Origin of the sequence: Paraburkholderia nodosa DSM 21604 (genome assembly GCF_000519185.1) — a bacterium.
GTDB classification, from domain to species: Bacteria; Pseudomonadota; Gammaproteobacteria; order Burkholderiales; family Burkholderiaceae; genus Paraburkholderia; species Paraburkholderia nodosa.
In genome coordinates this window covers 223,820-335,921 of record NZ_JAFA01000009.1, presented here as the reverse complement: position 1 = coordinate 335,921, position 112,102 = coordinate 223,820, and the positions used below count along the sequence as shown (strand labels likewise).

Below are 112,102 nucleotides of genomic sequence, written 5' to 3'. Positions count from 1 at the left end.
CGTACCGGGGGGCACCTGGTCAGCCGGGGTGGCAAAGGCGTGATGGTGTCGGCCTACGACCAGGCGGGCGGCAGCGGCACGGTGCTCGCGATGGACGAGACCAACGCGCAGTTCACGGACCACCAGGCATTCGCCAGCACGCTCGCGCAGTCCGCCGAAGCGTCGAAGGCCACGCCCGCCGACCTCAACGCACAGAAGGGCATCAACGCGGCACTCAAGGGGCTGGAGAAGCCTGGCGTGCTGCTGACAGGGTCTGGTCCGGTCGCCGTGGCGTCGGGCGATGGCGTGCAGCTTGCCGCCGACGGCTCGATCATCGGCACGGCGAAGAAGGGGATTCACTTCACCACGCTCAGGCGGTTCACGGTGGCGGCAAGTGACTTGCTGTCCCTGTTCACGCAGAAGGGCCTGAGCCTCGTTACGGCGGCGGGTGACTTCGTGGCGCAGGCCCAGCGCGGAAAGATGCAGTTCGCGGCGCAGAACGGCTTGACGATTGAATCGGTCAGCGACGTGGTTCATGTGAAGGCGGCGAAGGAAATCATCCTGAACGTGAGCGGCACCTACGTGAAGCTCAGCGGGGAAGGCGTCGAGATTGGCTCGCGTGGCGGGGTGCTGTACCGGACGGCCAGCGTGAAGGGCACCGGTCCCGCGCAGATGGACCTGGGCGGCGCGGCGTTCGCGCCGAAGTTCGTGCCGTACACGACCGACTGCGAGGTATGGCGGACCAATCCGAAGTTTGTGGTGCCACCGCCCGCATCTGCGCCACTCCCGGCGCAGTGGGAGGGACTGGCGAATACGGGAGCGGTGCCGCCTGCGCCTGCAATCGCACCTGCACCCAGCAGCAAAATGACCGACTTCTCGCCATTCGATGGCAAGCCGTCGAATGTGGACTCTGGAGTGCGGAAGGCAAAGGTTACGTTCAGTAGCCCTGACGATCAGCAGCAGTCTTTTATTGCGCCTGATCCCATCAAGCTGGTGAGTGCAGTTCCATGCGACTGGAACATCTCGGACCTGAAGGTTGACGTAACGCAGCATGTTGAAGCGAGGTCGTATTGGGGTAGGTTGAATAACCGGACACCCTGGAAAAGCGCGGACGGCACAGTGTGGTATCGGGGCGGTGGTTCGAGGAATTCAAATTTTGAGTTTGCATACAGCGAGAAAGACAAGGCGATTACCTGCACGGTTCGCGTGATGCTGGTTCCGATGGACCTGTTTCCCGTCGATCTGAAAGGCGTGCGCGATACGTCGGTGTCTGCTGACGAAGCAACGGTTCCATACGAGTTTTCCGCCCAATCACAAATGACGCCCGGAATGGTGTTGCAGGGTGTAAAGATGGACTACCGCGATGCGGTTGGGCCTGAGTTTGATGTCAGGGCGTTAATCAGCCGCATCGAGGCGGTGCTAAATCAGGGCGGTTACAAGCTGATCCTGGACGGCTGTTCCAGGGGCGCGGCGTGCGGTTGCCGGGTAAAAGTTAGTTTTAAGGTCGATCTGCGTGTATCGATCAAGGGTGTGCCGATTGACGGATTCAACCCGCACGTATCGTTGAAGCTGTTCCCGCTCGTGCTTCGGGCGGATACGGGGGCATGGGGAGAGAAGCATAAATATAAAAAAGATACGAAAATTTTTGATTACCCGGATGCAAATGTCGAGGCACATGAATGCGGGCACTATTTCAACTTTCCCGATGAATATTACGATCAGGGCGGCTGGCTTCACGAATCTTATATTGATGATAAGGAGCAGATCGATTTTTCGTTGATGGATGCGAAAGCGGGTGCAATGGTTTGGCAAGGGCATTCGCAAACCGACGCAACCTTCGTTGGCGCTAATGTCATGGGTGATGGTGCTAATGCGGTATTAGAAAATGGGCGCGTTACGGCGGCTGTCAAGCCATATTACCTGGAGTATGTGCGGAGGCAGTTTTCGCTCGCAACGAACAAGTTGTGGAGGGTTGGCTATCTCTCGAAATCCACGGATTGAACGGTTGAGATATGTAGCCATCTGCTTGTCTCTGATTGGAAGCTATGCACATGCAGAAGCGGTAAAAATAGGGAGTCAAGCGATGCAATTTGCCTATACGACAAACGGCGCCGTCGGCAGCATCAATAGATATGGAAACAATGAAGTCTCGGTTTCTGGAGATGTACTGACGGTCCAGATTGGTGATTCTGATGGAAATCGGAATATCAGTGGAGTTGGTATATATCAGTTAAAACTCTCAAACCAGAATCTGGAAGATGCCAGGCAGCTTGCGAAGTTGCTGTGTTCCCCCAAGGACCCGAATAGTGACGTAACGCTTCCTGATCTCTATGGTGCGAGATGCGGCGGGGAGATGCGGAGCAGCTACATCAGGGATTTCAGTCGTCCTGTGGTAACCCAGATAGTTCAGTTGGTTGACTCGCTCACGAATGCTGGGGTTCAGGATGGGCGAAAGTTGGTGAAGCTAGACCTTTCGCTGGTTTCAATTGACCGCGAAAAGGATGGGTTTCTGGTGTCCGTCAGATTTAGCAATAGTGGCGAGTATCCGATCAAGTTTAAGACGCCGGATAGGTGGGACACCAGAATGGGTCAGGATAGCCTGGGTGTAAGTGACACGAAGAGCGGCATGTCAGCAAAGTTCGGCCTTGGTCTAGCTGGGCAGACTTTGGTTGACTCCGCACAGTTTCCCGATGGCGAGGTCAATCTTGCCCCGCATAGTGTCGTGGTTTTGAAGGTCAAGACGAACCAGGTCGATAAATTCTCTGCCGGCACCTACGATTTATATGCGGGCGCATTCATGCGGATGGAAGCCATCGGAATCCGGTCCAGTCTGCTCTATGTCGATTTCCATTCGGACTACAAGAACCCTACCCGCATCACGTTTGACCGCGACTACCCCTCGACACCCCAGGAGCGCGAGCAGTGGGAAGCGATGCACAAAGCAGAGATGTCGTGGCAACCGGTCAAGCCAGGGCAGACCTTCTCCGAAGACGGCTTGTACCGCGCAGTGCGTACCGACAACGGCCATCGCGGCCTGTTGCTCAAGCCATTCAAGGCCGGGGAGGTGGCGACCACCGGGCGCGTGACGATGCCGATGCAGGAACTGCCCGATGTCAACATCGACGGGCCGGTGCAGTGGCTATGGGCGGGCAGCGCGCCGACACCCGTCAAGCCATGGTCGCCCGACCTCATCGAAGGCACCGAGCACACGTGTGACCCTGGCGCCGCCTGCCCACGCAGCGGCCGATGGCTTGCGCGTACGGCGACGCGGGACTGGCAGTACAGCTACGACCTCGCGCGCATTGCGACCCGCAGCCGGGGAGAGCGCATGCCGGTTGACGAGGGGACAACATGGGAATGGCTGGGGCTCTGACAGTCGCGGGTCCCGCGCGACGTGCCCCGCAGCATCCGCGACGAAACGACTAAGCCTTGCCCCCACGCATCGCCCGAAAACCCTTATGCAACAGGGGGTTGGTGCGGTTGGGCGCAAGTTGTCCCCAGCCTTGCCAACAAAATCTGTGGGTAACTCGAACGCCGGACTCATACCCGCGCAGACATAAAAAAGGGAAGGCGCAGTGCCTTCCCTTTCTTCACGAAGCGACGACGTCTTACTTCTTCTCGTCGTTCAGCTGCGGCAGCGTATAAGCGGCGCCCGGCGCGAGCAGGCCGACCTTCGAGTACACACGCAGCTTCTCGCGCGTATCGGTGATGTCGAGGTTGCGCATCGTCAGCTGGCCGATACGGTCGCGCGGCGAGAACGTCGAGGCGACCTTCTCCATCGACAGACGCTCCGGCTGATACGTGAGGTTGTCCGACTTCGTGCTGAGGATCGAGTAGTCGTTGCCGCGGCGCAGTTCGATCTTCACTTCGCCGGTGATGGCGCGCGCCACCCAGTGCTGGGCCGTTTCACGCAGCATGATGGCTTGCGGGTCGAACCAGCGGCCCTGGTAAAGCAGGCGGCCCAGACGGCGGCCGTTCTCGCGGTACTGCTCGATGGTGTCTTCGTTGTGGATGCCCGTCACGAGGCGCTCATAGGCGATGTAGAGCATCGCCAGACCCGGGGCTTCGTAGATGCCGCGGCTCTTCGCCTCGATGATGCGGTTTTCGATCTGGTCGCTCATGCCCAGACCGTGGCGGCCGCCGATGCGGTTCGCTTCGAGCAGCAGTTCCACGGCGTTCGGGAACGTCTGGCCGTTCAGCGCGACCGGCTGGCCTTCCTCGAAGCGGATCGTCACTTCTTCGCGGTCGATCTTGACGTCGTCGCGCCAGAACGCCACGCCCATGATCGGGTTCACGATCTTGATGCCGCTTTCCAGGCTTTCGAGGTCCTTCGCTTCGTGGGTTGCCCCGAGCAGATTCGAGTCGGTCGAATAGGCCTTCTCAGCCGACATCTTGTACTCGAAGCCCGACTGGCGCATGAACTCCGACATTTCCGAGCGGCCGCCCAGTTCGTCGATGAACTGCTGGTCGAGCCACGGCTTGTAGATCTTCAGGTCCGGATTGACGAGCAGGCCATAGCGGTAGAAGCGCTCGATGTCGTTGCCCTTGTAGGTCGAACCGTCGCCCCAGATGTTGACGCCGTCTTCCTTCATCGCCGCCACGAGCATCGTGCCCGTCACAGCGCGGCCAATCGGGGTCGTATTGAAGTACGTCACGCCGGCCGTCGAGATGTGGAACGCGCCGCACTGCAGGGCGGCGATGCCTTCCGCCACGAGCTGCGCGCGGCAGTCGATCAGGCGTGCACCGGCGGCGCCGTATTCGGTCGCGCGGCGCGGGATCGAATCGTAGTCGTCTTCGTCGGGCTGGCCCAGGTTCGCCGTATAGGCGTAAGGCACGGCGCCCTTGAGCTTCATCCAGTGCAGCGCGGCGCTGGTGTCGAGGCCGCCGGAGAAGGCGATACCGACCTTTTGGCCGGTCGGAAGGCTTTCAAGAATTGTGCTCATGATGAGAAAGAACCCGGTAGAACGAGAATACGGAAGGAATTCGGTCGAATCGTCAAGTATCTTGTATCCCCGGCCTTTCGGCAAGCCTGGCGGGGAGGGCCACAGGCCCGGTTCGACGCGGCATCCGCGTTAATAAAAAGGGGCGCAGCGAGGGCAAGTGCTCAGCGCAGGCTGTCCCAGGCGGCTTCGATCGCATGCAGTGCGCCCATCACGATCGAACGGTTCAGCGCCGCGGCCAGCACGCCGTCGCGTTCGGCGTAGGCCTCGCACAGCCGCTGGTGGTCGGTGCAGGAACGCTGCAAGCGGCCTGGCAGCGAGGTGCTCAGGTGGCGCAGGCGGTTCGTGCGCATGCGCATGGAGTCCAGCACCTCCTTGAAGATGCCGTTGCGGCTCACGCGCAGTTCCTCGTCGCGAAACGCGACGTTGGCCCAGAAGTAGCCGTCCACGTCACCTTTGGCCGCGACTTCGGCCAGCTTGCCATGCGCGCGCCACAGCGCGGCGATGTCCTCGTCCGTGGCGTGCTCGACGATCGCGAGCGACACCTGACCGTAGAGCAGGGCGCGCAGCGCGTAGATCTCGCGCACTTCCTTCAACTGCATGGCGGCCACGCGCGGGCGGCGGCGCGGCGACCAGTCGACGAGCCCCTCGCGCGTGAGCGCGAAAAGCGCCTCGCGCACGGGCGTGCGGCTCACGCCGAAGCGTTTGGCGAGATCGACCGAATTCAGGTCGTCGCCGGGACGCAGCCGGCCTTCGATGATGCCGCGCGCCACCCAGTCGACGATCTCGGCCACGCTCGACTGCTCGCCCGTTTCCGGGGCGACCATCACGCCGACATCTTCATCCATGCGCATTCCCCCGAGGCGCCGCGACCGGGCGCAGCGCCGCCGATTGTAACAAATCCAGTACCGGCTTCGCCTTCGAAGGCGCAGGCCGGCTATTTAAGTGTATACACTAAGGCGAGAATGTCACTGTGCGAAACGAAGAATCGCCATATACTGAATGTAACTGTCGACACTAACACAATTCAATCGGCTACCCGTCAGGCAAGGAGACGCCATGTACATGGGAACTGAGATTGCCGGCTCAACGCACGTCGAGGCGAGCGTCTCGGCGCGGCTCGACCGGCTGCCGCCCACGCGGTACTTCCGCGGGCTGGTCGCACGCATCGCGGTGGGCGGATGGTTCGAGTTCTACGAAATGTTCATGGCGGCCTATATTTCGCTGGGCCTCATCCACAGCGGGCTGTACCGCGCCACCACCGCCGGCCTCTTCGACGTGAACGGCTTCGCCAGCTTTCTCGGCTCGTTCTTCGCGGGCATGTTCGTCGGCACGGTGGCGCTGGGCGGCGTCACCGACCGCTTCGGGCGGCGCATCGTGTTCACGTTCGCCATGCTGACGTACTCCGTGGCGAGCTTCATCGCCGCCTTCCAGCATTCGCCGCTGGGCATGGACGCCTGGCGCTTCGTGGCGGGCGTGGGCATCGGCATGCAGCTCATCACTGTCGACACTTATATCTCCGAGCTCACGCCGCGCGATGCGCGCGGGCGCTACACGGCATTCAGCATCCTCGTCATTCTCACTTCGGTGCCCGTGGTCGCGGTCATCTCCTATGCGCTCGTGCCACGCACGTTCCTCGGCATGGAAGGCTGGCGCTGGGTGATGATCATCGGCGCGGCCGGCGCGGTGTTCATCTGGTTCATTCGCCACGGCTTGCCGGAATCGCCGCGCTGGCTCGAGAGCAAGGGGCGCGTGAGCGAGGCGCGCCAGATCGTCGACGAGATCGAGCGCAAGGTGGTCGCCGAAACCGGCAAGCCGCTCGCCGAGCCGCCCGAAGGCCCGGCTGCGAGCCAGCTGGAGGCGCGCGGCGCGTGGATCGAGATGTGGCAGGGCCGCTACTTCAAGCGCACGGTGATGCTGTCGCTGTTCAACTTCTGCCAGACCTTCGGCGTGTATGGCTTTGGCGCGTGGGTGCCGGTGCTGCTGTACTCGAAGGGCATCACGATCACGCATTCGCTGCTCTACACCATGGTGATCGCCATCACGACCCCGCTCGGCGCCATTGGCGCCATGGCGTGCGCGGAACGCTTCCAGCGCAAGTGGCAACTGGTGGGCTGCGCCGTCGTCGTGGCCGTGGCGGGCGTGATGTTCGGCCAGGTGCGCGACCCCGTGCCGATCCTGCTGTTCGGCAGCGCGGTGACGATCGCGAATAACTGGCTCATCGGCATCTTCCACACCTATCAGGCCGAGCTGTATCCCACGCGCATTCGCGCGCGCGCCGTGGGGTTCGTCTTCAGCTGGAGCCGGGTGAGTTCGATCTTCGTCGGCTTCTGGGTGGCGGCGCTGCTCAAGCACTACGGCGTGCCCGCGGTGTTCCTGCTGATCTCGTCGGCCATGGTCGTGATCGTCGTGGCGGTTGGCGTGTGGGGGCCGAAAACCAACGGTGTACCTTTAGAGGAGTTGTCGCAATGAGTGGTTCCATCGCCGCCGCATTCGCGCAGGGCTTGTATGCGCTGGCACAGCGTCCCTTGCCCGCCGACGTCCTGAACGAAGCGAAGCGCTCGTTCATCAACGTTGCAGGCACAACGATCGGCGCCTGCATGCATCCGGGCGTGGAGGCGATACTCGCTACCGCGCGCGATCTCGGCGCCGCCCATGAGGCGGGCGTGCTCGGTCGTACGGAGCGCATCGACGTGCATTTCGCCGCGCTGGCGAACGGCTTCGCCGGCCACCTCGACGATTTCGACGATACGCATCTCGTCACCGTGATCCATCCGGCCGCGGCCACGCTCGCAGTGCTCACCGCGCTCGCGCCGCAAACGCGGCCCACCGGCGCGCAGGCGCTTACGGCGTTTGCGCTGGGCTGCGAGGCGCAATTGCGCGTGGGCGTGGCGATTTCGCCTGAGCACTACGACCGGGGCTGGCATATCACGGGCACGTGCGGCGTGATGGGTTGCGCGGTGACGGCGGCGCTGTTGCTCGGCCTCGACGAAGTCCAACTCAAGGAGGCTGTATCGATTGCCGCCTCGATGTTCGTCGGGCAGCGCGAGGCCTTCGGCACCATGACCAAGCCTTTTCATCCCGGCAAGGCGGCTGCCAACGGCATCGACGCGGCACGGCTCGCCCAGCACGGGCAGCGCGCCGCCGAGGACATTTTCGAAGCGCCGGGCGGTTACGCGAGATCGCTCTCGACGAAGGTGGACTTCGAGCGCATGAACGGCGATTTCGGCGAGCGCTGGGAGTTGTTATTCAACACCTACAAGCCGTATCCGTGCGGGATCGTCGCGCATCCGGCCATCGATGCCGGCCTCGCGATTGCGGAGCGCATTGCGGATGCCGGTTCGATCGACGCGATCGTGCTGCGCTGCCATCCGCTCGTGCCGGAATTGATGGGCAACCCGCAGCCTCGTGACGGCCTGCAGGCGCGCTTCAGCGCGATCCATGGTGTGGCCGCCGCGCTGTGCGACGGCCAGGTGGGCCTCGCGCAATACGACGACAGCCGCGTGACGCGCGACGACGTGACGGCGCTGCGCGCGAAGACGACGCTCGCGCCCGACCCCGCCGTGAACCGCGACGAGGCGTACATCGAAGCGCGGCTTCACGACGGCAGCGTGGTCGCGCATCACATCGAACATGCGCGCGGCAGTCTCGCGCGGCCCCTGACCGACGACGAACTGCTCGACAAGGTGCGTCTGCTGATCGACCCGCGGCTTGGCGCGGGCGCGGCGGATCGTATTGCCGCTGCCGTCGCGAACGTGGAGCGCGCCGCCAGTCTCGATGCGTTCTTCGCCCTTTGCACGCCGAACAAGGATCTGGTTCATGCATAACCCCACCGCTCATTCCGCCGTTGCCGATGCGTTCGTGGCGCTTGCCGCGGCGAAGCCTGGCGAGCGCGAACTCGAAGCCGCGCGCAGCGCCGTGGCGAACGCGCGCCGCTGCGCCGCGCAGCCCCGCGACGCCAGCCCGCTGAGCGCCATGCTTGCGCAGGCCACCGATGCGCGCTCGCGCGCATGGCAGCTCGGCGCCGTGCTCGCCACGCTGGATGCGGGGTCGACCGCCGCGCCCGCCGTGGCGGCGGCGCTTGCATTAGGTGAGTCTCTCGAAGCCGCCGACGATGACATCGCCGCCGCCGTCGCGGTCGGCACGCGCGCTTCGGCGCGGCTGGGCGCCGCCGTCGACGACGAAGCGTTTCGTGCGCGCTGGAACGTGGCTGCGTCGCTCGGCATCGTAGGGGCGACGCTCGCGGCTGCGCGCCTGCTCGGCCTCGACGCGCTGCGCACGCGCCACGCGCTCGGGATCGCCGCCACGCAGGCCGCGGGGCTTGCGCGCAACGTGGGCGAAGCCATGGGTGCGCTGGAAACCGGCAAGGCGGCCGCCGACGCCATCGAAGCGGCCTTGCTCGCGAAGCACGGCTTCACGAGCGCAGCGGCGTCGATAGACGGACGGCGCGGGCTGGCCGCGCTGATGGCCTACCGTTTCGACGCGGGAGCGATTACCGCATGAGCCGCGCCGGATAAAACGATGTAAATACGGATGCCGAACGGATAACGATGCCAATAACGCCTTCGCCTTCGCGCCGCCGCATGCTTCAGTGCGTCGCGGCGTGCAGCATGCTGCCCGTCGTCGGCGCAAAGCATGTGTTTGCCGCCGACGACACGTCACCCTCGTCATCGCCGGACGACACCGACATCACCGGGCAGCTTGCGCGCTACATCGTTGCTGCGCGCGACAAGCCGTTGCCCGACGCCGTGCTGGTCGAATGCAAGAACCACATTCTCGATACCTTTGGCGCGATGGTCTCAGGCTCGCGCATGCGTCCCGGCATGCTGGCGACGCAATACGTGCGCACGCTCGGCGGCGCGCCGCAGGCCTCGGTCGTCGACTCGGACCTGCGCACGAGCACGGTGAACGCCGCGCTCGCCAACGCCATGTGCGCGCACTCCGACGAAACCGACGACTTCGAGCCCGTCACGAAGGCGCACCCCGGCTGCTCTACGGTGCCCGCCGCGCTCGCGCTAGGCGAAGCGCAGGGCGCATCCGGCGCGGCGCTCGTACGTGCCGTCGCGCTCGGTTACGACACGGCGTGCCGGCTCCTCATGGCGCTCGGCCCGGACCTCGTGCGCGCATCGCATCGCAGCGCCGAAGGCACGGCCTCGACGTTCGGTGCGCTTGGCGCGGCCGCGGCGCTCACGCGGCTCGACAAACGCCAGACGCGTTATGCAATCTCCTACGCGGCGCAACAGGTGTCGGGGCTGTGGAGCTGGGTGAAGGATCGCGACCACATCGAAAAGGCCTTCGATTTCGCGGGCATGGGCGCGCGCAACGGCGTGATGGCGGCGACGATGGTGCAGTCAGGCATGACCGGCGTGACCGATGTGCTCGACGGTACGCACAATCTCTTCATCGCGCTTTCCACGAAGCCGCAGCCGCTGGCGATGATCGACCAGCTCGGCAGCCGCTTTTTCGTGACGGAAACGGCGATCAAGACGTATTCGGTGGGCTATCCGATTCAATCGCCGCTCGATGCGTTGCTCTCCCTGCGGCGGCAATATCAGCTCACGCCGGACAAGGTCCGCACGGTGGTCGTGAAGGTGCCGCCGGACGCCCTCGGCATTGTCGGTGATAGCGCGATGCCCGACGTCAACTGCGCCCACATGGTCGCGCTGGCGCTCGTGAAGGGCACGGTGTCGTTCGCGGACAGTCACGACGTCGCGCTCATGCGCGATCCGCAGATCCAGGCGCAACGCGCGAAGGTGACGGTCGTTGCCGACCCGAAGCTGCGCGACCCGGCCGCGCCCCGTGGCGGCATCGTAGAAGTCACGTTGACCGACGGGCGCACCGTGAGCCACTACACGCGCTTTCCACCCGGCACGAAAGAGAACCCGCTGAGCGTCGCCCAGGTGAACGAAAAGGCGCGCGATCTCATGGAGCCAGTGCTCGGCGAGCAGAAGACCGCGCAACTGATCGAGCGGATCAATGCACTGGAGCACGTCGCGAACGTCGCCGGCCTGCGGCCGCTGTTCACGGCGTGAAGCGTTCGCTACGGCATGCGCGTTCGGGAAGTATCCACACCTTGCTCGTCCTTCATGCCCAATAGGGCGACGGACTCCGTGCCGGGCCGCCGCGTGGCTTTCCAGATCATCAGCAGGTGGTAGTAGAGGCGCGGGCTGAAGCCGAACCGGTACGCGTAGAGATTGCCGAGCGCGAGCTGCAGCCCGGCGCGCGCCTCGCGATTGCGCGCGAGCAGCGAGACCACGATCGGCACGAGCCGGCGCATGGCGAGCTTGCGAGCCGGTTCGAGTTCGCGCGGCAGCGCGAGGCCGTTGAGAAAGCGCCACGCTGAAATCGACGAGGCATTGATGCTCGTGCGCGTTGCCTGGGATACCGAAACGTCGGTGATGCGATAGCACGAGACGTATTCGTTCACGTAGCACACGCGTTTTGCCGCGAGGCACAGGCGCGTGCCGAACACGTAATCGCAGCAGGTGCCGTAGTGGTCGTCGTAGCCGATGCGCTTGACGAGCGCCGCATCGGCGAGCCAGCCATTGTTGGGGAACATCTGCACGATGCCCACGCGGCCCGGCGGGTATTGAAGCCCCGCGGCGCTGGCCGTGCGCTGATACGCGATGTTCATGCGTTCGCTAGCCGCGTGCATGATGCGCCCGTCGTGATCGGTTTCGTATTGATCGCCGAACGCCACTTCCAGATCCGGATAACGCTGCCACTGCGCGAGCAGCTTCTCGATACAGTGCACGAGCAGGTAGTCGTCGTCGTGGATCAGGAGGATCTTGTCTCCGCTCGCCCGCTCGAAGAGGCTGGCCACGTTGGGCGCCTGGCCGAGCGCGGGCGCGTTGCGCCGGTAGGCGATGCGCGGGTCGTCGCCGTAACGCGAGGCAATCAGTTGCTGCGTGCGATCGTCGCTCGAGTCGTCGCCGATCACGATCTCGATGTTCGCATGCGTTTGCATGAGGCACGATTCGATGCAGCGAACGAGCAGTTCAGGCCGGTTGTACGTCGGCAGGCAAATGGAGACCTTCGTTGTTGTCGTCATGGGCAGACCCCAGTGCTTGAGGGATACGGAGACGTTCGCAAAGGCGGGTTCGTAATACGAACTTCATCCGTTGCACATGACGGTAAATGAACAAAACGCGAAAGAAATTGAAAATAATTCGCAAGGAATGCGTTTTGCGCAGCGCGGCCCGCAGAGCCCCCGCCGGCGGGCATCCGCACAAAATGCCGATGTTTGATCTGATGAATCGGAAAGAAAATCCGGGCCGCAAAATAATCGGGAAGGCGTCGAGGGCGGACTGAGTGCCGGAACAGTCAGGTCATTCGCGTTAACATTGGCGCTCCGCCCGAAACGACCGCCGGCACCCATGGCCTCCATCTCCTACGCCCACAAACCGCTCACGCCGTTTCGCCGTGCGCTCGCACGCTTCTCCCTCTCCGAACTCGCGAAATACACGAAACTCACGCTCGGCATGTGGATCGGCTTCGGCGTGCCGTACGCATGCGGCTATCCCGAGGCGGCCGTCGCGCTCTCCGGCTCGGCCATGCTCACGCTCGCGCTCGGCAGTTCCATCTCGGCGGCGCGCGGGTACTTCTACAAGCGCGTGATGTCGAACCTCGTCGCGATGCCGATCGGCACGCTCCTGATCTGGCTGACCGCGCCGCACCTGTGGCTGGGCGTGATCCTGCTGCCGCTCGTGATCTTCACGATCGTGCGCATCCGGCCTTCGGTGTTCCAGATGACGAGCATCACCGTGCCGATGACGCTCGTGCTCTACACGGGCGAGCACATACCGTTGCTCGAGCAACGGCTGATCGGCGTGGTGCTCGGCATGCTGCTCGGTTTCCTCATCCAGCAGATTGCTTTTCCGCCCGATCACGGCTTCTGGGCAAATACGCTCGTGAACGACGGCAACGCACAGGCCGAGGCCTTGCTCACCGAGGTTGCCACGAAAACGCTGGACCGCGCGAAACTGAAATCGGCGACGGCCGCGCTGCGGGTGTCGAGCAGCAATCTGAAGCAGGCGCACGATCTCCTCAAGTCGGACCTGGAGCAGTCGTGGGTGTCGGCGCATCTGAAGCGCAATCGCGATCGCCTGCCGCTGTTTTCGTGCTACCACGAGCTGTTCGACTCGATCGTCGGCTTCCTCGAAACGCTCGACACGTTCAACGCGCAATACGAGGCGCTCGATGCGCAATGGAAAGAGGCATACCGGCGCGGCTTCGCGCGCCTCGTGGACGTGCACCGGCAACTGGCTTCACAGGCCGACCTGCGGGTGGAACGCCCAGGTCTGCTCGTGGAGCCGCTGACTCGCGAGGAACTGCATGCGCTTGTCGAAGCGCTGCCCGCAACGGGCGTGTTCACGAGCGTCTATCTTGGGCATTTGACCGGCTACGGCATCCTGCTGAGCCGTTTGAGCGACATGCATACCGAACACTTGCGCAAAGCGTGATCGCCGCGCTCATTCCTCGCGGATCTTCCCGGCGATCCGCGCGGCGGCGGCCTGCAGATCGCCCAGATGGCGTGCGGCCATTTCCTCCACCTTGAAGAGCCGCTCGATCCACACGATGTTGATGCACGCGGCCACCGAGCCGTCGGGCGCCGCGATCGGCACCGCGAGCGCGGACAGGCCGTCGTTGTATTGCGCGCGCGATTTGTCGTATGCGCCGCCGAAGCTCGTTTCGCGTGCGCCATAGCCGATCCGCCGCGTTTCATCGAGCAACTGCCTGAGGTAGCGGCGATCGTGCGCGCGCTCGTCGCCCGGGCGCTGGCCGGTGCGCAAGGCTTCGAGGATGGACTCGCGTTCCTCGTCGGGGCAGAACGCCAGGTATGCGCGCCCGACCGCGGAGCGCAGCATGTTGATTTCATACCCGAGCTTGTCGCGATTGACGACGAAGTAAGAGCGCGTGCGGTTCGACTCGCATAGCGCCATGGTCGTGCCGCGCCGCACGGCGAGATCCGAAGGCCAGAGGATACGGCCCTGCAACTCGTCGAGTTCCGTCACCGCGCATTCGATCAGATGGTCCACGCGGTCGAGCCGCCGCGCGCGCGCCTGCAGCGTATAGCTCGGGCGAAAGAGCCCATCGGCCAGGCGCTGCCAGATCAGCCCCTGGCGCTCCAGCGTCAGAAGAATGCGCAGCAGCGTGGCCTTGGGAATGCCCGTGTGCAGATGCAGGTCGTGCAGGCTCGCGGCCTGCAGTTCCTGCAAGGTCTTGAGCGTGGTGAGGCCCCGTTCGAGGGCGTCGATGGTCTTGACTTTGGGGGACCACATGGCCGATTCCGCTGCGTTTCACTCGGTGAAATCTTCGCAGAAATCGCTGGGTCGCGCACCTGGGCTGAACTACGCTGCGTCCATCAGAAGGAGACAAAGATGGAGACAGTGAAGAACATTCTGTTCGTCATGTGCGATCAACTGCGCTGGGACTACCTGTCCTGCTATGGGCATCCGACGCTGCGAACGCCGCATATCGATGCGCTCGCGCGGCGCGGCGTGCGCTTCGAGCGCGCGTACGTGCAAAGCCCCGTTTGCGGGCCGTCGCGCATGTCGTACTACACGGGCCGTTACGTGGCGAGCCACCGAGCGTACTGGAATTTCGTGCCGCTGCCCGTTGGCGAGTTGACGCTCGGCGACTATCTGCGAGCGCGCGGCATGCGCGTCGCGCTTGCGGGTAAAACACACATGGTGGCCGACAAGGCCGGCATGCAGCGCCTCGGCATGACGCAGGAGTCGCCGGGCGCGACGCTGGTGGAGGAGTGCGGTTTCGAGCCCTTCGACCGCGACGACGGCATTCACCCGGGCCTGTTCGGCGCGCGCGTGGAAACGCCGTATTGCGATTATCTGCGCAGCAAGGGCTACGAGGGCGACAATCCCTGGCACGACTATGCAAATTCGGCGCAAGGTCCCGGCGGCGAAATTCTGAGCGGCTGGAAGATGCGCCACGCGGCGCAGCCCGCACGCATTCGCGAGGAGCATTCGGAAACGCCATACATGATCGATCGCGCGATGACGTTCATCCGCGAGCAGGGCGACGCGCCGTGGTGCCTGCACCTGAGTCTCATCAAGCCGCATTGGCCGTATATGGCGCCCGCGCCCTACCACGACATGTACGGCCCCGAGGACGTGAAGCCTGCCGCGCGCACGCTCGACGAGCGCGAACGTCCCCATCCCGTCTACGAAGCCTTCATGAAGCACGACGAGAGCGTGAGCTTCTCGCGCGAGGAAGTGCGCAAGACGGTCGTTCCCACTTACATGGGGCTCGTGAAGCAGATCGACGATCACCTCGGCCGCCTGTTCGCGTTCCTGCGCGTGAGCGGCCGCGAGCAGGACACGATGATCGTGTTCACGAGCGACCACGGCGACTATCTGGGCGACCATTGGCTCGGCGAAAAGGAACTCTTTCACGACGCGGCCGCGCGTGTGCCGCTCATCGTGGTCGATCCGCGCCCCGCAGCCGACGCCACGCGTGGCACGGTCGAGCGCCGGCTCGTCGAGGCGATCGACCTGCTGCCCACGTTCCTCGAAGCCGCCGGCGTGGAGGTTCCGGGCCATATCGTCGAAGGACGTTCGTTGCAGCCGCTTTTGCACGGCATGAAGGACGTGGCGTGGCGCGACGCCGTGTTCAGCGAGTTCGACTACTCGTTCCGTACGCGCACGCGCACGCAGCTTGGCCGGGAGCTGGACGGCTGCCGCTGCTTCATGGTGTTCGACGGCCGCTGGAAATACATCCATTACGACGGTTTCGCGCCGCAACTGTTCGATCTCGCCGAAGACCCGGACGAACTGACCGACCTCGGCCGCGAAGCCGCGCACGCAAGCGTGCGCGCACTCATGCACGAGCGCCTGTTCGACTGGCTGCGCCATCGCACCTTGCGACAGACGGCGCCCGCGCGCTTCGTCGAGCGCTGGACGGAAGTCTCGGAGAAGGGCGGCATTCTGCTTGGCGACTGGTAGCGGCCGCACGGGGCCCCCGGCCCCCGCAGCGGTAGCGCCGGGACATTCATTCTTATAAGCAGGAGACACCATGTACCGCCCAGTCAGAGGCTGCTGCGCAGCCCTTCTCGCGGCGCTGGGGATGGCGTTGCCAGTCATGGCGCATGCCGCCACGACGCTGGTCGTCAACGCCTTCTTGCCGCCGCAGCACATCTTCAACGTCGATGTCATGAAGCCGTGGGCCGAAGACATCGAGCGCGTCACGCAAGGGCGCGTCAAAGTCGTGTTTCCCCCCACCAGCATCGGCTCGCCGCAACAACAGTGGGACGTGGTGCGCAAGCGTATCGTGGACGGCGCATACATTTTCAACGGCCTGATCCAGAACAAGGCGAGCCTCGTGCAGCTCGCGCATCTGCCGCTCGGCTCCTCCACTGCGGAAGGCATGTCGGTCGCGCTGTGGCGCACCTACGAAAAATACTTCACGCAGGCCGACGAGTATCGCGACGTCCATCTGCTCGCGCTCGTCGTGTTTCCGGCTGGGGAAATCTACAGCCTCAAGCAGCCCGTCACGTCCCTGGCTGCCATACGCGGCGTGAAGTACTGGGCGCTTCCCGGCGTCGCCTCGACGCTGATGGATCGCGGCGGCGCAGGCGTGGTCGCCACGCCCGCCGCGAAAATGAGCGAGCTGGTGGCGGGCGGCACCGTGGACGGCTTTGTCGGCATTCCCGAGATGGACGCGGCGCGCTTCAACGTGGTCCGCTACGCACGCTACGAGACGAGCGTGCCCGGCGGCATTACCGCGCCGAGCTTCTCGCTCTTCGTGAACAGTCAGGTGTGGGCGTCGATCGCGCCGGCCGACCGCGCGGCCATCACCGCGCTTTCGGGCGAGGCGTTCGCCCACCGCATGGCCGTAATCGACACGGCGAACCAGCATGCACGCGAGGAGGCCGTCGCAAAGGGACTCAAGGTGATTGCGCCAACGCCGGCCTTCGTCGACGCGCTTCGCTCCCTGGCGCAGCCCATGGACGCGCACTGGATCGCCCACGCAGACGAACTCCACGTGGACGGCGCATCGGCGCTCGCCTACTACCGCGACGAAGCGAAACAGGAGGCAAGATGAGCCACGCCCATCTATCGGCTGCCTCGACCCCGCCCGGCGCGAGCACGGAAGGCGAGAACGGCCGCCGCGAGCGCATCGTCTCCCTCTGGCTCCGGCGCTCGCTCGGCGCCGTCGTGGCGCTCGTGCTGCTCTCGATCATGGGCCTCACGTTCTGCGACGTGTTCATGCGCTACTGGTTCGCCGCGCCCATACGCGGCGCTTCCGAGATCGTGCGCTTCGCGATGGCGATCCTCATTTTCTCGGCGCTTCCGCTCGTGACGCTCAGTCAGCAGCACATCACCGTGAATCTGCTGCAGGGGCGCTTGGGGCGGCTGGGCAGCTGGCTGCAGCACCTGTTCGTGCTGCTCGTGAGTCTCGTGGCGGTCGGCATCATGACCTGGCAGCTCGCCAGCGACGGCGCCGACCTCGCACACAACCGCATCACCACGACCGTGCTGGAGTGGCCGCTCGCGCCGCTCAGCACCTTCATGAGCGTGCTTTCGGGCGTCACGCTGCTCGTGCTGCTTGCGCTCACGTTTGATCACCTCGCCGCGCTCGGCCGCAAGGAGACGTCATGACACTCGCACTCTGCGGCTTCGTCGCCGTTCTGCTGTTCGCGTTCGTGGGGGTGCCGCTCGGCTTTGCGATGCTCGGCATCGGCGTGGGCTGTTTCGCGTTGATCCGCGGCTGGGAGCCCGCGCTCGCCATGGCCGGCATGACGATCGCCGACCTTGCCGCCAACGAGAATCTGAGCGTGTTGCCGATGTTCATCCTGATGGGCACGTTCATCTACAAGGCCGATCTCGCCGAGGAACTCTACGACGCGGCCAACGCGTGGATCGGCCACTTCAAGGGCGGTCTCGCGCACGCCACGGTGCTGGCCTGCGCGGGCTTCGCCTCGATGTCGGGCAGCTCGATCGCCACGGCCGCCACGATGACCAAGGTCGCGATGCCGCCGATGCGCCGCCATCGCTATGCGGACAGCCTGGCCGCCGGCTGCGTGAGCTCGGGCGGCACGCTGGGCGCGCTGATTCCACCGAGCTTTCCCTTGCTCATCTATGGCGTCCTGACTGATCAGGATATCGGCAAACTCTTTATCGCAGGCATTGGGCCGGGATTGCTGCTTGGCTCGCTGTTCCTGCTCTCGATCTGGTGGACCGTGCGGCGCGATCCCGCCAAGGGCCCGCGCGGCGAGCGCGTGGACTGGCCCACGCGCTTCGCCAAGCTTGGCAAGATCTGGGGCGTGCTCGCGCTGTTCCTGCTCGTCGTGGGCGGCCTGTATGGCGGCATCTTCACGGCAACGGAGGCGTCGAGCGTGGGTGCAACGGGGGCGCTCGCGTTCGCCGCGCTGCGCCGCAAGCTCACGTGGGCGCTGCTGTTCGAGTCGCTCGTGGAGGCGGGCAAGACGACCGCGATGATCTTCGCCATCGCTTTCGGCGGCATGGTGTTCGCAAACTTCATCACAATGTCGGGCCTCACCGCCACGCTGGTCGCATGGATTCACGCGCTGCATCTGCCGCTGCTCGGCGTGATCGCTGTCATCACCTGCATCTACATCGTGCTCGGCTCGCTCATGGAAGCGCTCGCGATGATGCTGCTCACCATTCCCGTGTTCGCCGCCGTGGTCCAGCCGCTCGGCGCGAACATGATCTGGTTCGGCATTTACGTGGCGATGATGATGGAGATCGGCATGATTCATCCGCCCGTGGGCATGAATGTGTTCATGGTGAAGACCATGTTGCCGGAGTTGTCGATTCGCACCATTTTCCGCGGGACGGTGCCGTTTCTGTGCGCCAACATCGTCGCGCTTCTGGTGGTGATTCTCGTGCCGGGCGTGGCGCTCGGACTCGTGCAACTCATGCGCTGAATGCGTACCGCCCGGCGCGCAAGCGAGCGTCTACCCGTAATTGTCCTGGGGTGGGCGCGTCGCGCCAGTACGTGCAGTGCGGCACACGCGCAGCGTCCCAACTGCCGTGCCCGCCGGCCTTGCGCGCCCGATTATTCGCGATCCGCGAATGACGTATTCGGGCGTTATCCGGTACTGATTACGCCGCGCTTGCGACTATCTTTGCCTCGTCGATGTCGACGGCGTCCTGCGAGCGTGCAGCGGTGCACGTCGCGTCGAACACCGTTTTCGAACATGAGCGTGTGGCGCGGCATCCGGCCGGCCCAAGGAGACAGAGATGAAACCGAACACATGGGACACGGCCTACGAATGGAAGGCCGTGACGCTGCTGGCGCTGGGCTTCGGCCTCGTGGGCCTCGACCGCTGGCTGATCGCGCCGCTGTTCCCGTCCATCATGAAAGACCTCAACCTCAATGCGCAGGATGTCGGCAATTGCATCGGCATCCTCGGCCTTTCGTGGGGCGTGTTCGCGGCGGTCATGGGCGGCATGTCCGACAAGGTGGGGCGGCGCAAGGTGCTGATTCCGGCGATCATCGCGTTCTCGCTGCTCTCGGGCTTCTCGGGCCTCGCAGGCGGCTTTGCGAGCCTGCTGGCCATGCGCGCGCTGATGGGCGTGGCCGAAGGCTCGTTCTGCCCGACCAGCTTCGCCGCCACGGCCGATGCCTCGCACCCGAAGCGCCGCGGCTTCAATCTCGGGCTTCAGCAAAGCGGCTTCGCGCTGTTCGGGCTCGCGCTTTCGCCGATCATCGCCACGCAGTTGCTGGGCGTGATGAGTTGGCGCGGGGTGTTCGCGCTCGTCTCGGTGCCGGGCCTGATTCTCGGCTTGCTGATGTACCGCGTGATCCGGGAGCCGCAAGGCGCGCCTGCGCGCAACGCGGGTGCGTCTGCGGCAAAGGCCGAACGCGGCCACTGGCGCGACGTGATCCGCAGCCGCAACATTCCCGTGGCGATGGTCGCGCTGTTCTGCGCCATGACGGGCGTGTTCGTGCTCGGCGCCATGCTGCCGCTCTATCTCACGCAGTACCTTTCGCTCGACATGCAGCGCATGGGCGTGGTGGCCTCGGCAATTGGCTTTGGCGGTTTCGTCGGACAGTTCGGTTTGCCGGGGCTTTCGGATCTGCTGGGCCGGCGCCTGGCGAGCGTCATCGGCTTCGTGGGCACCGCTGTCATGCTGATCGTGTTTCGCGGTCTCGGCGCGCAACCGCTCGCGCTCTTCGTAGTGCTGTTCGCGGCGTCGTTCTTCACGCTCGGCCTCGTTTCGCTGCTCTCTGGGCCGGTTGCCACCGAAGCCGCGCCGGCCGGCATGGTCTCGACCTCGATCGGGCTCGTGGTGGGCGCGGGCGAAATCTTCGGCGGCGGCGTGGCGCCTGCGCTCGCCGGATTCGTTGCAGCGCACTTCGGTATCCAGAACATTTTGTGGCTGCCAATCGGCGCCGTTTTCCTCGGCGTGCTGGTGAGCCTCTTCCTCAAGGAAACCGCGCCCGCGAAGCTGCGGCGCAGCGAGGCCGCTGCCCCGGCTGTCGCCGCCGCGCCCTTGCCCGCAGCGGGCCAGGCCGAGTAGCGTGCGCGCGCCGTCCGTGTCGTCTTCTGCGGCTGCGCCGCCCGTGCAGGAGCGGCGCGGGCGACTGGGGGCGAGCCCTATACTTGAAGGGCCCGAACCCGAGAAGAAGAGAGGAGCATGGACCGATTCCTGAGCATCGAAGCCTTTGTGCGAGTGGCGGAAACGAGCAGTTTCGCGGAGGCGGCCCGGCAACTCGGCGTGACCAGTTCGGTCGTGACGAACCGCATCCAGCAACTGGAGAAGTTCGTCAACGCCCCGCTCTTTCATCGCAGCACACGGCACGTGCGCCTCTCCGAAGTCGGCGAGGCGTTTTATCGTGAATGCGCGGAGGTGGTGGGGCGTGTGAACGAGCTGACCGACCAGATGCGCGAGCTGCGCGCCACGCCCACGGGCAGGCTGCGCATCCAGATCTTGCCGGGCTTCGCGCTGGGTCATTTCGGCGCGCCGCTCGCCGAGTTCAACCGCCGCTATCCCGGCATCCAGCTCGATGTGATCGTCAACGACCGCGTGGTCGATCCGATCGAAGAAGGCTTCGACGTTGCTTTCCAGATCTTCCCGCCGATTTCCGATTCGCTGATCGAGCGGCGGCTCTTTTCGGTGCGGCGGCTCTTTTGCGCCACGCCCGCTTATGTAGAAGAGCATGGCGCGCCGCAGCATCCGCGCGAATTGCTGCAGCACACCACGGCGCTCTATTCGGGCTATCCCTCGCGCAACCGCTGGACGATGACACGCGGCGACGAAGTCGTGGAGATGGAGTTGCCCGGCATGATCCGCTCGAACTCGGTGCATTTGCTGCGCGATTACGCGCTCACGGGCGGCGGCGTGGTGTGCCTGCCTACGCTCGTGGCGAGCGAGGCGCTCCTCAACGGCTCGCTCGTCCCGATACTCACCGACTACCACCTTTCGGCGTTGAGCTTTGCCGCCGTGTATCCCTCCACGCAGCGCCAGGCCCTGAAAGTGAAGGCGCTGGTGGAGTTTCTGGCCGAGTATCTGGGCCCCGAGCCCGCGTGGGACGTGCCGCTGATCGAGCGCGGCTGGGTGCGCTAGGGCTTGCAACGATCGCCTGCCGCGATTCTTCGCGAAACGCGAATGCCGTAGTCGCCTGGTTGCCGGTTGTTGCCGCCGCGCAGCGCTCCTAAAGTTGATTCCAACGACACCTTCCAAAACAGGAGACAGCCATGACCGATTCGACATTCCACACCGTCTTCGGCTCGCTCGAGCAGTACCGCAAGGGCGAGATCGAAATCACGAGCGGCGACGCCCGCCACTATGTTTTCTCGAACGTCTTCGAAGTCGCCGCAAGCTCGGCGCCCTACGAAAAAGTCGTGGTCGGCAAGAACCTCGACTACGTGATCGAGGTGCTGCGCACGGAAGGACAGTCGCGCTGGTTCGCCTGCGCGCACGATGAGTTCGTGATCCTGATGGATGGCGAAGTACGTATCGACTTCATCAAGCTCGATACGCCGCTCGAGGGTGGTACGGGCACGGTCGACGCCGGCGAGCAGCCTGGCGGCCGCAAGATGGGCCACGTGGTGCTGCGCCGCGGGCATCAAGCGCTGCTGCCTGCAGGCTGCGCGTATCGCTTCAGCGCGCAGCAGGCCGGCGTGGCGCTCGTGCAGACCATGGCCGGTGAACTGTCCGTGCAGAAGTGGGCCGATATCTGCCTGCACTGAAACCACGCGCTAACCGATCACTCGACTACTGGAGACACCAAATGGCCACCCTCGAAACCCTCGACCACTCCGCAGGCTTTGCCGCCGACACCGTACGCGCGAGCGAGCCCGACGCCGTGACCGGCTATCGCCGCTACACGCTCGGCGCGTTCGAATTCACGCGCGACGAATACTTCGTGAAAGTGCTGTGGCCCGCGAAGGGGCAGACGCGCACCCACGCGATCCCCGCCGACGCCTTCCTGCGCGCCATGATGCGCGACGTAGCCTGGGGCTTCTTCTACGGCTGGGTGAATTTCGATCACGTGTTCGGCACGCGCAATCACTACGGCAAGGTAGACGTGTATGCGGGCTCGTTCAACGGCATCATGAAGGACGCCGGCGTGGACTATATCGAGACCTTCGAAACGCCCACCATCATGGCGACCTTCAAGGCGATCCTGCACGACTGGACCAACGAAGGCTTCGACCCGTTCGCCGCGCCCGAGGAAACCGGCACCGCATTCGGCCGCAAGCATGGCGACAACGACGCCGCGATCGAGCGCACGCGCATCGCCACGCGCCGCATGCCGGGCCTCGAAGGCGACTCGCCGCTGCGCGACGACCTCCCGGTGAACCGCGCCTTCGCCGACGTGCCGCAGGACAGCCCCGAAGTGCACGCCGAGCCAGGTTTCGAGGGCGAGCTGCACGCGTTCAATCTCTTCAAGTACCTCTCGCGCTCGGACGTGACGTGGAATCCTTCGGTCACTTCGGTGTGCGGCCAGAGCCTGTTCTGCCCGACCACGGAGGAGTACATCCTGCCGGTCTTCCACGGCAACGACCGCGTGGAGTGGTTCCTGCAGCTCTCCGACGAGATCGTCTGGGACATCGGCGACAAGAACACCGGCGCGCCGCGCGCCCGCATCACCATGCGCGCGGGCGACATCTGCGCGATGCCCGCCGATATTCGTCACCAGGGCTATTCGACCAAGCGTTCGATGCTGCTCGTGTGGGAGAACGCGACCGCCGGTTTGCCCAAGCGCTACGAGAGCGGCGAACTCAAGCCGTATCCGGTCGACTTCTGATCAAGTTTGGCAGCTACACAGTACGCCTAAGCATCAATCGAGGATTTACTCATGCAAACGCAATTGTTCATCGACGGCCGCTTCGTTGACGCTGTCGAGGGCGGCACCATCGACGTGCTCAATCCGCACGACGGCTCGCTGATCACGAAGATCGCCGCCGCCACTGCCGCCGACATCGATCTGGCCGTGGCCGCCGCCACGCGCGCCTTCCCGCAGTGGGCGGCGCTGCCGGCCGCCGAGCGCGGCCGCCTGCTGCTGCGTCTCGCCGACGCCATCGAAGCGAACGGCGAAGAACTCGCACAACTCGAATCGCTCGACACGGGGCACCCGATCCGCGACTCGCGCACACTGGACGTGCCGCGCACGGCGGCGTGCTTCCGCTACTTCGGCGGCATGGCCGACAAGCTGCAAGGCTCGGTCATTCCGGTCGAAGCGGGCTTTCTCAACTACGTGCAGCGCGCGCCCATTGGCGTGGTGGGCCAGATCGTGCCGTGGAATTTCCCGCTCATGTTCACGAGCTGGAAGATGGGCCCGGCGCTCGCAGCCGGCAACACGGTCGTGCTGAAACCCTCGGAAATCACGCCGCTTTCCACGCTGCGCATCGTCGAACTGATGGCGGAAGTGGGTTTTCCCGCGGGTGTCGTCAACATCGTGCCGGGCTACGGGCATACGGCCGGGCAGCGGCTCGCGGAGCACGAGGGCGTGGGCAAGATCGCCTTCACCGGCTCGACGGCTACGGGGCGGCGCATCGTCGAAGCCTCGCAGGGCAACCTGAAGCGCGTGCAGCTCGAACTGGGCGGCAAGGGCGCCAATATCGTGTTCGACGACGCCAATCTCGACGCCGCCATCAATGGTGCGGCCTGGGCGATCTTCCACAACCAGGGGCAGGCCTGCATTGCGGGGTCACGGCTGGTGCTGCACGAGCGCATCGCCGACGAATTTCTTGAACGGTTCGTGGCGCTCGCCGCTTCGATTCGTGTCGGTAATCCTTTGGACCCCGAAACAGAAATGGGGCCGCTCACCTCGCTGCAGCATCTGGAGCGCGTGAAGGCCTTCGTGGACGTGGCGCGCGAGCAGGGTGGGCGCGTCCTCACGGGCGGCAGCGCGCCACAGGACCCGGCGCTCGCCAACGGCTATTACGTGCGCCCCACGGTGATCGAGGCGAAGACGCCGGACGATCGCATCGCGCAGGAAGAGGTGTTCGGCCCGTTCGTGACCGTGCTGCGATTCAAGTCCGACGAAGAAGCGCTCGCGATTGCCAACGGCACCGACTACGGTCTCGGCAGTGGCTTGTGGACGCGCGACCTCTCGCGCGCGCACAGCATCGCGGGCAAGATTCGTGCGGGCATGTGCTGGGTGAACTGCTACAAGCGCGTGAATCCGGGCAGCCCGTTCGGCGGCGTCGGTCAATCGGGCTACGGTCGCGAAATGGGCTTCGAGGCGATGCACGACTACACGGAGGCCCGCTCGGTGTGGGTCAACGTGGACGCCCAGGTGCCGCCGCACTTCAAACGTTGAGGCACGTATGGATCGCTTCGTTTATCAGGGCTTGCCGTCGCGCGTGGTGTTCGGCTGGGGCAACCTCGCGCGGTTGCCCGAAGAAGTGGACCGGCTGGGCGCGCGCCGCGCGTTGATCCTCTCGACGCCCGAGCAGCGGCCCCTCGCCGAAGAAGTCGCGCGCCTGCTCGGCGAGCGCGCCGCGGGCATCCATGCCGAAGCGGTCATGCACGTGCCGGTGGAGGTCGCACGGGCCGCGCGCGAGAAGGCGGCGGCACTGGACGCGCAGTGCTGCGTGGCCGTGGGCGGCGGCTCGACCATCGGCCTTGGCAAGGCCATCGCGCTCGAATCGGCGCTGCCGATCGTCGCCGTGCCCACCACCTATGCGGGCTCGGAGATGACGCCCATCTACGGTCTCACCGAAGGGCGCCTCAAAAAGACCGGGCGCGACCTGCGCGTGCTGCCGCGCACCGTGATCTACGACCCGTCGCTCACCGTCTCGCTGCCCGCCGGCATTTCGGCGGCTTCGGGCGTGAACGCCATGGCGCACGCGGTGGAGGCACTCTATGCCGAGGACGCGAACCCGGTGATCAGCCTGATGGCCGAAGAATCGATTCGCGCGTTGGGCGAAGCGCTGCCGGTCGTCGTGCGTCGCCCGGACGACGCGGCGATGCGCAGTCGCGCGCTCTACGGCGCCTGGCTTGCGGGCAGCTGCCTCGCCGCTGTCGGCATGGCGCTGCATCACAAGCTCTGCCACACGCTCGGCGGCACCTTCAACCTGCCGCACGCGCAAACGCATGCGGTCATGCTGCCGCATACGGCGCACTACAACCACGCGGCCGCGCCAGAGGCGCTCGAGCGAGTGGCGCGCGCGCTTGGCGGCGCGCATGCGGACGAAGCCGGGCCACGGCTCTACGCGTTGAACGAGTCGCTTGGCATGGCGCTGTCGCTCGAGGCAATCGGCATGCCCGAAGCGGGCCTCGACGAAGCGGCCGATCTCGCGTGCACGAATGCCTACCCCAATCCGCGTCCGCTGGAGCGTGATGCGATTCGCGCGTTGTTGCAACGGGCGTGGGAAGGCGCGGCGCCGCGCTAGTTGGGCTGCGCCACGCCGCGTGCGTGGCGCACACAACAATGGAAAGGAGACAACCATGTCGATGCATGGCACCGAAGCCGAACGCGCCTTGACGGAACAGGTCGTGGGCCGCTTCGCGAACACACCCGACGCGCGCCTGCGCACGCTGATGCAAAGCCTTGTGCGGCACTTGCACGCCTACGTGCGCGAAGTCGAGCCGACGGAGGCGGAGTGGTTCGCCGCGATTCGCTTCCTGACCGAAACAGGCCAGATGTGCGACGACGTCGTGCGCCAGGAATTCATCCTGCTTTCCGATACGCTGGGCGTCTCGATGCTCGTCGACGCGATCAATCACCGTTACGCTTCCGGCGCGACCGATACGACTGTGTTCGGCCCGTTCTACATCGACGGCATGCCGGAACGCGCCTATGGCGAGAACATGGCGTTCACGCCGGGTACGCCGGCCCTCGTGCATGGCCGCGTGCTGACGACCGACGGCCAGCCCGTGGCGAACGCGCTGCTCGACGTGTGGCAGACGGCGGACAACGGCATGTACTCGGGGCAGGACACCGAACAGCCGCACGGCAACCTGCGCGGCCGTTATCGCACCGACGCCGAAGGCCGCTACGCGATCCGCACCATCGTGCCCGTGTGCTATCCCATTCCGACCGACGGCCCGGTAGGCCGCATGCTCAACGCCACGGGGCGGCATCCGTGGCGGCCTGCCCATCTGCACTTCATGATCACGGCGCCGGGCCACAGCACGCTCGTGACGCATCTGTTCAACCAGAACGACCCGTATCTGGATTCGGACGCGGTGTTCGGCGTGAAGCCCTCGCTGCTCGTGGATTATCGCGAGCACGCGGCGGGCGAAGCGGTTGCGCAGCAGTTCGGCTTCGAGGGCGGCTTTCGCGAGGCGCGCTACGACTTCGTGCTGGAGCGCGCATGAGACCGCACACGCGTTACTACGCCGTATTCGCCACCGACAAGCCCGGCATGCGCGAAGTCCGCGAGCGCGTACGTGCGGTACATCGCACGTATCTGCGCGCGGCCTCGCAGCGCGGGGTGTTCGTGCGGCTGGGCGGCTCGACGCTCGCGCCGCATTGCGACGCGCTCAACGGCACGCTGCTCGTGATCGAGGCGGAAGGATACGACGACGTGATGCGCTTCGTCCGCGACGATCCCTATACGCTGGCGGGCTTGTTCGAACACGTCGAGATCCGTCCGTGGGACTGGAATCTTGGCAATCCAGAGCAAAGAGTGTGAGCCATGCCGACCGTGAGCCTGTGTTGCCTTGACGACGTGCCCGACGGCGGCGCGCGCGTGATCGACGCCGCGCTGGCAGGACGGCCGGTCGTCGTCGTGCGGCGTGCCGGCGAAGTATGGGCGTATGCGAATCGCTGCCCGCACTTCTCGGTGCCGCTCGACTACGAGCCGGGCCATGTGCCGACGTATCGCGCACAGGTGATCATGTGCGCGCATCACAGCGCGTTGTTTCGCTTCGAAGACGGGCAGTGCATCGAAGGCCCGTGCGCCGGCGCGAAGCTCGATGCCATTCCCGTGTGGCTCGACGCGCAGTCCAACGTCGTGGCGCATTGCGGCGGCGCCTGACTGTCTTCCACGCACGGGGGATCGATGCTCGCGCTGAGTCCGGCATCGGATTGGGCATGGCGCAAGAACAGTGCGAGCAGTTCAGGCCGCAGCCCGTCACCGCGTTGAGCGGCCAGCGCGTGAAGGGCGAGGAGAGGAGCAAGCGGTGACATGATTCGACTCCCTACGTGAGACGTTCCATTCGTGGCGCAGTCAGACCCGCTTGATGAGCCCGAGTTGCGTGAGCGCCGTTACGCCGTCGTCGAGCCCGATCTCTTCGACGATCTTTCCGTCTTTCAGGCGCAACACCGTCGTGCCGGTGAAATGCATCTTGCGGCCGCTCGCCGCCGGCAACGATCCCGCGAGAAAGTCCCCGAACGCCGGGCCTGAATGGGTGCCGCCGCCTTCCCACTGACCTACCACAAACTCGCCTTCGGCGACGAGGCCAGCGGCGCCCCAGAAGTTCAGATCGGGGAACGCCGAGCGAAAACCGGTCATGAACGCCTTGATATCCTCGCGACCGCGGCGCGGCTCGTGCAGCGAATACTTGAGCAGCATGTCCGGCGCGGCTAGCTCGTCGACGACGCTGAGGTCGCAGGTTTCGCCCCAGAAACGCGTGAACCAGCGGCCAACGATCGCCTTGTTGTCCTCTTCCATCGACATGTTCGACTCCTTTGATCTCGATTCACGGTGAAGCAGGATTGCTCCGCCTGAAATGAACGATATCGACGGGCAAGCCGCGCAGATACCCGTTTCTTGCCGTGACATTCGCGTGGTATTCACGCCGTGGCGCGCGCCGAATTAGAGCGCAACATTCGGATCGGAACGCGCGGTGCGTTGGCGTATCGTTGGTCTGTAGGCGAGATCGGCGAAAATGCCGCTTGCGAGAGGAGGGACACACGCGATGAAAACCGGAGCCATGCGGGCAGAGAAGCCGGAATCCGGAACGTATGACTGGGTCGAGATCGAGCGATCGCTCGACACGCGCGGCTACGCCGTCCTGCCCCGCGTGCTCAGGCCCGAACAATGCGCGCAGCTTGCCGCCCTGTACGCGAGGGACGATAGCTTTCGCTCGCGCATCGTCATGGCGCGTCACAATTTCGGGCGCGGGGAATACAAGTACTTCTCGTATCCGCTGCCGTCGCTGCTTCAGCGGTTAAGGCATGCGCTCTATCCGTACCTCGCGCCTATCGCCAACCGCTGGAACGAGCAACTGGGGATCGACACGCAGTACCCGGCCGACCTCGACGCGTTTCTCGATCAATGTCACCGCGCGGGGCAAACGCGCCCGACACCGCTCATCCTCGCGTACGGCCCGGGCGACTATAACTGCCTGCACCAGGACCTTTACGGCGAGCATGTGTTTCCGCTGCAGGTGGCGATGCTGCTCTCACGGCCCGACGTCGACTTCGAGGGCGGCGAGTTCGTGATGACGCAGAGCGCGTCGAACGGTCAGTGCGCCGAAGTGATTCCGCTGGAGCAGGGCGACGCGGTGCTGTTCACCGTCAACCAGCGGCCGGCTGCGAACCGGCGCGGCGGCACGCGCAGGGTCGCCATGCGGCACGGCGTGAGCGTGGTGCGCAGCGGCAAGCGTCATACCGTCGGCCTGATTTTTCACGATTCACGTTAGTGCGCGCACGACGCGAAGGAACGCATCATGCAACTGTTTCTCAGCCATATCGAGTCGCCGCTCGGCGACCTCATGCTGGTGAGCGATGCGCAGCAGCGGCTGCACGCGCTCGAATTCGCCGATCACCGCTCGCGCCTGCATCGTGGTTTGCGCGATCGTTACGGCAGTGCCGAATTGATCGACGCCGCCGCGCCGGCTTCGATTGCCGACGCCATGACGCGCTATTTCTCGGGCGAATTGAACGCGCTCGATCCTTTGCCGGTCGTCATGGCAGGTTCGGACCTGGAAGAAAAGGTCTGGGCCGCATTGCGCCGCATTCCGGCTGGCAGCACCACCAGTTACGGCAAGCTCGCGAAAGCATTGGGATTCGAAGACCCGCGCGCGGCGATCGACATCGGCGCGGCGAACGGCGCGAATCCCATCGCCATCGTCGTGCCGTGCCATCGCGTGATTGCCAGCAACGGCGAGTTGAAGGGCTACGCCTGGGGCCTGCATCGCAAGCGCTGGCTGCTCGAACACGAGAAGGCGATTCCCGCCACGCGCGAGCTTCCGCAGACGGCAACGCTCCCAGGCTTTTGAAATGACTATGTCCATGCCCATGACTCTATCTGCCGACACATTCGATAAGCTGGATTGGAGCGCAATCGCCGCGCAACTGGACAGCGAGGGCTATGCGGTACTGCCTCGGGTAGCCGGCACGGACGAAGCCCGCATGCTCGCGCGCGAGGCCGGCACATCGACTGCATTGCGCCGCGTTTCGCTCGACTCGCTCGATCTCGGCCGTGGCGATCTGCTGTATTTCGGCTCAGCGCTGCCGCAGCCGTGGGCGCAATGGCGTGTGAATCTCTATCGTCAGTTGGCGCCCATCGCCAATCGATGGAACGAGATGCTTGGCATGCCTTATCGATTCCCGGCCGCGCTGGACGAATATCTGGAGCGCAACCGGCGAGCGGGGCAAACGCAGGCGCAGTCGCATCTGAACCAGCTCGGCACCGACGACTATCTGGCGCTCCATCAACGCAGTGAAGGCGAGCACGTATTTCCGCTGCAAGTGGTCGCCTTGCTCTCGGCGCCGGGGAAAGACTTCACGGGCGGCGAACTGGTGCTGACCGAGCAGCGTCCGCGCATGCAGTCGCGCCCGACGGTCGTTCCGCTCGGGCTGGGCGACGCGGCGATCATCGCCACGGCCCAGCGGCCATTCAAGGGCAGTAGCGCTTACTACCGGGTGAATCTCCGGCACGCCATCAGCCGCGTGCGCAGCGGCGAGCGCATTGGCGTCGAACTGTCGTTCCACGATGCGCCGCAAGCGGCAAACGATCAACGCGCATTCGATCTCGACACCTGATTCCTGCCGCGCAGTCGCGCCATTTGGTTGGTTACAGCTAAAAGTCGCGTAAAGGCATGTGCCGCAGGCCGCTCGTGTGCACAAGGAATATGCGCATTAGCGATGTTAGCAAACTCCGTTACAAGGCGAGGTAGCTAGCGAAGCGCCTGCCATATAACCGTTATCAAAGCCGCCGGACGCCTTTGACGGGCAGGGCTTTCTGGCGATTTGGATTATCGTGGAGTGGCTGGCGAGTTGGACCGCCGCGTCGGCTCGGTGACGCTGATCGACCCTTACCCGTCATTCGAGAGTCGGTGCCGTCAAGGGCGGCTTTCAGGCAATATCAGGCGCTCAGCCATTGGCATGTGAGCCGGTAGAATCAGTCCCTCAACAGATGATCGATAAATGCGGCCAATGCCAGCCGCACGTCCCGATGATCGTTTGCCGACATGCAGATGAAAAATTCCGTGCAAGCCCACTCGTCGGTCAGTCGAACATGCCTTCAGCCCATAATCTGCGCGCCGGGCACATGAGCTATCAGCCGTAGACGCGCCGCTCTTACGGCAAGATGGCGTGGCCTGCATTGCTGCGCAAGCTGGACCGCATCGTCCCTTCTTGTCGCCGCCGAAAACGCGAAAGCCCGGCGCGAAGCCGGGGTTACTGAAGCGCGACGATGCAATCGCTATCAGGCCGACGATGCCGCCGACGCGTTGCTGCCCGCGCGGCGACGGTACAGCCCGAGCGTCGCGCACAAGCCGCAGAGCGCAGCGAAGCTCAGCCAGTAGCCGGGTGCGGCCTTGTCATGCAGGACCTGAATCAGATACGTCGATACCGCCGGCGTAAAGCCGCCGAACAGCGCCGTCGCGAGACTGAACGCCAGCGAGAAGCCCGCGACGCGCACTTCGACCGGCATCACTTCGGTGAGCGCGGCGACCATCGCGCCGTTATACATGCCGAAGAAGAACGAGAAACACAGCAGCACGATCAGCATGCGCGCGAAGCTCGGTGCATCGGCGAGCCAGGACAGCGCAGGATAAGCCGTAAAGATCGCCAGCACGGAAATGGCGAGCAGCAGCGGCTTGCGGCCAACGCGGTCGGAGATCGTGCCGCCGATCGGCAGCCAGACGAAATTCGATGCAGCAACCAGCAGCGTCACCATCAGGCTGTCGGAGGTGGACAGCTTCAGCACCGACTTCCCGAAGGTCGGCGTATACACGGTGATGAGATAGAAGGTGGTGGTGGTCATCGCCGTCAGCAGCATGCCGCCGATGACGGTGCGCCAGTTGCCGAGCAGCATCGCAAAAATCTCGCGCGCCTGCGGATGATGATGCCGCGCTTCGAACGCTGCGGTCTCCTGCAGTGAACGGCGCAGCATGAACAGGAACGGCACGATCGCGCAGCCGATGAAAAACGGCACGCGCCAGCCCCATGCACCGATCTGCTGCGCGGACAGCCACTGGTTCAGCGCGTAACCGATAGCCGCCGCCACGACGATCGCGACCTGCTGGCTCGCCGACTGCCAACTCGTGTAAAAGCCCTTGTTATCGGGCGTCGCCATTTCCGCGAGATAGACAGACACGCCGCCCAGTTCCGCGCCCGCCGAGAAGCCCTGCAACAGACGCCCGAGAAGCACGAGCGCTGGCGCGAGCAGGCCGATGGTCGCGTACCCCGGCACGCAAGCAATCAGAATGGTGCCGCTCGCCATGATCGACAGCGTAACGATCAGCCCGGTGCGCCGTCCGACCTTGTCGATATACGCGCCGAGAAAGATCGCGCCGAGTGGACGCATCAGAAAGCCCGCGCCGAACACGGCGAAGGTGAGCATCAGCGAGGCGAACTCGCTGGTGGACGGGAAAAAGATCTTCGAGATCGATGTCGCGTAGAAGCCGAACAGAAAGAAATCGAACTGTTCGATGAAATTGCCGCTGGTCACGCGCAATACGGTGGCGGCCCTCGCCATGGGCGAAACGCCGGACGTAGCAGCGATCGATTCTGTGCGGTTCATTGCGTCTCCTGCTTCTTATCTATGGTGATGGGCGCCCAAGGCGCCCTAGTGACTGCTAATCCGAACTGAGGCTCAGTGTGTTGCGTTGCCGCTTCTCTATCGACGATTTGAGCAACGCCGCCGAGCGGAAGATGCCGTGCGCGAACTTGCCGTAAGGCAGCGTGGCGAACAGCGCCATCACGATGCCGAGATGAATCGCGAGCAGCGACGGCATCGCCGAGGTCGTGCGGAGCGCGAGCAGTGCGAGACCGGATGCGCTCGTCAGAAGCAGGAGCGCAATGAAGCCGCGGTCCATCGGACGCTGACGGGAATCGCCCCGCTCCGGAACGCGTTTCAGGTTCAGCCACAGCAGTCCCGCCGGCCCCGCAATCAGTCCGATGCCGCCCGCGGTTCCCAGCAGCACCGGCACGCTCAGAAACCGATACGGCGCTTCCAGACCGAATGCATAGTGATAGAGCGTCGCAACTGCGGTTGCCGCAAAGCACAGCATGAAGCCGTAGAACGTCAGGTGATGGAAACGGCGCCGCGCCAGCGTGAAGGCATCGTTCTCTTCGTTGCAGCCGTCGCCGTGGCCGCCGTCCAGGTACTTGAGCGTCAGCGCGTTCTTGGCCGCTTCCGCGATGGCTGGCGCGCTCGCGCTCGCCGTTCCTGCCGACACGTCGCGCCAGAAGTGCGTGACGCCCACGCCGAGCGCGAGAATGGCGAACAGGAAAACGATGCCAAACATCGCCGCGAGCAGGTTGTGCGGGAAGACCGCGTAGAAGTTCGCTGGCGCGACATCGCCCGACAAGCCGCCGTGCAATGCCGTACCGAGCAGCAGAAACAGCGCGAGTCCGGCCGCCAGTGCAACCGACAAAGTCAGGCCGTTTCGCTTGTACAGCGCGCCGAACGACGCGGGAAACGCGTATTCGGTGTAGGTTTCGAGCCGGACTTCGGCCATCGCTTTCGGCACGTTCACGCCGAATTCGTGCGGCGGCGCGTATTGGCACGCGTGATAGCACGCGCCGCAGTTGTGGCAGAGATTCGCCAGATAGTTGACGTCCGACTTGCCGAATTCCAGGCGGCGCGTCATGGCCGGGAACACGGCGCAGAAGCCTTCGCAGTAGCGGCAGGCGTTGCAGATCTGCATCTGCCGTGCCACTTCGGTTTCGCCGGCGCTCATCGGCACAATGGGGATCACGCGCGCCGTGCTGCCGTGTGAAGTTTTTTTCGTGTCGACCGATAACGCCGTGCGCGTGCGTTCGGGCGCGAGCGCGTCAGACTGCTGCACTGGTTGCCTCCGTTGTTTTGAGTGCGGCGCGTGCGGCCTGCGTCCCGGCAATGCGCCCGAAGGCCGTGCCGATCGACATGCCGACGCCCGCTGTATAGCCCTTACCGAGCACGTTGCCGGCCATCATTTCGCCGGCCACGAACAGGTTCTCACTGGCTTTGCCGCCGAAGTGGACCTGCGCGCGGTCATTGGTCTTTAGTCCGAGATACGTGAACGTGATGCCTGGCCGCAACGCATAACCGTAAAACGGCGGCGTCTCGATGCGGCGCGCCCAGTGCGTCTTGGGCGGCGCGAGACCTTCGGTGTGGCAGTCGTCGAGCGTGGTGTGGTCGAAGGTGCCGTCGCGGCATGAATCGTTATAGCGCGTGAGCGTTTCCATGAAGCGCGCTTCCGGCAGCCCGAGCTTGCGCGCGAGTTCCGGCAGCGTGTCGGCCTTTTCGCCCGGAAACACCGGCGGCATGAAGCGGCCGATTGCTTTCGAGTCGATGATCGAATAGCCGATCTGCCCCGGCTGATGCGCAACGAGCCGTCCCCAGATTGCATAGCGCTTCGGCCAGAAATCCTCGCCTTCGTCGTAGAAGCGCTCGGCGTCACGATTCACCACGACGCCCAGCGACACGCAGTCGATGCGCGTGCAGATGCCGCCGTCATACAGCGGCGCGCGTGCATCGATGGCGACGCAGTGCGACTGCGACGGGTCGCCGATCATGTCCGCACCGGCGTCGGTCATATGCTTGATGAGCACGCCCTTGTTGAAGCGCGTGCCGCGAATCAGGAAGTTGTCGGCGGGCCATTCGCCGCGCTCGTTTTGCCCCCACGCTTCGCGCAGCCATTCGCGATTTGATTCAAAGCCGCCTGCCGCCAGCACGCAGGCGCGCGCCTCGAAGCGCTGGCTGCCGCTGAGCGCCGCGATGAAGAGACTGCCGTCGAGTTCAAGCGAATCGACGGGCGTTTCATAGCGGATATCGACGCCGAGCGCTTCGGCGCTGCGGTAATACGCGTTGACGAGCGCCTTGCCGCCACCCATGAAGAACGCGTTGGTGCGTGCCACGTGCAGCGCGCCGGACAGCGGCGGCTGGAAGCGCACGCCGTGCTTCTGCATCCACGGCCGGCACGACGACGACGCGCGGATCGTCAGCCGCGCGAGATGCTCATTCGTGATGCCGCCGGTGACTTTCAACAGATCCTGCCAGAATTCCTCTTCCGGATAGGCATCGACGAGCACGTCTTGCGGCGCATCGTGCATGCAGCGCAGATTGCGCGTGTGTTGCGAGTTGCCGCCGCGCCATTCGCGCGGCGCGGATTCGAGAAGCAGGACCGAGGCGCCCGCTTCGCGCGCCATCAATGCGGCGCACAGCGCGGCATTGCCTCCTCCGATTACGAGCACATCGACCATCAGACTTGTCTCCTTTTGGACAAATCGTAAAGGTCTCGTGCCCGCGTCGCTACCAGCCAGCCGTCAAGGGGTCTTCACTTTTTGTGAAGGCCGAGGCTCCCGCAGCCGCGCACCGGGCCAGCGGCCTTCCTGCACCAGTTGACGGGCGACATCGGCGAGCACCACGCGCGCAGCGAGACCGGCGGGAGACAGTTCGTCGTCGGAGATGCTGGCGAGCATGTTGGGCCGCGTGGCGTATTTCTCCGCGACGGGCACGCTCGTCAGTATCACGTTCTCGGGCCTTGCGAGCGCCGCGCCAGGCTGTATGGTCGCGCCGATGCCGGTGCGGACGAAGTCCATCAGGAGCGCAAGGCCGTCGACTTCGGCGACGATGTTCGGCTCGTATTCGGCCCGCCTGAACGCTGATAACAGCAGCGAACGCAGCCCGTGCGTGCCGCTGGGAAGAATGAGCGGAAGCCTGCCGAGATTTTTCAGCCGGATGGATGCGCTCGTCGGCATGCCGTCGAGATCGCCCGCGCCGATCAGGAACAGCCGCTCGTCCAGCAGCGGCATCACGCTCCAGCGTTGCGCGGACTCCTCACTGAACAGCACGGCGAGATCGATCTGACGCGCGCTCAGCATGGACGCCAGATAGCCGGAGAGACTTTCGACCATGTGCAGCCGCACATCGGGATAGCGCGAGCGCATGGCCTGCATGAATGCGACACCTAGCACGCTCGCCGTGCTCGGCGCCATGCCGACGCTGACATGGCCCGACAGACGGGCTGAGCGTGCAGCGAGCGCGGCATCGTCGATATGACGCAGCGCGAGTTGCGCCTGACGCCAGAACGCCAAACCTGCGTCGGTCGGAACGACGCCGCCCGAGGTGCGTTGCAGCAGACGCGTGGACAGTTCGCCTTCGAGACGGCTGATCTGCTGACTCAATGCCGAGGTCACCACGCCGAGTTCCAGCGCTGCCTTGCCCATGCTACCGTGTTCCACGACGCTGAGAAAATAGCGTAGTTGTCTGAGTTCCATTCCGCGATCGGTCAGAAGGATTAGGCGGGTATTTTGACAGAACGTCGTCGGACGATCCTCCGCTTCGAGGTCGGATTTTTACAGCGCGTGCGTCTTTGAAGCAGTCGCTCATCTCAAGCAACAGGTCCCACAAACACATGGCGAGATTGCATGGAACGTAGCCAACACGAGCTAGGTTGAGCATCCAACTTAGCTCAAGTATTCGAATTGCAGACTATGCGTTTCCAAGACCGCCATACCTGAAGCTAACCCCTCGTAGCCTTGCCAAAAGATGTATCCGCGGCATAGGCGCCACAAAGCGTCCCCTGTAGCGTCCGCGACCGGTGTGAAAACGGACTCTCGAATGACCTTCCAACGGCTCGGTTGAACGACCGTTCCTGGCCGAGCGGCGACATCCTCGAAAACCTTCACTTTCGGGCGATCTTCGGGGGACATCGAGCACGGTTACCGGCCTGCGCCCAGTTCCTGCTGTCGCCGCACTCGCGCGTCTTCCTCAAGACGTGTCTCTTCGAGTTCCTGCAGCACGCCATCGAGGTCTACAGGTCGAGTGTCGACTTCGATGCGACCGGTCAGTTCGGCGTCGACATGCAGCCGCCCTGCTTCGAAGAGCGCCCAGATCTCCGTGCCATAACTCGCGGTGAGTATTTGCGGTGCAAACCGTCCGAAGTACGCGGCCAGGTTGTCGACGTCTCGCTTGAGCATCGATGCGGCTTCGTTGTTGCCGGCTGCGTCGACGGCCTGTGGCAGATCAATGACCACTGGCCCATCCGCTGCCAGCAGGACGTTGTATTCCGACAGATCGCCGTGAATCACCCCTGCGCAGAGCATGCGGACAACCTGGTTCAGCAGCAGCGCGTGCAGTTCGAGGGCGCGGGCTTCGGTCAGATCGACGTCGTTGAGCCGTGGTGCGACGTTACCCACCTCGTCAATCACCAGCTCCATCAGCAACACACCGTCGGTACAAATATAGGGTTGCGGCACGCGCACACCTGCGTCGGCGAGCCGGAACAGCGCGTCGACTTCAGCGTTCTGCCATGACGCTTCCTGCATCTGACGGCCGTAGCGCGTACCTTTTTCCATCGCCCGCGCCTGCCGGCTGTTCTTGACCTTGCGACCGTCCCGATACGATGCGGCTTGCCGAAAACTGCGCTGCTTCGCGTCCTTGTAGACCTTAGCGCAACGCGTGAATTCGCCGCTGCGCACGACGTAAACTGTTGCCTCCTTGCCGCTCATCAACTGGCCGATGACTTCGTCGATAAGTCCTTCTTCGAGAAGCGGTGCAAGTCGTTTGGGTATTTTCATACGATCGTCGGCCGCAGGTCGTGGAACATGCATTCCACGCGCATGGATGGTGAGTGGCCTGCAGAGGTACGCGCAACCAACAAACCGATGAATCGAGCAGCCGGTGCTGGCGGCCGTAAGCTTGCTGCGTGGGAGATGGATGGAGTCATGCCGAATTATAAGGGTGGCGGAGGACGGCCGACAGGCCCAGCCCGGTCTCGCCTGACACGCGCGAGCGGGAGTCTTCCGCTCGCGTGAACGGATCGAACGCATGCGGCGCGAAGTCCGCGCTCAGTCCCGGGCCGCATCCTCGATTTGGATCAGGACGCGCTCATCCGTCGTACTCACGAGCGGGAATCGCACAGCGAGGTCAGATGAACCGAGTCGGCATGTATGCCGCTCGGGCTCGCTGGTCTTGTACTCGGGGACTATGCGCGCTCGGATTCGCTGGACAGGATCAGTGCGATGTTGTGCTCGATTTGCCTGTTCATATCGGCGATCAAGGCCCCATTGCCAGCGCGGGTTGCGGCGCGCACGCGTGCGCGCTGAGTGATGCGGTGCAGCCTGGTCGCGATGAGCAGGATTGCCAAAGCCGGGAAGGGATTCGTCGTGCTTGCGGTACCGCCGCGATTCGCTTCGGGGCTGGTGCAGCGAACGTTTCAAGCCTTCGTTGAGTTCCGGTTGAGATTCGATGGAGGCGTGCAGCTGGAGACCACCCGGGATCGACTTGCAGTGGGTGCACGGTTTCGGTTGAGCGTGGTCCCGATTTCGTGCTTTTCCCGGCTCAGACGCAACTAACTGTCAAGCCCGCCAACCCCCGACCCGCGCCGCGCCGCGGCGCGGCGGCATCGATTCGCCTTCATGCGATGCGCATCGCCCAGGGACTTCCCTTAAAAAGACTTTATCGACTATTTATCGATAAATCGTCGTGATAGATTCCCGTGCTGAATCGGGCGCAACGGGGAAGCGCGCGCCCGCGCGGCCGTGTCCACGAGATCGGCGGAAAGACATAAGGCGGAGGAGAGATGCTGGTTTTGATAGGGGTGCCGATCGTGGTGATCGGCTTCGCATTGCGCCTGAACGCGCTGCTCGTCGTGACCGCGGCGGGCATCGCAACGGGGCTTGCGGGCGGGCTGCACACGGTCGAGATCGTCAGCGCCTTCGGCAAGGCGTTCGCCGACAACCGCTACATGGGCCTCATCTGGCTCACGCTGCCCGTGATCGCGCTGCTCGAGCGCAACGGCCTGCGCGAGCAGGCCAGGCACCTCATTTCGCGCGTGCACGCCGCCACTACCGGCCGCGTGCTGATGCTCTACTTCGTGATCCGCCAGATCACGGCCGCGCTCGGCCTCACGTCGCTGGGCGGCCACGCGCAGATGGTCCGTCCGCTGATCGCGCCCATGGCCGAGGCCGCCGCCACGAAGCGCTTCGGCGAGGTGCCCGACACCGTGCGCCAGCAGATCCGCGCCAACGCCTCGGCCGTCGACAACATCGCCGTGTTCTTCGGCGAAGACATCTTCATCGCGATCCAGTCGATCCTGCTCATCAAGGGCTTCCTCGAGCAGAACGGCATCATCGTGCAGCCGCTGCAGGTCTCGGTCTGGGCGATTCCCACCGCGGTCGCGGCGCTCCTCATCCACTGCGTGCGCCTGAAGCTGCTCGATCACGATCTTTCACGCCGCGTGGGCGCGGCCATCGCACAGCGCGCCGCAAGCCGTCAGGGAGCCGCATCGTGATCAAGCTCGAATCGCTCTATGTCGTCGCGGGCCTGATGTTCGCGTCGTTCGCCCTCTTCAACCTGCTCGACCGCGCGAACCCGCGCCGCCTCATCAACTTCGTGTTCTGGGGCGTCTACGCCGTAACGTTCCTGTTCGGCGGCGTGCTGCCGCATTTCGTGATGGGCTGCCTCGCCATTGCGCTCGCCTTGATCGCAGGCTCGGGCAAGCTGGGCCGCAGCCCCGCGGGCAACGACAACGCCAAAGCCGAAGCGCGCCGCGAGCAAGGGGTGCGGCGCTTCGGCAGCCGGCTCTTCATGCCGGCGCTGCTGATCCCGGTGGTGACGCTCGTCGGCACGCTCACGCTCAAGTACGCGCCCTTCGTCGAAGCGAAGAACGTCACGCTCATCTCGCTCGTGATCGCCACGCTCGTTGCGTTCGGCGCGGCGCTCGTCATGTTGCGCGATTCGCCCGTGCAAGCGCTCAAGGGCGCGCGGCACACCATGGATGCCGTGGGCTGGGCCGCCATCCTGCCGCAGATGCTCGCGGCGCTCGGCGCGCTGTTCGCCGCGGCGGGTGTAGGCCACGTGGTGTCCGAACTCGTCACGAGCTGGATTCCCCAAAATTCGGCGTTCGCGGTCGTGGCCGCCTACACTTTCGGCATGGCCCTCTTTACGATGATCATGGGCAACGCGTTCGCCGCCTTTCCGGTGATGACCGCCGGCATCGGCCTGCCGTTGATCGTGCATCAGTTCCACGGCAACCCGGCGATTCTCGGCGCGATCGGCATGCTGTCGGGCTTCTGCGGCACGCTCATGACGCCGATGGCCGCGAACTTCAACATCGTCCCCGCGGCGCTGCTCGAATTGAGCGACAAGAACGGCGTGATCAAGGCGCAATGGCCGACCGCCGTGCTGCTGCTCGTCGTCAACACGCTGCTGATGTACGCCTTCGTTTTCCGGTTCTGACGAGCTCACGATGACCACACACCTCACTGCCGCCCATGCCTCGAAGTTCGCCTCGCTCGCGCTCGCCCACCTCACGCGCGAGTACCCGAACAAGCTGACTCACTCCCTCGACGGCCCGCAGGACGTGCAGGGCCCGCGCGCGCTGCACCCGGTCTTTTATGGCAGCTACGACTGGCATTCGTGCGTGCACGGCTACTGGCTCGTGCTGCATCTGCTGGAGCGCTTTCCCGACCTGCCCGAGGGGCCACAGATCGTCGCCGTGGTCGACGAGCACTTCACGCCGGAGAAGATGGCCGGCGAGATGGCCTACCTCACGCTCGCGCACAACCGCGGTTTCGAGCGCCCTTATGGCTGGGCGTGGCTGCTCGCGCTCGCGGCGCAGGTCGAGACGCTGGTTGCGTCGATGAAGCTGCCGCAGGCCGCGCGCTGGCAGGCGGCGCTGGCGCCGCTCACCGACTGGTTCGTCGAGCGCTTCGAGGAATTCCTGCCGAAGGCGACCTATCCGTTGCGTGTGGGCACTCACTTCAATACGGCGTTCGCGCTCACGCTCGCGTACGACTTCGCGAAAGCCACGTCGCGTTCGGCGCTGGCGACGCTGATCGAAGACACCGCCACGCGCTGGCACGCGAACGACGCGGGCTGCCAGGCGTGGGAGCCGGGCGGCGACGAATTCCTCTCGCCCGCGCTGAGCGTGGCCTTGCTGATGAGCCGCGTCCTGCGCGCGCAGGATTTCGAGCCGTGGTTCACGCGCTTTTTGCCCAACCTCGCGGTGCATGAGCCGGTCACGCTCTTTACGCCGGCCACCGTCACCGACCGCAGCGACGGCAAGATCGCCCACCTCGACGGGCTCAACCTGAGCCGCGCGTGGTGTCAGCGCTCACTTGCGCGCGCACTGCCCGAGGGCGACGCCCGCGTGGCCGTCCTCAACGATGCCGCGCAATTGCATCTGGCCAACGCGCTCGATCACGTGGCCGGGGACTATATGGGCGAGCACTGGCTCGCCACCTTTGCGACACTCGCGCTCGAAGCATGACAACAGCATGAAACAGGTGGGGCGCGCCGGTGCGCGTGCTCCACGCCGCTTTCCAGACTGAAGATTTACGCGCACGCGGTCGATATTACGGGCTGAAGCCCCGAGCCGCCGCCGGAATCTGCTGCGCATCGGCCGGCTCGGGACGTCGAACCCATTCAGGTCTGGAAGGTATGCAAGTAGAGAAATTCATGACGAGCCGTGTCGTCACCGTCGGTTTCGACGACACGCTCGCGACCGTGCGCGAGATCTTCGCGGAAGCGAGCTTTCACCATCTGCTCGTGGTCGAAGAGGGCAAGCTGCAAGGCGTCGTCTCCGATCGCGACCTGCTGCGCGCAATCAGCCCGTTCATCGACAGCGTGGTCGAATCCGCGCGCGACCTCGGCACGCTCAACAAGCGCGTGCACCAGATCATGAGCCGCAAGCCGCTCACGCTGCGGCCCGAGTCGAGCCTCTCGGACGCCGTGGCCCTCTTTCTCTCCAACAAGATTTCGTGCATCCCCATCGTGGATGCCGACTTTCGCCCCGTGGGCATCGTGAGCTGGCGCGACGTGCTGCGCTATCTCGTGCCGATGGACGAGGGCGAGGCGGGTGCAGCGCAAGCCAGCGCTTGATGCGGATTGACTCGCACACATCCCACATATTGGTCTGTATGACGAAGTGTTGCTAACGGTCGTACTTCTTTGCTGCGAACCATAAAGTTCGCAACCTCTCCTGCCGTTGTTATGTACTGGACGCTTAAACAGCCTGGACGCCTGGGCTGCACTGGGTAAGCGCACCGGAACATTCGATAAAAAACGACTGGGACACGCGCGGCCTCCAGAGCCGCGCGCCCCACGTAAGAGAGACCAGGAATGCTTCACAAGCTGTCGATACGCGCAAGCCTGACCCTGATGATCGCCTTCTTCGGCATCGTCCTGATCGTCGGCGCCGCCACAGGACTCCTGTCGATGCGAGCGGGCAACGAGTCCCTGCGCACCATGTACACCGTCAATACGCCAGCCGTCGCCGACCTCGAAGGCAGCGCCGGCCAGTTGCTGCGTCTGCGCCTCGCGCTCGCCACCAACGCATCGCTTTCCGATCTCGGCGACCACGATGCCGCGGACGCGGTGCTCAAGCGCTACGACCAGTACCTGAAGAACTCGAACGAGCGTCTGGACCACTATCTGTCGATTGCGAGCGGAGAAGGCGAGGCGCAGGATCTCATCGCCGACATGCAGGCGAAGCGCAACAGCTTCCTGCACGATGGCGTCGAGCCGGCGCTGGCGGCGCTCAAGGCCGGCGACAAGACCGCGTTCCAGGAACTGCAGGGCCACAAGCTGCCGTCGCTCTACAGCAGCTACGAAAAGGCGATGCTCGTGCTCGAGAAGCGCCAGATCGACCTTGGCGCGCAGCGCTACCAGGAAGCGCAGGACCGCTTCAATGCGGTGAGCATCGCGGTGGGCGTGGGCATGCTGCTCTCACTGCTGTTCGCGTGGATTGGCCGCTCGGCGCTCATGCGCGCGATCGTGCATCCCGTGGACGCGGCCATCGCGCAGTTCCAGCGCATCGCCGCCGGCGACCTGAGCGGCACGGTGCAGACGACGAGCAACAACGAAATGGGCCGCCTGCAGGCCGCGCTGCGGCAAATGCAGGATGCACTCATCAAGACGGTCAGCAGCGTGCGCGAAGGCGCGCTGTCGATCGACAAGGGCGTGAGCGAGATCGCCGCGGGCAATACGGACCTTTCGCAGCGCACCGAGGAGCAGGCTGCCTCGCTCGAGGAAACGGCGGCGAGCATCGAAGAGCTGACCTCCACCGTCAAGCAGACCGCCGAAAACGCACGCGAGGCCAGCACACTCGCCCAGGGCGCTTCCGGTCTCGCCGCGCAGGGCGGCGCGCTCTCGCGCGAAGTGGTCGGCACGATGCAGGACATCGTGGGCGACTCGCGGCGCGTGGGCGAGATCGTCGGCGTGATCGAGGCCATTGCGTTCCAGACCAACATTCTTGCGCTCAACGCGGCTGTGGAAGCGGCGCGTGCGGGCGAGGAAGGGCGCGGCTTCGCGGTGGTGGCAAGCGAAGTGCGCTCGCTTGCGCAGCGTAGCGCCGCGGCAGCCAAGGAGATCAAGGAACTGATCGAGTCGTCGACCTCGCGCGTGGAGACCGGCGCGGGCCTCGTCGAGCGCTCGGGCTCGACGATGAGCGAAATCGTCGAAGCGATCGCGCGCGTCAGTGCGATCATGAACGAGATTGCATCGGCGGCTGCGGAGCAGAGCACGGGCATCGATCAGGTCAACGTCGCCGTTGGACAGATGGACCTCGTGACCCAGCAAAACGCGGCACTCGTTGAGCAGGCAACGGCCGCGGCATCGTCGCTCGAAAACGAAGCGCATCGGCTGAACGCCGCGGTATCGGTGTTCCGCACCGGTCGCGCGGGGTAACGCAAACGCTGCGTGGTGTGATTCGCCGGTTATAGTCGTGCACTCACGACTGCGGACTTCCAGCACCATGCAGCTTCTCGATCACGTTTCGATCGGCGTTCCCGATCTCGACGCAGCGCGCCCCTTCTACGATGCGATCATGAATACGTTGGGTGCACTCAAGGTCTATGACCGCCCCAACGCGCTCGGCTACGGCGAGCGTTGCGACGCAGCCGAAACGCAGTCGTCGTATCTTTCCATCTATCTGGATGCCAGCGCCATCGAGCCGAACAAGCGGCACTGGTGCTTCAAGGCCGCTACACGCTCGCAGGTCGATGCGTTCCATGCTGCCGGTGTCGCGGCGGGCGGCCGCTCCGATGGCGATCCAGGCTTGCGGCCGCACTATCACGCCGACTATTACGCGGCCTTTCTCATCGATCCGGCCGGCAACCGGGTCGAGGCCGTGTGCCATACGGCATCGGCCTGAAGTTGCGCATCACGTCAGGCGCGAGAGAGGGGGAAATGACAGGCACTGGCAAATACTGGTTTCGAGCCAAACGTTATGGCTGGGGCTGGGGACTTCCGCTCACCTGGCAGGGTTGGCTGGTGCTGGCCGTGTATGTCCTGTCGATTTGTCTGGTCGCCGTTTTCTTTGAACCGCACGGGCATCCGTACGTGTTTGCTGGGCTCGTGATACTCGCCACGCTCGCGCTTTCGGCGGTCTGCTGGCTCAAGGGCGAGCCTCCACGCTGGCGCTGGGGCAAGGAGCGCGAATGAGCGTCTCGTCTCCAGGGGCGTAGCGTGCTGGTTAAGTTGTCCTGAAGGGGAAAGCCATGGCACGAGCAAAGCAAACCGGCAGCGCTGCGCTGCTTGGCACATGGAAGCTGCATTCGTTCACCACCGAAGATCTGGCCGGCGGAGCAAAGACCGATTTGTTTGGCGCCCACCCTTGCGGCTACCTCAACTACGGCGCCGACAAGCGGATGTATGCGATTCTGCTCGAGGAGAACCGCACCGCACCAGCCGATCTCGTGCCAACCGACGCCGAGCGCATCGCGCTTTTCAATGGCTCGTGCGCATATGCGGGCACGTGGAGCGTCGAGGGCGACCTCGTGAGCCACCACGTCGACGCATCGTGGAACGAATCATGGACGGGGACGATTCAGTTGCGCCGTTTCAGAATCGACGGCAAATACCTGCACATCACGACGCTGCCCGCCCGCAACCCGGTGACGGGTAAGGAATGCATTTCCGAACTGGTGTGGGTGAAGGTCGAATAGGCGGCACCGTTCAGCGATCGCGAACGTGTGCGAGGTGCTGCGCGTAGCGTCCGCAGGCGCGCGGGGAAGCGCATTTTCTTGCCGCTTTGCACCATGAAATCCGCAGGTTATCCGTATGTTACCTGTCATCGTTTGTCCCGATTGAGCGCGCAAGGGCTGGTGATACTGTTGTGGGCACATTCTTCAAAGCAGCAATGTAGCGGGCAGATGTTCCTCAACGATCCTGGCGAATCGGAGATGCATGATGTCCAGTAACGGCGTGTGGCGAAACCTTCATCGCGTAGCGGCGACGGGTATGGTGGCAGCAGGGCTGGGCCTCGCGGCCAGCGCGCATGCCGCGGGGGACCCGATCAAGATCGGCGTGATCAGCGAGGAGTCCGCGGTGGCGGGCGCCTCGATCAGCAAGGCGGCGCAGCTCGCCGCGGACGAAATCAACGCGAGCGGCGGCGTGGATGGCCGGCCCATCCAGATCATCGCGTACGACGACCACTCGTCGGCCTCGGACGGCGTGCGCGCGTTCCAGCGCGCCGCGACCCAGGACAAGGTGGTCGCCGTGATCGGCAGCTATATCAGCGAAGTGGCGCTCGCCATGGAACCCTGGTCGGCACGGCTGAAAATGCCCTTTATTACGCCGGGCGCCGCGAGCAACGATATTTCGAAGCACGTTCACGACGACTACGACCACTACAAGTACACGTTCCATGGCTGGATGACGTCGGCGTTCATCGCGCAGTCGATCTGCGATTTTTCGCATGATGTTCTCGTCGGCCAGTTCAAGATGAAGTCGACGGTCGTGATGAGCGAGGACGCGGCATGGACCAAGCCGCTCGACGAGCGCTTCATGGAATGCCTGCCCAAGGCCGGTCTCAAGGTGCTGGATCATATCCGCTTCAATCCGGATACTTCGGACTTCACACCAATTTTCAACCAGATCGAGGCGAAGCACCCCGATACGATTACCACGGGCATCAGCCACGTGGGCGTGCAGCCGACGGTGCAATGGCACGATCAGCAGGTGCCGATCCCGATGTCGGGACAAAGCTCGCAGGCCACGACCACGAGCTTCTGGAAGGACACGAACGGCGCGACGGAGGGCGTGATCACGGCTTCTGCTGCGGCGCCGGGCGTGGCGATCACGCCGAAGACGGTGCCCTTCGCGGATGCGTACCAGAAGAAATTCGGCGTATCGCCTGCGTATTGCGGCTTCTCGACCTATGACCTCGTGTACATCCTCGCGGATGCGATCAGGCGCAACAAGGGCTCGACCGATCCGGACCAGATGGTCGCCGCGCTCGAGAAGACGGATTACGTAGGCACGATCGGGCGCTGGCAGTTCTACGGCAAGGACGACCAGTTCACACACGCGCTGAAGTACGGCCCGGGCTACATCACCGGCATCAACCTGCAGTGGCAGGACGGCAAGCAGATCGCGATCTGGCCCAAGTCCGTTGCGAACGGCAAGGTCAAGTTCCCGACCTTCATCAAGCTCCAGCAGGCTAGCGCGAACTAGCGCCTGTTCACACTAATAACAGGCCCTGGTCGTAGTGCGTCGCGCCGTGCGGCCCTTCGTTTGACGATGGGCCGCACGGCGCATGTTGCGACAGACCAACCCACATGAAAGGCCGGACATGCTGCTCCTGCAGATCCTCATCGACGGCTTTGCCATCAGCTCGCTCTACGCGCTCGGCGCCATCGGCTTCACGCTGATTTTCGGCGTCTCCGGCATATTGAATCTCGCGCACGGCGGCGTGATGCTCGTCGCGGCGCTGATGGGCTGGATGCTCGCGGGCGAAGCGGGCCTCGGCACCTACCTCGGCACGCTGCTTGGCGTGGTCGCCGGTCTCGTCACGGCTTATGTCACCTATCTGATGGTGGTGCGGCCTATCCAGCGTTCCGCCGCGATTCCGGCCGAAGAGAAGGAAATCTTCGTGCTCACCGGCACCTTGCTGTGGGGCATCATGATCCAGCAGGGCATGGCCTGGCTCTTCACCGACAACCCCGTGACGATGCGCCCGCTCATCAGCGGCGTGGCGATGATCGGCAGCGTGCGCGTGCCGTTCAACGAGATCATGATCGCCGTGGTTTGCTGGGCAGTGATCGGCCTCCTGTGGCTCTTCGTGAATCGCACGCGCGCGGGCAAGGCGCTGCTCGCGGCCTCGATGAATCCGCGCGGCCTCACGCTGCTCGGCTTCGAACTCTCGCGCATCTATCTGCTCGCGTGGACCATCTACGGCGTGCTGGCGGGCATTGCGGGCGTGCTGCTGGCGTCGTTCCTCGGCGTGAGTACGAACAATGCCGGACAGCTCACGGCGAGCGCGTTCTCCATCGTCGTGCTGGGCGGACTCGGCAGTGTTTCCGGGTCGTTGATGGCCGCGTATGTGGTCGGCTATCTGGAGACCGTCACCGCGTATCTCGTTGCGCCGACGCTGCGGCCGCTGCCCGCGCTGCTGCTGCTGGTGCTCGTCGTGTATGTGCGGCCCCAGGGCTTCCTGGGCCGTCGCTAACCGAGCGAAGGGAGCACATCGACATGTCCGGTCTTCTTCGTTCGCGTGGGATATGGGTGGCGGCATTGCTCGTCGTAGCGGCGGCCATGCTGCCGTGGTGGATGTCGGGCTATATCCTCGGCGTGCTCACGGTCGCGTATTACTTCGGCGTGTTCGCGATGTCGTGGGATCTGCTGTTCGGCTTTGCCGGCGAGGTGAATTTCGGCCCGACGTTCCTGATTGGCCTCGGCGCCTATTCGGCGGCGATCATCGACGCCCATTGGGGTCTGCCGATTCCGGTTTGCGTGATTGCGGGCGGCGTCGTCGCGCTGGTGGGCGGCCTGCTGCTCGCGGTGCCCGCGCTGCGGCTGCGCGGCCCGTACTTCGGCCTCGTCACGCTCGTGGCCGTGTTGCTGCTGCAGAACGCCATCGTGATTTTCGCTGGCGTGACGGGCGGCGAGATCGGCATGATGGTGCCCGACGTGATGTCCGTCGATGCCAACAATAACTACTGGATCGCGCTGGCGTTTCTGGTGGTTTGCGCAATCCTGCTGTTCGGCCTCTCGCGCTCGGCGATCGGCCTCATCTTGCAGGCCAGCGGCCAGGACGCCACCGGTGCGCAGGCGCTGGGCTTCAACGTCACGCGGCACAAGCTCGTGGCCTTTTGCATCAGCGCCGTGTTTTCGGGCGTGGCGGGCGCGATGCTCGTGTTCTATCAAGGCACGGCTTCGGTGAGCACGGTGGTGGACTTGAGCGTAGGGGTGCAAATCATCATCGCGGCCGTACTCGGCGGGCGCCGCACGATACTCGGCGCCGTGCTCGGATCGATCTTCCTGATCGTGGCCGGCGAGTTCCTGCGCCCGCTCGGCCAGCTCAATACGTTCGTCGTCGCGGCCGTGGCGCTCGCGGCGCTGCTGTTCTTTCCGGACGGCCTGCTCGGCAACTTGCTGCGGACGAGGGAACGCCAATGAACGACACGCCGCTGCTCTCGGTGCGCGGGCTGACCAAGCGCTTTGGCGGTCTGGTCGCGGTGAAGGACATTGGCTTCGACATCCGGCCCGGCGAGATCCTGGGCCTGATCGGACCCAACGGGTCCGGCAAGTCGACCGTGATGAAGCTCATTATGGGCATCGAGCGGCCCAACGCGGGCTCGGTCAAGGTGAACGGCGTGGAGATGGCCGGCTGGGCGCCGCACCGCATCGCGCGCGCGGGCGTGGGCATCGTGTTCCAGCATTCGCGCCCGCTGCATCGGCAAACGGTGCTGGAGCACATCAAGCTCGCGCTGCTGCCGGACTCGCTCGTCAAGCTCGCGGCAGAGCCGCATGTGCATCAGCGCGCGCAGGAAATTGCCGCTCGCGTGGGTCTGGCCGGCGTCATGCACCGGCATCCCGCTACGCTGCCGTTCGCGGACCTGCGCCGCATGGAAATGGCGAAGGCGATTGCGCGCGACCCGCAGGTCGTGCTCGTCGACGAACCCTTCGCAGGACTCACGGTTGCCGAATCGGAGGCATTCTCCGAACTGATTCGCGGTTTTCGCGCGGAGGGCCGCGCGGTGCTGCTGGTCGATCACAACGTCAAGAGCCTTTCAGCGCTCGCCGACCGGGTGCTCGCCATGTACCTTGGCGAGCACGTTGCCGAAGGCACGGCTGAAGAAGTGATGCAAAACGAAACGGTCCGCCGCGTGTATCTGGGCGGCAAGCTGGAGTTGCGTCAGCGCTCCAGCTTTGCGGGCGAGGCGAAGCGCGACATCCTCGAGGTCTCCGACCTGCGCGTGCTGTACGGCAAGGCATGCGCGCTCGACGGCGTGAGCCTGCACGTTCGCGAGGGCGAGTTCGTTTCGGTGGTCGGCCTCAACGGCGCGGGCAAGACCACGCTGTTCAACGCTCTTTCCGGCCTGCTGCCGTACAAGGGGACGATCCGCTTCGACGGGCGCGACCTGAAGGGCATGAGCGGGGCGGCCGTGTCGCGCGCGGGCCTCGTGCAATGCCCGGAAACGCGCGAACTGTTCGGCGACATGACGGTGCGCGAGAATCTCGAACTCGGCGGCTATCATCTCTCCGACGAGGTGCGCAAAAAGCAGCTCATATGGCTCTTCGACCTCTTTCCCATCCTCAAGTCGCGCCAGCGCCAAACCGCGCGCACGCTCTCGGGCGGCGAGCAGCAAATGCTGGCCATTGCGCGTGCGCTCATGCCCCAGCCCAGGCTGCTGATACTCGACGAGCCGACGCTCGGGCTCGCACCCGTGATCCTCGAACAGCTTTCGAAGGCGCTGGATGCGCTGCAGCAGTCCACGCCCATTACCGTGCTGCTGGGCGAGCAGAACGTTCGCTTCGCCCTGCCGCACGCGGATCGCGTTTATGTGCTGGAACATGCGCGCATCGTCTGGGAGGGGAGCGCTTCGCGTTTCGAGGCGGAGATGGGGCGCGGCTTTCTCGAAGCGGTGCCCACGAGCGCTCCTCACGCGCTGACCTCGGGCGCTACGCGTTGAAGGCCACGCGCAGCCTGCGCGCGCCGCGTCTTCACGCCTGAGCTTCTGCCTCGGTCTCGGCCACGGCCTCTGTGCTTTCAGGCTCCAGCACTTTCACGTCGTGCAGCCACCGCGTGGCCTTGGCGATGGCGCGGGAGAGCCGCGCCACCTCGTTCAACTGCTCGATCACGTCGTTGGCGAAGCGGAAAAGGAACGCCGCGCTCTCGTTGCGCAACTGCAGCGCGGACATGATGTGCTGACGCGCCGAGTCGGACTGGGCTTCGATTTCCGGCTTGGCGTTGACGATGCCCGTCACGACGTCGGCCTCCGGGTGCGCGATCATCTGCACGGCAAGCGTGAAACGCTCGATGACGGACCTGGCGAATTGCACCAGCTCGGGGTTGTTCGCCAACACGGTCACGTCCGCGCTTTGCGCGGCGCGCCTCTGGCTCAGCGCGAGCATGCTCGTGGTGGCCACTTCGCGGATGGCGTCGAGGCAGGTCGCAATCCGCGCGAGATCCACCAGTTGCCGGCCTTCGTCGTCGCTATGCACGGCGTCGGAGAGCTTGCCGATATAGGTGAGAATGGCGGTGCTGAGCGAGTCCGCCGCCTTGTCCTCGTTCGTCACCGTGGAAAGCGCCTGCGTGGAGCTTTCGACCAGGAGCGTGGCGCTATGCTCGACGAGAATCTGCACGAGCTTGCCGAGCGAAGCCAGTTCGAGTTGCACGCGGGCAATGGCGAGCGCCGGCATTTCGACCAGCGTTTCATCGAGGTAACGCGGCACGCCGGGGTCCTGCCACCCTTCGCGGCGCGCCGGGGCCAGGCGTTCGGCGAGCTTCGCAATGGGCCCGGTGAACCAGATCAGCACGAAGGTACTGAACACGCTGAACACCGTATGTGCATTGGCGGCCTGGCGCGGCGTTTCCGCTGCGAGGCGCGCAGCGCCGGTCAGCTCGGGCGCGGAAGGCGAGATCATGCGTACGAAATCGGCGAACTGGGGAATCACGAAGGCGAAGAACAGCACGCCAAGCACGTTGAAGATCAGGTGGACGATACCGACTTGCGCCGCCTCCGCCGATTTGCCGATTGAAGCGAGCAGCGCCGTGCCACAGGTGCCTACATTGGCGCCGAGTATCAGCGCAATGCCCGATTCGAGGGGAATCAGCCCCTGGCTGCCAAGCGCAATCACGATCGCGAGCGTGGCCGCCGAGCTTTGCACGACGGCCGTGAACACCGCGCCGATCACGATGCCGATGAGCGGATTGCGCATGTTCTGCATCGCGTCGATGAACGGCTGGTAATCGCGCAGCGGACGGGTCGCGTTGCCCATCATCTCGATGCCGAGAAACAGCAGGCCGAGGCCGAGCAGCGCGCCGCCCAGCTCGCGCAGCGTTTCGCGTTTCGCGAAGCCATAGAGCAGGAAGCCGCCGCCGAGCATGAACGGCGTGAGCGCGGAGATATTGAACGCGATGATCTGCGCGGTGAGCGTCGAGCCGATATTGGCGCCCATGATCATCGGGACGGACTGCAGCAGCGTCATGAGCCGCGCGGAAACGAAGCCCACCAGCAGCACCGTGGTGATGGTCGACGAATTCAGCAGCGCCGTGATGCCCGCGCCCGCCAGCACGCCCCGAAACCGGTTGGCGGTGAGCGAACCCAGCAGCGATTGCAGGCGCGCGCCGGCAATCGTTTTGAGCGCCCCTGTCATGAGATCCAGCCCGAACAGGAACAGGGCGAGCCCGCCCACCAGCAATCCGGTCACTTCGACCAGGTTCAGGTTCGCACCAGGCAACATGGCATTGGGCCCTCGCTCTTAAGTCGGGACGAAACGATTCTACGCGTCATGGTACTGCCTCGTGGCCGCGCCGCGCTGTTGCGGGCTCACGGATTTTTTCAGCGCGGGTATCGAGCGAATGACGAGCTTCTCCAGCTCCACCACGAGGAAGAACAGGATCGCGCCCGCCACGAGCCAGAGCCAGGCCGAGAGCGGCAGGGACTCGGTATCGAACACGGCGTGAAAGGGCAGCGTATAGGTGAACAGGATCTGCAGCACGATGACGGCGCCGATGCCGTACCAGAGATACGGGTTGCCCATGTGTGCGCGCACCGATAGGGCCGAATTGATCAGCGAGCGGCTGTTGAGCAGATAGAAGACCTGTCCCAGCGTGATGGCGTTGACCGCGGCCGTGCGCGCCATTGAGTTGGACACACCCTGCGACTTCATCCAGAAGAATGCGGCGAGCGTATAGAGCACGAGCGTGGCGCCAACAAAGAGAATGCGCCACACGCCGAATGGTGTGACGATAGGACGGTCGATCGAGCGCGGCGGGCGCTGCATCACGTCGTCCTCGTGAGGCTCGAAGGAAATGACGAGGCCGAGCGCGACGGACGTGACCATGTTCACCCACAGCACCTGCGGCGCGGTGATCGGCAGCACGAAGCCGAACAGGATTGCGATGGCAATCACGGCGCCCTGGGCGATATTGGTGGGCAGCATGAAGAGCATGGCCTTTTCGATGTTGTTGTAGACCGTGCGCCCCTCCTTCACCGCCGCCGAGATCGAGGCGAAATTGTCGTCGGCGAGGATCATGCCCGCGGCTTCCTTCGTGACTTCCGTGCCCTTGATGCCCATCGCCACGCCGATGTCGGCCTTCTTGAGCGCGGGCGCATCGTTCACGCCGTCGCCCGTCATGGCGACCACCTGCCGGTTGGCCTGGATCGCCTTCACGAGCCGCAGCTTGTGCTCGGGGCTCGCGCGCGCGAACACATCCACGTCACGCACGCATTCCTGCAGCGCGGCGTCGTTCATCGCCTCGATCTCGGTGCCGGCCACGGCCGTCCTGCCGTCGCCGATGCCGAGCATGCCCGCAATCGCGGCGGCCGTGACCTTGTGGTCGCCCGTGATCATCGTCACGCGGATACCGCCGCCGTGGCATTCGCGCACCGCATCGATCGCCTCCTTGCGCGGCGGGTCCATGAGGCCCACGAGACCGAGCAGCACGAGCGTCTTCGGCAGGTCCTGCGGGCCGAGGTTGCCCACTTCGAGGCCGGGGTCGGGCAGCCAGGCCAGCGCCAGCACGCGTTCGCCCTGCGAGGCGAGCCGCTCGCCTTCGCGCGCAAAGCGCTCGCGCTCGAGCGGCGCGGGGCCGCTCGCCGTTTGCTGGCGGTCGCAATTTTCGATGATCACTTCCGGCGCGCCCTTCACGAGCAGCATCTCGCCTTGCGCTGAACGGTTCAGCGTGGCCATGAACTTGTGTTCGGACTCGAAGGGAATGCCGTCGATGCGCGGCGCGGCGGCGGCTTCCGCGCCGCGGTCCATGCCGAGTTTGCCGGCGAACGGGTAGAGCGCGCCCTCGGTCGGGTCGCCTTCCACCTTCCATTTGCCGTCTTCTTCGAAGAGGCCGGCGTCGTTGCACAGGATGGATACGCGGCCCATGAGCGTGAGCACTTCCGGCGGGGCGGCGCCGAGCGCCTTGCCGCCCGCGCGGACGTCGCCTTCGGGCGCGTAGCCGTCGCCGGTCACTTCATAGGGCGCGTCCGCCGTCACGACCGAGGTCACCATCATCTCCATGAGCGTGAGCGTGCCGGTCTTGTCCGAGCAGATGCGCGAGACGGAACCCAGCGTCTCGACCGCGGGCAGGCGGCGGATGATGGCGTTGCGCTTCGCCATGCGCTGCACGCCGATGGCGAGCGTGATGGTGATGAGCGCCGGCAGGCCTTCCGGGATCACCGAGACCGCGATGCCCACCACGGCCTGGAACAACTGGATGAAGGTCATGTGGCCGAGCCAGTGGCCCCATGCGAAGAGCAGCACGCTAATGATGCCGATGGCGATCGTGATGACGTATCCAAACTTCTTGATCTGGCGTAGCAGCGGCGTCTCCAGCGCGCTGACCTCGGCCAGCATCTGGTTGATGCGGCCAAGCTCCGTCTGGCTGCCTGTCGCCACGACGATGCCGGTTGCGCGGCCCGAGAGGACCATCGTGCCGGAAAAGGCCATATTCTCGCGATCGCCCACGGTGGCTTGCGCCGGCACCGCGCCGGTGTTCTTCTCCGCAGGCACGGATTCGCCCGTGAGCGCCGCCTCTTCCGTGCGCAGGTTCCGCGCCTCCACGAGACGGATGTCCGCGGGGATCTTGTCGCCCGACTCCAGCAGCACGATGTCGCCGGGCACGACCTCGTCGGCGGGGACGAGGCGTACCTCGCCGGCGCGCAGCACGCGCGCTTCCGCGGAGAGCATGTTGCGAATCGAGTCGAGCGCTTTCTCGGCGCGCCCTTCCTGCAGGAAGCCCAGCAGCGAGTTGAGGATGACCACCGCGAAGATGATCGAGGCGTCGAGCCACAGGCTCAGCATCAGCTTGATGAAGCCCGCCGCGAGCAGCACGTAGATGAGCACGTTGTTGAACTGGGCAAGGAACCGCACGAAGGGGCCGCTTTTCTTGCCCTGGGGCAGTACGTTCGCCCCATGGGTGCCGAGGCGCTGCGCGGCGTCCGCCACATCGAGCCCTTGCGACGGATTCACTTTGAGCTGGCGCTCGATCTCGGCGGCGGGCATGGCGTGCCACTGCACTGCGCCCGCACCGCTTGCCGCACTCCCGGCAGAACTCATCTTCGCCCCCTTGGTTGCGCAGAGATTCAACGCAATAGTAAGTTTTTTTCGCAGCAGGCACGCGCAACCTGGTGCACGCGAAGTTTTTGTTCGAGGCTGCCGCTGTGGGATGTATGGCAACATCTCCCTGCCACGACCCGCCCGAGTCATTCCATGCGCATCACGCCTCTGCCTCCGCTGCCCTGCCTCGTCGCGTTCGAAGCCGCCGTGCGTCACGGCAGCTTCACGCGCGCGGCCGCCGAACTGCACCTCACGCAAAGCGCGATCAGCCGCCAGATCCAGCAACTCGAAGAGTTTCTCGGCCGCTCGCTGTTCGTGCGCGAGCACCGCTCGTTGCGCCTCACGATAGCGGGCGAACAATATGCGGGGCAGGTGCAACGGCTCCTCACACAATGTGCCGAAGCCACCTTCGACGTAATGAAGCACTACGGCGAACTCGAACTGACCATTGCGTGCTCGTCGGGCGTGGCGGTGCTCTGGCTCACGCCGCGCCTGCCGGCACTCCGCGCGGCGTATCCGAACATCAAACTGCGCCTGATCGTGCGTGACGGGCTCGCCACGATGTCGCCCGCGGAGTTCGACGTTGGCGTGTATTACGTGCGCCAGCAGGCGCCCGCGCATTTCACCGCGCGCCGCCTCTTCAACGAAGAGGTGTTTCCTGTGTGCTCGCCCGGCTATCTCGCGGGACGCGCGCTCGCGCCTGCGGATCTGGCGGGCGAAACGTTGCTGCTTCTCGAAGACGGCCAGCGCCAGTGGATGTCGTGGCCCGAATGGTTCGACCTGAACGGCGTGACGATGCCGAAGACCCCGCAGGGCATCACGATCAACCACTATCCGCAGCTCGTGCAGCTCGCCATACTCGGCCAGGGCGTGGCGCTCGGCTGGCGCTACATGATCGACGCATGCATCGAAGATGGGTTGCTCGTGCGCGTGGGCGAATGCTCGGCGAGCCATGGCGGCGGCTACTACGTGATCTCGCCCAACGACCGCGCGCAGAACCAGGCGGCGCGTTTGTTCACGCGCTGGCTGTTCGAGCAGGCGGAGACGCAGACGGCGGCGTGACGGACTAAGCGGCGCTTGGGCGCCTCGCATGCGCTCAGCGCATGCATGCATGCGAATCTTTCGTTTCAGAAATTAATCGGGCTGTCATTAGCATGAGGAGCATGTAAGGCAGCTCCGGGCGCGTAGTCGTTGGCGCGCAGCGACGACTAATCTGACAAGGAAGAGACCATGCAAGGAACGCTTTCACCTCGCGTCGCGCATGAAGCTGTCGCGACGACCGCGCAGCAGCGCCGCCGCGCGATCATTGCGACGGTATTGGGCAACGGCCTCGAATGGTTCGACTTCACGGTGTACAGCTTCTTCGCCGTGATCATCGCGAAGCTGTTCTTTCCGACCGGCAACGAACTGACCTCCTTGCTGCTCACCGTGGCGACCTTCGGCGTGGGGTTTTTCATGCGGCCCGTGGGCGGCATCGTGCTCGGCATTTACGCCGACAAGGTGGGCCGCAAGGCAGCGCTCTCGCTCACCATCCTGCTGATGGCCTTCGGCACCGCGCTCATCGGGCTCGCGCCTACCTACGAGCAAGCGGGCCTTGCCGCGCCGTTGCTGATCGTGCTCGCGCGCCTGCTGCAGGGCTTCTCGGCGGGCGGCGAGATGGGCGGGGCCACCGCGTTCCTCACCGAGTACGCGCCGCCGGGCAAGCGCGCCTACTATTCGAGCTGGATCCAGTCGAGCATCGGCTTCGCGGTGCTGCTGGGCGCAGCCACGGGCACGTTCGTCACGGCGTCGCTCGATGCGCAAGCGCTGCATAGCTGGGGCTGGCGGCTGCCGTTTCTGATCGGCATTCTCGTGGGCCCGGTGGGCTACTACATCCGCAGCCAGATCGACGAAACGCCGGCATTCAGCGCCGTGGAAGCGCAAGCCAAAGACAACTCGCCCCTCAAGGAAGTGTTCGAGCGCTACCCGCGCGAGACCTTCGCGAGCTTCTCGATGGTCATTCTCTGGACGGTCTGCACTTACGTGCTGCTGTTCTACATGCCGACCTATTCGGTGCGCACGCTGCATCTGCCGCAATCGACGGGCTTTTCCGCGGGCATGGTGGGCGGCCTGATGATCATGTGCGGCTCGCCGATCGTGGGCAAGCTGGCGGATGCGTGGGGCCGCCGCGTGTTCCTGAGCGGCGCCGCGTTCCTGATTCTCGTGCTGGCCTGGCCCATGTTCGCGTGGATCAACCGCGCTCCCGGCTTCGCCTCGCTCATCGTGTTTCAGGCCGTGTTCGGCGTGCTGATCGCCGCCTACACGGGACCGATTCTCGCCGCCTTCTCGGAGCTGTTCCCGACCAGGGTGCTCTCGACCGGCCTTTCGGTGGCCTACAACTTCGCGGTCACGATCTTCGGCGGCTTCGCGCCGTTCCTGATCACGTGGCTCATCGCGCGTACCGGCAGCAACATGGCGCCCGCGCTCTATGTGATCGTCGCGGCCGCAATCAGCCTGGTCGGCACCTTCTTCGTGAAGGACACGCGGCGCGCGAACTGAACGACTCTATCAGGAATCCAGACAATGACCATCACTGTTCTCAAAGGCGGCAACGTACTCGACCTCGAACGCGGCGTGCTGCTCGAACATCACCACGTCGTGATTGAAGACGAGCGCATCGTGGAGGTGACCGATCGTCCCATCGACCTGCCGAACGCGAACGTGGTCAACGTGCGCGGCAAGACCGTCATGCCGGGCTTTATCGACTGCCACGTGCACGTGCTGGCCTCGAATGCGAACCTCGGCGCGAACGCCACGCAGCCCAATATCCTCGCGGCCATCCGCTCGCTGCCGATTCTCGACGCCATGCTCTCGCGCGGCTTCACGAGCGTGCGCGACGCGGGCGGCGCCGACTGGAGCCTGATGCAGGCCGTGGAAACGGGCCTCGTGCGCGGGCCGCGCATTTTCCCCTCGGGCAAGGCGCTCTCGCAAACGGGCGGTCATGGCGATTTTCGTCCGCGCGGCGATTTGCTCGAACCGTGTTCGTGCTGCTTCCGCACGGGGGCGATCGCGCGCGTGGTGGATGGTGTGGATGCAGTGCGCCTCGCTGTGCGCGAGGAGATCCAGAAGGGCGCCACGCAGATCAAGATCATGGCGTCGGGAGGTGTTGCCTCGCCTACGGACCCCATCAACAATACGCAGTACTCCGAAGATGAAATTCGCGCGATTGTGGCGGAGGCCGAAGCGGCGAACACCTATGTGATGGCGCACGCCTATACGGGCCGCGCGATCGCGCGCGCGGTGCGCTGTGGCGTGCGCACGATCGAGCACGGCAATCTCGTGGACGAAGCCGCGGCTCAGGTGATGCGCGAGTTCGGCGCGTTCGTCGTGCCGACGCTCGTGACCTACGATGCGCTGGCCACGCACGGTGCGCAGTTCGGGTTGCCGCCGGATTCGGTGGCGAAGGTGGCTTCCGTGCAGCAGAAGGGGCGCGAATCGCTGGAGATCTATGCGAAGGCCGGGGTGCAGATGGGGTTCGGGTCCGACCTGCTCGGCGAGATGCACGCGTTCCAGACCGGCGAGTTCCGCATTCGCGCGGAAGTGCTCGGCAATCTGGAGGCGCTGCGCTCGGCAACGACCGTGGCTGCCGAGATCGTGAACATGAAGGGCGAGTTGGGCGTGATCGCGGCGGGTGCGCTTGCCGACGTGGTGGTGCTCGATGGCAATCCGCTTGCCGACATCGGCGTCGTGGCCGGTGAGGGCGAGCGGATCGAATACGTGCTGCAGCGAGGTAAGATCGTGAAGGCGCGGGTGGAGGGCTGATCGTTCCAGTTTCGCGATCTTGCTGATCAGTTGTCCAACGTGCCGCGATATTCAGGAGCGGCGTCCACGCGGGTATTCATTTCGAACATCACGCCGCCCGGCGCGCGGCAGAAAAAGCGCGATCCGCGGCCATTGTTGAAAATGCCGGTTTCCATCTGGACGCCGGCTGCCGTGAAGCGTTCAAACAGGTCCCGCACGGCGTCGAGGCTCGGCAGTTCGAAGCCCACGTGGAAGTTGCCGGGCCATGCCGGCGCGTCGCCGCTTGCATGGTCGATCACCACGTCGTAGCCCGGACGCTTGAGGATATACGACTGCTCCCACGTGCCCGCTACGGTGAATCCCAGGTGGCGCTCGAAGAAGGCCGCAGTTGCGGCGGTATCGGAAGAGGGGAAGCTCAGGTGATTGAGCTTCATGGCTTGAATCACGTCATGCATCGTCGGTCTCTCATGGTGTGGCGGAGGCCCTGTGCCATTGCCGCCTGAGGACTTCAGAATATAAGCAAATGCTCACATTCGGCTACTCGCATTGGGCGAGCGCGCGCCACGTGCGCAAAACGCTTGTGCCATAGCCGGTTCAACGATGAAGGAGCGTCGACGGGGCGGCGCGTACTCGCATTCAGCGGCGCACGAGCGCCACGATGTACACGCACGGGTCCTTGCCCGGATTGAAGAACGCGCAGTCGGCGGGCGGCCCGAGCTGCAGGCAGTCGCCGGCTTCGAGCGTGTGAACCTGTTCGCCTTCCTCGAATACCAGCGTGCCGCTGCGCACCCAGATCTGCTGATGCTGGAACGTGAACGCCGACGCCGGATACGCAACGCGAATCCCGCCCGGCAACGCGATCTCCACGAGGTCGAGCATGCCGCCGTTGCGCGGCGAGACGGCCCGGCGCGTATAGCCGGTTTCGGGGTCTTGCCAGATCTGCTGATCGGCAGCGCGGCTCAAACGCTCGCCGGTTTGCTCGGCGAGCGCGAGCAGCATGGACAGCTGCAGGCCAAAGGCGCCCGACAGCCGGCCGAGCACGGTAGCGGTGGGGCTCGCTTCGCCGCGTTCGATCTTGCTGATCATCGCCCTGGAAACGCCCGAGCGCTCGGCCATGTCCGCGAGCGACCAGCCGCGCGATTCGCGCTCGATGCGCACGCGCGTGGAAATGGCGGAGGTGGGGTCGGTGAGCGGTCGATTCATGCCTGGAAGATTGGCGGGCTGGGCAGGGGTGAGTCGATTATACGGGCCTGCTTGCGGCGTATCGCTTTGGCGCAGAGATTTTGAACGGCTTCTCGCTGCTGCGAGACCTGGCTTCGCCAGCGGCCAGCGCAGGGCAGATGACACGGGCTAGCGTGGCTAGCCCGTGTCATGCGGCGCGACTGTTGCCCCAGTGTTACGCGGCCCCCGGCTTCCGGCGGTGCCCAGTGCTTACGACGAACGACCCGCTACGACCCAGGGTCGCGCCGACTTCACGACGTTATGTCAGTTCCCGGGTGATGAACTGCGCGCGCCCGCGGCCAAAGGACCAGTCCGCATCGTCGTTCTCGACGATCGACACGATGACGTCGTCCGGCGAAATGCCGCATTGGGTTTGCAGCTTTTCGACGAGCAAGCGATAGAACTCGACCTTTTGCGGCTCGGTGCGCTTGCGGCTTACCGCCGTCAGCAAGATGACGTCTTTCGATCGCGTGTACCCGAGTCCAGTGTCGTCCAGCACCAGCTCGCCAGGACGATGCTGCGAGACGCTCTGGTAGCGATCGGTAGCGGGTACATCGAAGGCCTGCACCATGGCCTCATGGGCGGCGTCGAGGAGCGCACGCACCTGTTCGTCGGTGCGGCCCTCGATGATGTCGAATTTGAGCATTGGCATGTGAACTTCTCCTTGAGTGGGACAGCGTCAGGCTCGGCCTTCTCGCCACACTCAAGCATCGGTTCGACGACCGTGAGCTCGAGGAAATCCTCACGGAAACGGGCCGCCGCCTCGCGCGCGAGAACGGCCTGCCCGCATCACGCGACTTCAGGACGAATCTTGCCGACGCCATGGCAATCGTCGACGCGCTCGGCGCGCACACGGAAGCGGTCCCCGACGGGGATGCCATCATGCTCCGCAATTACAGCTGCCCGGTAGCGGGCGCGGTGCGTGAAACGCCATGCGTATGCCGAGCGCTCGCAGCGTATTTTTCCGAGGCGACTGGCCGCCCGGTCAGCGAGCACTGCCTACGCGAAGGCCGGCTCATCTGCCAATATCGCATCGCCAGGAAATAACGGCACCACGCTGCCTGCGCCACATTGACCGGAGCCCGGCACGCGCCAACTGCAGCGCTTCGTTCCGGCAAACATACGCCAGCCGGTCGTCCGGGACAAATGACGATCCGTGATGGGTGGCATCACATTCAGTGAACCCGGCACGAGACGTTCGTCTGAGCCCTTCGCGGCAATACCGGATCAATCCCAGGTTTCGTTAGTATCCGTTCGTCTACTATAGTAGATGGCATCGAGCGCACCGGAAAGGAGCCGACATGCCACGTGAAATCCGTCTGAACGCTTTCGACATGAACTGCGTGGGCCACATTCAGCAAGGCTTGTGGACGCATCCGCGCGACCAGTCGAGCCGCTATACGGAACTCCAGTACTGGACCGACTACGCGAAGAAGCTCGAACGGGGCCTCTTCGACGGCATTTTTTTCGCGGATGTCGTCGGCGTGTATGACGTCTACGGCGGCAATGCCGACGCCGCGCTGCGCGGCGCAGTGCAGGTGCCCGTGAACGATCCCACGCTCGTCATTCCCGCCATGGCCGCGGTGACGCAGCATCTGGGCTTCGGCGTGACGGCCAATCTCACGTATGAGCAGCCGTTTCTGTTCGCGCGGCGCATGTCCACGCTCGACCATCTCACGGGCGGGCGCATCGGCTGGAACATCGTGACGGGCTATCTCGACAGCGCGGCCCGCGCCATCGGCATGGACGGCCAGAACGCTCACGACGACCGCTACGATCTGGCCGACGAATACATGGCGCTCGTGTACAAGCTCTGGGAAGGGAGCTGGGACGACGACGCGGTTATCAACGACCGCGCCGGCGGCATCTACGCCGACCCCGCGCGCGTGCGGATGATTCATCATCGCGGGCCGCAATACAAGGTGGATGCGATGCATCTGTGCGCGCCGTCGCCGCAGCGCACGCCGGTGCTGTACCAGGCGGGGTCGTCCGCGCGCGGCAGGCGTTTTGCCGCGACGCACGCCGAGTGCGTGTTCATCAATGGTCAGAAGATGGAAGGCGTGAAGGAGATCGTCGGGGACATTCGGGCGCAGGCCGTGCAGCTCGGGCGCGCGGCCGACGACGTGAAAGTCTTTCTGGGCGCAACGCTGATCGTCGGACGCACGGATAGCGAAGCGCGCGAGAAGTTCGACGAGTACCGGCGCTACGTGAGTTCGGAAGCGGCGCTCGCGCACGCGGCGGCGTCGCTTGGCATCGACTTCGCGCGTTACGACCTCGACGAGCCCATCGAGACGGGCAAGAGCCAGGCGATCGTGTCCAACGTCGAAGCCATGACGCGCAGCGCCGGGCCGCAATGGACGCGCCGCAAGCTGCTCGAGCAGATGGTGCTCGGCAGCCGCCAGGCGCCGTGGGTGGGGTCGGCTGAGCGCATCGCGCAAACGTTGATCGAGTGGAGCGAAACGGCGGGCGTGGATGGCTTCAATCTCTCGCGCACGGTGGTGCCGGAATGCTTCGACGACGTGGTCGAACTGCTGGTGCCCGAGCTGCAAACACGTGGCGCGTATAAAAGCGCGTATCGTGAGGGCACCCTGCGCGAAAAGCTCTCCGGCGCCGCGCGCCTGCCGGCCTCGCACGCGGCAGCGCAGTACCGCGGCGCGCGCATGAGCGAGGCATGAGCGAGGCATGAAAATCGGGCACTGAATTCCCGCTACGAGGAGACCGCGGCAAGCGGGCAAGAATATGGTAGACAAATCCCTCTTTCGCGACGCCATGTCCGGTCTTGGCGCCGCCGTGAACATCGTCACCACCGATGGCGACGCCGGGCGCGCCGGCTGCACGGCGTCCGCCGTGTGCGGCGTGACGGACGAGCCGCCCACGCTGCTCGTCTGCATCAATCGCACGAGCCGCAACAACGCGATCCTGCGCGCGAACGGGCGGCTCTGCGTGAACGTGCTGGCGGCCGACCAGCGCGAGGTGGCCACGCGCTTCGCCACGAAAGACATCGACATGGCCGAACGTTTCGCGCTTGCCGAGTGGTATCGGCTCGAAACGGGCGCGCCCGCGCTGCGCGGCGCGGTGAGTTCGTTCGATTGCCACATCGCGCGCACGACCGAAGTCGGCACGCACACGGTGTTCTTCTGTGAGATCAAGGCGGCGCGCATGGTGGGCGGGCGCGACGGGCTGATCTGGTTCGGCCGCGCGTTTCATCGCGTGCTCGCGCAGGCGCACGCGGCAGCGGCGGCGGCCTGAGCGTGGCGCGTACGTCTTCTCGAGGCGCTGCCGGTTCCCGTTCTTCGGACGAAACGGGGCCGCCAGGGCTCGGCACGGCGCAGCGCGGCAAGGCCGCCTCGCTCGCGTTGCTGCTCCTCGCGCAGGTGGCGGCGATGGGCGTCTGGTTTTCGTCGAGCACCGTAGTGGTCCTCATCAAGCAGGCGCACGCCATTGCCGCCTTCGACGAAGCCTTGCTCACGAGCGCCGTGCAGTGCGGCTTCGTGGCCGGCACCATCACGTCCGCGTTGCTTTCGCTGCCCGACCGCTACGATCTGCGCCGGATGCTCGCGGGTTCCGCGCTCGTGGCGGCCGTGGCCACGGCGTCGCTCGCGTTCCTGCCGCCGGTCGGCGGCGCTGTTGTCGCGCTGCGGTTCATCACCGGCATGTGCATGGCGGGCGTGTATCCGGTCGGCATGCGGCTCGCGGCCACCTGGGCGCAGGGCGATCTCGGTCTGCTCGTCGGCCTGCTCGTGGGCGCGCTCACGCTCGGCTCGGCAAGCCCGCATCTGCTGGCGGCCACGGGCGGGCTCGGCTGGCGCACGATCTATGGCGTCGCCGCGGCTTGCGCGGCGTGCGCCGCGTTGCTGATCGGCTTTGCGGGCATCGGGCCGAACATCCGGCGCGCCACGCGCATCGATTTTGCGAAGGTCACGCAGGCGTGGCGGCGGCCCGCCTTGCGGCTCGCCAATCTCGGCTACCTGGGCCACATGTGGGAGCTTTACGCGATGTGGGCGTGGCTCGCGCTGTTCCTGCAGCAGACGTTCGTCGCACGCGGTATGGCCAACGCCCGCACGCGCGCCGAATGGATGACCTTCAGCGTGATCGCGATAGGGGCGGCGGGCGCGTGGCTCGGCGGCGTGCTGGCGGACCGCATGGGGCGCACGGCCGTCACGGTCGGCGCGATGGCGACGAGCGCAACGTGTGCCGCGCTGATGGGCTGGCTGGCTCACGCGCCGCTCGTCGTGATGGGCGCGGTCGCGCTCGTGTGGGGCGTCTCGGTGATCGCCGATTCCGCGCAGTTTTCAGCGAGCGTGGCCGAACTGGCCGATCCGGACTCGGTCGGCACGCTGCTGACCGCGCAGACCTGCGCGGGTTTTTTGCTCACGCTGGTGAGCATTCATCTCGTGCCGTACGTGGTGGCGTGGCTGGGATGGCGGGGCGGCTTCGGCATGCTGGCCGTGGGGCCGGCGCTGGGTTGTGTCGCGATGCTGCGGTTGCGGCGGCATCCCGAAGCGGTTCGGCTTGCGGGCGGGCGTCGGTGATCCGCCAGGCCCAGGCGCGCGGGAATCGAAAAGCAGAGGAAAACTGAACAATCGGCGTGCGCGATGCGATGCGGCGCGCTGCGTGGTTCCATGCGCCCCGCCGTTCGTGGACCTTTCCACAGAACCACGACATGCGGTAACTTAACGCGGATATTGGCTATGTCCCGCGCAAGAGGAGCTTGTCACGCATGTCAGCAAGACTGAACGAATTCCAGCAGCCCATTGGCGACCCGGTCACCGGCTGGCAGCCGCGCGAGCGGCCCGCGCGCGTGACCATCGAGGGTCAGTTCTGCCGCATCGAGCCGATCGACCTCGACCGCCACGCTGCCGATCTCTTCGAAGCCTACGCCACGGCGGCCGACGGTCGCGACTGGACCTACCTGTTCGCCGAGCCGTTCACCGACTTTGCCGCGTTTCGCGAGTACCTCGCGAAAGCCGCGGCATCGAACGACCCGTTCCATTACGCCGTGATCGACCGCGCGAGCGGGAAGGCCGTGGGCACGTTCGCGCTCATGCGCATCGAGCCGGTGCATGGTGTGATCGAAGTGGGCAGCGTGACGTTTTCGCCGCGGCTGAAGCAAACGCCGCTTTCCACCGAGGCGCAGTACCTGCTGATGCGCTACGTGTTCGACGACCTCGGCTACCGGCGCTACGAATGGAAATGCGACAGCCTCAACGCGCCTTCGCGCAAGACAGCGCTGCGTCTGGGCTTCCAGTTCGAGGGCATTTTCCGCCAGGCGATCGTGTACAAGGGCCGCAACCGCGACACCGCGTGGTTTGCGATCATCGACCGGGACTGGCCGCTCGCGAAAGCCGCGTTCGAGCAGTGGCTCTCGAAAGAGAACTTCGACGCGCAAGGCCAGCAGCGCGCGTCGCTTACGAGCTTGAGAGAAGCGGCAGCGTCCTGAATGTCGGGGGCGATCCTTATCCGCGACGTCGCGCCCACCGACCGCCACGCGTGGTTCGGTCTTTGGGCGGGCTACAACGCGTTCTACCGGACGAGCGTCGCGCCACACATCAGCGAGCGCACCTGGCAGAGCATGCTCGATGCAAACGCGCCGGTGTTCGCGCGCGTCGCCGAAGTCGAGGGACGGCTGGCGGGATTCAGCCTTTGCGTGCTGCATGAAGGCACATGGGTCGATGCGCCCATTTGCTACCTCGAAGACCTGTTCGTCGATCCCGGTCGCCGCGGGCAGGGCATAGGCAGGCGGCTCATCGAAGACCTCATCGCACTGGCGCGTTCGCGCGCATGGTCGCGTCTTTACTGGCATACGCGCGAGGACAACCCCGCGCGCAAGCTCTACGACGAATTCGCGCAAGCCGACGATTTCGTACGCTATCGGTTGCAGTTCTAAACCGCTCTCTGGATGTGGCGCGCGGGCGCGCGCAAACGGAAGCCTCGGGCGAAAGCTGAACGCGCGGGCCGGCGTTCCCACGTCCCGAGCCCGATAGATAGGATTGTAACGAGTGTTGTCACGATCATTTCATCGGTATAGGATGAGTGCGAATAAACCACCACGGTTTGATGTGCATTGCACAAATTCGCCTCCCAGCCTATGTCAGAAGCCTCAACGAACTCGCTCGTCGTGCTGCGCGGCGCGCCCGCCCAGCATGCTGCGCATGTCGCGCGCAACGCCGGCGTGGCGTTCGACGCGGCGTGGCTCGACGCCTTGCGCGTCAACCAGTCCGCCGTCGAGCGGCGCACGGCCACGCTCGGCACGCGCCGCGCGGTCAAGAAGGACGCGCAGGCCGCGTGGCTCCTGAAGGCCATCACCTGCATCGATCTCACCACGCTCAACGGCGACGACACCGAAGGCCGCGTGCGGCGCCTGTGCACGAAGGCGCGCCACCCCGTGCGCGCCGACCTGCTCGCCGCGCTCGGTTTCGCGCCCGAGGCCATCACGACGGGCGCGGTGTGCGTGTACCACCGCTTCGTCGCGGCAGCCGTCGACGCGCTGGCGGGCAGCGGTATTCCCGTCGCGGCGGTCTCCACCGGCTTCCCGGCTGGCCTGAACCCGCACGCGCTCAAACTCAAGGAAATCGAGGCCTCCGTTAAGGATGGCGCCGAGGAAATCGACATCGTCGTCACCCGCGAGCACGTGCTCACCGGCAACTGGCGCGCGCTCTACGACGAAGTGCGCGAGTTTCGCGCGGCCTGCGGCGAGGCGCATCTGAAGGCGATTCTCGCCACGGGCGACATTCGCGTGCTGTCGAACATCGCCAGGGCGTCGATGGTCTGCATGATGGCGGGCGCGGACTTCATCAAGACGTCCACGGGCAAGGAAGGGACCAACGCCACGCTCGACGTTTCGCTCGTGATGGTGCGCATGATCCGGGAGTATCGCGAGCGCACTGGCGCGCTGGTGGGCTTCAAGCCCGCGGGCGGCGTATCGAACGCCAAAACCGCGCTCGCGTACCAGATCCTCATGAAGGAAGAGCTGGGGCGGCCGTGGCTCGAGCCCGAGCTGTTCCGCTTCGGCGCTTCGAGCCTGCTCGCCGACATCGAGCGCCAGCTCGAACACCACGTGAGCGGCCGCTATTCCGCCTTCCACCGCCACCCCGTAGCCTGAGCAGACCATACCGATGAGCGTAGCCGAGTATTTCCGAACGATGGATTACGGTCCCGCCCCCGAGGACGATCAGCCCGTGCGCGCGTGGCTCGCGCAGCACGAGGCCACGTTTGGCCATTTCATTGACGGCGCGTGGCGCGCAAGCGCCGATGGCGCGCGCTTCGAAGTGCGTGCGCCCGCCACGGGCGAGGCGCTCGCCGCCGTGGCGCAAGGCGCTGCGGCGGATGTGGCGGCGGCCGTCGCGGCGGCGCGCGCGGCGCAACCCGAGTGGTACGCCATGGGCGGCGCGGCGCGCGCGCGGCATCTCTACGCGCTCTCGCGCATGGTGCAGCGCCACAGCCGCCTCTTCGCCGTGCTCGAAGCGCTCGACAACGGCAAGCCGATTCGCGAGGCGCGCGATATCGACGTGCCGCTCGTGGCGCGCCATTTCCTCCATCACGCAGGCTGGGCGCAGCTTCAGGAGAGCGAGCTGGAAGGCTGGTCGCCGCTTGGCGTGATCGGTCAGATCGTGCCGTGGAATTTCCCGCTGCTGATGCTCGCGTGGAAAGTGGCGCCCGCCATCGCACTCGGTAACTGCGTGGTGCTCAAGCCCGCCGAATACACGCCGCTCACCGCGCTCCTGTTCGCCGAACTGGCGCATCGCGCCGGCCTGCCCAAGGGCGTGCTCAACGTGGTGACGGGCGACGGCAGCACGGGCGCGGCGCTCGTCGAGCATCCCGGCGTCGACAAGATCGCCTTCACCGGCTCGACCGAAGTGGGCCGCCTCATCCGCACTGCCACGGCCGGCACGGGCAAGTCGCTCACGCTCGAACTGGGCGGCAAGTCGCCGTTCATCGTGTTCGACGACGCCGACCTCGACGGCGCGGTGGAAGGCGTGGTGGACGCCATCTGGTTCAACCAGGGCCAGGTATGCTGCGCCGGTTCCCGGTTGCTGGTGCAGGAGGGCGTCGAAGCGCGCTTTCTCGAGAAGCTCAAGCGCCGCATGGCGACGCTGCGCGTCGGGCCCTCGCTCGACAAGGGCATCGATATTGGCGCGATCGTCGATCCGGTGCAGCTCGAACGCATCGAGTCGCTCGTGGAAGCCGGGCGGCGCGAAGGCTGCAACGTGTGGCAGCCGCGCGAAGTCGAACTGCCAGCGGGCGGCTGCTTCTATCCGCCGACGCTCGTGACGGGCATTGGACCCGCCTCGACGCTCGCGCAGGAAGAAATCTTCGGGCCGGTGCTCGCGGCCATGAGCTTTCGCACGCCGGAAGAGGCCGTGGCGCTCGCCAACAATTCGCGCTATGGCCTCGCCGCGAGCGTGTGGAGCGAGACCATTGGCCGCGCGCTCGACATCGCGCCGCGCCTGCAATGCGGCGTGGTCTGGATCAACGCGACGAACCTCTTCGATGCGAGCGTGGGCTTCGGCGGCTACCGCGAATCGGGCTTCGGCCGCGAGGGCGGCCGCGAAGGCGTGTTCGAATATCTGAAGCCGGCCGCATGGAGCAAGCTGCCGATGCGCGCGCCACGCGAGGCGCGCCCGCCTGCACCAGACTTCACGCAAGCGGGCACCGGTCTCGATCGCACTGCGAAGCTTTTTATCGGCGGCAAACAGGTACGGCCCGATAGCGGCTATTCGCACGCCATCTACGCGCCAAACGGCGAATGGGTGGGCGAAGTCGGCGCGGGCAGCCGCAAGGACGTGCGCGATGCCGTTGCCGCCGCGCGCGGTGCGGGCAAGTGGACGCAGATGAGCACGCACGCTCGCGCCCAGGTGCTGTACTACCTCGCGGAAAACCTGAGCGCGCGCGCCGAAGAATTCGCGCAGCAACTCATGCGCCGCGCGGGGCACGACGCGCGTGCGGCGAGTCGTGAAGTGGAGATGGCGATCGACCGGCTTTTCAGCTATGCGGCGTGGGCCGACAAGTTCGATGGCGCGGTGCATACACCGCCGTTGCGCGGTGTCGCGCTCGCCATGCACGAGGCGCTGGGCGTGGTCGGCATCGCTTGCCCCGACGAAGCGCCGCTGCTCGGCTTCGTTTCGCTGATCGCACCGGCGCTTGCGATGGGCAATCGCGTCGTGGCGCTGGCGAGCGAGGCTTGCCCGCTGGCGGCAACGGACTTCTATCAGGTCGTGGAAACCTCGGATGTGCCTGCGGGCGCGCTCAACATCCTGACCGGCGAGCGCGCCGCGCTGCTGCCGGCCCTCGCGAAGCACGACGACGTGGACGCGCTCTGGTGTTTCGGCACGGCGGCCGATTCGTCCCTCGTTGAGCGCGAGTCGGTTGGCAATCTGAAGCGGACCTTCGTCGATCATGGCCGTGAGGTTGACTGGTTTGACCGGACGAGCGCAGGATTGCCGTTCCTGCGCCATGCCGTGCAGGTGAAGAACATCTGGATACCGTACGGCGACTGAGCGTTTCGAAAGAGAGAGACGCCAAGCCCATATCGGAGGAGACAAACATGCTGAAGAATCTCGACCCGCTTCTGAATGCCGATGTCCTGCAAGCGCTGCGCGCGATGGGTCACGGCGACGAACTCGTCGTTTGCGACGCCAACTTTCCCGCCGACTCCGTTGCGCGCGCCACGGTGCTCGGCAAGCTCCTGCGCATCGACGGCGCGGATGCGCCCCGCGCCGTGCGCGCGATCCTCTCCGTGCTGCCGCTCGACACCTTCGTCGAAGCCCCGGCCATGCGCATGGAAGTGGTGGGCGAACCCAACACGATTCCCACCGTGCAGCACGAAGCGCAGGCCGAGGTCGACGCCGCGGAAGGCCGCGCCGTGCCGTTCGCACCCATCGAGCGTCATGCGTTCTATGCGCGCGCCCGCAAGGCCTACTGTGTGATCGCCACGGGCGAAACGCGCGGCTACGGCTGCTTCGTGTTCACCAAAGGCGTGCTGCTCGCCCCCGACGCCCCGCGCGCCAAGGAGCACGGCCAATGAGCGGACGCGTCGTCATCCTCGGCATTTATGTGACCGATCTCGCGTTCCGCGCGAGCCGCATGCCGATGATCGGCGAGACGCTCGCCGGATCGGCATTCGCGATGGGGCCGGGCGGCAAGGGCTCGAATCAGGCCGTGGCCGCCGCGCGCGCGGGCGCGCAAGTCGTGTTCTGCACGCGCGTGGGCAACGACGCGTTTGGCGACATCGCGCGAGCGACGTGGGCCGCCGAAGGCATCACGGCGCGCACCCAGGCGGTGGACGGACTGGCCACGGGCGCGGCGCATATCTTCGTGGACGACACGACCGGCATGAACGCGATCATCGTCGCGGCGGGCGCGGCGGGCACGATGGACCCCGGCGACGCCGAAGCGATCGAAGCCGATATTGCGGCCTCCCAGGTATTCGTCACGCAGCTGGAACAGCCGCTCGCGGCAGCGCGGCGCGGCCTCGAACTCGCGCGGCGGCATGGCGTGAAGACGGTGTTCAACCCGGCGCCCGCCATGGCGCTGCCCGACGACATCTTCCCGCTTTGCGACTACATCACGCCCAATGAGACCGAGGCGCAGGCGCTCACGGGCATCGAGATCCGCAGCGCCGACGACGCGCGCCGCGCCGCCGACGCGCTGCTCGCCAAGGGCGCGGGCGCCGTCATCGTGACGCTGGGCGAAGCCGGCGCGCTGCTCCATACGCGCGATGCTTCGGTCCTGCTTCCTGCGTTCAACTGCGGCCCGGTGGTGGAAACGGCGGGCGCGGGCGACGGCTTCACGGGCGGCTTCGCGGCAGCGCTCGCGCGCGGCGACGACGCGCTCACGGCCACGCGCTTTGGCTGCGCGCTGGCGGGCATCTCCGTCACGCGTCCCGGCACCGCGCCTTCCATGCCGCGCAGGGAAGAAGTCGACGCCATGCTCGCACGCACGGCGGACGCCGGTGCGCATTGAACGTTGCCAGGTGAAAACACACCGCAAAGGATGAGGTCCATGAAGTCTGCACTCTTTGCCAAATGGTTCGGCGACCGCCAGTTGAACTTCCTGCTGGCCGTGAACCTGCTGGTCGTGCTGGTCGCGGTCTGGGTGTCGCGCGGGCAGTTCGTCGGCATCGACAACCTGCAGTCGATGGGCGCGCAACTGCCCGAAGTCGCGCTGCTCGCGCTCGGCATCATGCTCTCCATGCTGTCGGGCAACGGCGGCATCGACCTTTCCGGCGTGGGGCTCGCGAATCTTTCGGGCATGATCGCCGCGCTAGTGGTGCCGCGCCTCGTGAGCGGCGACGACTCCCCCATGCTGTATACGGCGCTCTTCTGCGTGATCGTCGTGTGCATGGGCCTCCTTGGCGGCCTGCTGAACGGCGTGGTGATCGCGCGCCTCGGGCTCACGCCCATTCTCTGCACGCTCGGCACGCAACTGCTTTTCACGGGCTTCGCGGTGGCGCTGAGCAACGGCGCCTCCGTGCACGTGGACTACGTCGAGCCGCTCGCCGATATCAGCAACGGCACGTTTTTCCAGGTGCCGATCTCGTTCCTGCTCTTCGTGGCCGTGGTCGTGCTGCTGGGCTGGCTGCTCAGGCGCACGCCGTTCGGGCTGCGCCTCTACCTGATGGGCACGAACCAGCGCGCGGCGTTCTATGCCGGCATCCCGCGCGCGCGCATGCTGATCATGACCTACGCGATGTGCGGCGTGCTCGCCTCGCTCGCGGGGCTCGTGAGCGTTTCGCACACGCTCAGCGCGAAATGGGACTACGGCAATTCCTATCTGCTGATCGCCATTCTCATTGCGGTGATGGGCGGGGTGAATCCGGCGGGCGGCTATGGACGCATCATCTGCGTGTTCTTTGCCGCGACGGTGCTGCAATTCCTTTCGAGCCTCTTCAATCTGATGGGCGTCTCGCAGTTTTTCGGCGACTGTGCCTGGGGCTTCCTGCTGTTGCTCTCGCTCGCGTTCGCGGGCGGCGAGCGGGTGCGCGCGATTTTCGGTCTCGGCGCCTGGGCGTCTGCTAGCAAAGGGCGGACCTCGGGCTGACCGGCCGAACGGTGTAGCAGGCGGCCCTCGAGCCTCGGAGGTCCGCCGCCATCTCTTTCGGGGCGACATACGTGCTTTGCATGGGACCGCAGTAAGTGCTTTGCATGGGACCGGAGTAAGGGCTAAAGCCCGAACTCCGGTCGACAGCTAAAGCGCAAACTGCGGATCGACATAAAAAACGGAGACATCGAACATGAAGATCAAGCGACTCAGTGTGGCAATCACGGCGTGTGCACTTGCCGCTGGCATGGCCGCCGTGGCGTATGCGGCGGAAAACCCGACCATCGTCACGGTGGTGAAGGTGACCGGCATTAGCTGGTTCAATCGTATGGACGACGGCGTCAAGGAATTCGGCAAGGACAATCCGAACGTTTCGGTCTACCAGACGGGGCCGGGCCGCGCGGACGCCGCGCAGCAACTGAAGATCATCGACGACCTGATCGCGAAGAAAGTGAGCGCGATCGCGGTCGTGCCGTATGACCCGCCCACGCTCGAACCGGCGCTCAAGAAGGCGATGGACCGCGGCATCAAGGTCGTCACGCACGAAGCCGACAACGAAAAGAACACGATGGTCGACGTCGAGGCGTTCGACAACTCCGCCTACGGCGCGGCGCTCAACGACCGCCTCGCCTCGTGCATGCACAACGAAGGCAAGTGGGCGACGATGGTCGGCTCGCTCGGCAGCCGCTCGCAGGTGCAGTGGGCCGACGGCGGCATCGACAACGCGAAGAAGAAGTTTTCGAAGATGCAGCTCGTCGAGACCAACCTCGAAACCAACAACGACGGCGAGCACGCGTATGAAGTGGCCAAGGAAGTGCTGCGCAAGCATCCGGACATCAAGGGCTTCCAGGGCTCGTCGTCGCTCGACGTGATCGGCATTGGCCGCGCCGTCGAGGAAGCGGGCCTGCAGGGCAAGATCTGCGTGTATGGCACCGGCCTGCCGACCGAGGCCGGCAAGTACCTGGAAAGCGGCGCGATCAACGGCATTGCGTTCTGGGATCCGAAGCTGGCGGGCATGGCCATGAACAAGATCGCGATGATGCTGATCGACGGCAAGACCGTGGAGAACGGCGCGAACCTCGGCCTGCCGGGCTACGAGAAGGTCACGGTATCGAAGGGTCCGGGCAAGGGCATCATCGTGCGCGGCCAGGGCTGGGTGAGCGTCGACAAGTCGAACTACAAGCAATACAACTTCTGATCGGGAGAAGGTGGCGCGCGCAGCGGTCCTGTGACCCGGCGCGCGCTTCGTCGCAACGTCACGAAGAGACGACATGGCTTCAGAACCGTTATTGCAGGTGCTCGGCGTGCACAAGCGCTTCACGGGCGTGCATGCCTTGCGCGGCGTGACGCTCGCGTTCGAGCGCGGGCAGATCTATCACCTGCTCGGCGAGAACGGGTGCGGCAAGAGCACGCTCATCAAGATCATCTCCGGGGCGCAGCCGCCCGACGAAGGCGAACTGGTGATCGACGGCGCGCGCCACGCGCGGCTCACGCCGCTCGAATCGCTCGCGGCGGGCATCGAGACTGTCTACCAGGATCTTTCGCTGCTGCCCAACATGAGCGTGGCGGAAAACGTGGGGCTCACGACCGAACTCGCGGAGCATGCGGGACGTCTCGCGCGCACGTTCGACCGCCGCGAACTCGCCCGCACGGCCGAGCGCGCCTTGAAGGCCGTGGGCCTGCCGGGCGACGCCGACTTCCAGGCGACGCTCATCGAGCAACTGCCGCTCGCCACGCGCCAGCTCGTAGCCATTGCGCGCGCCATTGCGAGCGAGGCAAAGTTCGTCATCATGGACGAGCCCACGACCTCGCTCACGCAAAAGGAAGTGACCAACCTCATCGCCGTGCTCGGCCAGCTGCGCGCGCAGGACGTGACCGTGCTGTTCGTGAGCCACAAGCTCGACGAGTGCTATGCGATCGGCGGCGAAGTGATCGTGCTGCGCGATGGCCAGAAAGTGACGCAAGGCCCGATCACGAATTACACCAAGGCGCAGTTGAGCGAACTGATGACGGGCCGCGAGCTTTCCACCGAACGCTACCGCAACGTCGCGGCTGAAGCCGACGTGCTGCTCGACGTTCGCGGCCTGGGCCGCGCGGGCCTGTTCAGCGACGTGTCGTTCACGCTGCATCGCGGCGAGATTCTCGGCGTGACGGGCCTGCTCGATTCGGGCCGCAACGAACTCGCGCGTGCGCTTGCGGGCGTCGCGCCCGCCGATGCGGGCGAGATCGTGCTCGAAGGCCGCGCGATCAAGCTTTCGACGCCCGGCGACGCGAGGCGCGCGCGCATTGGCTACGTGCCGGAAGACCGCCTGAATGAAGGCCTTTTCCTCGACAAGCCGATTCGCGACAACGTGATCACGGCGATGATCGCGAGCCTGCGCGATCGCTTCGGGCAGATCGACCGCACGCGCGCACGCGCGTTGGCCGAAAACACCGTGAAGGAACTGCAGATCGCCACGCCCGATGTGGATAAGGCCGTGCAGTCGCTGTCGGGCGGTAACCAGCAGCGCGTGTTGATTGGCCGCTGGCTCGCCATCGACCCGCACGTGCTGATCCTGCACGGGCCGACCGTGGGCGTGGACGTCGGTTCGAAGGACATCATCTATCGCATCATGCAGCGGCTCTCGCAGCGCGGCATCGGCATTCTGCTCGTGAGCGACGACCTGCCCGAGCTGCTGCAGAACTGCGACCGCGTACTGATGATGCGTAAAGGGCGCCTCGCTGAAGAGCATCACGCCGATGGTCTAACCGAGGCCGATCTGTACCGCGCGCTGCTTGCAGAGGCAGCCTGAATTCCGCGTAACGTTTTGCCGGACACCGCATGAGCATGAATCAGACAATGAGCACGTCGTCCAACACCGTCGAAGTCGCGCGCCAGAGTGTGCCGCTCAACTGGCGCGCGAAGCTCGCCCGCAATCCCGAGTGGTTCACGGCCACGCTGATCGTCATTACCTGCGTGATCGTCGCTTCGATCAACCCGCGCTTTTTCCAGTGGGCCACGCTGTTCGACCTGCTGCACTCGGCCACGATCACGTCGCTGTTCGCGCTCGGCACGCTCGTCGTGCTGGCGTCGGGCGGCATCGACGTCTCGTTCACGGCGATCGGCGCGCTCACGATGTACTCGATCACGAAAGCCGTGTTCGCGTGGTGGCCCGATGCGCCGTTCGCGCTCATTCTGCTCACGGGCGCCGTGGGCGGCATCGTGCTCGGCGTGATCAACGGCATGCTCGTGCACCGGCTGCAGGCGCCCTCGCTGATCGTGACGATCGGCACGCAGTACCTCTATCGCGGGCTGCTGCTCACCTTCGTGGGTACGACGTTCTTCATGAACATCCCGCACAGCATGGACCACTTTGGCCGCATTCCGCTCATTGCCTACAAGACGGCTGATGGGCTCAACGCGGTGCTACCGCTCTCAGCGATCGCCCTCGTGGCAGGCGCGATTCTCACGTGGTGGCTGCTCAATCGCACGATGATGGGACGCGGCGTCTACGCCATGGGCGGCAGCACGGCAATTGCGGAGCGGCTTGGCTTCAACTTGCGCGCGATCCGCTTGTTCGTGTTCGGCTATACGGGGTTTCTCGCCGGCGTCGCAGGCATTTTGCACGTGGCGAACAACCGGCTTGCCAATCCGTTTGACCTCGTGGGCTCGGAACTCGACGTGATCGCGGCGGTGATTCTGGGCGGCGCGCGCATTACGGGCGGCAGCGGCACGGTCGTGGGGACGCTGCTCGGCGTGGCGCTCGTCACGCTCATCAACAACGTGCTGATTCTCGTGGGCGTGCCGAGCACGTGGCAGAAGGTGATTGTCGGCGCGTTCATTCTGGTGGCCGGTACGCTGTTCGCGCTGCGCCGGCGCGGCTGAGTCGGCAAGCTATTGGCACGACCGGCCTTCGCGGCCGGTCGGCGCTTATGCGCTGTGCGCGCGCAGCGTCTGGCCTTTTTCGGTGATGACGGAGTTGAAGTCGTCCACCTGCGAAAAGCGCCACGCCTTCACGATGCCGTACTTGCTGGCGTCCACAACGAGATGACTTTCCACGGCGCTGGCCATGGCGGCCTGCTTGAGCGCCACTTCGTGGAAGTTCCAGCACGTTACGCCGCGCGCGGCGTCCACGCCGCCTGCTGAAATAAACGCCTTGTTGATGCCCATGCGGCGCAGCGTTTCAAGGCTTTCTTCGCCGGCAAACGAGTCCGACGACGGTACGTACACGCCCCCCAGCAAGATCATGCGCACATTGGGCATGCGCCGCAGAATCTCCGCCACGTTGAGCGAATAGCACACCGCCGTGATCTGCAACTGCGAAGGGATGAGGCGCGCGAGTGCGGCAAGCGTCGTGCCGCAGTCGATGAACACGGTGTCGTTCTGCGCGATGAGTCGCGCCGCGTGCGCGGACGCTTGCGCCTTGGCCTGTGCGAAGTGGTCCTTTTCGTGTTCGAGCGAGTAGCCGGCGGTATTGGGCACGTCCTGCGCGCTCACGATATAGCCGCCCAGATACGTAAAACGCTCGGGATTCGCGGCGATGTCGCGCCGCACGGTCATTTCGGACACACCAAGCACGCTGGCTGCATCGCGCAGATGCATGACGTTGTGTTTTGCGAGCGCGTCGGCAAGGGCGCGCAGCCGGTCGGTTTTGGCCATGGAGTGGGTTGTCTGGCGCGGAGCGATTGCGGCTCGCCTGACGTTAGATTTGTTTCGTCTGCGTGAGCGAATTATAACAAGCAAGGCGCGCAATGGCCACGCGCTTTGGCTCTTGCCGCTCCCGCGCTTCACTCGGCGAGCATGCGTTTTTCGCATGCTCCGCTCGACAATTAATCGTTTGTGGCGTCCCGATGCCGCACGGATACTGCCCTTTCTCATGAAGCGGCGGCAACGCCAAACCGGCAGCAATCCATGCGATCAGACCTCAATTTCATCAATGGGCAGTTCGTCGGCGCCGAAGGGCCGCAGATCGCTGTCCATAGCCCTGCAACCGGCGACGCGGTCGGCCATGTGAGCGCCGCGAGCGCTGCTGACGCGGTTCGCGCGGTCGCGGCCGCCAAGGCCGCGCAGCGCGCCTGGCGCAAGTTGCCCGCCGCCGAACGCGGCGCCATCCTGAACCGTTTCGCGGACGCGATCGTGGCGCGCGCGCCGAAGATCGGCGCGGCGCTTGCCGCCGAGTCGGGCAAGAGCGTCGCGGACGCGACCGCCGAGGCGCAGTACGCCGCCGAAATCCTGCGCTACCACGCGCAGTGGGCGCGCCGCATCGAAGGCGAGGTGATTCCGAGCGACAGCGCGAACGAAAACCTCATTCTCATGCGCGAGCCGATCGGCGTGGCCGCGTGCCTGATTCCGTTCAACTTCCCGGTGTACACGCTGCTGCGCAAGGTCGCGCCGGCGCTCATCACGGGTAACGCCGTGGTCGTGCGGCCGAGCAACAACACGCCGTGCTCGGCGTTCGAAGTGGCGCGCGCAGCGCAGGAAGCGGAACTGCCGGCGGGCATTTTCAACGTGCTGGCCATGGACCACGACACCGCCGCCGTGCTCTGCACGCAGGCGGACGTCGGCATGATCACGCTCACGGGCAGCGTGAGCGCGGGCCGCAAGGTGCTCGACTACTGCAAGGAAAATATCGCCAGGCCGTCGCTGGAACTGGGCGGCAAGACGCCCGCGATCATCGAAGACGACGCCGATCTCGAAACGGCCGCAATGGCCATCGTGCGCTCGAAAACCACGCATTGCGGCCAGCTTTGCACGGCGATCGAACGTGTGTACGTGCACGCTTCGGTGCATGACCGCTTCGTCGCGCTGCTGCGCGAGAAGATGAGCGCCGTGCGCATCGGCGACCGTGCCGAAGACGCCACCCGCATGGGTCCGCTCGTGAGCGCAAGCGCACGCGCCGCGATCCACGCGATGGTCGAGCGCGCGCTGGCGGCAGGCGCGAAGCTCGAAACGGGCGGTTACGTGCCCGAAGGCAAGGGACATTTCTATCCGCCGACCTTGCTGACGCATTGCCGCCAGGACATGGAGATCGTGCAGGAGGAGATCTTCGGCCCGGTGCTGCCGGTGCTTGCGTACGAGACGCTCGACGACGCGCTGCGCATGGCCAACGATCACCAGTTCGGCCTTTCGTCGGTGCTCTTTACGGAGCGCTACCGCACGACCCTGCGCGTCGCGAACGAGATCGAGGCCGGCGAACTGTACGTGAACCGCACGCCCGCAGACCCGTATCAGGGCTATCACGCCGGCTGGAAGCGCTCGGGCCTCGGCGGCGACGACGGCAAGCACGGCATGCTCGAATTCACGCAAACACGCCTGGTCGTGATGCCGTTCTGATCGTTCGACATACTGATTAATCGCAGGAACGGCGCCCCTCGCAGAGGGCGCCACAGATAAAGAAAAAACGCCTCGCGCGGGCAACCGCCCGCGCGCCGGCGTCAGCCTTGCATGGGACGAGAGTAAGTGCTTTGCGCTAACTCTGGTCGACAGCTTTGCATGGGGCCAGAGTAAGTGCTTTGCATGGGCCCGGAGTAAGTGCTGAAGCACTAACTCCGGCCGACAGCTAAAGCGCTAACTCTGGTCGACAGGAGACAAACTTGCAGAAGTCCATCGGAAAGCCCAATGCGCCGGCGATGCCGCGCGCCGAAACCGCATCGCTCACGCCCGCCGCATCGGGCTCGATGCAGCGCTACGTACAGTTGCTGCTGCTCGTGCTCGCCGCGGGCGGTATCTATCCGCTGCTGTATCTGCGTCAGGTCTACCAGACCACGATGCTCGATGTGCTGCATATCGACAACGCCCAGCTCGGCTATCTCTACTCGGTGCTCGGCATCGTGTTCTTCGTGTGCTATCTGCCGAGCGGCTGGCTCGCCGACCGCGTCGCGCCGCGCCTGTTGATCTGCTTCTCGCTCATCGGCACCGGGGTGTTGGGCCTCTGGTACTCCACCGCGCCTTCGTTCCATGCGCTGCTCGCGATTTTCTGCCTTTGGGGCGTCACGACCGGCCTCACGTTCTGGGCCTCGGTGCTCAAACGCGTGCGCATGATCGCGGCGGCGAACGAGCAAGGCCGCTTCTTCGGGTTGCTCGACGGCGGACGCGGACTCGTCGAGGCGCTGCTGGCCACCGCCGCGCTCGCGCTGTTCGCCGCCGCAACCGGCTCGGGACGCGGTGAAGCGACGGGCCTGCGTCACGTGATCTATATGTATTCGTTCACGTGTATCGCACTCGGCGCGTTGATGAGCCTCTTCAAGGATCCCGCGCCCGCGCAGGCCGAAAGCAAGCCTGTCGAGGCGAATGCAAACGGTTCGCTGTGGCGCGATCTCGCAACGCTCGCCGCGATTCCCCAGCTCTGGCTCATGGCGGGCGTGGTGTTCTGCGGCTATCAGATCTTCTGGGCGACTTACAGTTTCTCCGCGTATCTTCAGCAGGGCGAGATGCATATGAGCGTCGTGGCGGCCGGCGTGGTCACCACCGCGAAGCTCTGGATGCGTCCCATCGGCGGCATTGGCGGCGGCTTTCTCGGCGACCGCCTTTCGAACCTGCGCGTGCTGATCTGGGCGCTGTTCCTGGCCGTCGCGGGCCTGATCGGTCTGATCCTGCTGCCCGCGCTGCGCAACATGGCGCTGCTCGGCGCGGTGGTGCTGTTCATCGGTCTCATGACCTACGCGATTCGCGGCCTCTACTGGACGCTGCTCGATTACTGCGCGATCCCCATGCGCATCACGGGCCTCGCCATCGGTCTCGTTTCGCTGATCGGGTACTCGTCGGACATCTTCCTGCCGCTCGTGAACGGCTATATCACCGAGCACTACGCGGGCATGTTCGGCTACCAGATCTATTTCGCCTATGTCGCCGCCATTGGCACGCTCGGCGGCATCGCCGCGCTCGTGCTCAAGCGCATGACCCACTCCAAACCTGCCTGAAACAGCCTGAACCATGAAAGTCGTTGCCATTGAAACGAACGTCGTTGCGGTGCCTCCTCCGCACCTCGGCGGCATGTACTGGATCTTCGTCACGCTGAAAACTGATTGCGGCATCGAAGGCGTGGGCGAAATCTACGCCGCCACGTTCCATCCCGACGTGATGGTGAGCGCGATCGAAGACGTCTTCACGCGCTATCTGCTGGACCACGATCCGCATCGCGTCGAGCGCCTGTTCCGCGAGGCTTATTCGAGCGGCTTCACGCAGCGCCCGGACCTCACGATGATGGGCATCGTGAGCGGCCTCGAAATGGCGTGCTGGGACATCATCGGCAAGGCAGCGGACAAGCCCGTGTACGAACTGCTCGGCGGTATGGTGAACGAGCGGCTTCGTTCGTACACCTACCTGTACCCGAAGAACGCGCAGGGCGAATACGATTACGACGACCCCGATCTCGCCGCCGAATGCGCGGCCGAGAACGTGAAGCGCGGTTTCACCGCGGTCAAGTTCGACCCGGCGGGTCCGTACACGGCCTGGTCGGGGCATCAGCTCTCGCTCGAAGTGCTCGACCGTTGCGAAACGTTCTGCCGCAAGGTGCGCGAAGCGGTGGGAAGCCAGGCCGATCTGCTGTTCGGCACGCATGGCCAGATGGTGCCTTCTTCGGCCATCCGGCTTGCGAAGCGGCTCGAGAAATACGACCCGCTGTGGTTCGAGGAGCCGGTGCCGCCGGGCCAGGAAGAGGCCATCGCCAATGTCGCGAAGCACACGTCGATTCCGATTGCCACGGGCGAGCGCCTCACCACCAAATACGAATTCCACAAGCTGCTGCAGGCGGGCGGGGCGTCGATCCTGCAACTGAACGTGGCGCGCGTGGGCGGCCTGCTCGAAGCGAAGAAGATCGCGACGCTCGCCGAAGTGCACTACGCGCAGATCGCGCCGCATCTCTACAACGGGCCCATTGGCGCGGCGGCGAGCATCCAGCTCGCGGCCTGCACGCCGAACTTCCTGATTCAGGAAAGCATCGGCACGTGGGATGGTTTCCACGCGCAAGTGCTCAAGCAGCCCATTCAGTGGGAAGACGGTTACATCATTCCCTCGAAGGCGCCGGGCCTGGGCGTCGAACTCGATATGGACGTCGTGCGCGCGCACTCGCCTTATACGGGCAAGCGTCTGCATTTGCAGATGGCGAGCCAGCCCGCCGACGTGCGCGATACCTCGCCCGCACGCGGCTGATCTGCCGGAGCACTTAGATGAACTACGACTACATCATCGTCGGCGCCGGTTCGGCGGGCTGCATTCTCGCGGAACGGCTCTCCGCTTCCGGGCGACATTCGGTGCTGCTACTCGAAGCGGGCGGACCCGACGATTCGTTCTGGTTCAAGATCCCGATCGGGTTCGCCAAGCTGTACTACAACAAGCAGTACAACTGGATGTATTACAGCGAGCCGGAGCCGGAGCTTGCCGGCCGGCAGATCTACGCGCCGCGCGGCAAGGTGCAGGGCGGCTCGGGCGCGATCAACGCCATGATCTACGTGCGCGGCGCCGCGCGCGACTACGACGACTGGGCCGCGGCGGGCAACGCGGGCTGGTCGTACCAGGAAGTGCTGCCGTACTTCCGCAAGCTGGAATCGCATCCGCTCGGCGACACGCCCTGGCACGGCGCGAACGGCCCCGTGCGCATCACGCCGATGAAGGATGGCGCGCATCCGGTGTGCCGCACCTTTGTGGAAGGCTGCACGCAGCTCGGTTACGAGCGCAACGAGGACTTCAACGGCGCGCGGCTCGAAGGCGTGGGCATCTACGATGTGAATACGCGCGACGGCAAGCGCGATTCGAGCAGCGTGGCCTACCTGCATCGCGCGGGGCAGCGCGCGAACCTGAAGATCGAGCATCATGCGCGCGCCACGCGTGTGCTGTTCGACGAGGCTCAAAAACGCGCCATCGGCGTGGAAATCGTGCAGCAGGGCGTGAAGCGCACGTTCGAGGCGAACCGCGAGGTCATCGTCGCGGCTGGCGCGGTCGATTCGCCCAAGCTATTGCAGCTGTCGGGCGTGGGCCCGCGCGCGCTGCTCGCGAAGCACGGCATCGACGTGGTGCACGAGCTGCCTGCGGTGGGACAGAACCTGCAGGACCATCTGTGCGTGAGCTTCTACTATCGTTCGCGCGTCAAGACGCTCAACGATTCATTCGGCAGTTGGACCGGCAAGCTGAAGTTCGGGCTGCAATACGTGTTTCAGCGCAAGGGCCCGTTCTCGATGAGCGTGAATCAGTCGGGCGGCTTCTTCCGCACGAATGCCGACGAGGCGCACCCGAACATGCAGGTGTACTTCAACCCGCTTTCGTATCGGATTCCGAAGTCGGATCGGGCGCAGCTCACGCCGGAGCCGTACTCGGGCTTTCTGGTCTGCTTCAATCCGTGCCGGCCCACGAGCCGCGGCTCGGTGGAGATCGCTTCGGCGAACGTGGAAGACGCGCCGAAAATTCGCGGCAACTATCTCTCGACGCAGAAGGACCGCGACGAGGCGATTGCGGGCAGCCGCCTCGTGCGCAAGTTGATGACGGCGCGCGCGTTGCGGGGCATCACCGAAGCCGAGGTGACGCCCGCCGGCGAAGTGACCGACGACGCGAGCATGCTCAAGTTCTTCCGCGAGCAAAGCGGTTCGATCTATCACCTGTGCGGCACCTGCGCGATGGGTCCGGACCCGCGCACGGCGGTGGTGGACGCGCGCCTGCGCGTGCATGGCATCGAAGGCTTGCGCGTGGTGGATGCGTCGATCTTCCCGAACATCACATCGGGCAATACCAATGCGCCGACGATGATGGTCGCGGAAAAGGGCGCGGATCTGATTCTGGAAGACGCCGATCAGGCCATCGCCGCGCAGGCCATTGCGCAGGGCCGTCAGCGCATGGCCGCGACTTCGTCCTGAAGCCATTGCCGGAAAAGCTGGAGCGGCTTCGAAGCCTTCTGTTCGGGCCGCACCACGAACCAGTATGACTGGCGGCCGTCCACGTGGATGTCACGCACGGGCGCGAGCAGGCCTTGGGCCAACTCGTGTTCGATCATGTGGCGGTCGGCCATCGTGACGCCGAGCCCTTCGATGGCCGCGCGGATCGCATGATCGAGCAGGTCGAATTCGTAGCCGCCCGACGTGTCCACGTCCTCGATGCGCGCCGCGTCGAGCCAGTGCCGCCAGGTGAGATAGCGCTGGTTGTCGCCCGCGAGCACGTGCAGCAAGGTTTGCTGCGTGAGATCGATCGGCCCTTGCGCGAGCAGCGCGGGCGCGCACACCGCGATGTGCGACTCGTGCATCAGCAGCGAGCTGTCGAGGCCTTCCCATTCGCCATCGCCAAAGCGGATCGCGCAGTCCAGCGCCGTCGAATCGGCGAGACTGTCCTGCAGATGCGTGGTGAGGCTCAGTTCTAGCTCGGGATGGCGCGCCTGCAGACGCGTGAGGCGCGGCACGAGCCAGCGGCTCGCGAAGGTGGGCGGGGCGTTTACGCGCAGGCGGTTGAGGTCGCTCTTCTGCTGGATCGTGCGCACCGTCACTTCGATGCGGTCGAACGACTGCTGGAGCGTGCGCAGCAGCGCGCGCCCGGCTTCGGTCAGTTCGAGCCGGTGGTGATGGCGCTCGAGCAGCGCCTCGCCAAGCTGTTCTTCGAGCTGGCGCACCTGGCGGCTCACCGCGCTCTGCGTCACGTTCAGCTGCTCGGCGGCGCGGGTGAAGCTGCCGCTCGTGCCTGCCGCCTCGAACGCCTTCAGGGCGTTCAGCGCCGGCATCTTTCGCTTCAAGGTCGTCTCCTCGCTCCAGGCGCCGTCCCGAAACGACGCCTCCTGCAAACGACGCAGTATACCGGCCCGCACCACCATTCAGACGCCCCGCGCGCGCGATAGCGCGGCGAGCGCGAGCGTGACGACGAGCGCGAACACATAGAGCCCGCCCGCCCCCAACAGACGCATGAACAGCGAAGCGACGGTGGGACCGGCCGCGCCGCCAAGCGAAAAGACGAGCAGCAGTGTCGCGCTCGTCTGCACGCGCCGCGCCTGATCGACGCGGTCGTTCACGTCGGAGACGATCACGCCATAGAGCGTGAACGTGAGCGCGACGTAGAGAAAGAGGATCGTATCGACGAGAGCCGGTGCGCGCAGGATGGCGAGCGCCGCGGCCGCGCACGCGGAGACGAGCGAGATCACGCCGAGCGTGGCGCGCCGCCCGAGGCGGTCGGAGAGCCGCCCCACGGGCCATTGCGAAAGCAGGGCGCCGATCAGCACGACGCCCATGGCGCGCGAAATCCCGCTGGCCGGATAGCCGATGCGCGCGAGATACACCGGCGTGAGCGCATAGAACGCACTGGAAAGCAGCCCCGCGCCGATGCAGGCCGGCACGCTGCGCGGCGCGACTCGGTGCAGTTCGCGCAGGCCGTCGAGCAGCAGCGTCGGGCGCTTCGGCGTGGCGAGCGCGGAAGCCGGCGCCGTGGCCGCAGGCGGCGCGCCTCCGGCCGATTGCCACTCGCCGATCAACGCCACCGGTATGAGCGCGGTCACGAACAACCCGTTCACGAGCGCATGCTCGAAAATGCCGCCGGGCGCGCCCACGCCCAGCAGGAACTGCCCGGCGCTCACGCCGAGATACGTGAGCACGAGATAAAGCGCGAATGCCCGCCCGCGCCGTTCGTTCGGCACGGCGCCGTTCACGCCGCTTTCGATCGAGGTGAACACGCCGACCATGCTGAAGCCGGTGATGAGCCGCAGTACGGCCCAAATGTCAGGGGAATCGAAGGAGAGATAGCCGAGCGCCGCGAGTGCGGCGAGCGCGCCAAAGCCGATGAAGGCGCGCTGCGGCCCGATGCGCCCGACGATCGGGCCGAGTCCCAGCGCGCCCACGATGAAGCCGACGTAATAGCACGATTGCACGAGGCCGACGTCGAGCGCGGTGCGCTCGCCGTGCAGCATGCGCAGCGAGATCAGCGTCGTGAGGAGGCTGTTCCCGCAAACGAGGATCGTATAGCCGCCCAGCAGGCCGATGAGCGCCCGCATGTACGGCGGCTTAGTGCGTCGTCCCGGCGCGGCGCTCGACGAAGCGCCGCACGTAGTCGTCGGCGGGGCGGTGCAGGATGTCGTCGGGCGTGCCGCACTGGATGAGGCGGCCGTCGCGCAGAATCGCGATCTGGTTGCCGATGCGCAGCGCCTCGTCGAGGTCGTGCGTGATGAACACGATGGTCTTCTTGAGCGTGGCCTGGAGTTCGAGCAGCTGGTCCTGCATTTCGGTGCGGATGAGCGGATCGAGCGCGGAGAAGGCCTCGTCCATCAGCAGCACGTCGGTGTTCGCGGCGAGCGCGCGGGCGAGGCCCACGCGCTGGCGCATGCCGCCCGAAAGCTCGTCGGGATAGTGGTCCGCGTAGCCCGCGAGACCCACCTTGCCGAGCCATTCGCGCGCGCTCGCGTGCGCCGCCGCTTTCTTTTCGCCGCGCGTGGCGAGCGCATACGCGGCATTGTTGAGCACCGTTTGATGAGGCAGGAGTCCGAAGCTCTGGAACACCATGCTCACGCCGTAGCGGCGCAAATCGCGCAGGCCGTTGTCGGAGAGCTTGAGCACGTCCTTGCCGTCGATGAGGATCTCGCCCACGGTCGGCTCGATGAGCCGGTTGAAATGGCGCACCAGCGTGGACTTGCCCGAGCCCGATAGGCCCATGATCACGAAGATCTGGCCCGAGCCGATCGACAGGCTCACGTCGTTGAGCCCTACGTTGCAGCGCGTCTTCTCGAGGACCTCGGCCTTGCCCGCGCCGCCGCGCAGCAGCTCGAGCGCGCGCTGACTGCTTTCGCGCGTGCCGAAGATCTTGTAGACGTTCTTGACTTCGATGCCGCTCATGATCGTTACCTCATTCCATGCTCGTTGCGTATGCTGGATGCGCCGGCCGGGTTTCCGCCATTGTGCCGGCGCTTTTGCCTTCGCGTTCGTTACTTGGCCGGCTGGCTCGTCAGGTCGCTGCTGCTGGTCGCGTCGGCGCTTTTGCTTTCCTGTTCGCGAACGCGGCGAAACGGAATGCGCGAGGGCTGCTTCGATCTGCGTGCGAGGCCGCGTGTGCGCCGGCCCTGCCCGTAACCCTGGCTGATGCGGTCGATCACGATCGCGAGAATCACGATGGCGACGCCCGCTTGCGTGCCCTTGCCCACGTCGAGCGTCTGAATGCCCGCGAGCACGTCTTCGCCAAGACCGCGTGAGCCGATCATCGAGGCGATCACGACCATGGAAAGCGCCATCATCGTGGTCTGGTTGATACCGGCCATGATGCTCGGCCGTGCGAGCGGCAACTGCACGCCAAACAGCAATTGCATGCGCGTGGTGCCGAACGCGCGCGCGGCTTCGACGATTTCCGCATCCACGTGGCGGATGCCGAGATCGGTCAGACGAATGAGCGGCGGCAGCGCGTAGACGACCGTGGCGAGAATGGCGGGCACCTTGCCGAGGCCGAACAGCATGAGCACCGGAATCAGGTACACGAAGCTGGGCAGCGTCTGCATCACGTCGAGCACCGGCAGCAGCACGCGGCGCAGCCCGCTGCTCGAGGCGGCGAGGATGCCGAGCGGCACGCCGAGCACGACCGAGATGAGCGTGGCGACGACCATCAGCGCGAAGGTCTGCATGAGCTTGTCCCACAGCCCGAAGCAGCCGATCAGCCAGAGCAGCACGACGAACAGCAGCGCCACGCCAATGCGCCGCGAGGCATGCCAGCCGAGCAGGCCCACGGCGGCGAGCACGACGATGGGCGGCGTGGCGCGCAGCAGGCCTTCGAGCGGCACGAGCAGGTCGCGCAGCATGAGCACGCTGAAGTTGTGGAACGCGTCGCCGTAGCGCTGCACAAACGCGGAGACCTGATCGTTGACCCAGTCGGCGATCGAGAGGTGAAGAAAGGGAGATCCCATGGTGAGCCTCATTCTGCGTGTGTCATGTGATGCGTACCGTCGTGCGGCCAGTGTCGTTGCTTACGTGTGCAGGCCGGCCTGCACGCGCGCCGCGACTTCCGGCGTGACCCATTGCTTCCAGATTTCCGGATGCTGCTCGAAGAACGTGCGCGCGACCGTCGAGGCGTCGAGCTTCTTGTCGTGCATCTGCTGGACCAGTTGTTCGTCGAGCGCGAGCGGCAAGCTCACCTTGCCGAAGAATGCGACGGCGTCCGGCTCGGCGTCGTAGAACGGCGTGGAGACCGCAACCATCAGATGCGAGACCTTGAAGGCAGACGCGCACGGCGTGCCCTTCGGATCGGCGATGGTGTCCCAGCAGGCGTCGGAATACGGCGCGCCCTCCAGTTGCACGAAGTGGTACTTCGCCATCAGGCCGGCGGGCTGCCAGTAGTAGAAGAGAATGGGCTTGCCGCGCTCGTAGGCCGAGGCGATCGCCGCGTCGAGCGCGCCGCCGGTGCCGGGGCGGAAGTTCGTGTAGTCGTCGCCGAGCTTGTAGGCCGTGAGCAGGCGGTTGTTGAAGCGTTCGCAGTCCCAGCCTGCGGGGCAGTTGTAGAAGCGGCCCTTGCCCGGTTCTTCGTCGTCCGTGAAGAGGGATTTGTACTGCGGCAGTTGCGCGACGGAGCGCAGTTGCGGCGCCATGGGCTTGATGCCGCGCTTTGCGTCGCCGTTGATCACATAGTCGGGGACGTACCAGCCTTCCTTGTCGCCGCCGGGAATCAGTTCGCCGACGAGTTTCACGCTGCCGTCCTTCAAACCGCGCGCGACGATGGGGCTGCGGCCCGTCCAGTGCTCGGCCCACACCTGCAGGTCGTTTTTCGTGAGCGCCGTTTCGGTGGCGGCCGTGGCGCCAGGCACGACTTCGGTCTTGCAGCCGTAACCCTTCTCCAGCACCGTGCGCACCATTTCGGTCATCAGCGCTCCGCTTTCCCAGGTGATCTGCGCGAGCTTCACGGTTTTGCCCTCCTGGCACCAGCCGGGGGCTGCAAAGCTGCTCGTGGCCGCGCAGGTCAGCGCGAGGGCGGCGGCAATACGCACGCCTGCCAGCGTGATACGTCTCATGTCGTCTCCAGTGATTGGAATTGTATGCGCGGGCCAGCGTGGGGCCGCCGCTTTTCGAATCAATCCGACCAGAGTCTAGCCGTGGCATTTCGGGTTGCGAAGCAACGAATAGTCATCGATGCATTACCTGATCTCATGCCACTTTCATCACGCGAATCATGCAGGAGAGAGCGATGACTGCGCGTCATGCCCCCATGAGATTTCATAGCTTTTGGGCGCTTGCGGCGTGTGCTGGAATGCGTCTGGCCAAATTCGAACTCATGACCCAGGAGACGGAGTCAAACATGAAAGACCTGCAAGTCTATATCGGCGAAGGTTTCGCTGGACTAGGCGTAAACGCTGCCCACATCAACATCATGATCGGCCCGCGCAATGGCCCCGTGGGGCAGGCGTTTACGAACAGCTTGTCGTCGCCTTCGCAAGGCCACGTACCGTTCATGGTGGTGGCCCAGCCCAACGTGCCGGTCAAGCCCGCCACGCTCTACGTGAACAAGGCCGACATTCGCGGCGACCTGCACGGCAACGCCACGTGGGGCGCGTCGCAGGCGGCCATCGCGAAGGCGGTGACGGAAGCGATGCTCGACGGCACGCTGCCGCCGCAGGCCGAGAACGAATGGTGCATCGTCACGGCGAACTGGGTGAACTGGTCGTGCGACGACCTCGACGCCGTGTACGAGAACAACTATGTGGCCTGCAAGACGGCCATTCATGCCGCGATGAACGGCCTGCCCAGGCTCGACGACCTTGCGAAGATCAAGGATCAGATCAGCAATCCGTTTTACACGCCGAAGGCCAGGGCGGCTTGAGCCGCTCCAATCGTTACAGGTGACTACGATGCAATACGTGCAACTTGGCCGCTCCGGCCTGAAGGTGTCGCGCCTGTGCCTCGGCACGATGAACATGGGCACGCCCGAATGGAAGCCCTGGATCTACAACGAAGAGCAGAGCGAGCCGATCGTGCGCCGAGCGCTCGAAGCGGGCGTGAACTTCATCGATCTCGCGGACTTCTACTCGACCGGCGTGGGCGAGGAAGTGGTGGGGCGCATCGTGCGGCGGCTCGCGAAGCGCGACGAACTCGTGCTCACGACCAAGGTCGGCTATCCGATCGGCAATGGCGCAAACAACCAGGGCCACTCGCGCAAGCACATCATGGAAGGCATCGACGGCTCGCTGCGCCGGCTGCAAACCGACTACGTCGATGTCTACATGCTGCACTACTTCGACGTGAACACGCCGGTCGAAGAAACCATGGACGCGCTCAACGACATCGTGCGCGCGGGCAAGGCGCGCTATATCGGCGTGTCGACGATGTTCACGTGGCAGTTCGCCAAGATTCTGCAGGCCTGCGAGCGCTATAACTTCGCACGACCGATCAATATGCAGCTGCAGCTGAACCTCGCGTATCGCGAGGAAGAGCGCGAGATGATTCCGTTCTGCCAGGATCAGGGCGTGGGCGTGTCGGTGTTCAGCCCGCTCGCACGCGGCCTCCTTTCCGGCGACGCGAAGTCGGTGCGCAACCAGACCGATTTCTTCACCGTGCAGATGTACGACGATGAAGCCTCGCGCAATATCGCGCGTTCGGTGGCCGAAGTCGCGGCGGCGCGCGGCGTGTCGTGCGCGCAGATCGCGCAGGCCTGGGTGCTGGGGCGTGCGGGCATCTCGTCGATGCTCGTGGGCGCGGACACCGTCGCGCAGTTCGAAAGCGCGCTCGCCGCGCTCGACACGCAACTGAGCGCCGACGAGCTTTACGAACTCGAGCGCAACTACACGCCGTGCGACGTAATCAACGATTACGTGAGCGCGCGCATTCCGCGCGTGCCGCGCGCGGCGCGACGCATGGAGATCGCAGCATGATCGAAGGACTCAAGGAAGCGCGCCTGTGGCGCACAGCGAGCTTTATCGACGGCGAATGGGTGGCGAGCGAAGCGACCTACCCGATCTTCGATCCGGCCACCGGCGCGCCGCTCGCGCAAGTGGCCCGCGCCGGTGCGCGCGAAGCGCTGCAGGCCGTGGCGGCGGCCTCGCACGCGTTCCCTGCGTGGCGCGACGCCACGGCGGCGGAGCGCAGCGCGAAGGTGCGCCGCTGGGGCGAGCTGATGCATGCGCATCGCGAAGACCTCGCGCGCATCATGACGGCCGAGCAGGGCAAGCCGTATGCGGAATCGCTGGGCGAAGTGGCGTACGCGGCGAGCTTTCTCACGTGGTTCGCGGAGGAAGCGCGACGCGCGTATGGCGACGTGATTCCCGCGCCGAAGAAGGGCGCGCGCATTGTCGTGACGAAGGAGCCCGTGGGCGTGGTCGGTGCGATCACGCCGTGGAATTTCCCGCTCGCCATGGTCACGCGCAAGGCCGGCCCGGCGCTCGCGGCGGGTTGCACGATGGTGCTCAAGCCTTCGGAAGAGACGCCGCTTTCGGCGTTCGCGCTCGCCGAACTGGCGCTCGAGGCGGGCATTCCGCGCGGCGTGTTCAATGTCGTTTCGGGCGATGCCCCGGCGATCGGCGACACGCTCATGGCCTCGAAGGCCGTGCGCAAGATCTCGTTCACGGGTTCGACGCGCGTAGGCAAGCTGCTCATGCGCGCCGCCGCCGATACGGTGAAGAAGGTGTCGCTCGAACTGGGCGGCAACGCGCCCTTCATCGTGTTCGACGACGCCGATCTCGATGCCGCGGTGGAAGGCGCGATGGCCTCGAAATTCCGCAACACGGGGCAGACCTGCGTGTGCGTGAACCGCTTCTACGTGCAGGCCGGCGTGCACGACGCCTTCGTCGAGAAACTCGTGAAGGCGGTGAGCGCATTGCGCGTGGCGGGCGGCATGGAGCCGGGCGCGACGCAAGGGCCGCTCATCAACGGCGCGGCGTTGCGCAAGGTCGAGGCGCACGTGAGCGATGCGCTCGAGAAGGGCGGCGCCATTGTGTGCGGCGGCCACGCGCATGCGCTGGGCGGCACGTTTTACGAGCCCACGGTCATCACGGGCGCGCACGGCGGCATGATGCTCGCGCACGAGGAGACGTTCGGCCCCGTTGCCGCGGTGTTCCGCTTCGAGACCGAGGAAGAAGCGATCCAGGCGGCGAACGATACCGACTTCGGCCTGTCCGCCTACTTCTACGCACGCGACATTGGCCGCGTATGGCGCGTGGCGGGCGCGCTGGAAAGCGGCATGGTCGGCATCAACGAGGGCATTATCTCGACCGAAGTCGCGCCTTTCGGCGGCGTGAAGGAGTCGGGGCTCGGGCGCGAAGGGTCGAAGTACGGGCTCGACGAGTACCTCGAAACGAAGTACCTGATGATGGGCGGGCTCGGCTGATTTTCCGCGCGGTGACCACGCTTGCCAGGTTTTGGCGAAGGCCGCCGCGCGAGAGCGCGGCGGCTTTTTTGAGCCATCACTTGAACGAGCGAGTGGCCTCGGGCCTTAGTCAGCCGCAATGAAACGCAGGGTGCCCGCCAGGCGCGCTGGGCCGCCGGTGTCGTTCGGATGATTGACGCCATCCATGACAGGGACCTCGGCGAAATCGAATGGGCTGACGCCGTCGAGGCAAGCCACGTTGACGCCATACAGGTTCGGGTTGGAACGCCGTTGAAGATGGGTGGCGATTCCGCAGCGAGAACAGAAGAAGTGCTGCGCCGCTGCGGTGTTGAAGCGATAGCTCGTTAGCACCGCCTCGCCCTGCAGGAACTCGATCCCACCCATTTCGGCCGCAACTATGACCGCGCCTCGCATGCGGCAGTAAGAACAGTTGCAGCGGCGGATCGAGTCGAGGCCGTCGCTCAGCGTCGCCACAAAACGCACCGCGCCGCAATGGCACTGGCCTGCCCGTTGGTTCGTATCGCCCGCCATGTCGTTGGTTTCTCCTCTGCGGATAAAGCGCGTTGCGCAATCATGCGGCGTCAACCGGCCCACGCGTTGATGTCGAGTACCGCTTTGGCGAACACTTCTGGCGCCTCCTGCGGAAGGTTATGGCCTGCGTTCGGCACGATGCGGTTCTCATGGCGTCCACTGAAGCGCTGCGAACTGGTCTCTCTTGCCCCGGGCGGCTGGACGCCGTCCGCGTCGCCATCGAGCGTGATCGTGGGCACGGTGATCGGCGGCGTGGCGGCGAGGCGTCGCTCGATGTCGTCGAAGCGGGGGTCGCCTTCGACCAGTCCGAAACGGTGACGGTAAGAATGGACCACCACGTCGACGAAATCGGGATTGTCGAACGACGCTGCCGTGCGCGCGTAGAGGTCGTCGTCGAAGCGCCAGGTCGGCGACCATAGCGACCACAGGAGACGGCAGAACGCGCGCCGTTTTTCAGTCAATCCGGCCCGGCCGCGCTCGCCATGCAGGTAGTACTGGTACCACATGCGGTGTTCCTTTTCGGGGTCGGCGGGCTGTGCGGCAGCAGCGATATCCTGGATGTTGTAGCCGTTGACCGAAACCAGGCCCCTCGCTCTCGACGGGTAGAGCGCCGCCACGATGCATGCCGCCCTGCCACCCCAGTCGTATCCGCCGAGGATGGCGCGGTCGATCCGCAGGGCATCGAGCAACGCGAGCAGGTCCGCGCCAAGCGCCGCCTGCTGGCCCGAGCGCAGTGTCGTGGGCGAAAGAAAGCGCGTTGGGCCGTATCCCCGCAGGTAGGGGACGATGACGCGGGCGCCCTGGGATACCAGGCGTCGCGTCACCTCGTCGTATGCGCGGATGTCATAGGGAAAGCCGTGTAGCAGGACGACCGGCCATCCGTTCGCATCGCCCTGTTCGTCATAGGCGATGTCGAGCAGTTCGGTTTCGATATGGTTAAGCATGGGGCGCTCCTTCGCGTTCAGTTGCGTGCTCGGTTGCGTTATGACGCACGGGTAGCAAACGACGTGCGTGAAATCATCTCAGAGCCCGAGACAAACCGCTCCGGCCGCGACGACCACGCAGGCGAGCCAGCGCGTTCCACTCACCGCTTCCCGCAAAAACATCCGCCCGATCAGCACCGCGAACACCACGCTGGTCTCGCGCAACGCCGATATTGCGCCCATCGCGCCCGACTGCAGCGCCCAGATCACGATGCCATACGCCCCGATCGACACGAGGCCGCCGGCCAGCGACGAGGCGATCGACAGCGGCTCGGCGCGCACGGGCGTCCATAGTGCTGCGGGCCCGCGCCGCGCGACGAACAGCACGGGCATCGCCCAATAGGACAGGAACATCCATGCGGTGTAGCTGAGCGGCTGGCCGTCGGACAGGCGCACGCCGATGCCGTCGATCACCGTGTAGAGCGCGATCGTTGCACCGGTCGTCAGCGCGGCCAGCGCACCTGCGCGCGACACGCGACGCCCCTGCAGCGCGATCGCGATGATGCCGCCCGAAATCATCACGATCCCGAGACCGTGCAACGGACCGATCGCTTCATGCGCGAACAGCGCCGCGCCGAGCGTGACGAGCAGCGGCGACGAGCCTCGTGCGATCGGGTACGCCAGCGCCAGGTCGTTGCGGCGATACGACCGCACGAGACTCACGTTGTAGAAAATATGCACGAGCCCCGACGCGACGATGTAGGGCCACGAAGCGCGGGCCGGCCAGGGCATGGACAGGACGACCAGCGTCGCGACCACGCCGATGGCGATGCTCATCCATGCCATGGAAAAAAACCGGTCGCGGTTGCCGTGGAGCATCGCGTTCCAGCTCGCGTGGAGCAGCGCGGCGAACAGCACGATACCGCCGGTATAACTGAGCATGAGGGTGCGGGCAGGGTTGCAGGAATGGTCTAACAAGAAGCATATCTATCTTGTGACGGGGCAACAAACCAGATAAATTGGGCGTTCGCGTTAGTTAAGCTCTCTCGAATGAAACCGGTATTGCCTCCACTCAATGCCCTGCGAGCCTTCGAGGCTGCGGGCCGGCTTGGCAGCTTCAAGGACGCCGCCGCGGAACTGCACGTGACGCCCGGTGCGGTGAGCCAGCACGTGCGCTTGCTGGAGGAATGGCTTGGCGCGTCGCTCTTCGAGCGGCACAACCGCCGCGTGGAGCTGACACCGGCGGCGAAAAGCTATCTGGCGGAAATCGGCCCGTTGTTCGAACAGCTCTCGCAGGCAACCGCGAGATATGGCGTGCCGCAAACGGTCTCCCGAACCCTGGCCGTGAATGCGCCCGCGACATTCACGCTGCGCTGGCTGGTGCCGAGGCTGGCGACGTTCCGCGCCGGGCATCCCGACATCGACGTCAAGGTGGAGACGTCGAACGAGCCGCTGGAGAGTCTGAAGGACGACTATGACCTCGTCATCCGGGGTGGCCCGGACACCTTCTACGGCTATTCGATGCGGCCGTTCTTGTCCGAGGAGCGGCTGCCGGTCTGTAGTCCTACGCTTCTACAGCGCATGCCGCTTCGCTCGCCAGCCGACTTGCGAGAACACACGTTGCTGCACACCTCGAGTCTTCCGCGGCTCTGGCCCGACTGGCTGGCTAGCGCGCAGATTCCCGACCTGAGGCCGGCAGCCGCTTTGACCTTCGACCACTTCTTTCTGACCTTGCAGGCTGCCATCGACGGAATCGGCATCGCGATGGGACCCACCGCGCTGGTCGCCGACGATCTCGCCGCTGGCCGGCTCGTTGCACCGTTCGCCGGTCCACGTCTGCCGTCGCGCAGCTATTGCATTTACGTGGCGGATGAGAAGTCCGGCGATGAATGGGTCGCGTTGTTGCGTTCATGGCTCGAGCGCGAGGGTGTGGGTTCATGAACGCAGTTGCGCCGCACGCTGCAAGAGGAAGCCGGTTGTCGCGCTGATCCCACGGCAGAATCGGCGTCGCAATAATGCGACGCCTGGCAGATTATTTCCGCGTATGTGCGACTGGATTTGCGCTCCATTTCTCACCCAGCCGCGAAAAAGCGCGTCGAAGCCGCTCGATCGTTGACGGACCCAGTTGGCGGCGCGGGCGATGTGACCATGAGTCCATGGTCACGAACGGTCCTCCTACTTCAGGATGGGATCGATATCAAGCTAATGATTCGGCCGCATTTTCTCCGACCTGTGCCGTTCCTTTCATTCTTATAATCTGCCGCGCGCTCGCGCGAATGGATGCGATGTCGCCGAAAAATGCGGCATCGCGTCGAGCGCCGTTGCTGGCGCGCGAATGCTTAGTCGTGAATGGTGTAGTGCACTGGCCCGTTCGTGGGCCCACAACAAGACTGTGACAACAGGAGAAATTCCATGAAGGCTATTCAGGTATTCAAGCTGGCCGCGGCGACGGCTCTCGTGGCCGCGTCTTTGCACGCCTATGCGCAGGGCGACGCGGCTAGCGGTGCGACTGCCGCAGCCGAGCAACAGGCAGCCCCGTCGAAGGCGCAATCGAAGCAGGCCAAGGCCGCTAATCGCGCGCTCAGCCGTAAGGTCCGCACCGCTCTCGCCAAGGACAAGAAGATCGATGTTGCCAGGATCACCGTGCGCGCGCGTGAAGGCGCCATCGTCCTGCAGGGCTCGGTGCCGGAGCAGTCGCAGATCGAACACGCCACCGAAGTCGCCACGGGCGTGCAAGGCGTAACGTCGGTCAAGAACGCGCTGACGCTGCGTCCGAACGAGTCCTGATCATCCTCCCACTATGGCCTTGCGCCCAGCCGGGCGCATGCGCTAAAGCCCGGAGACAGGTCTCCGGGATCATCTTGAATGCGTCATCTCGCGAAGCGCCGGCTGAGCAGCATGCGCGCACTAGCGAACGTCGCCGTGTTCGCCAGACGACTCGACCAGGTTCGGGTGGCCGACGCGTAGCTTGCGCGGTTCGAAGGCTGTATGCAGCGCGAGGCCTGTCGCTGCGCCAATCAGTTGGGCAATGACGAAGGCGGGTACGCTGGATGGCGCAATGCCCGCAAAAGTGTCGCTGAACATGCGTCCGAACGCTGCGGCCGGGTTCGCAAACGATGTCGATGACGTGAACCAGTATGCGGCGCCAATGTACGCAGCCACCATGATCGAGGCGCGTTCGCCCGGCGCGCGCAGGATCACGAGGAGCAAACCGGCGGTCGCCACGGCCTCGGCAATCCATTGTCCGGTGCCTGTGCGCACCTTGCTCGAAAGCTCGACGATGGGCAGATCGAACATGGCGTGCCCGAGCCAGGCACCCAGCAGCGCACCGACGAGTTGCGCGGCGATGTACGGCAGCAATGCCTGAGCATGCAGTTCGCCGTGCAGCACCATGACGGCGCTGACGGCGGGATTGAAATGCGCACCGCTCAAGGGCCCAAACACCTCGATCAGCACATACAGTCCGCCCACGGTTGCCAGCGTGTTGGCGAGCAGCGCGATCGCCACATTGCCACCGGCAAGCCGCTGCGCCATGATGCCGGAGCCAATGACGACTGCGAGCAGCAAGGCCGTGCCGATCAACTCGGCCAGGACCTTGCGCCCAAGACCCGTGACTGCGGTCATGATTCGGAGATCGCGGTCAGCGCCTGCTGAAGCTCCTCGTCGCTCATCGAGTCGAGCGGCAGTGCAAGGAGTTGCAGCATGCGATAACCGATCGCCTGACGGGTGAGTTCGAACGCGACGCGCTTGCCTTCATCGCCACCGGGCGCAACAGAAGGATCCGGGTAGCCCCAGTGGATCTTGACAGGACTGCCCGGCCAATACGGACACGCCTCGGCGGCGGCACTGTCGCAGACGGTAATGACAATTCGCATGACAGGCGCATGGCTGCCGGCAAACTCATCCCAGCTTTTGCTGCGGTAGCCGCTCACGTCGATACCCGCGCGCGTGAGCGACTCGACGGCGAAGGGGTTCAGGCGTCCGCCCGGCGCGCTGCCCGCGCTGAACGCCCGCACGTCCTTGCCGGCCTTCGAAGCGAGGTGATTCAACATGGCTTCGCCCAGTACGCTGCGAGCGGAGTTGTGCGTGCACAGGATCAATACATTGGTCGTCATGGCTTTTCCGCCGGATCGTGCGCGGCGCTCAGCAGCACGCCGAAGACTTGACCGGAACGCCAACCGGCTTGCCCGACGACGGCGCGCAGCACGCGGAAACGTCGGGGGCCGGTGCGCTCGTCGGCGTATTGCGCGACTCGCCGAACACCGGGATTTCATTGAGCGTGTGATACGACTCCCATGCGATGCCCTGCGGATCGACGCTCCAGTATTTGTTCGACTTCGCGTAGCAGCATGCGGTATCCATCTGCGTGTCCACCGGCAATGCTGCGCTTTCCAGCCGCGCATGCATTTCGGCCAGCTCGGCTTCGTTCTCGACCTGCACGCCCAGGTGATCCAGGCCGGGTGCGGCGCCGCGGTGCGAGATTGCGAAATTGACGCGCGGGTCCTCGAGCATCCACTTTGCGTAGTCGCTTTTCACGACGGTCGGTTCAGCCGCAAACAACGCCGAGTAGAAACGGATGCTCGATGCGAGATCCGCAACGGCGACGTGAATGTGAAAGCGCTTCATGACTGCTTCTCCGTGGAGGGTGAACACATTGATACCGGCGAACAGGGATTGCCGCCACAACAGTTCTCGGTGAGGTAGGCCAGCAGGCCGCTCATCGTCGCGAAGTTCGCGCAGTAGAAAACGAACCGGCCTTCCTGGCGGCTCGTGACGAGTTGCGCGTGAGACAGCTCCTTCAGATGGAAGGAGAGCGACGACGGGGGCACGTCGAGCAGGGTGGCGATCTGGCCAGCGGGCATGCCTTCGGGGCCTGCCTGAACGAGGGCGCGAAAGATCGCGAGCCTGGACTCGTGCGCGAGTGCCGCCAGGGCGGCGATGGTCTGGTTCGTTTCCATGTTTCGATAATAGTCGAAATATGGAAAGATAGGCAAGGAGATCGCGTGCTGGACGTGAAAATTTTCGGCAGCCGCGCCGCGCCAAGCCCCTTGCTAGGTCAACGCGGAGGTGAACCCACCTCGATGCGCATGCAACGAAAATAGCGCATGGCGATTATGTATACCGCGATGAAGGCGAGCGATTTTCCGAAATAGGGACGCGAAACGTAGTCTCGCGAAATGCGGTGTAAATCGTTGAGCTGGATTTCAATCAGGGCGCCAAAATAAGCATTTTCGCAAATGCCAGGTCAAATCGCCGAACCGCATATCGAACCGCGCAGCGCCCGGATTCGAGGCCGAGAAATCCATTACGCCATTACGGGTAATTGCCAAAAAACGAAATAAATCGTTGCGCACAATGCGCTTAATTATCCGCGATTACTTTCCTAAACTTGTTATCAACTGGCAGGGGTTTGCTTTATTTGCACCACTGCGAACAGTTACGCGATTTTGATCGCCGCGAGCCGCGCATAACGACCACCCAATGAGAAATATCGCGGGTGGTTTATGCCGGAATTCCAGTCCAATCAAAGGAGGAGCGAATCATGAACAAGTCAATCAGCACATTGATCGCGGCCGTCGCCGCACTCATGCTGTCTGGCGGTGCGTATGCACAGAGCAACAATACGCTGGCAACCCCGGGCGTTGCGTCGCCCGCCGCTGCCAATAACAATGCAACGAGCGGCTACGGCACGCCAGGCGCCACCACCTCGGACAGCGGCATGAGCGCCGCGTCGCCGAACTCGAGCGCGAACAATAGCGCAACGTCGGTCACCCCCGCGTATGGTGGCAACAACACGCTGGCGACCCCGAGTACGGCATCTCCGGCCAAATAACAGCAGGCTGTTTCCGTAAGCAAGACCGCTGCCCTCACGGACAGCGGTCTTTTCTTTTGCCCTGACCCCGCCGGAACAGGCCGCCGGCGCGCGGGTGTCGCCGTTCGACGCTCAAGTCTGTCCCCAAGCTGCCGTAATAGCAGGCTTCGGAATATTCTCGATGCATCGTGACACATCCCGGGACTCAGCCTTCACTGGATCTTGCTGCGCTAATCGAAACCGTCCAGCGGAACGAGCGCGCATCGAAGTCGTTCCAGGACGTGGAACTGCGCCTGATCGGCGCGCACGACTGGTGCGCCTTTCTCGAAGGGATATTCGTTTATCTGCCTGAGGTGTTCCGGCTGGCATCCGCCGGCCTCTGGCTCGACGTGCGCACGCCGCTGCTGCGCGACCTGCTCGAATCCGACTGCGGGCGCGCCGACCTCGAAGCGAACCTGCGATCCGGGCTCCAGGGCGGCCTCGCGCTGGCGCGCCTGTGCGCGGGAAACCAGCCGTGGCTTGGCCGTGTGAGCGAACTGTGCGATCTCGAGCCCGCGGTGAGCGAGACCTTCTTCGACGCGCGGACCGCTATCGGCAGCGCGATCGTGTTGCCGCTCCTGAACCGCACCCAGCTGCTCGGCTATCTGTGCCTCGCGAGCGATGACGCCACGCGCTTCGACGCCAGCATGGGCACCGATCTGCTCGCGCGCTTCAGCCGCGTTGCGGCGGCGAGTCTCGACAACGTCGCTCACCGCGAGCATCTGCGCAAGACCGGCGTGACCGACCCGCTCACGGGCCTGTCGAACCGCCGCTATTTCGACGAGCGCCTGCATCACGAGATCCGGCGCGCGAGTTCGCACGCGGCGCCCATGTCGTGCCTCTTCATCGACATCGATCATTTCAAGCAGATCAACGACACACACGGCCACGCAACGGGCGACCTCGCGCTGGGCGCCATCGGCACCTGCCTGAAGCAGCAGGTGCGCGTGGGGGACACGGTGTCGCGCTACGGCGGCGAAGAGTTCGTCGCGTTGCTGATGTGCGAGCTGCCCGACGCGCTGGCCGTTGCGGAGCGCATCCGGATTGCAGTCGAGGCGCTCGAAGTGCTCGACGACGAGGGCAAGCGCATTGCGCTCAGCGTGTCGATCGGTGTGGCGGCGTATCGGCTGAACAGCGAGACGAACACCGGCGCCGCGAGTCCCGAAGCGCTGGCGCGCGCGCTGCTCGACCAGGCCGATCAGGCCATGTACCGGGCCAAGCACCAGGGGCGCAACCGCGTTTCGCTGCTGGAGGCGTGAGGGCATCGACGTTCACAAACGTTGCAGTCAAACGGCGGCGCCGCGGGCTTGACGCGTGAGATTGACCCAAGGCCGCGCTGAAACGTAAGTTTTCAAAATCCGGCACTATTTGCGGTAGCAGTGGTTTCCCAGGCCCGTTGAGCAGGCAAAGCGAAATCGTGTCTACCGACCTCTTGATGACCGTTGCCTGTCTGGCCTGCGCGATCGCGATGTTCCTGATCGGCCGGCCCCGCTCGGACGCGGTGGCGCTCATCATGATCGTCGCGCTGTCGCTCTCGGGCATCGTCACGGTCAACGAGGCGCTGGCCGGCTTCTCGGACCCGAACATCGTTCTCATCGCGGCCCTCTTCGTGCTCGGCGACGGACTCGCGCGCACGGGCATCGCCCAGCGCGTGGGCGACTACCTGATCGAGCGCGGCGGCTCCAACGAGCGCCGCCTCGTCGTGCTGATCATGGCCATCGTCGGCGTCATGGGCTCGGTCATGAGCTCGACGGCCGTTGTCGCGATCTTCATTCCCATCGTCATCCGCATCGCACGCCAGTCGGGCGTGTCGCGCGCACGCATGCTCATGCCGGTCAGCATGGCTGCGCTCACGAGCGGCATGCTCACGCTCGTCGCCACGACGCCGAATCTCGTCATCAACAGCGCGCTCGTCTATCGCGGCTACCGGCCCTTCAGTTTCTTCGCCATCACGCCGCTGGGCGTGCCGATTCTCGCCGCGAGCATCGGCTGGATGCTGTTCGCCAGGCGCTTTCTGAACGGCACGGGTGGCGCGGAGGCGACCACGCGTCCGTCGCTGAACGACTGGGTCGCGCGCTATTCGCTCGAAGGGCGCGCCTTTCGCCTGGAGGTCGGCGCGGATTCGCCGCTCGTGGGGCAGACGCTCGGGCACACCGGGCTCGACGACGACCCCGTGGCGCACGTCGTCGCGATCGAGCGACGCGCGCGCATGGGCGCGACGGTGCTGCCCGCGACCGCGGACAGCAGCATCGCGGCCGGCGACGTGCTGCTGCTCGACGTGGAGTCCGCAAGTTTCGACGTGGAGGCGTTTTGCGCGCGCCATGCGCTCGCGATGCGCCGCATGTCGGGCGCATACTTCACCGACCAGACCCACGATGTGGGCATGGCCGAAGTCATCGTGCCGCCGGACTCGTCGCTCGTGGGCAACGTCGCGCGCAGTTCCGCCGCGTTGCGCCGGCACGGCGTGACGGTCGTGGGCCTGCGCCGCGCCGACGCCGCGCTCGAGCAGGATCTGCAGGCCACGCAGCTCAAAGTGGGCGACACGCTGCTGGTGGTCGGGCCGTGGATCGACATCTTCTCGATGCAGTCTGTGGAGCGCGACATCGTGTGTCTCGCCATGCCGGTCGAAAGCGACGCCTACGTGCCGGTGCCGCACAAGGCGCTGCACGCCCTCGCCATCATGGCGCTCGTCATCGCGATGATGCTCACGCCGCGCGTGCCGAACGTGCTCGCGGGCCTGATCGGGTGTCTGCTCATGGGCGCGTCCGGGTGCGTGAGCCTCGACAGCGCTTATCGCGCGATTCACTGGCGCAGCCTCGTGCTGATCGTGGGCATGCTGCCGTTTTCCATCGCGCTGCAGCGCACGGGCGGCATCGACATTGCCGCCGACGCCGTACTGCACGTGGCCGGCAACTGGGGGGCGCATGGCTTGCTGGGCGCCGTTTTCCTGCTCACGCTCGTGATCGGCACGGTGATTTCCGGCACGGCGACGGCGGTGCTGATGGCGCCCGTGGTGCTCGCGATGGCGGCGCACCTGCATGCATCGCCGTATCCGTTCGCGATGACGACCGCGGTTGCCGCGTCGGCGGCCTATATGTCGCCGATCTCGACGCCGGTGAATGCGCTCGTCAGCACGGCCGGCGGTTATCGGTTCCGGGAATTTTTCAAGGTGGGCTCGCCGGCTGCCCTCGGGGCGCTCGTGATCACCGTAATGCTGGTACCGCTTATCTGGCCGGTTTTCCCGCGCTAGCGCGAGGAAAGACCGGCCACCCGTTCGCGAGGTATTGACCGGACATGGCGAATTTGTTGACGAGAGCGTGGGTCCTTCGCTGGATCAAGCGGATTTCCCTTTTCGTGCTGATCGCATTCGTGTGCATTGCCGGCGTGCGGTTCTACGACGCGCAGCGCAAGGCGCCGTTGAGCCTGTGGCACACCTATGTGCCGGAAGACATGCACGCGCACGAAATCGATCAGGCGACATGGGAGGAATACATCGCCAACGAGAACCGCCTGTTCGACTCAGTGAAGAAAAACGTGACCGACAAGCTGCCGGCAGACGAACGCATTCCCGCCAATCGTTATTTCTCGGGCAGCCCGATCTATCCCGGGCACTTTCGCACGAACTGGAACCGCTCGTACACGCTCATGCCCGAGGGCGCGCCGCGCGGCGTGGCCGTGATGCTGCATGGGTTGACCGATTCTCCCTATAGCCTGCGGCACATCGCGCAGCGCTATCAGCAGGATGGCTTCGCCGTGGTGGCGGTGCGCATGCCGGGGCACGGCACCGTGCCCTCGGGGCTGACTGAAGTGACGGCGGAAGACTGGGAGGCGGCCACGCGCCTCGCCGTGCGCGAAGCGCGGCGCCTCGTGCCGGCGCCTGCGCCGTTGCATATCGTGGGTTTTTCGAACGGCGGCGCGCTCGCACTGCAATACTCGCTCGAGGCGTTGGACGACCCGAGCCTGCCGAAAGCGGATCGCCTGATCCTGCTTTCGCCGATGATCGGCATTACGCGCTTCGCGCGCTTTGCGGGGCTCGCGGCGCTGCCTGCGATCCTGCCGGCGTTTGCGAAAGCCGCGTGGCTCGACATCGTGCCGGAATTCAATCCGTTCAAGTACAACTCGTTTCCGGTGAACGGCGCACGCCAGTCGTGGCGGGTCACGCGCAAGATCCAGCAGGAAGTGGCGGACGCGGCGCGCAACGGCAAACTGGCGGCGCTGCCGCCCACGCTCACGTTCCAGTCCGTGCTCGACTTCACGGTGAGCACGAGCGCGATCGTCAGTTCGCTGTATGCGCAACTGCCTGCCAACGGCAGCGAACTCGTGCTGTTCGACATCAATCGCACGGCGCAATGGAGCCCGCTGCTGCGCGCTTCGATGCGTGACGCGCTGCGCCGAATCTCGCCCGTGCCGCCGCTGCGTTACCGTCTCACGGTGCTCACCAACGCCTCCGCCACCTCGCCGCACGTGGTCGAAGAGAGTACGGCGCCGAACGAGACAACGGCGAAAGTCGAACCCACGGGGCTCGACTATCCGCTCGATGTCTATTCGCTTTCACACGTGGCCTTGCCGTTTCCGGTGACCGATTCGCTGTACGGCCGCAACCCCGATCCCAACGACGACCTGGGCATCCATCTGGGCGCCCAGTCCGTACGCGGCGAAACCGGGGCGCTGATCGTGGGGGCGGGGCTCCTCACGCGGCTTTCGTGGAACCCGTTCTACGACTACATCGTCGAGCGTATCGACTACCTGGCGAGCCACGGGCCGTGATCGCGCGACGAGCGCACGCCAGGCCCGCACCCTGCCAGGGATCAGGCGCGCGGCGCGAGCTCGACCTGCGCGGTCATTTGCTCGCCGTCGCGGGCCACGATGATCGACACGTTGCTGCGTGCCCGCGCGATCATGCTTTGCAGCTGCTCGACGTTGTCCACCTCGATGCCGTTGACCGCGATGATCACGTCGCCCGCGCTGATGCCAGCCGCCTTTGCCGGACCACCCGCTTTCACGACGAGCACGCCGCCGTCCACGCCGACTTGCTGCGCTTCGTCGCCGCTGAGCGCGCGCACGGCCACGCCGAGACGCGGGTGCGCATTGCGGGCCAGCGTGGTGCCGTTGCCGTGGCCGCCGCCCTGCACGATCTGATCCTTCATGTGCATGGCTTCGTCGATCGGAATCGCGAACGAGAGGCCCTGGAAGCCGCCGGTGCGCGAATAGATCATCGAATTGATGCCGATGACTTCGCCGTTCAGGTTGAAGAGCGGGCCGCCCGAATTGCCCGGGTTGACGGGCACGTCGGTCTGGATGAGGTGCGTCGGGCTATCTTCCGAGAGCTGGCGCGACTTCGCGCTGATGATGCCCGAGGTCACGGTGTTGTCGAGACCATAGGGCGAGCCGATCGCGACGACCCAGTCGCCCACCTTGCTGTTCGCCGGATTGCCGATTTTCACCGTGGGGAAGCCCGTGCCGGCGATTTTCAGCACGGCCACGTCGCCCGCCTTGTCGGTGCCGATCACGCGCGCGGGGAACTTGCGGCCGTCGGTGAGCTTGACCGTCACGTCGTCCGCGCCTTCGACGACGTGGTTGTTCGTGAGGATGTAGCCATCCTGGCTCACGATGAAGCCCGATCCCAGGGCGCCCGAATGGCCGTCTTCGGAGTCCGGGTTTTCCTTGACGACTTCGACATGGACCACAGCCGGGCCGTACTGCGTGACGATCGCCGAGAAGTTCGGCGCCGTGCCCTTGACATCGTCTGTCTTCGGCACGGGTGCCGACAACGTCGTTTTCGTGATGCCGCTTTCGTCAGCGCTGGCGTGCTCGTGGCTGACGACCCAGGCGCCGGCAAGCGCCACCGCTACACCGGCGATCAGGCCCCGGCGCCGATATTTGATGGTACTCATTGCTATGGTCTTCGAAGAGGTTGGTGAAGGTGCGCGTAAGGTACTTTTTGCTGCTTAAACGTGACTTAAACGAAGGCGAGATCTTTTGACCGCTCGAGGAGTCGATGTGCGCGCAACGAAAATCTGGGGCGCGGTTGTTCGGATTCCTCGCCAGCCAGCGCGCACGTCTTCGTCAAAGCGGCTAGTCTTGCGAAGTGGCACCGATCGCGCCCCGAAGACGTTTTATTGAGGGCCGGATAAACGCGGCGGGACGTTGATGGCTTGCAAACGTCTCACCACCGCAACGTGGTTCGTCATCCAAAGCATCTCCATGAAACAGGATCTCGTCACGTTCACCTGCGTGGTCGTCATCGCCGTCATCACGGGGTGGGTGCTGTATATCGGGCGCCCGGTGCTGGTGCCGATCGCATTCGCGATCATTACGTCGTATGTGATCTACGGGCTCGCCGAAATCCTGCGCCGCGTGCCCCACGTGGGCACGCGCATTCGCGCGGGCGTGCGCTACTGGAGCGCCGCCGTCCTGATACTCGTGGCCGCGTGGCTCGCGACCGAACTGCTGCTGTCCGACACTGACCGCATGCTCGCCGTGGCGCCGAAGTACGAAGCCACGCTGCTCGCGTTGCTCACGAAAATCGCCGCGCTGTTTCATCTGGAAACCGAGGCTTCGTGGACGGCCTTCCGCCGCGAACTGCTCGGGACCGTCAACGTCCAGTCGCTGCTCACCTCGCTCCTCGGCTCGCTCTCTTCGCTCATGGCCACGACGCTCGTCGTGCTGCTGTACACAGCGTTCTTCATGGTCGAGATGGGGCGGTTCCGCCGCAAGCTCTCTGCGGTCATGCGCGGCAAGGCCGACATGGAACCCGTGATCGACGCCATCAATGCGAAGATCGGCACGTATCTGGCGTTGAAAGCGCTGCTCGGCGTGGTGCTCGGCATTCTCAGCTGGATCTGCATGCATCTGGTCGGGCTGGAGTTCGCGCCGCTCCTCGCCGTGCTCATCGTGCTGCTCAACTTCGTGCCGTATGCGGGGTCGCTCATTTCCGTGGCGCTTCCCGCCTTGCTCGCCGCGCTGCAATTCGGCCAGTGGAACGAGGCAATCACGTTGCTCATTGCGCTTTCGGCGATCAACTTCGTGATGGGCAACGTGCTCGACCCGTGGTTGATGGCGGGTTCGCTGAACCTGAGCCCCGCGGTCATCCTCATGAGCCTCGCAGCATGGACGGCGATCTGGGGCATTCCCGGCGCATTTCTCGCCGTGCCGGGAACCGTGGCGCTCACGATCATCTTCTCTGCGTTCAGCTCCACACGGCCGCTGGCGCTGCTGTTGACGAAGGACGATGTAGTTAGGCATGCGGAATAAATGCGTGACTTACTTTCACAGGTGATCTATGGCTTCCAGAATCAATCGCCGCGGCAACGCAATCGGCCCAGTCTCCGCGTGCCTGGGCGACAAGGCGCTCGCGGAGTTCGCCGGTCGCCGCATCAGCGCCGATCTTGCCCGGCGCGGCTTCATGATCGGCATGGGCGCATCCCTGTTGAGCGCGGTGCTGCCCGAGTTCAGCAGCGCGCAGCAGCCCGGCGCGGCCGCTCCCGCCCAGCCCACTACGTTCACGAACTTTCGCCTGTTCGACGGCAAGTCCGCGGCGCTGCAGGACGGCATGTACCTCGTCGTCGACGGCAGCCGCATCTCGCAGCTGCGTCGGGGCTCGCCTGACGCGCAGAACGCGTCGGGCGGGCGCGTGATCGACTGCGGCGGCAAGGTGATGATGCCGGGCCTCATCGACATGCACTGGCATTCGCTTCTCGCTGCGGTCCCGATCGCGACCATCCTCCAGTCCGACCTGAGTTTCGTCTACCTGGCCGCGGGCGCGGAGGCCCAGCGCACGCTCTTGCGCGGATTCACGACCATTCGCGACGTAGGCGGTCCCGCTTTCGCCCTGAAGCAGGCCATCGACGCCGGCATGCTGAGCGGCCCGCGCATTTACCCCTGCGGCGCGATGATCACCACGACGGGCGGCCACGGGGACTTTCGTCTGCTGACCGACGTGCCGCGCACGAGCAGCCAGATCAGCGAGATCGAACGAACCGGCGCCGCCGCCATTGCCGACTCGGCCGACGAAGTGCGCCTGCGTGTGCGCGAGCAGTTCATGCTCGGCGCCACGCAGATCAAGATCGTGGGTTGCGGCGGCGTCTCCACGCCGCGCAGTCCGATCGACATGCTCACGTTCACCGAGCCGCAAATAAAAGCCGCGGTGGAAACGGCGTCCGACTGGGGCACTTATGTGGCCGTGCACGCCTACACGCCGGAATCGGTGAAGCGCTCGGTTGCTGCCGGCGCGCAATGCGTCGAGCACGGGCACCTCATCGACGACCGGACTGCCGAAGCTCTCGCGAAGAACGGCACATGGTTGAGCACGCAACCGTTTACCAGCGAAGAGGATGTTGCGCCGTTGGCGCCGTCGAGCCGCGAGAAGTTTCTCGAGGTGACAGCCGGGACCGACAACATGTACAAGCTCGCGCGCAAGCATGGGCTCAAGGTGGCGTTCGGCACGGACCTGATTTTTTCGCAGGTGCTGGCCACGCGCCAGGGCACGATGCTCGGGCACATGACGCGCTGGTACTCGAATGCCGAGGCGTTGCGCATGGCCACTGCCACGAACGGGCAGTTGCTCGCGCTGGCGGGCGAGCGCAATCCGTATCCGCACAAGCTTGGCGTGCTGGAAGAGGGCGCGTACGCGGACCTGCTGATTGTGGCGGGCGACCCGCTCCAGGACATGACGCTGCTGGCCAACCCGGATCAGAACCTGAGCCTGATCATGAAGGATGGCCGTGTTTACAAGGACGCGTTGAAGGCGTGACGCTGCGGGGCGCGGCGTCACCAAAGCCCTTAAAAAAACCAAGGCGTCGCGGTCGCGATTTGGCACGCAAATCGAGGGCCAAATAGCCCGCGCAGGCATTCCGAACGCTGCGCTCATGGCGTATCAGCCACAGTCAGCCACACGATTTCTGTATCAAGATGTCACGGCGCGGGGACGCATCAACCGGGCCCATTTGCCTGCGCGGCGCAGCCATCATGGCACGCCCGGAGAACCCCCAGCGGGGGTCGAAATCCCGCCTGTCCCTATCCGCCATCTGGCCGATTATGCCGGTTGAACTTCGTGGCGAAGTAGCCCATATTCAAAACGACTATTTGTTACAACCGTCCAACGATCCGCGAAATACAGTAGGGACTACAGCGAATACTTCGAATCCGAGCCACCTGGTTGCCACCGCTGCGACGCGCACCAGCCGCCGGTAGCAAACCCGAAACCATCCTGTCAAAGCTTCCATGCCTGCAATGTTCAACGAACCTGGCCGAACAAAGTCTGGTCCGTGGGGATGTCCATACTGCGGGACCGGTTTTAATGCGCCACTGATGATCTGCCCTCAGTGCGGCGCGAAGCAGCCTTCCTCTGGCCCGCGCATGTCGCCGGCAAGCGAGTCCGCCGCGCCCGAATGGCACGATGGCTTCGCGCGCCATGCGCGCAGGGAGTGGAACCCTTCTGCACCTCCTGCATTCAGTTTCAGTGGCGGCGCACCGCGCGACAGCGATTACGAGTTGCGCGATGAAGCGCCTCGGGCGCAACGCTCGTGGTTGCCTTTCTATGCGATTGGCAGCGTGGTGTCGATCGCGTTCCTGCTGACTGCGTACATGATTTCGCACCGGACCGAGCGGGAGCCGACGCTGGGCGCGCAGATCGTGGAGGGTGCGATCCTCGGACCCAAGGCCACATCGACCGCGCACGATACGAAGCCGCACACGGTGCGCAGCGCGCCGTCCGTAGCCGTCGCGCAGTTGCCGCCTCCGGTTGCCAACGCGCCATCTGCTCCCGTTGCCAGTGTGCCGCCGCCTCCGGTCGCCAGCGTGAAGCCGCCTCCTGTTAATACAGCGCCGCCGCCCGTGGTGGCCCATGTCGCACCGCCCCAGCCGACGCCCGCTCAAGCGCAGTCGCCGAGCGTTGCCGCGCGAAAGAGCGCTGCCGAAGAGCGCGCGCTAGCGGCAGCGAAGGTCAAGGCGGAGAAGGCCAACGCGGACAAGGTCGCCGCCGCGAAGGCCAACGCAGAGAAGGTAGCCGCAGCGAAGGCCGCGGCCGATTCGCGCGCCGACGTCTCGAGAAAACTGGCGAGCGCGCGCGCGAGTCTCGACAAGAACAGCCTTGGGCCCGCGCGCAGCGCCATCAATTCCGCGCTCGCGGAACAGCCTGGCAACGGCTCCGCACTGCAAATGCAGGCCGAATTGACGTCGCGCGAAGATCAGCGCGATTCGTTGCTCGGCTATGCGCGGCTTTGCGCACGCGATGGGCGGTGGGTGTGCGCCTGGCATAACGCGGGGCATGCACTGACCGTCGATTCGTCGAGCGGCGAAGCACGGGAGATCCTCTCGCGCTCCATCGCGGCACAGGGCGCGCGCAACATGGCACAGGGCGCGGGTCCCCCTGCGGCCACGATGAGGCAGGTGGACTCGGGTCCGCCGGGTCCGCCGATCGATCCCAACTGACGATGTCCAAAGCGCAGACGCGGGTGCGTGACGCCAGTCATGCACCCGCGCTAGCGTTGCTGGCTGCCCTGTTCACTGTGGTGCCCGACCAGCCAGTTGCTGAAGTTGCGCACGCGTAGTGTCTCTTGCACTTCGGGCCGCACGTCGAGCCAGTATCCCGAAGGTCCCACCACTTCGACCTCGCTCAGCTGCACGAGTGTGCCGTTCTCGAGTTCGGGCGCGATCATGTGCCGGTCGGCAACGGCAATGCCCAGACCGGCCACTGCCGCGTGGATCACCTGATCGAGCGTGCTGAACTCCAGTTCTCCACGCGGCGCCATCTGCACGTCGAGCGCCGCGGCTTCGAGCCACGCTTCCCAGACCAGCAGGCGCCGGTCGATATCGAGGATATAGAGCCACGGGTGCTGCGCCAGGATCTCGCGCAGCGCGTCTTGATCGGCGGCCGGTTGGCTGAACTCGCGCGCCGAGCCGACCAGCACGTGGCGCTCGCGCATGAGCAGCGTGCTCTGGCCGCCCGGCAGCGGTTCCATGCCGAAGCGGATCTGGCAATCTTCGTTGCGCTCCGTGCCGTGCAGCGGCCCGTATTCGTTGGTGATGGAGATGCGCAAGTCGGGGTGGTGCACCTGGAAATCGCGCAGGCGCGGCGTGAGCCAGCGCGTGGCGAGCGTGGGCGCGGCGTTCAGGCTGAGCAGGCTGTTCGACGGATCGGCGCGGATCGTGTCGAGCGTATGGGCGATGCTGTCGAACGCGGCCTGCAGCGTTGGCAGCAGACGCTTGCCCGCGGCCGTGATTTCGAGCCGGTGATGATGCCGCATGAAGAGCGGCGTGCCGAGATAGTCTTCGAGCAGGCGAATCTGGCGGCTGATCGCCCCCTGGGTCACGTGCAGGTTCTGCGCTGCCCTGGTGAAGCTGAGCGTGCGGCTCGCCTCCTCGAATGAACGCAGTGCCGATAAAGAGGGTAGGCGGCGCATGCAAGCCTCGCGATGCAGAAGCGCCGGCGCATTTTCACTCGCGCCGGCGCGTTTTCAGTAATAAGGACTGCGTGAAAAACGTCAGAACGCGTGCGTGATCCCCACGCGGGCGACGGCCTGGTTGTCGGTGCCCGAGGGGTTGAAGCCCGTGATCTGCGCATTTTCCGCCGAGCCCGCCGCGTGCTGGTACACGCCCATTGCATAGAGCGACGTGCGCTTGGACAGCGCGTACTGGCCGATCAGGTTGACCTGGTGGTACTTCGGCGAGCTGTCGGTGGCGTGGTCCTGCCCCACCGTGTAGGTGTAGCCCGCGCCCACGGTGAAGGCGGGCGTCACGGCATAGGTGCCGGCCACTTCGAAGTTCTGGAAGTGCAGGTCGCCGCTGCCGGTGGCCGAGGCGAAGTCCACGTTCGAGTAGTTCGTCATCAGCTTGAGGCTGCCGATCACATACGACGCGCCGGCGGAGAGGATGCCCTGGTAGCGCGCGTTGGCGAGCGCGTCGCCGAAGATAGCGTTCACGAAGCTGCCGCCGCTGCCATAACCGGCCACCGCGGTGATCGGGTCGTTCACGCGCAAGTAGCCCACGCCCGCGCTGAACGAGCCGAGCGTGTAGGCCGCCGCCGCGCTGTACGAGGCGTTGTTCGAGAACTGGCCCGCCTGGCCGCCGAACGAATAGTGGCCTTCGAACTGGAAGCCGGCGAGCACCGGGCTCACGTATTTCACGGCGTTGTTGACCGGGAACCCGTTGTCGAGGTTGTCCATGTCGTTCGGGTGTGCGAAATACCAGCCGCCGTAGTTGCCGTTGAGCGAATACGGCTCGATCAGATCGACGGTGGCGTCCCATTGTTTGCCGAAGGTAACCTGGCCGTATTGGTCCGACTTGAAGCCGACGTAGGCGTTACGCGAAAACGCGAGACCGCCGCCCAACCCGCCCGTCGCCGCGTTGAAGCCGCTTTCGAGCCGGAAGATCGCGGCGTAGCCGCCGCCCAGGTCTTCGGTGCCGCGCAGGCCCCAGCGGCTGCCGGCGGGCACGCCGCTTTGCATCTGCACGAGCTTGCTGCCGGTGCCCGGCACGAGTTGGCCGTTCGCGCCGTTCGCCACATTGCTGGCGTAGTCCACGCCGAGGTCGATAAGGCCATACAGCGTCACGCTGCTTTGCGCGTGCGCGCCCGCTGCGGCGAGCGCCAGTGGCAGCGCCGCAAGGATCTTCTTCTTCATTTAAGTCTCCTTATCATGGAGCCGCGTTGCGCGGCTCGTCTTTTCTCGTTGGAATCGTTTATCTCACGCGGCGCATCGCACTTACGCGCCGAGCGACTTCTGCACCTTCTGCGCGACATCTGCGGGCACCCAGGTCTTCCACATCTCGGGGTGCTGCTTGAGGAACTTGAGCGCTTCGTCCTGGGCGTCGACCTTATGCTCGGTCATGTCGAGAATCGTCGTGTTAAGGAACTCGATAGGGAAGCTCACCTTCGAGAAGAACGCCATCACGTCGGGCTCGGCCTGATAGAACGGTGTCGAAACGCCGATCTTCAGCTGCGAGACCAGATACGACGAGGCGCATGGCTGTGCGCTGCTGGCATCGCGCAGCGTCTTCCAGCACGCTTCGTTGAACGGCGGCATCTTGAGCTGAACGAACTTGTACTTCGCCATCAGCGCGGCCGGCTCCCAGTAGTAGGTGAGAATCGGCTTGCCGCGCGCGTAGGCCGAGGAGATGGCCGCGTCGAGCGCCGCGCCCGTGCCGGGGCGGAAGTTCGTGTAGGTGTCGTCGAGCTTGAGCAGCTTGAGCAAGCGCGTATTCACGCGTTCGCAGTCCCAGCCGGAGGGGCAATTGAGGAAGCGGCCGCGATCCGGTTCCTCGTCGTCCACGAACAGCCCCTTGTATTTCGGCAGATCGCTCACGGACTGCAGGTCGGGCGCGCTGGCCTTGATGCCGCGCTTCGCGTCGCCGTGCACCACGTAGTCGGGCACGTACCAGCCTTCCTTCGTGCCGCCCGGCAGCGTGTCGCCCACGAGCTTGACTGAACCCGCCTTGACCGCGCCTGCGATGATCTCCGAGCGGCCCGTCCATTGCTCGGACCAGACCTGCAGGTCGTTGCGCGAGAGCGCCGTTTCGGTGGCCGCCGTGCTACCGGGTACGGTGTCGGTCTGGCAGCTATAGCCGTTCTTGAGGATGTAGCGCAGCACTTCGCTCGTGAAGTTGCCGCTTTCCCATGTGACGCCCGCGAAGCGCACGGGCTTGCCTGCGCCGCACCAGGTGCTGGCGGCGTGCGCCGGCAACGCGGCGAGGGCGAGCGGCGCTGCCAGGCAGGCTGCGCGCAGGAGGGTGGTCAGGCGGTTCATAGTGTGTCTCCGTTTTATTGAAATGTTTCGGAATGCTTCAGATGGGGCTGGCATCTCATGCGTGCTGCGGCCCAATGAGGCTTTAGTCGTAACGGCTGTCGTGTGCGCGTGTCGCAGCGAGCATGGCTTCGTCGAGTTCGATGCCAAGGCCGGGCGCATCGCTTAGCTCGATCCAGCCATTCGCGTCGATGTCGATCACGTGCTTGATCGGGAAGTCGCGCCGCGCCGGCGTCCACTCGGGCGGGTCGTACGGAAACTCGACGAACGGCGCGTGCGCAGCGCCGGCTACGACATGCAGGTTCGCCGCGAGGCCAATGCCGTTGCCCCACGTATGCGGCGTGAACACCTTGCCGTGCGCCTCGATTTGCGCCGCGAGACGCCGCGCGCCCTCCATGCCGAGCGTGCAGACGACATCGGGTTGGTAGACGTCGAGGCAGTCATGCGCGAGGAGCGCCGCGAATTCGTGCGCGTCGCGCGTCATCTCGCCGCCTGCGATCCGCACTTGCGTTTGCTTGCGCAACTGCGCGTGGCCCGCGTAGTCGCCGCGATGCAGCGGCTCCTCGACCCAGTACACGCGATGCTTTTCGATCTGGCG

At 64.9% G+C, this 112,102-nt stretch carries 101 protein-coding genes and 1 pseudogene (1 of these 102 only partly in view); 68 read left to right on the top strand and 34 right to left on the bottom strand.

Annotation, left to right across the window (positions count from 1 at the left end):
* Together A3CW_RS0116315 and A3CW_RS0116310 are read left to right on the top strand one after the other, a co-directional pair.
* The coding region (locus A3CW_RS0116315; RefSeq protein WP_028204533.1) for a DUF2345 domain-containing protein at positions 1 to 1,980 on the top strand (1,980 nt) is incomplete at its 5' end.
* A gap of 82 nt (positions 1,981 to 2,062) precedes the next feature.
* Positions 2,063 to 3,352 (top strand): hypothetical protein, encoded by a 1,290-nt coding sequence (locus A3CW_RS0116310; protein WP_154677956.1) that lies wholly within the window; start codon positions 2,063 to 2,065, stop codon positions 3,350 to 3,352.
* Positions 3,353 to 3,587: 235 nt separating this feature from the next.
* Here the strand turns inward: A3CW_RS0116310 and argG are convergent, their stop codons facing one another.
* Positions 3,588 to 4,922, bottom strand: coding sequence for an argininosuccinate synthase (argG, locus tag A3CW_RS0116305; RefSeq protein WP_028204531.1), 1,335 nt, complete (start codon positions 4,920 to 4,922; stop codon positions 3,588 to 3,590).
* 161 nt (positions 4,923 to 5,083) lie between these two features.
* Complete coding sequence (locus A3CW_RS0116300) at positions 5,084 to 5,767, bottom strand: GntR family transcriptional regulator (RefSeq protein ID WP_028204530.1); 684 nt, start codon at positions 5,765 to 5,767, stop codon at positions 5,084 to 5,086.
* A gap of 211 nt (positions 5,768 to 5,978) precedes the next feature.
* On the opposite strand from A3CW_RS0116300, the gene A3CW_RS0116295 reads away from it, so the two are divergent.
* From A3CW_RS0116295 to A3CW_RS0116280, 4 genes are all read left to right on the top strand, one after another.
* Positions 5,979 to 7,391, top strand: coding sequence for an MFS transporter (locus A3CW_RS0116295; RefSeq protein ID WP_051481496.1), 1,413 nt, complete (start codon positions 5,979 to 5,981; stop codon positions 7,389 to 7,391).
* Entirely contained in the window at positions 7,388 to 8,746 is a 1,359-nt protein-coding gene (locus tag A3CW_RS0116290) for an MmgE/PrpD family protein (protein WP_035513077.1), read from the top strand. The genes A3CW_RS0116295 and A3CW_RS0116290 overlap by 4 nt, the downstream gene beginning before the upstream one ends.
* Positions 8,739 to 9,422 (top strand): MmgE/PrpD family protein, encoded by a 684-nt coding sequence (locus A3CW_RS0116285; protein WP_028204527.1) that lies wholly within the window; start codon positions 8,739 to 8,741, stop codon positions 9,420 to 9,422. The genes A3CW_RS0116290 and A3CW_RS0116285 overlap by 8 nt, the downstream gene beginning before the upstream one ends.
* A 107-nt stretch (positions 9,423 to 9,529) precedes the next feature.
* Positions 9,530 to 10,951: an MmgE/PrpD family protein gene (locus A3CW_RS0116280; protein ID WP_211254063.1), complete on the top strand. Its 1,422-nt coding sequence runs from the start codon at positions 9,530 to 9,532 to the stop codon at positions 10,949 to 10,951.
* Positions 10,952 to 10,959: 8 nt separating this feature from the next.
* Here A3CW_RS0116280 and A3CW_RS46470 read toward each other — a convergent pair whose 3' ends face one another.
* Positions 10,960 to 11,970, bottom strand: coding sequence for a glycosyltransferase family 2 protein (locus A3CW_RS46470; RefSeq protein WP_035513076.1), 1,011 nt, complete (start codon positions 11,968 to 11,970; stop codon positions 10,960 to 10,962).
* Between the two features lie 325 nt (positions 11,971 to 12,295).
* Between A3CW_RS46470 and A3CW_RS0116270 the strand changes: the two genes are divergently transcribed.
* Complete coding sequence (locus A3CW_RS0116270) at positions 12,296 to 13,381, top strand: aromatic acid exporter family protein (protein WP_028204525.1); 1,086 nt, start codon at positions 12,296 to 12,298, stop codon at positions 13,379 to 13,381.
* A 9-nt stretch (positions 13,382 to 13,390) separates the two neighbouring features.
* On the opposite strand, the gene A3CW_RS50575 is transcribed toward A3CW_RS0116270, so the two are convergent.
* Positions 13,391 to 14,200: an IclR family transcriptional regulator domain-containing protein gene (locus tag A3CW_RS50575; RefSeq protein ID WP_028204524.1), complete on the bottom strand. Its 810-nt coding sequence runs from the start codon at positions 14,198 to 14,200 to the stop codon at positions 13,391 to 13,393.
* Between the two features lie 99 nt (positions 14,201 to 14,299).
* On the opposite strand from A3CW_RS50575, the gene A3CW_RS46465 reads away from it, so the two are divergent.
* From A3CW_RS46465 to A3CW_RS0116195, 13 genes are all read left to right on the top strand, one after another.
* Positions 14,300 to 15,880: an alkaline phosphatase family protein gene (locus A3CW_RS46465; protein ID WP_051481495.1), complete on the top strand. Its 1,581-nt coding sequence runs from the start codon at positions 14,300 to 14,302 to the stop codon at positions 15,878 to 15,880.
* Positions 15,881 to 15,950: 70 nt separating this feature from the next.
* On the top strand, positions 15,951 to 16,979 hold the full coding sequence (gene dctP / locus A3CW_RS50985) for a TRAP transporter substrate-binding protein DctP (RefSeq protein WP_154677955.1): 1,029 nt from the start codon (positions 15,951 to 15,953) through the stop codon (positions 16,977 to 16,979).
* Positions 16,976 to 17,536, top strand: coding sequence for a TRAP transporter small permease (locus A3CW_RS46460; RefSeq protein ID WP_051481494.1), 561 nt, complete (start codon positions 16,976 to 16,978; stop codon positions 17,534 to 17,536). Before dctP ends, A3CW_RS46460 begins: the two co-directional genes overlap by 4 nt.
* Positions 17,533 to 18,825 (top strand): TRAP transporter large permease, encoded by a 1,293-nt coding sequence (locus A3CW_RS0116245; RefSeq protein WP_028204522.1) that lies wholly within the window; start codon positions 17,533 to 17,535, stop codon positions 18,823 to 18,825. The genes A3CW_RS46460 and A3CW_RS0116245 overlap by 4 nt, the downstream gene beginning before the upstream one ends.
* Before the next feature lie 316 nt (positions 18,826 to 19,141).
* Positions 19,142 to 20,425 (top strand): MFS transporter, encoded by a 1,284-nt coding sequence (locus A3CW_RS0116235; protein ID WP_028204521.1) that lies wholly within the window; start codon positions 19,142 to 19,144, stop codon positions 20,423 to 20,425.
* Positions 20,426 to 20,542: 117 nt separating this feature from the next.
* Positions 20,543 to 21,472, top strand: coding sequence for a LysR family transcriptional regulator (locus A3CW_RS0116230; protein ID WP_028204520.1), 930 nt, complete (start codon positions 20,543 to 20,545; stop codon positions 21,470 to 21,472).
* 131 nt (positions 21,473 to 21,603) lie between these two features.
* Positions 21,604 to 22,098 (top strand): cupin domain-containing protein, encoded by a 495-nt coding sequence (locus A3CW_RS0116225; RefSeq protein WP_028204519.1) that lies wholly within the window; start codon positions 21,604 to 21,606, stop codon positions 22,096 to 22,098.
* A gap of 41 nt (positions 22,099 to 22,139) precedes the next feature.
* Positions 22,140 to 23,159 (top strand): hydroxyquinol 1,2-dioxygenase, encoded by a 1,020-nt coding sequence (locus tag A3CW_RS0116220; RefSeq protein WP_028204518.1) that lies wholly within the window; start codon positions 22,140 to 22,142, stop codon positions 23,157 to 23,159.
* Positions 23,160 to 23,210: 51 nt separating this feature from the next.
* Positions 23,211 to 24,677 carry an aldehyde dehydrogenase family protein gene (locus A3CW_RS0116215; protein ID WP_028204517.1) on the top strand — a complete coding sequence of 489 codons (1,467 nt, stop codon included), beginning with the start codon at positions 23,211 to 23,213 and terminating at the stop codon, positions 24,675 to 24,677.
* A 7-nt stretch (positions 24,678 to 24,684) separates the two neighbouring features.
* A complete protein-coding gene (locus A3CW_RS0116210; protein ID WP_028204516.1) occupies positions 24,685 to 25,752 on the top strand; it encodes a maleylacetate reductase in 1,068 nt (355 codons plus the stop codon).
* Between the two features lie 55 nt (positions 25,753 to 25,807).
* On the top strand, positions 25,808 to 26,680 hold the full coding sequence (locus A3CW_RS0116205) for an intradiol ring-cleavage dioxygenase (RefSeq protein ID WP_028204515.1): 873 nt from the start codon (positions 25,808 to 25,810) through the stop codon (positions 26,678 to 26,680).
* The gene (locus A3CW_RS0116200; RefSeq protein WP_028204514.1) at positions 26,677 to 26,997 is read left to right on the top strand and encodes a YciI family protein; all 321 of its coding nucleotides are present in this window, start codon (positions 26,677 to 26,679) and stop codon (positions 26,995 to 26,997) included. Before A3CW_RS0116205 ends, A3CW_RS0116200 begins: the two co-directional genes overlap by 4 nt.
* Positions 26,998 to 27,000: 3 nt before the next feature.
* Positions 27,001 to 27,342 carry a Rieske (2Fe-2S) protein gene (locus tag A3CW_RS0116195; protein WP_028204513.1) on the top strand — a complete coding sequence of 114 codons (342 nt, stop codon included), beginning with the start codon at positions 27,001 to 27,003 and terminating at the stop codon, positions 27,340 to 27,342.
* Between the two features lie 192 nt (positions 27,343 to 27,534).
* Here the strand turns inward: A3CW_RS0116195 and A3CW_RS0116185 are convergent, their stop codons facing one another.
* Positions 27,535 to 27,984 carry an ester cyclase gene (locus tag A3CW_RS0116185; protein WP_028204512.1) on the bottom strand — a complete coding sequence of 150 codons (450 nt, stop codon included), beginning with the start codon at positions 27,982 to 27,984 and terminating at the stop codon, positions 27,535 to 27,537.
* Positions 27,985 to 28,225: 241 nt separating this feature from the next.
* On the opposite strand from A3CW_RS0116185, the gene A3CW_RS0116180 reads away from it, so the two are divergent.
* From A3CW_RS0116180 to A3CW_RS0116170, 3 genes are read left to right on the top strand one after another with little or no spacing between them, the layout of a single operon-like run.
* Positions 28,226 to 28,951: a 2OG-Fe(II) oxygenase gene (locus A3CW_RS0116180; protein WP_051481493.1), complete on the top strand. Its 726-nt coding sequence runs from the start codon at positions 28,226 to 28,228 to the stop codon at positions 28,949 to 28,951.
* 27 nt (positions 28,952 to 28,978) lie between these two features.
* Positions 28,979 to 29,530, top strand: coding sequence for a methylated-DNA--[protein]-cysteine S-methyltransferase (locus A3CW_RS0116175; protein WP_028204510.1), 552 nt, complete (start codon positions 28,979 to 28,981; stop codon positions 29,528 to 29,530).
* Between the two features lie 19 nt (positions 29,531 to 29,549).
* Positions 29,550 to 30,296, top strand: coding sequence for a 2OG-Fe(II) oxygenase (locus A3CW_RS0116170; RefSeq protein WP_051481506.1), 747 nt, complete (start codon positions 29,550 to 29,552; stop codon positions 30,294 to 30,296).
* A gap of 664 nt (positions 30,297 to 30,960) precedes the next feature.
* Here the strand turns inward: A3CW_RS0116170 and tcuC are convergent.
* The 6 genes from tcuC to A3CW_RS53055 form a co-directional block, all read right to left on the bottom strand.
* Positions 30,961 to 32,280, bottom strand: coding sequence for an MFS transporter (gene tcuC, locus A3CW_RS0116165; protein WP_028204508.1), 1,320 nt, complete (start codon positions 32,278 to 32,280; stop codon positions 30,961 to 30,963).
* 55 nt (positions 32,281 to 32,335) lie between these two features.
* Positions 32,336 to 33,550 carry a tricarballylate utilization 4Fe-4S protein TcuB gene (gene tcuB, locus A3CW_RS0116160; protein ID WP_028204507.1) on the bottom strand — a complete coding sequence of 405 codons (1,215 nt, stop codon included), beginning with the start codon at positions 33,548 to 33,550 and terminating at the stop codon, positions 32,336 to 32,338.
* Positions 33,537 to 34,946 (bottom strand): FAD-dependent tricarballylate dehydrogenase TcuA, encoded by a 1,410-nt coding sequence (gene tcuA / locus A3CW_RS0116155; RefSeq protein ID WP_028204506.1) that lies wholly within the window; start codon positions 34,944 to 34,946, stop codon positions 33,537 to 33,539. Before tcuA ends, tcuB begins: the two co-directional genes overlap by 14 nt.
* 63 nt (positions 34,947 to 35,009) lie before the next feature.
* Positions 35,010 to 35,963, bottom strand: a complete 954-nt coding sequence (locus A3CW_RS0116150; protein ID WP_028204505.1) for a LysR family transcriptional regulator — start codon at positions 35,961 to 35,963, stop codon at positions 35,010 to 35,012.
* Positions 35,964 to 36,407: 444 nt separating this feature from the next.
* Positions 36,408 to 37,265, bottom strand: a complete 858-nt coding sequence (locus tag A3CW_RS0116140; protein ID WP_028204503.1) for a PA4780 family RIO1-like protein kinase — start codon at positions 37,263 to 37,265, stop codon at positions 36,408 to 36,410.
* A 407-nt stretch (positions 37,266 to 37,672) separates the two neighbouring features.
* Positions 37,673 to 37,834: a hypothetical protein gene (locus A3CW_RS53055; protein ID WP_161782937.1), complete on the bottom strand. Its 162-nt coding sequence runs from the start codon at positions 37,832 to 37,834 to the stop codon at positions 37,673 to 37,675.
* 435 nt (positions 37,835 to 38,269) lie between these two features.
* Here A3CW_RS53055 and A3CW_RS0116130 point away from each other — a divergent pair, with 435 nt between their 5' ends.
* The 12 genes from A3CW_RS0116130 to A3CW_RS0116075 all read left to right on the top strand — a co-directional run bounded on the left by A3CW_RS0116130 (position 38,270) and on the right by A3CW_RS0116075 (position 49,607).
* Positions 38,270 to 38,980, top strand: coding sequence for a DUF969 domain-containing protein (locus tag A3CW_RS0116130; protein ID WP_028204502.1), 711 nt, complete (start codon positions 38,270 to 38,272; stop codon positions 38,978 to 38,980).
* Entirely contained in the window at positions 38,977 to 39,927 is a 951-nt protein-coding gene (locus tag A3CW_RS0116125) for a DUF979 domain-containing protein (protein WP_028204501.1), read from the top strand. The genes A3CW_RS0116130 and A3CW_RS0116125 overlap by 4 nt, the downstream gene beginning before the upstream one ends.
* Positions 39,928 to 39,937: 10 nt before the next feature.
* Complete coding sequence (locus A3CW_RS0116120) at positions 39,938 to 40,960, top strand: DUF2891 domain-containing protein (protein WP_028204500.1); 1,023 nt, start codon at positions 39,938 to 39,940, stop codon at positions 40,958 to 40,960.
* A 170-nt stretch (positions 40,961 to 41,130) separates the two neighbouring features.
* The gene (locus tag A3CW_RS0116115) at positions 41,131 to 41,571 is read left to right on the top strand and encodes a CBS domain-containing protein (protein WP_028204499.1); all 441 of its coding nucleotides are present in this window, start codon (positions 41,131 to 41,133) and stop codon (positions 41,569 to 41,571) included.
* 240 nt (positions 41,572 to 41,811) lie between these two features.
* A complete protein-coding gene (locus A3CW_RS46455; RefSeq protein ID WP_051481492.1) occupies positions 41,812 to 43,377 on the top strand; it encodes a methyl-accepting chemotaxis protein in 1,566 nt (521 codons plus the stop codon).
* 67 nt (positions 43,378 to 43,444) lie between these two features.
* Positions 43,445 to 43,843, top strand: coding sequence for a VOC family protein (locus A3CW_RS0116105; RefSeq protein WP_028204498.1), 399 nt, complete (start codon positions 43,445 to 43,447; stop codon positions 43,841 to 43,843).
* A 35-nt stretch (positions 43,844 to 43,878) separates the two neighbouring features.
* Positions 43,879 to 44,133, top strand: coding sequence for a hypothetical protein (locus A3CW_RS0116100; protein WP_028204497.1), 255 nt, complete (start codon positions 43,879 to 43,881; stop codon positions 44,131 to 44,133).
* A 56-nt stretch (positions 44,134 to 44,189) separates the two neighbouring features.
* Complete coding sequence (locus A3CW_RS0116095) at positions 44,190 to 44,636, top strand: lipocalin-like domain-containing protein (protein ID WP_035513072.1); 447 nt, start codon at positions 44,190 to 44,192, stop codon at positions 44,634 to 44,636.
* A 244-nt stretch (positions 44,637 to 44,880) separates the two neighbouring features.
* Positions 44,881 to 46,146, top strand: coding sequence for an ABC transporter substrate-binding protein (locus A3CW_RS0116090; protein ID WP_028204495.1), 1,266 nt, complete (start codon positions 44,881 to 44,883; stop codon positions 46,144 to 46,146).
* A gap of 118 nt (positions 46,147 to 46,264) precedes the next feature.
* Positions 46,265 to 47,140 carry a branched-chain amino acid ABC transporter permease gene (locus A3CW_RS0116085; protein ID WP_028204494.1) on the top strand — a complete coding sequence of 292 codons (876 nt, stop codon included), beginning with the start codon at positions 46,265 to 46,267 and terminating at the stop codon, positions 47,138 to 47,140.
* A 23-nt stretch (positions 47,141 to 47,163) separates the two neighbouring features.
* Positions 47,164 to 48,090 (top strand): branched-chain amino acid ABC transporter permease, encoded by a 927-nt coding sequence (locus A3CW_RS0116080; RefSeq protein ID WP_028204493.1) that lies wholly within the window; start codon positions 47,164 to 47,166, stop codon positions 48,088 to 48,090.
* Positions 48,087 to 49,607 carry an ATP-binding cassette domain-containing protein gene (locus tag A3CW_RS0116075; RefSeq protein WP_028204492.1) on the top strand — a complete coding sequence of 507 codons (1,521 nt, stop codon included), beginning with the start codon at positions 48,087 to 48,089 and terminating at the stop codon, positions 49,605 to 49,607. The genes A3CW_RS0116080 and A3CW_RS0116075 overlap by 4 nt, the downstream gene beginning before the upstream one ends.
* Positions 49,608 to 49,638: 31 nt before the next feature.
* Here the strand turns inward: A3CW_RS0116075 and A3CW_RS46450 are convergent, their stop codons facing one another.
* Both A3CW_RS46450 and A3CW_RS0116065 read right to left on the bottom strand, forming a co-directional pair.
* Positions 49,639 to 51,381, bottom strand: a complete 1,743-nt coding sequence (locus A3CW_RS46450) for a Na/Pi cotransporter family protein (protein ID WP_051481491.1) — start codon at positions 51,379 to 51,381, stop codon at positions 49,639 to 49,641.
* 39 nt (positions 51,382 to 51,420) lie between these two features.
* Positions 51,421 to 54,195: an HAD-IC family P-type ATPase gene (locus A3CW_RS0116065; protein WP_028204491.1), complete on the bottom strand. Its 2,775-nt coding sequence runs from the start codon at positions 54,193 to 54,195 to the stop codon at positions 51,421 to 51,423.
* Between the two features lie 153 nt (positions 54,196 to 54,348).
* Here A3CW_RS0116065 and A3CW_RS0116060 point away from each other — a divergent pair, with 153 nt between their 5' ends.
* The 3 genes from A3CW_RS0116060 to A3CW_RS0116050 all read left to right on the top strand — a co-directional run bounded on the left by A3CW_RS0116060 (position 54,349) and on the right by A3CW_RS0116050 (position 57,996).
* Positions 54,349 to 55,257 (top strand): LysR substrate-binding domain-containing protein, encoded by a 909-nt coding sequence (locus tag A3CW_RS0116060; protein WP_028204490.1) that lies wholly within the window; start codon positions 54,349 to 54,351, stop codon positions 55,255 to 55,257.
* Positions 55,258 to 55,425: 168 nt separating this feature from the next.
* Entirely contained in the window at positions 55,426 to 56,733 is a 1,308-nt protein-coding gene (locus A3CW_RS0116055; RefSeq protein ID WP_028204489.1) for an MFS transporter, read from the top strand.
* 24 nt (positions 56,734 to 56,757) lie between these two features.
* The gene (locus A3CW_RS0116050; protein ID WP_028204488.1) at positions 56,758 to 57,996 is read left to right on the top strand and encodes a metal-dependent hydrolase family protein; all 1,239 of its coding nucleotides are present in this window, start codon (positions 56,758 to 56,760) and stop codon (positions 57,994 to 57,996) included.
* Positions 57,997 to 58,022: 26 nt separating this feature from the next.
* Here the strand turns inward: A3CW_RS0116050 and A3CW_RS0116045 are convergent, their stop codons facing one another.
* The 3 genes from A3CW_RS0116045 to A3CW_RS0116035 form a co-directional block, all read right to left on the bottom strand.
* A complete protein-coding gene (locus A3CW_RS0116045; RefSeq protein ID WP_028204487.1) occupies positions 58,023 to 58,430 on the bottom strand; it encodes a VOC family protein in 408 nt (135 codons plus the stop codon).
* A gap of 181 nt (positions 58,431 to 58,611) precedes the next feature.
* Complete coding sequence (locus tag A3CW_RS0116040; protein ID WP_028204486.1) at positions 58,612 to 59,178, bottom strand: helix-turn-helix domain-containing protein; 567 nt, start codon at positions 59,176 to 59,178, stop codon at positions 58,612 to 58,614.
* Positions 59,179 to 59,455: 277 nt separating this feature from the next.
* Positions 59,456 to 59,848, bottom strand: coding sequence for a tautomerase family protein (locus A3CW_RS0116035; RefSeq protein ID WP_028204485.1), 393 nt, complete (start codon positions 59,846 to 59,848; stop codon positions 59,456 to 59,458).
* Between A3CW_RS0116035 and A3CW_RS46445 the strand changes: the two genes are divergently transcribed.
* The 14 genes from A3CW_RS46445 to A3CW_RS0115965 all read left to right on the top strand — a co-directional run bounded on the left by A3CW_RS46445 (position 59,842) and on the right by A3CW_RS0115965 (position 75,100).
* Positions 59,842 to 60,243, top strand: a complete 402-nt coding sequence (locus A3CW_RS46445; RefSeq protein WP_211254062.1) for a helix-turn-helix domain-containing protein — start codon at positions 59,842 to 59,844, stop codon at positions 60,241 to 60,243. The genes A3CW_RS0116035 and A3CW_RS46445 overlap by 7 nt on opposite strands.
* 254 nt (positions 60,244 to 60,497) lie before the next feature.
* Complete coding sequence (locus A3CW_RS0116025) at positions 60,498 to 61,871, top strand: LLM class flavin-dependent oxidoreductase (RefSeq protein ID WP_028204484.1); 1,374 nt, start codon at positions 60,498 to 60,500, stop codon at positions 61,869 to 61,871.
* A gap of 64 nt (positions 61,872 to 61,935) precedes the next feature.
* Complete coding sequence (locus A3CW_RS0116020) at positions 61,936 to 62,445, top strand: flavin reductase (RefSeq protein ID WP_028204483.1); 510 nt, start codon at positions 61,936 to 61,938, stop codon at positions 62,443 to 62,445.
* Positions 62,446 to 62,447: 2 nt separating this feature from the next.
* Complete coding sequence (locus tag A3CW_RS0116015; protein WP_245623664.1) at positions 62,448 to 63,728, top strand: MFS transporter; 1,281 nt, start codon at positions 62,448 to 62,450, stop codon at positions 63,726 to 63,728.
* A gap of 188 nt (positions 63,729 to 63,916) precedes the next feature.
* Positions 63,917 to 64,636: a GNAT family N-acetyltransferase gene (locus A3CW_RS53855; protein WP_035513067.1), complete on the top strand. Its 720-nt coding sequence runs from the start codon at positions 63,917 to 63,919 to the stop codon at positions 64,634 to 64,636.
* Positions 64,637 to 65,083 carry a GNAT family N-acetyltransferase gene (locus A3CW_RS53850; RefSeq protein WP_028204480.1) on the top strand — a complete coding sequence of 149 codons (447 nt, stop codon included), beginning with the start codon at positions 64,637 to 64,639 and terminating at the stop codon, positions 65,081 to 65,083.
* Positions 65,084 to 65,284: 201 nt separating this feature from the next.
* A complete protein-coding gene (gene deoC / locus A3CW_RS0116000) occupies positions 65,285 to 66,298 on the top strand; it encodes a deoxyribose-phosphate aldolase (RefSeq protein ID WP_028204479.1) in 1,014 nt (337 codons plus the stop codon).
* A gap of 13 nt (positions 66,299 to 66,311) precedes the next feature.
* The gene (locus A3CW_RS0115995; protein WP_028204478.1) at positions 66,312 to 68,693 is read left to right on the top strand and encodes an aldehyde dehydrogenase family protein; all 2,382 of its coding nucleotides are present in this window, start codon (positions 66,312 to 66,314) and stop codon (positions 68,691 to 68,693) included.
* Between the two features lie 47 nt (positions 68,694 to 68,740).
* Positions 68,741 to 69,220: an RbsD/FucU family protein gene (locus A3CW_RS0115990; RefSeq protein ID WP_028204477.1), complete on the top strand. Its 480-nt coding sequence runs from the start codon at positions 68,741 to 68,743 to the stop codon at positions 69,218 to 69,220.
* Positions 69,217 to 70,158: a ribokinase gene (rbsK, locus tag A3CW_RS0115985; protein WP_028204476.1), complete on the top strand. Its 942-nt coding sequence runs from the start codon at positions 69,217 to 69,219 to the stop codon at positions 70,156 to 70,158. Before A3CW_RS0115990 ends, rbsK begins: the two co-directional genes overlap by 4 nt.
* A gap of 39 nt (positions 70,159 to 70,197) precedes the next feature.
* Positions 70,198 to 71,235, top strand: a complete 1,038-nt coding sequence (locus tag A3CW_RS0115980) for an ABC transporter permease (RefSeq protein WP_028204475.1) — start codon at positions 70,198 to 70,200, stop codon at positions 71,233 to 71,235.
* A 193-nt stretch (positions 71,236 to 71,428) separates the two neighbouring features.
* Positions 71,429 to 72,433 carry an autoinducer 2 ABC transporter substrate-binding protein gene (locus A3CW_RS0115975; RefSeq protein WP_028204474.1) on the top strand — a complete coding sequence of 335 codons (1,005 nt, stop codon included), beginning with the start codon at positions 71,429 to 71,431 and terminating at the stop codon, positions 72,431 to 72,433.
* A gap of 73 nt (positions 72,434 to 72,506) precedes the next feature.
* Positions 72,507 to 74,027 (top strand): sugar ABC transporter ATP-binding protein, encoded by a 1,521-nt coding sequence (locus tag A3CW_RS0115970; protein WP_028204473.1) that lies wholly within the window; start codon positions 72,507 to 72,509, stop codon positions 74,025 to 74,027.
* Between the two features lie 35 nt (positions 74,028 to 74,062).
* Positions 74,063 to 75,100 carry an ABC transporter permease gene (locus tag A3CW_RS0115965; RefSeq protein WP_407669743.1) on the top strand — a complete coding sequence of 346 codons (1,038 nt, stop codon included), beginning with the start codon at positions 74,063 to 74,065 and terminating at the stop codon, positions 75,098 to 75,100.
* Positions 75,101 to 75,145: 45 nt separating this feature from the next.
* Here A3CW_RS0115965 and A3CW_RS0115960 read toward each other — a convergent pair whose 3' ends face one another.
* Complete coding sequence (locus tag A3CW_RS0115960; RefSeq protein ID WP_028204471.1) at positions 75,146 to 75,874, bottom strand: DeoR/GlpR family DNA-binding transcription regulator; 729 nt, start codon at positions 75,872 to 75,874, stop codon at positions 75,146 to 75,148.
* A gap of 252 nt (positions 75,875 to 76,126) precedes the next feature.
* On the opposite strand from A3CW_RS0115960, the gene aldA reads away from it, so the two are divergent.
* The 4 genes from aldA (at position 76,127) to A3CW_RS0115940 (ending at position 82,059) form a co-directional block, all read left to right on the top strand.
* The gene (gene aldA, locus A3CW_RS0115955; RefSeq protein WP_028204470.1) at positions 76,127 to 77,548 is read left to right on the top strand and encodes an aldehyde dehydrogenase; all 1,422 of its coding nucleotides are present in this window, start codon (positions 76,127 to 76,129) and stop codon (positions 77,546 to 77,548) included.
* A gap of 296 nt (positions 77,549 to 77,844) precedes the next feature.
* Positions 77,845 to 79,134 carry an MFS transporter gene (locus tag A3CW_RS0115950; RefSeq protein ID WP_028204469.1) on the top strand — a complete coding sequence of 430 codons (1,290 nt, stop codon included), beginning with the start codon at positions 77,845 to 77,847 and terminating at the stop codon, positions 79,132 to 79,134.
* Between the two features lie 13 nt (positions 79,135 to 79,147).
* Entirely contained in the window at positions 79,148 to 80,365 is a 1,218-nt protein-coding gene (locus A3CW_RS0115945; protein WP_028204468.1) for a mandelate racemase/muconate lactonizing enzyme family protein, read from the top strand.
* Positions 80,366 to 80,382: 17 nt separating this feature from the next.
* Positions 80,383 to 82,059, top strand: coding sequence for a GMC family oxidoreductase (locus tag A3CW_RS0115940; protein WP_028204467.1), 1,677 nt, complete (start codon positions 80,383 to 80,385; stop codon positions 82,057 to 82,059).
* Here A3CW_RS0115940 and A3CW_RS0115935 read toward each other — a convergent pair.
* The 5 genes from A3CW_RS0115935 to A3CW_RS0115915 form a co-directional block, all read right to left on the bottom strand.
* Complete coding sequence (locus tag A3CW_RS0115935; protein WP_035513142.1) at positions 82,032 to 82,910, bottom strand: LysR substrate-binding domain-containing protein; 879 nt, start codon at positions 82,908 to 82,910, stop codon at positions 82,032 to 82,034. The two genes, A3CW_RS0115940 and A3CW_RS0115935, sit on opposite strands and share 28 nt — an antisense overlap.
* Positions 82,911 to 83,000: 90 nt before the next feature.
* Positions 83,001 to 84,167 (bottom strand): MFS transporter, encoded by a 1,167-nt coding sequence (locus tag A3CW_RS46440; protein ID WP_051481490.1) that lies wholly within the window; start codon positions 84,165 to 84,167, stop codon positions 83,001 to 83,003.
* Positions 84,168 to 84,177: 10 nt separating this feature from the next.
* Positions 84,178 to 85,002, bottom strand: a complete 825-nt coding sequence (locus A3CW_RS46435) for a quaternary amine ABC transporter ATP-binding protein (RefSeq protein ID WP_051481489.1) — start codon at positions 85,000 to 85,002, stop codon at positions 84,178 to 84,180.
* 89 nt (positions 85,003 to 85,091) lie between these two features.
* The gene (locus A3CW_RS46430; RefSeq protein ID WP_051481488.1) at positions 85,092 to 86,057 is read right to left on the bottom strand and encodes an ABC transporter permease; all 966 of its coding nucleotides are present in this window, start codon (positions 86,055 to 86,057) and stop codon (positions 85,092 to 85,094) included.
* Between the two features lie 60 nt (positions 86,058 to 86,117).
* Entirely contained in the window at positions 86,118 to 87,155 is a 1,038-nt protein-coding gene (locus A3CW_RS0115915) for an ABC transporter substrate-binding protein (RefSeq protein ID WP_028204465.1), read from the bottom strand.
* A gap of 284 nt (positions 87,156 to 87,439) precedes the next feature.
* Here A3CW_RS0115915 and fae point away from each other — a divergent pair, with 284 nt between their 5' ends.
* The 3 genes from fae to A3CW_RS0115900 are packed head-to-tail and all read left to right on the top strand — an operon-like array spanning position 87,440 to position 90,460.
* Positions 87,440 to 87,961 (top strand): formaldehyde-activating enzyme, encoded by a 522-nt coding sequence (fae, locus tag A3CW_RS0115910; protein WP_035513064.1) that lies wholly within the window; start codon positions 87,440 to 87,442, stop codon positions 87,959 to 87,961.
* A gap of 28 nt (positions 87,962 to 87,989) precedes the next feature.
* Positions 87,990 to 89,009: an aldo/keto reductase gene (locus tag A3CW_RS0115905; protein ID WP_028204463.1), complete on the top strand. Its 1,020-nt coding sequence runs from the start codon at positions 87,990 to 87,992 to the stop codon at positions 89,007 to 89,009.
* A complete protein-coding gene (locus A3CW_RS0115900; RefSeq protein ID WP_028204462.1) occupies positions 89,006 to 90,460 on the top strand; it encodes an NAD-dependent succinate-semialdehyde dehydrogenase in 1,455 nt (484 codons plus the stop codon). Before A3CW_RS0115905 ends, A3CW_RS0115900 begins: the two co-directional genes overlap by 4 nt.
* Before the next feature lie 105 nt (positions 90,461 to 90,565).
* On the opposite strand, the gene A3CW_RS0115895 is transcribed toward A3CW_RS0115900, so the two are convergent.
* The 3 genes from A3CW_RS0115895 to A3CW_RS0115885 all read right to left on the bottom strand — a co-directional run bounded on the left by A3CW_RS0115895 (position 90,566) and on the right by A3CW_RS0115885 (position 92,856).
* Complete coding sequence (locus A3CW_RS0115895; RefSeq protein ID WP_028204461.1) at positions 90,566 to 90,991, bottom strand: GFA family protein; 426 nt, start codon at positions 90,989 to 90,991, stop codon at positions 90,566 to 90,568.
* A gap of 50 nt (positions 90,992 to 91,041) precedes the next feature.
* Positions 91,042 to 91,935 carry an alpha/beta fold hydrolase gene (locus tag A3CW_RS0115890; RefSeq protein WP_028204460.1) on the bottom strand — a complete coding sequence of 298 codons (894 nt, stop codon included), beginning with the start codon at positions 91,933 to 91,935 and terminating at the stop codon, positions 91,042 to 91,044.
* Between the two features lie 78 nt (positions 91,936 to 92,013).
* Complete coding sequence (locus A3CW_RS0115885; protein WP_028204459.1) at positions 92,014 to 92,856, bottom strand: DMT family transporter; 843 nt, start codon at positions 92,854 to 92,856, stop codon at positions 92,014 to 92,016.
* Between the two features lie 108 nt (positions 92,857 to 92,964).
* On the opposite strand from A3CW_RS0115885, the gene gcvA reads away from it, so the two are divergent.
* Both gcvA and A3CW_RS0115875 read left to right on the top strand, forming a co-directional pair.
* On the top strand, positions 92,965 to 93,855 hold the full coding sequence (gene gcvA, locus A3CW_RS0115880; protein ID WP_028204458.1) for a transcriptional regulator GcvA: 891 nt from the start codon (positions 92,965 to 92,967) through the stop codon (positions 93,853 to 93,855).
* A gap of 471 nt (positions 93,856 to 94,326) precedes the next feature.
* The gene (locus A3CW_RS0115875) at positions 94,327 to 94,701 is read left to right on the top strand and encodes a BON domain-containing protein (protein ID WP_028204457.1); all 375 of its coding nucleotides are present in this window, start codon (positions 94,327 to 94,329) and stop codon (positions 94,699 to 94,701) included.
* Between the two features lie 120 nt (positions 94,702 to 94,821).
* On the opposite strand, the gene A3CW_RS0115870 is transcribed toward A3CW_RS0115875, so the two are convergent.
* Genes A3CW_RS0115870 through A3CW_RS0115855 form a run of 4 tightly spaced genes read right to left on the bottom strand, consistent with a single transcriptional unit; the run spans position 94,822 to position 96,872 of the window.
* A complete protein-coding gene (locus tag A3CW_RS0115870; protein ID WP_035513062.1) occupies positions 94,822 to 95,538 on the bottom strand; it encodes an aquaporin in 717 nt (238 codons plus the stop codon).
* Positions 95,535 to 96,029, bottom strand: a complete 495-nt coding sequence (locus A3CW_RS0115865; protein WP_028204455.1) for an arsenate reductase ArsC — start codon at positions 96,027 to 96,029, stop codon at positions 95,535 to 95,537. Before A3CW_RS0115865 ends, A3CW_RS0115870 begins: the two co-directional genes overlap by 4 nt.
* A 28-nt stretch (positions 96,030 to 96,057) precedes the next feature.
* Positions 96,058 to 96,540: an ArsI/CadI family heavy metal resistance metalloenzyme gene (locus tag A3CW_RS0115860; RefSeq protein WP_028204454.1), complete on the bottom strand. Its 483-nt coding sequence runs from the start codon at positions 96,538 to 96,540 to the stop codon at positions 96,058 to 96,060.
* Complete coding sequence (locus A3CW_RS0115855) at positions 96,537 to 96,872, bottom strand: ArsR/SmtB family transcription factor (protein WP_028204453.1); 336 nt, start codon at positions 96,870 to 96,872, stop codon at positions 96,537 to 96,539. Before A3CW_RS0115855 ends, A3CW_RS0115860 begins: the two co-directional genes overlap by 4 nt.
* Positions 96,873 to 97,456: 584 nt before the next feature.
* On the opposite strand from A3CW_RS0115855, the gene A3CW_RS0115850 reads away from it, so the two are divergent.
* The 4 genes from A3CW_RS0115850 to A3CW_RS0115835 all read left to right on the top strand — a co-directional run bounded on the left by A3CW_RS0115850 (position 97,457) and on the right by A3CW_RS0115835 (position 102,532).
* A complete protein-coding gene (locus tag A3CW_RS0115850; RefSeq protein WP_028204452.1) occupies positions 97,457 to 97,747 on the top strand; it encodes a hypothetical protein in 291 nt (96 codons plus the stop codon).
* Positions 97,748 to 97,914: 167 nt separating this feature from the next.
* Complete coding sequence (locus tag A3CW_RS0115845; RefSeq protein WP_028204451.1) at positions 97,915 to 99,024, top strand: GGDEF domain-containing protein; 1,110 nt, start codon at positions 97,915 to 97,917, stop codon at positions 99,022 to 99,024.
* A gap of 158 nt (positions 99,025 to 99,182) precedes the next feature.
* Positions 99,183 to 101,015 (top strand): SLC13 family permease, encoded by a 1,833-nt coding sequence (locus A3CW_RS0115840; RefSeq protein WP_028204450.1) that lies wholly within the window; start codon positions 99,183 to 99,185, stop codon positions 101,013 to 101,015.
* 104 nt (positions 101,016 to 101,119) lie between these two features.
* Positions 101,120 to 102,532, top strand: coding sequence for an alpha/beta hydrolase (locus A3CW_RS0115835; RefSeq protein WP_245623659.1), 1,413 nt, complete (start codon positions 101,120 to 101,122; stop codon positions 102,530 to 102,532).
* A 56-nt stretch (positions 102,533 to 102,588) separates the two neighbouring features.
* Here the strand turns inward: A3CW_RS0115835 and A3CW_RS0115830 are convergent.
* Positions 102,589 to 103,659 (bottom strand): annotated as a pseudogene (locus A3CW_RS0115830) (S1C family serine protease); the annotation flags it as partial.
* 310 nt (positions 103,660 to 103,969) lie between these two features.
* On the opposite strand from A3CW_RS0115830, the gene A3CW_RS0115825 reads away from it, so the two are divergent.
* From A3CW_RS0115825 to A3CW_RS50170, 3 genes are all read left to right on the top strand, one after another.
* Entirely contained in the window at positions 103,970 to 105,019 is a 1,050-nt protein-coding gene (locus A3CW_RS0115825; RefSeq protein WP_028204447.1) for an AI-2E family transporter, read from the top strand.
* A gap of 28 nt (positions 105,020 to 105,047) precedes the next feature.
* Positions 105,048 to 106,517, top strand: a complete 1,470-nt coding sequence (locus A3CW_RS0115820) for a metal-dependent hydrolase family protein (protein WP_245623658.1) — start codon at positions 105,048 to 105,050, stop codon at positions 106,515 to 106,517.
* Positions 106,518 to 107,074: 557 nt separating this feature from the next.
* Entirely contained in the window at positions 107,075 to 108,196 is a 1,122-nt protein-coding gene (locus tag A3CW_RS50170; RefSeq protein ID WP_028204445.1) for a hypothetical protein, read from the top strand.
* Between the two features lie 50 nt (positions 108,197 to 108,246).
* Here A3CW_RS50170 and A3CW_RS0115810 read toward each other — a convergent pair whose 3' ends face one another.
* The 4 genes from A3CW_RS0115810 to A3CW_RS0115795 all read right to left on the bottom strand — a co-directional run.
* A complete protein-coding gene (locus A3CW_RS0115810) occupies positions 108,247 to 109,167 on the bottom strand; it encodes a LysR substrate-binding domain-containing protein (RefSeq protein ID WP_028204444.1) in 921 nt (306 codons plus the stop codon).
* A gap of 81 nt (positions 109,168 to 109,248) precedes the next feature.
* Complete coding sequence (locus A3CW_RS0115805; protein WP_028204443.1) at positions 109,249 to 110,385, bottom strand: porin; 1,137 nt, start codon at positions 110,383 to 110,385, stop codon at positions 109,249 to 109,251.
* Between the two features lie 81 nt (positions 110,386 to 110,466).
* A complete protein-coding gene (locus A3CW_RS0115800) occupies positions 110,467 to 111,507 on the bottom strand; it encodes an ABC transporter substrate-binding protein (RefSeq protein WP_028204442.1) in 1,041 nt (346 codons plus the stop codon).
* 82 nt (positions 111,508 to 111,589) lie between these two features.
* On the bottom strand, positions 111,590 to 112,102 hold the 3' end of the coding sequence (locus tag A3CW_RS0115795; RefSeq protein ID WP_028204441.1) for a mandelate racemase/muconate lactonizing enzyme family protein. The gene runs 618 nt beyond the window's last position; 513 of the gene's 1,131 nt are visible here — the last part of the coding sequence; its start codon lies off the right edge, out of view; the stop codon is at positions 111,590 to 111,592.

Bases quoted from the DNA above. Each gene is read 5' to 3' on its own strand.
- A3CW_RS0116215 (WP_028204517.1), top strand. From the start codon at position 23,211: ATGCAAACGCAATTGTTCATCGACGGCCGCTTCGTTGACGCTGTCGAG.
- A3CW_RS0116075 (WP_028204492.1), top strand. From the start codon at position 48,087: ATGAACGACACGCCGCTGCTCTCGGTGCGCGGGCTGACCAAGCGCTTT.
- A3CW_RS0116085 (WP_028204494.1), top strand. From the start codon at position 46,265: ATGCTGCTCCTGCAGATCCTCATCGACGGCTTTGCCATCAGCTCGCTC.
- A3CW_RS0115940 (WP_028204467.1), top strand. From the start codon at position 80,383: ATGAACTACGACTACATCATCGTCGGCGCCGGTTCGGCGGGCTGCATT.
- A3CW_RS0116045 (WP_028204487.1), bottom strand. From the start codon at position 58,430: ATGCATGACGTGATTCAAGCCATGAAGCTCAATCACCTGAGCTTCCCC.
- tcuA (WP_028204506.1), bottom strand. From the start codon at position 34,946: ATGGTCGATGTGCTCGTAATCGGAGGAGGCAATGCCGCGCTGTGCGCC.
- A3CW_RS0115860 (WP_028204454.1), bottom strand. From the start codon at position 96,540: ATGAAGCGCTTTCACATTCACGTCGCCGTTGCGGATCTCGCATCGAGC.
- tcuC (WP_028204508.1), bottom strand. From the start codon at position 32,280: ATGAACCGCACAGAATCGATCGCTGCTACGTCCGGCGTTTCGCCCATG.
- A3CW_RS0116295 (WP_051481496.1), top strand. From the start codon at position 5,979: ATGTACATGGGAACTGAGATTGCCGGCTCAACGCACGTCGAGGCGAGC.
- A3CW_RS0116185 (WP_028204512.1), bottom strand. From the start codon at position 27,984: ATGTCGATGGAAGAGGACAACAAGGCGATCGTTGGCCGCTGGTTCACG.
- A3CW_RS0116035 (WP_028204485.1), bottom strand. From the start codon at position 59,848: ATGCCAATGCTCAAATTCGACATCATCGAGGGCCGCACCGACGAACAG.
- A3CW_RS0116300 (WP_028204530.1), bottom strand. From the start codon at position 5,767: ATGGATGAAGATGTCGGCGTGATGGTCGCCCCGGAAACGGGCGAGCAG.
- A3CW_RS0115865 (WP_028204455.1), bottom strand. From the start codon at position 96,029: ATGACGACCAATGTATTGATCCTGTGCACGCACAACTCCGCTCGCAGC.
- A3CW_RS0116040 (WP_028204486.1), bottom strand. From the start codon at position 59,178: ATGAATCGACCGCTCACCGACCCCACCTCCGCCATTTCCACGCGCGTG.
- A3CW_RS0116290 (WP_035513077.1), top strand. From the start codon at position 7,388: ATGAGTGGTTCCATCGCCGCCGCATTCGCGCAGGGCTTGTATGCGCTG.
- A3CW_RS0116270 (WP_028204525.1), top strand. From the start codon at position 12,296: ATGGCCTCCATCTCCTACGCCCACAAACCGCTCACGCCGTTTCGCCGT.
- A3CW_RS46465 (WP_051481495.1), top strand. From the start codon at position 14,300: ATGGAGACAGTGAAGAACATTCTGTTCGTCATGTGCGATCAACTGCGC.
- A3CW_RS0116235 (WP_028204521.1), top strand. From the start codon at position 19,142: ATGAAACCGAACACATGGGACACGGCCTACGAATGGAAGGCCGTGACG.
- A3CW_RS46430 (WP_051481488.1), bottom strand. From the start codon at position 86,057: ATGGGATCTCCCTTTCTTCACCTCTCGATCGCCGACTGGGTCAACGAT.
- A3CW_RS0116170 (WP_051481506.1), top strand. From the start codon at position 29,550: ATGACTCTATCTGCCGACACATTCGATAAGCTGGATTGGAGCGCAATC.
- A3CW_RS0116280 (WP_211254063.1), top strand. From the start codon at position 9,530: ATGCTGCCCGTCGTCGGCGCAAAGCATGTGTTTGCCGCCGACGACACG.
- A3CW_RS53850 (WP_028204480.1), top strand. From the start codon at position 64,637: ATGTCGGGGGCGATCCTTATCCGCGACGTCGCGCCCACCGACCGCCAC.
- A3CW_RS0116245 (WP_028204522.1), top strand. From the start codon at position 17,533: ATGACACTCGCACTCTGCGGCTTCGTCGCCGTTCTGCTGTTCGCGTTC.
- A3CW_RS0115855 (WP_028204453.1), bottom strand. From the start codon at position 96,872: ATGGAAACGAACCAGACCATCGCCGCCCTGGCGGCACTCGCGCACGAG.
- A3CW_RS0115980 (WP_028204475.1), top strand. From the start codon at position 70,198: ATGAAGTCTGCACTCTTTGCCAAATGGTTCGGCGACCGCCAGTTGAAC.
- A3CW_RS0116055 (WP_028204489.1), top strand. From the start codon at position 55,426: ATGCAAGGAACGCTTTCACCTCGCGTCGCGCATGAAGCTGTCGCGACG.
- A3CW_RS46435 (WP_051481489.1), bottom strand. From the start codon at position 85,002: ATGAGCGGCATCGAAGTCAAGAACGTCTACAAGATCTTCGGCACGCGC.
- A3CW_RS0115915 (WP_028204465.1), bottom strand. From the start codon at position 87,155: ATGAGACGTATCACGCTGGCAGGCGTGCGTATTGCCGCCGCCCTCGCG.
- dctP (WP_154677955.1), top strand. From the start codon at position 15,951: ATGTACCGCCCAGTCAGAGGCTGCTGCGCAGCCCTTCTCGCGGCGCTG.
- A3CW_RS46440 (WP_051481490.1), bottom strand. From the start codon at position 84,167: ATGCGGGCGCTCATCGGCCTGCTGGGCGGCTATACGATCCTCGTTTGC.
- A3CW_RS0116140 (WP_028204503.1), bottom strand. From the start codon at position 37,265: ATGAAAATACCCAAACGACTTGCACCGCTTCTCGAAGAAGGACTTATC.
- A3CW_RS0115965 (WP_407669743.1), top strand. From the start codon at position 74,063: ATGAATCAGACAATGAGCACGTCGTCCAACACCGTCGAAGTCGCGCGC.
- A3CW_RS0116080 (WP_028204493.1), top strand. From the start codon at position 47,164: ATGTCCGGTCTTCTTCGTTCGCGTGGGATATGGGTGGCGGCATTGCTC.
- A3CW_RS0116100 (WP_028204497.1), top strand. From the start codon at position 43,879: ATGACAGGCACTGGCAAATACTGGTTTCGAGCCAAACGTTATGGCTGG.
- A3CW_RS0115805 (WP_028204443.1), bottom strand. From the start codon at position 110,385: ATGAAGAAGAAGATCCTTGCGGCGCTGCCACTGGCGCTCGCCGCAGCG.
- deoC (WP_028204479.1), top strand. From the start codon at position 65,285: ATGTCAGAAGCCTCAACGAACTCGCTCGTCGTGCTGCGCGGCGCGCCC.
- gcvA (WP_028204458.1), top strand. From the start codon at position 92,965: ATGAAACCGGTATTGCCTCCACTCAATGCCCTGCGAGCCTTCGAGGCT.
- A3CW_RS0116105 (WP_028204498.1), top strand. From the start codon at position 43,445: ATGCAGCTTCTCGATCACGTTTCGATCGGCGTTCCCGATCTCGACGCA.
- A3CW_RS46455 (WP_051481492.1), top strand. From the start codon at position 41,812: ATGCTTCACAAGCTGTCGATACGCGCAAGCCTGACCCTGATGATCGCC.
- A3CW_RS0116210 (WP_028204516.1), top strand. From the start codon at position 24,685: ATGGATCGCTTCGTTTATCAGGGCTTGCCGTCGCGCGTGGTGTTCGGC.
- A3CW_RS0116060 (WP_028204490.1), top strand. From the start codon at position 54,349: ATGCGCATCACGCCTCTGCCTCCGCTGCCCTGCCTCGTCGCGTTCGAA.
- A3CW_RS0115935 (WP_035513142.1), bottom strand. From the start codon at position 82,910: ATGCCGGCGCTGAACGCCCTGAAGGCGTTCGAGGCGGCAGGCACGAGC.
- A3CW_RS0116065 (WP_028204491.1), bottom strand. From the start codon at position 54,195: ATGAGTTCTGCCGGGAGTGCGGCAAGCGGTGCGGGCGCAGTGCAGTGG.
- A3CW_RS0116025 (WP_028204484.1), top strand. From the start codon at position 60,498: ATGCCACGTGAAATCCGTCTGAACGCTTTCGACATGAACTGCGTGGGC.
- A3CW_RS0116230 (WP_028204520.1), top strand. From the start codon at position 20,543: ATGGACCGATTCCTGAGCATCGAAGCCTTTGTGCGAGTGGCGGAAACG.
- A3CW_RS0115905 (WP_028204463.1), top strand. From the start codon at position 87,990: ATGCAATACGTGCAACTTGGCCGCTCCGGCCTGAAGGTGTCGCGCCTG.
- A3CW_RS0115900 (WP_028204462.1), top strand. From the start codon at position 89,006: ATGATCGAAGGACTCAAGGAAGCGCGCCTGTGGCGCACAGCGAGCTTT.
- A3CW_RS0115885 (WP_028204459.1), bottom strand. From the start codon at position 92,856: ATGCTCAGTTATACCGGCGGTATCGTGCTGTTCGCCGCGCTGCTCCAC.
- A3CW_RS0115825 (WP_028204447.1), top strand. From the start codon at position 103,970: ATGAAACAGGATCTCGTCACGTTCACCTGCGTGGTCGTCATCGCCGTC.
- A3CW_RS0116120 (WP_028204500.1), top strand. From the start codon at position 39,938: ATGACCACACACCTCACTGCCGCCCATGCCTCGAAGTTCGCCTCGCTC.
- A3CW_RS53855 (WP_035513067.1), top strand. From the start codon at position 63,917: ATGTCAGCAAGACTGAACGAATTCCAGCAGCCCATTGGCGACCCGGTC.
- A3CW_RS46460 (WP_051481494.1), top strand. From the start codon at position 16,976: ATGAGCCACGCCCATCTATCGGCTGCCTCGACCCCGCCCGGCGCGAGC.
- A3CW_RS0115800 (WP_028204442.1), bottom strand. From the start codon at position 111,507: ATGAACCGCCTGACCACCCTCCTGCGCGCAGCCTGCCTGGCAGCGCCG.
- A3CW_RS0116150 (WP_028204505.1), bottom strand. From the start codon at position 35,963: ATGGAACTCAGACAACTACGCTATTTTCTCAGCGTCGTGGAACACGGT.
- A3CW_RS0116195 (WP_028204513.1), top strand. From the start codon at position 27,001: ATGCCGACCGTGAGCCTGTGTTGCCTTGACGACGTGCCCGACGGCGGC.
- A3CW_RS0115975 (WP_028204474.1), top strand. From the start codon at position 71,429: ATGAAGATCAAGCGACTCAGTGTGGCAATCACGGCGTGTGCACTTGCC.
- A3CW_RS0115875 (WP_028204457.1), top strand. From the start codon at position 94,327: ATGAAGGCTATTCAGGTATTCAAGCTGGCCGCGGCGACGGCTCTCGTG.
- A3CW_RS0115870 (WP_035513062.1), bottom strand. From the start codon at position 95,538: ATGACCGCAGTCACGGGTCTTGGGCGCAAGGTCCTGGCCGAGTTGATC.
- A3CW_RS0116225 (WP_028204519.1), top strand. From the start codon at position 21,604: ATGACCGATTCGACATTCCACACCGTCTTCGGCTCGCTCGAGCAGTAC.
- A3CW_RS46470 (WP_035513076.1), bottom strand. From the start codon at position 11,970: ATGACGACAACAACGAAGGTCTCCATTTGCCTGCCGACGTACAACCGG.
- A3CW_RS0116175 (WP_028204510.1), top strand. From the start codon at position 28,979: ATGCAACTGTTTCTCAGCCATATCGAGTCGCCGCTCGGCGACCTCATG.
- A3CW_RS0116220 (WP_028204518.1), top strand. From the start codon at position 22,140: ATGGCCACCCTCGAAACCCTCGACCACTCCGCAGGCTTTGCCGCCGAC.
- A3CW_RS50170 (WP_028204445.1), top strand. From the start codon at position 107,075: ATGATCTGCCCTCAGTGCGGCGCGAAGCAGCCTTCCTCTGGCCCGCGC.
- A3CW_RS0116020 (WP_028204483.1), top strand. From the start codon at position 61,936: ATGGTAGACAAATCCCTCTTTCGCGACGCCATGTCCGGTCTTGGCGCC.
- A3CW_RS0115895 (WP_028204461.1), bottom strand. From the start codon at position 90,991: ATGGCGGGCGATACGAACCAACGGGCAGGCCAGTGCCATTGCGGCGCG.
- rbsK (WP_028204476.1), top strand. From the start codon at position 69,217: ATGAGCGGACGCGTCGTCATCCTCGGCATTTATGTGACCGATCTCGCG.
- A3CW_RS0116180 (WP_051481493.1), top strand. From the start codon at position 28,226: ATGAAAACCGGAGCCATGCGGGCAGAGAAGCCGGAATCCGGAACGTAT.
- A3CW_RS0116090 (WP_028204495.1), top strand. From the start codon at position 44,881: ATGTCCAGTAACGGCGTGTGGCGAAACCTTCATCGCGTAGCGGCGACG.
- A3CW_RS0115950 (WP_028204469.1), top strand. From the start codon at position 77,845: ATGCCGCGCGCCGAAACCGCATCGCTCACGCCCGCCGCATCGGGCTCG.
- A3CW_RS0115995 (WP_028204478.1), top strand. From the start codon at position 66,312: ATGAGCGTAGCCGAGTATTTCCGAACGATGGATTACGGTCCCGCCCCC.
- A3CW_RS0115945 (WP_028204468.1), top strand. From the start codon at position 79,148: ATGAAAGTCGTTGCCATTGAAACGAACGTCGTTGCGGTGCCTCCTCCG.
- aldA (WP_028204470.1), top strand. From the start codon at position 76,127: ATGCGATCAGACCTCAATTTCATCAATGGGCAGTTCGTCGGCGCCGAA.
- A3CW_RS0115960 (WP_028204471.1), bottom strand. From the start codon at position 75,874: ATGGCCAAAACCGACCGGCTGCGCGCCCTTGCCGACGCGCTCGCAAAA.
- A3CW_RS0116130 (WP_028204502.1), top strand. From the start codon at position 38,270: ATGCTGGTTTTGATAGGGGTGCCGATCGTGGTGATCGGCTTCGCATTG.
- A3CW_RS0116200 (WP_028204514.1), top strand. From the start codon at position 26,677: ATGAGACCGCACACGCGTTACTACGCCGTATTCGCCACCGACAAGCCC.
- A3CW_RS0116285 (WP_028204527.1), top strand. From the start codon at position 8,739: ATGCATAACCCCACCGCTCATTCCGCCGTTGCCGATGCGTTCGTGGCG.
- A3CW_RS0115990 (WP_028204477.1), top strand. From the start codon at position 68,741: ATGCTGAAGAATCTCGACCCGCTTCTGAATGCCGATGTCCTGCAAGCG.
- A3CW_RS0116095 (WP_035513072.1), top strand. From the start codon at position 44,190: ATGGCACGAGCAAAGCAAACCGGCAGCGCTGCGCTGCTTGGCACATGG.
- A3CW_RS46450 (WP_051481491.1), bottom strand. From the start codon at position 51,381: ATGTTGCCTGGTGCGAACCTGAACCTGGTCGAAGTGACCGGATTGCTG.
- A3CW_RS0115850 (WP_028204452.1), top strand. From the start codon at position 97,457: ATGAACAAGTCAATCAGCACATTGATCGCGGCCGTCGCCGCACTCATG.
- A3CW_RS0116205 (WP_028204515.1), top strand. From the start codon at position 25,808: ATGTCGATGCATGGCACCGAAGCCGAACGCGCCTTGACGGAACAGGTC.
- A3CW_RS0116310 (WP_154677956.1), top strand. From the start codon at position 2,063: ATGCAATTTGCCTATACGACAAACGGCGCCGTCGGCAGCATCAATAGA.
- A3CW_RS0116115 (WP_028204499.1), top strand. From the start codon at position 41,131: ATGCAAGTAGAGAAATTCATGACGAGCCGTGTCGTCACCGTCGGTTTC.
- A3CW_RS0116050 (WP_028204488.1), top strand. From the start codon at position 56,758: ATGACCATCACTGTTCTCAAAGGCGGCAACGTACTCGACCTCGAACGC.
- A3CW_RS0115890 (WP_028204460.1), bottom strand. From the start codon at position 91,935: ATGCTTAACCATATCGAAACCGAACTGCTCGACATCGCCTATGACGAA.
- argG (WP_028204531.1), bottom strand. From the start codon at position 4,922: ATGAGCACAATTCTTGAAAGCCTTCCGACCGGCCAAAAGGTCGGTATC.
- fae (WP_035513064.1), top strand. From the start codon at position 87,440: ATGAAAGACCTGCAAGTCTATATCGGCGAAGGTTTCGCTGGACTAGGC.
- A3CW_RS0115970 (WP_028204473.1), top strand. From the start codon at position 72,507: ATGGCTTCAGAACCGTTATTGCAGGTGCTCGGCGTGCACAAGCGCTTC.
- A3CW_RS0115820 (WP_245623658.1), top strand. From the start codon at position 105,048: ATGGCTTCCAGAATCAATCGCCGCGGCAACGCAATCGGCCCAGTCTCC.
- A3CW_RS0115810 (WP_028204444.1), bottom strand. From the start codon at position 109,167: ATGCGCCGCCTACCCTCTTTATCGGCACTGCGTTCATTCGAGGAGGCG.
- A3CW_RS50575 (WP_028204524.1), bottom strand. From the start codon at position 14,200: ATGTGGTCCCCCAAAGTCAAGACCATCGACGCCCTCGAACGGGGCCTC.